The sequence below is a fragment of the Streptomyces sp. NPDC101165 genome (assembly GCF_044768135.1).
Lineage (GTDB): Bacteria > Actinomycetota > Actinomycetes > Streptomycetales > Streptomycetaceae > Streptomyces.
In genome coordinates this window covers 57,672-169,322 of the sequence record NZ_JBIWPG010000003.1, presented here as the reverse complement: position 1 = coordinate 169,322, position 111,651 = coordinate 57,672, and the positions used below count along the sequence as shown (strand labels likewise).

Sequence of the window (111,651 nt, the reverse complement as noted above, 5' to 3'; positions counted from 1 at the left end):
CGCAGGCCGGGCAGCCGCCGGAGCAGGGCGCCGAGGGCGATCTCCAGCTCCGCGCGGGCCAGGTTCTGGCCCAGACACTGGTGGATGCCGAAGCCGAAGGCCACGTGGTGGCGGGCGGGGCGGTGGAAGTCCAGGGCGTCGGGGTCGTCGTACAGGGACGCGTCACGGTTGATGATCGAGGTCGCGAAGAGCACGCCCTCGCCGGCCCGGATCGTGGTGCCGGCGACCTCGATGTCCTCCAGGGCCACCCGCAGCATGCCCTCCGCGATGGACAGCATCCGCATCAGCTCCTCGACGGCCGCGGGCAGCAACGTCGGGTCGGCGCGCAGCTCGGCCAGCCGGTCGGGGTGCTGGAGCAGCGTGTAGGTGCCGAGGGAGATCATGTTGGCGGTCGTCTCGTGGCCGGCGACCAGCAGGATGACGGCCAGCGAGAGCAGTTCGGTCCGGTCCAGCGCACCCTCGCTCAGCTGCTGGTGGACGAGGTCGTCCAGGACCCCGTCACCGGGTTCGGCCTGCTGCGCCTTGCGGTCGATCAGGTCGCCGAGATAGGCCTCCAGCCGCTCGCGCGCCGCCTGGGTGTCGGCGGCCGACGGGCCGCGCAGCAGCCGGCGGGACTGCTCCTCGAAGAACTCGTGGTCGGCGTACGGCACCCCGAGCAGACCGCAGATCACCATGGACGGCACGGGCAGGGCGAAGGCGGAGACGAGTTCGGCCGGCGGGCCCTTCTCGATCATCGCGTCCAGGAGCCCGTCGACGACCCGCTGGATGGTGGGCCGCAGCTCGGTCGCGCGCTTGAGGGTGAACGACGGGATCATCATCCGCCGCTGCCGCTGGTGCACGGGGTCGTCGACGCCGAGCAGCGCGACCCGGCGGTCGCGGACGGCCGCGAAGCGGGCCGTGGGCATCGGGAAGTCGGGGCGGCTGCGGTCGGTGGACAGGCGGCCGTCGGCGAGCAGCGCGCGGGCGGTGGCATGGCCGGTGACCAGCCAGACCTCGCGGCCGTCGAAGAGGGTGGCGCGGGACAGGGCTCGCCCGTCGCGCAGCGGCTGGTATCCGGTGGGCGGGTGGTACGGGCAGGTGCGGTCCTGGGGGAAGGCGACGGGTTCGGCCGGGTTCGCCGGGCCGGTGATGTCCGTCAGTTCCGTCATGGAAAGACCTCGCAGACGAAAGAAGTGCGTCGTGCCGATCTTCATTAGATGCCCCAGGCATCTATGGGACGACGACAAGTTCGGCCAGATCGGTGATCGGTGCGATCTGGCCGAAGAGTGTGGTCACCGGGGTCGGGAACGCGCCGAAATTCGCTTGCCGCCGCGGAGCCGGCGGCCCGAAGATCTGCCCATGTTGCTTATGGACACCATTCTGCCGCCGACCACCGCCACCGTCCTTCCGGTGCGGGGCCAGCAGCAGCCGGGCCGTCATCGGAGGCCCGAGCCCGCGCGCCCGTGACGGCCGCGCTCCTCGCCGGCCTGCTGGCCGGCTACGGCATCGCGATTCCCGTCGGCGCGGTCGGGACCTACCTGGTCTCCCTCACCGCCCGCACCTCGCTGCGCACCGGCGCCTGTGCCGCCCTCGGCATCGCCACGGCCGACGGCCTGTACGCACTGGTGGCCGCGGCGGGCGGCTCGGCACTGGCGGCAGCGTTGCGGCCGGTGCTGACCCCGTTGCGCTGGACCTCGGCCCTGGTCCTCGTCGCCCTCGCGGTCTGGGGCGCGGCCCTGGCGCTGCGCCAGTACCGCGCCCATCGCCTGGCCACCCGCCCCGAGCGGCCGATTCCTGGTGCAGGACGCGCCTATCTCGGCCTTCTCGGGATCACCCTCCTGAACCCCGTCACGGTGATCTACTTCGTCGCGCTGGTGCTCGGCAGCAGTACCGCGGACGCCGTACGACCCCTGGAGCGGGCCGTGTTCGTCGTGGCGGCCTTCGCCGCCTCCGCGAGCTGGCAGCTGCTGCTGGCGGGCGGCGGCGCCCTGCTCGGCCGCGTCCTCACCGGCCGCCGGGGACGGTTGCTGACGGCGCTGGCCTCCAGCGGGGTGATCCTGGTGCTGGCGGCGCGGATGACGGTGACACCCGGGTGACCGGCGTCGGTCAGGGCACACGGGTGACCCAGGGGCCGGGTGCGAAGGCGCGGGCGACGGCGAGGCTGTCCTCGTAGACGTGGTGGCGCACGACTCGGCCGTCCCGGACGGTGAGGTGCAGCGCGAACCGGGCGGTGTAGGAGCGGCCGGTCGGTTCGGCCGTCTGCCGGATGACGCCGAGCACGACCGCGTCGTCGCCGTCGACCAGGATGCGTTCGATCCGAGTGTCCGCCTGCTCCGGGATGTGGTGGGCGGCCAGCTCGCGGTAGTGGGCGACGGCGTCGGCGCGGGTGGAGCGGTGCCGGATCCACGGGGTGTCGGCGCGGCCGTGCTCGTCCTCCGGCCAGCTCAGCTTCCAGTCGCCGTGCTCCGCGTACAGCTCTCCGATCCGTTCGGGGTCGCCCTGGCCGATCCGGCGGAGCAGTTCCTCCACGACGGAGCGGGTCGCGGTGGTGCAGGTGGGAAGCATGCACCGAGCCCCCTTTCTTGTCTCTCGTCTCTCGTCTCCGGTCCGGCCGTGGCGGGCGCGTGGTGATCACCCGGGATCACTGTGCCCGCGGCGTCCGGGGCGGCGCGATGACCCGTGGGGTAATCACCCGCCCGGGCGAAGTGGCCTGCGGTACGGATGATTCGGGCGGCCGCGGGTGTTGTACGTGGCCGCACGTCAGTCGTTGGACCGACCGAGGAGACGGTTGCCATGCCGCTTGAGGGCGAGTACGAACCCAGCCCGACCCAGTGGGTGCGCGAGCAGGTCGAGCTCTACGAGAGTTCGGGCGGGACGAAGGGCACGACACTGATGGACACCGGGATGCCGGTCATCATCCTGACCACCCGGGGCGGCAGGAGCCGGAAGATCCGGAAGACGCCGCTGATGCGGGTGGAGCACGAGGGACGGTACGCCGCGGTCGCCTCCCTCGGCGGCGCACCCAAGCACCCCGTCTGGTACTTCAACGTGAAGGCCGATCCCCATGTGGAACTGCAGGACGGCGCGGCCAAGCAGGACATGAGGGCCCGTGAGGTCACCGGCGCGGAGAAGGTCGAGTGGTGGGAGCGGGCCGTGGCCGCGTACCCGCCGTACGCCGACTACCAGAAGAAGACCTCGCGGGAGATCCCCGTGTTCGTCCTGGAGCAGTTCGACGGGAGCTGATTCAGGCCGGGAAACGGCTCCTTTTAGAAAAATCTGTGCCCGGGGCGCATGAACCGGCTTCCGGCCGGGCAGTCGTGCGTCAGGGCCCCGCCGCGTTCCCCCGTCGCGGCGGGGCCCTTCTGTGCCCTGCCCCGCGGCCGGTCCGGGGTGCCCGGGCGAACGGGTGGCGCCGCACGGGCCTGCCGCTGGAGGGGCGCGAGGCGGGAAGGAGTCACCCATGGCGAAGTACAAGAAGAAGAAGCTCCCCCTCGTCTACGCACCGCTCGGCTTCGCGCTCAGCTGGGCCGGCGGGGCGCTCGCGGGGCTGGCCTTCCGCAGGGCGTGGCTGGCGCTCCGGCACGAGGAGATCCCGCCCGACGCGCTGGACCAGGACCGCGGCTGGGCCGAGGTTTTGCTCGCCGCGGCGGTCCAGGGTGCCATCTTCGCGGTGGTGCGCAGCGCCGTCGACCGTACCGGCGCCAAGGCCATCGCCCGGTCGACGGGTGCGTGGCCGGTCACCGAGAAGGCCGACCGGGACCACGACTGACCCGCAGGCCCGGCCCGCGGGTCGGTCCCGGGTGTCAGTCGGCGACCAGCCACACCCCGTCGCGCATCAGCTCCCGCCCCTGCAGCTCGTTCTCCTCGCGCCAGGCCTGGACGCGCTGCGGGAGGACGTTGAAGTACAGGTAGCGGGTGGTGAGTCGGCGCGGGTCGAAGCCGGTCTTGCCGGCGAAGATCTCGGCGTCCTCCTCGGGCAGGTCCTCGGGGGTCACGGCCCGGACGACGCCCTCGATGATGACGACGTCCCGGGTCGGTCCGATGCCGATGCGGGCCTTGCCGGTGGCCACGAGGTTACGGCCGGTGGGGCTCGCGGCCGGGGTCGCGATCAGCAGCGTGGCGCCGTCCCAGACGAACGACAGGGGGACCAGATAGGGAGCGCCGCCGTCCTCGCCCGCGGTGGCGACCCAGGCGTCCTCGTCGTGCTCCAGCCGGTGGAGGGTGTCCTTCTTGCGCTGTTCGGCAGTGCGGGCGGGCGGCGGGGTCATGTCGTACGGCCTCCTCGGGACGGGCTGGTACTCGTATGACGTGTGAACGGCGTCCAGTGTGACCGTCAGCCGTCCGTCTGCGCACGGAAGTGATCAAGGCGTGTCTGGGCCGCCGAGAGCAGCAGCTCCAGTGCGGCCGGGTAGGAACTGGTCCGCATGGAGGCCACGAGCTGGCGGGCGGTGGCCGCGATGTTCGGGTGGGTGTCGGCCGGCAGCCGGGCGTAGGTGTCCCGCCACACCTCGGCCTCGGCCTGCTGGGCGGCCCGGGGCAGGGCGGTCACGGCGGAGTCCAGGGCACCGAAGGCGAGGGCCTGGTCGACGAAGGCGTGGTAGATCCGTACCGCCTCCGGGTCCGGGAACCCGGCCCGGCGCAGCACGCCGATCATGCTCTCGACCGCCTGGATCTCGTGCACCCGGCCGGTGACCCGGTGGGCGCTGAGCATCGCGGCCCGGGGGTGGGCGAGGGCACCCGCGTGCATGCGCAGGCCGAGGTCGCGCAGGTCGGCGCGCCAGTCGCCGGTGGGCCGCCAGACCCGCAGGGTACGGCCGATCAGCTCGTCGGCGATGGCGAGCATCAGGTCGTCGGTGTGCCGGAAGTACCGGTACAGGGAGCTGGGGTCGGCGCCCAGGGCGCGGCCGAGGCGCCGGACGGACAGGGCGTCGGCGCCGTGCTCCTCGATCAGCCGGAGCGCGGTCTCGACGATCAGCTCCGCGGAGAGCACGACGCCCTGTTTGGTGGGGCGCCTGCGCTGCCGGTCGGCGGCCGGGACGACACGTTCGGTCATGAGAGCCCTCCCTGGTGTGTGCCCGGCACCTTATGACAACACCGTTGACCTGTGAAGTGCACGGGCGGTTTCATCTGCGGTCACCGGGGCCGACCAGGCCCCCAGGTGCGAGCGGAGAACCGGCGATGAGCGAGACCCCCTTCGGTGTGGATCCACCCGCGCAGCCCGAGCTGCGCAAGTCCCTGAGTGTGCTGGACGGCGTCGCCGTCGCCGCGTCCAGTACGGCCGCGACCACCAGCATCGGCATCGGCCTCGGCGTGACGGCCGGCGTGGTCGGCCTGCATCTGCCGGCCATCATGCTGCTGGCCTTCCTGCCGATCCTCGGCATCGCCGGTTCCTACTCCCGGCTGAACCGGGTGGAGCCCAACGCGGGCAACGGCTATGTGTGGGTGGGCCGTTCGCTCAACCCCTGGCTCGGCTTCATGGTGGGCTGGGTGAACTTCGTGGCGAGCATCGCGTTCCTCGCGTACACCACGGCGGTCACCGGTTCCGCGATGCTGCAACTGGCCGGGGACGCGGGGCTGCACCGGATCGGCTCGCTCGCCCTGGATCCCGACTCGACGGCGCAGACCACGGCGGTGGGCATCCTGGTCCTCGTCGTGGTGACCCTCACCGCCGTGACCGGCGTCCGCACCGCGGCCCGGCTGCAGACCTGGCTGCTGGTCTTCGAGTACGCCGTGCTGCTGGGCTTCTGCGGATACGGCATCGCGGCCGGCCCGCACCCCTTCCGGCTGTCCTGGTTCAACCCGTTCGAGATCCCCTCGGCGACCGCGCTGGCGCAGGGGATGCTGCTGTCGGTGTTCTGCTACTGGGGCTTCGACGCCGCGTTCACCGTCAACGAGGAGGTGCGCGACCCCCGGGACGCCTCCAAGGCCGGGACGATCACCCTGGTGACCATGCTCGGGCTCTTCCTGCTCGGCTCGATCGCCTTCCAACGGGTTTTGTCCGAGGGCGAGTTGGCCGGGCATGGCGCACAGGGACTGGCGTACTTCGGTGATCGGCTGGCCTCTCAGCCGCTGGCCGCACTTCCCCTGGTGGCGCTGATGTTCTCGGCGGTGGCCTCGCTGCAGGCCGGGGTCATCCCGACGGCCCGCGGCATGTTCGCGATGAGCCGGGACCGTACCCTCGGACCTGTGTGGGCCAAGGTCAGCCCCCGGTACGGGACGCCGGCGGTCGGAACCGTGCTGATCGGGGCCCTGGCCACGACGGTGGCGGTGCTCGCGCTGGTGATCCCGCGCCTCTCCGACATGATCAATGCGACGGTGAACGCCGTCGGGATCGTCGTCGCCCTGTCCTACGCGCTCACCGCGCTCGCCGCCGCCGTGCGCTTCCGGTCCCTGCTGCGCGAGGACTGGTGGCAGGGCGTACGGGCGGTGGTGCTGCCCACGCTGAGCGCCGTCGCCCTGCTGGGTCTCGGCGGCTACCTCGGCTGGTCCTTCTACAGCTCCGCCGACCACTTCGAGGTCAGTGCGGACAACGGCTGGTTCCTGCTGCTCATGCCGCTGGTGATGATCGCGTCCGGGTTCGCCGTGGCCGCGTGGGCGAAGTGGGCGCGCCGATCACCGTACTTCCGCACCGGCATCGGCACGGACGCCGACTCCCAGCAGCTTCTGACCACCGCCAACTGAACCTACAGGAAAGGCATCATGCACGCTGATCTGCTCTTCACCGGCGGCCCCGTCCTCACTCCGGACGGCCGCACCGCGACCGCCGTGGCGGTCACCGCGGGCCGCATCACCGCCGTCGGGCACGACGAGCTGCGCGAGCTGGCCGGGCCGCGCACGGAGGTGGTCGACCTGGCCGGGCGGCTGCTGCTGCCGGGCTTCCAGGACGCGCACGTCCATCCGGTGCCGGCCGGCCTCGAGCTGACCCAGTGCGACCTGAGCGGCAGGACGACCGCCGAGGACACCGTGGCCGCCGTGCGCGCGTACGCCGAGGCCCACCCCGAGCGGGAGTGGATCCTCGGCGGCGGCTGGTCGATGGAGGCGTTCGAGGGCGGGACGCCGTCGAAGGAGCTGCTGGACGCGGTGGTCCCGGACCGGCCGGTGTACCTGCCCAACCGGGACCACCACGGCGCCTGGGTGAACAGCCGCGCGCTGGAGCTGGCCGGCATCGACAGGAACACCACCGACCCGGCCGACGGACGGATCGAGCGGGACGCCTCGGGCGAGCCGAGCGGCACGCTGCAGGAGGGTGCTATGCAGCTGGTCGGCCGGCTGACCCCGCCCGCCACCGCGGCGGACCGGCTGGCCGCGCTGCTGCACGCCCAGCGACATCTGCACGCGCTCGGCATCACCGCCTGGCAGGACGCGCTGATCGGGGACTTCCTCGGCATGGACGACCCGGCCGGGGCGTATCTGACGGCGGCCCGGGACGGCTCGCTGACGGCGCGGGTGACCGGCGCCCTGTGGTGGGACCGGGAGCGCGGGGCCGAGCAGATCCCCGAACTCGTCGAGAAGCGGGCCGCGTCGAGCCACGGCCGGTTCCGCGCGGGCACCGTGAAGCTGATGCTGGACGGGGTCGCCGAGAACCACACGGCCGCACTGCTCGACCCCTATCTGGACCGGTGCGGCTGCGCCACCGCCAACCGCGGCAAGAGCTTCATCGATCCGGCCCGACTGCCCAAGTACGTGACCGAGCTGGACGCGCTCGGCTTCCAGTGCCACTTCCACGCGCTGGGCGACCGGGCCGTACGGGACGCGCTGGACGCCGTGGAGGCGGCGCGCGCGGCCAACGGGCCGAGCGACACCCGGCCGCACCTGGCGCACCTGCAGGTGGTGCACCCGGACGACGTGCCGCGGTTCGCCCGGCTCGGTGCCACCGCCAACATCCAGCCGCTGTGGGCCGCGCACGAACCGCAGATGGACGAGCTGACCATCCCGTTCCTCGGGCCCGAACGGGCCGCGTGGCAGTACCCGTTCGGGGCACTGCTGCGCTCCGGGGCGCGGCTGGCGGCGGGCAGCGACTGGCCGGTGAGCAGTCCCGATCCGCTCCAGGGCATCCATGTCGCGGTCAACCGCGTGGAACCGGACGGCGCCCGGCCGGTGTTCCTGCCGGACGAGCGGCTGAGCCTGACGGACGCGCTCACCGCGTACACGGCCGGGTCGGCGTACGTGAACCACCTGGACGACACCGGCCGGGTGACCGTCGGGGCGCTCGCCGACCTGGTGGTACTGGACCGGGATCCGCTCGCCGGGCCGCCGGAGGCGATCGCGGAGACGGGCGTGGCGCTCACCTACGTGGAAGGCGAGAGGGTGTACGCGGCCACCGGGGCGTGAGGTGCTTCGTTTGTCACCGGTGCACAAGTACCGCACGGACAACTGTCCCTGAGTGATGAGCCCGCGGAGTTACCCGCGGGTATCGTCACCAGAGTGCCGAAGAGAGCCGCAGCGGTGGGCGTGGACACGGGCGGCCCGTTCAAGGCGTTGCCCCCGGGTCTGCCGGACCGCCTCAGACCGTATGTCCCCGAGATCACCGAGGAGGTCGTCCGCGCGATCGGGACCGGGATCCCCGAGTACGCGCGCCCCATGGACGACACGTACATGCAGGCCGTGCACCGGGGCGTGGACCACGCCCTGCGTGGACTGCTGGAGCGGATGGCCCAGCCGGACACCGACTGGGAGCCGGTGCGCGAGACGTACGAGCGCATCGGCCGCGGGGAGGCCGAGGAAGGCCGCAGCCTCGACTCGTTCCAGTCTGCGCTGCGGCTCGGCGCCCGGGTGACCTGGCGCCGGGTCAACGCCCTGGTGGACGGTGGGCTGTTGCCCCGCCATGTGCTGGGCGCCTTCGGTGAGGCGCTGTTCCTGCACCTGGACGAGATGGCGGCCGCGGCGACCGCGGCCTACACCGAGGCCCGGCTGCACGCGGCTGGTGAACTCCACCAACGGCGGGCCCGGTTGGTGGACCTGCTGACCGCCGATCCCCCGGCCTCGGCCGGGGCGATCGCCGATCTCGCGCATGCCGCGCGCTGGACGATGCCGCGGGCGGTGGCGGTGGTGGCCGTGGACCCCGGGCCCGGGGCCGGACCGATCGTGCCGCCGGAGTTCCTCACCCGGTTCGACGTCCAGCCCGCGCTGCTGGTGGTGCCCGATCCGGAGGGGCCGGGCCGGGCGCGGGCGGTGGCCGGGGCACTGCAGGGGCTGCGCGCCGCGATGGGGCCCACGGTGGCGCTGCACGAGGGTGCGCGCTCGCTGCGCTGGGCCACCGAGGCGCTGGACCTCGTACGGCGCGGTGTGCTGTCCGGCACGGATCCGGCCGGCGGTGTGGTGCGCTGCCAGGACCATCTGTCCACGCTGCTGCTCCTGCGGGACGACGCTCTGCTGGACGCGATGGCCGCGCACTGGCTGCGCCCGCTGGAGCAGGTGCGCCCGCCGCAGCGGGAGCGGCTCGCGGAGACCCTGCTGGGCTGGCTGCAGTCCGGCCGCGGAGTCGGGGAGGTGGCCGCACGTCTGGCGGTGCACCCGCAGACGGTCCGCTACCGGATGCGGCAGCTGGACGAGTTGTTCGGTGAGCTGCTGCACGACCCGGTGGCCCGCTTCGAGATCCAGCTGGCGTTAAGGGCCCGGGAGCTGCGCAGGGATGCCGCGGCCGGGGTGTGGGCCCCCGGGTGACTTCTTGGACAGGTGTCCGGTTATCCTGGACACCTGTCCAAGAAGATGAGGAGGGCGCTGGTCGTGGAGATCGTGGCGATCGTGCTGGTCGGCCTGGTGGCGGCGCTGCACGCGTACATCCTGGTGCTGGAGATGTTTTTGTGGCAGAAGAAGCCGGGGCGGGGGCTGCACGGATTCGATCCGGAGATGGCCCGGGCGACCGCGCCGCTGGCCGCCAACCAGGGCCTCTACAACGGCTTTCTGGCCGCGGGCCTGGTGTGGGGGCTGATCGCCGCCGACCCGACCGGGTTCCGGGTGCAGGTCTTCTTCCTGTCGTGCGTCGTGGTGGCGGGCGTGTTCGGCGCAGCCACGGCCAACCGCCGCATCCTGTTCGCCCAGGCGCTGCCCGGCGCACTGGCCCTGGCGGCCGTGCTCCTCGCCCGATGACCCCGGCGCCCCAGGAGGACCCCCGGGCCGCGCGCACCCGCGCCCGGCTGCGCGCGGCCCTGCTCGCGGAGTGCGCCGAGCGGCCGCTGGAGGAGGTCGGCGTGGCCGCGCTGGTGCGCCTGGCCGGGGTGGGCCGGGCCACGTTCTACGTCCACTACGACGGGCTGGAGGCGCTGGCGGTCGACACGTGCGCGGACGTCGTACGGCAGGCGGTGGACGCGCTGCACGCCTGGCGGGGACGGCCCGACCCGGCCAACGCACCGCCTGCGCTGCGGGAGTTCTTCGCGAGCCTCGCCCCGCACGCGGCCCTGTACCGGTCGCTGCTCGCACCGGGCGGCGGCGGGCCGCTCGGCCGGGTGCTGCACCGGGATCTGCGGGCCCGCAGCCTCGCCGAGCGCGAGCTGGCGGGTGCGGCGGACGCCCCGCTGGTCGCCTCGGCGGTCGCGGCGACCTTCGCGGGGGTCCTCGCGGACTGGCTGCACGGGCTGTTGGAGGCTGGCCCGGAGGAAGTCGCCGACCAGGTCTGGCAGTTGCTGGTCGCGCTGCACCGGAGCCGGTGACGGGTCACTTGCAGGCGGGACCGTTCTTCGTCTGCGGCCAGGCCTCCACTCCGTCGGAGGTGCGGACGTAGGCCATGTCCTTGTCATCGGTGAGCCACAGGTGCCGGCCGCGGTAGTGGTACCCGGTGTCGCGAGCGTCCGCCGGCATGCTCACGTTCTTGCGGTACGGCGTCCTGAGCAGGCCGTCCCGGTGGAGGACGCCCTCGGGATCGCGCATGTACGTGCGGTCGCCCAGGGTGAGGAAGTGGGCGGACTGCCAGTCGCAGTGTTCCGCGCCGTTGGAGCTGCTGAGCCGGCTCACCGGCACCCGCCTGCCGTTCTTGTTCGTCCAGACCTCCCAGCCCTGGGCGGCCGCGAACTTCGCGGGGAGCTCGGCCGGATCGCAGGAGGCGTTCGTCTCCGGGCCCCAACCGGGCCGGTTCTTCCGGTCCCTGGCCACCACGACGGCCACTTTGGTGCGGCCCTTGACGTCGAAGGAGTACAGCACGCGGTCCGCCTCCTTGCGCTCCACCCGGTAGCCGTGGTCGGGCTGCACCGGCTGGAACATGTCGAAGTAGAGCTTCAGCCCCTCCTCGGGGGTGCCTCCGCCGTCCGACCTGCCCCAACCGTCGGGGCCGCCGCCCTCGAAAATCTCCCCGTCGCACTCCAGCGCCCGGCCTGCAGCTCCGGAGGCCAGGCGCAGGGACCAAGGGCTGTCGTCGTCCACGGCCTTGGTGGGCACGTCGAGCGGACCGCTGTACGGGGTCGCCGGAGGTGTGCCGTCGACCACCACCCGCACTCCGGTGCCGTCGTCGCACCCCACCGCCGTCACGGCTGCCAGTACCGCCACGGCCACAAGTCCCCTGCGCATGCCCGCCCCTGTCCCTGGACTGTCGTCACGCTCCTCCGACACGCTCCTCAGACGCGGGGACGGGCCGGAACGTTCGGGGCTCGGCGGGCAACCTGCCGGACGATCCGGCGGGCGCTCTCGAAGGCGTCGGCACACGCTGTCCCAGCCACCCTGGAACCCTGCCGTCCAGATCACAGAACGACACGCAGCGCCAAACTCGAAGACATATGTCAATCGAACATGCTCAAATTCCTTCTGTCGAGGGTAACTTGACGGTCGAGAGACGGATTTCCAGGCGCGCGTGGGAGGTGATGCCGTCGTGCAGGAGGGGCCCACGCCGCTCACTCGGCATCTGCGCATACGCGAGGACCGCGGGCACACGGTGGTGGAGTTCCGCGGCGAGATCGACATCGCGGCGGCGACGGAGATCGCTCCCGCCCTGGACCGGATCACCGACCGGTCCGGGGTCCGGATCGTGATCGACCTGCGGTCCGTGGAGTTCTTCGACTGCTCCGGGCTGCGCCTGCTCTACCGGGCCCGCAGCCGGGTGCTGGAGCGGGGCGGGCGGCTGCACCTGGTGTGCACCCACCCGCTGACCCTGCGCGTCTTCCGGGTCACCGGACTGTCCCGGCTGCTGCCGCCGCAGGCGACGCCGGAGGCGGCCCTGGAACAGCCCGAGGCCGCCTCGGGCTCGCTGTGACGACGGCCGCGGTCCGCCTAGGCGCCTCTCGGCTCCTCGAAGAGGGCGCTCACGGACTCACCGTTGTGAATGCGGCGTACGGCCTCGGCGAGCGCGGGACCGATGGACAGGATGCGCAGCTTGTCCGTGTGCTCGTCCAGGGGCACCGGGACGGTGTTGGTGCACACGATCTCCAGCACGTCGGGCTGCTCGCTCAGCCGCTTGAGCGCACCGGCCGCGAACAGACCGTGCGTGCAGGCCACCCGGATCGAGCGCGGCCCCAACTCCCGTAGTTTCTGCAGCAGTTCGATGACGGTGCTGCCCTTGGCGATCTCGTCGTCCAGGACGATGACGTCCCGGTCGGCCACATCCCCGATCACGGAGCTGATGCTCACCCGGTCGTCCGCGAATCGCTGCTTGGCCCCGGCCGCCACCTGGGCGCCGATCAGCCGGGCGAAGGCGGCGGCCTCCTTGGCGTTGCCGAGGTCCGGGGAGACGACCGTGGTGCGCGAGAGGTCGTACTGCCGGAAGTGCGCGGCCAGTTCACGCAGCGCGTGCAGGTGGTCCACCGGCACCGAGAAGAAGCCGTGCACCTGCGGTGCGTGCAGGGTCATGGCGAGGACCCGGCTCGCCCCCGCCGCCACCAGCAGGTCGGCGACCAGCCGTCCGCCGAGGGAGATGCGGGGCGCGTCCTTCTTGTCGGAGCGGGCGTAGGAGTAGTGGGGCATGACGACGGTGATCCGGCCGGCCGAGGCACCCCGGGCCGCGTCGCACATCAGCAGCAGCTCCACCAGGTGCTCCTGGACGGGTCTGACCAGCGGCTGGATCAGGAAGACGTCCCGTTCCCGGCAGTTGGCCTGAAGCTGCACCTCCAGACAGTCGTTGGCGAACCGGCTGACCCGGATCGGGCTGAGCGGCACGCCCAGGTGGGCGCAGACCTCCTGAGCCAGTTCGGGATGGGCACTGCCACTGAAGACGGCGATGTCTCGCACGATCCGCTCCTCGCATGATCAGCACGGGCTGCGTCGATCATGCTACTGGCGGTCGAGGAAGCGAGGCACCGGACGGTCAGCCGCCCAGCACCCCGGGCAGGGTCAGCGCGCCCAGCACGGTGGCGCCGACCAGGAGCCAGGCCACGTAGTCGCCGATGTGGCCCGACTGCAGGCGGCGCAGGGGCAGCGCCCGGTCCGGGGTGGCCACCCAGCGCGGGCGGGCCACGGCGAGGGCGGCGAGGCCCACGGCCAGCAGGGCGGAGGCCAGGCCCAGCAGGATGCCGTGCGCTGTCCAGTGGACGGAGGCGTGGGCGCCGCCCGACCCGGCCTCGTTGACCGAGCGGGCCACCAGTGCGGCGAGGCCGGGGGCCACGCCGACGGCGAAGGCGGCGGCGAGCAGCACGGCGGGCACCGCGGTCATCGAGTCCGGGATGCGGGTCAGTCGCCTGCCGGTCTCGGGCTGCTCCCCGGACCCGCTGGTCTCGTACGCGGCGTCCTCCGGGCGCGGCCCGAGCCCCAGGAACACCCGGGCGGTGACCCGCAGCACCGCGCCCGCGGTCACCGCGGAGGCGAGCACGTACACCGCGGTGAGCGGGCCGCCGGCCGTCTCCTCGGTGATCGCCTTGCCGAGGGCCGTCCCGAACGGCGGAAGGCCCGCGAGGGCAAGCCCGCCGATCGCGAACATCACCGCGAACGCGCGCATCCCGCGCGCCCTGCCGTGCAGGGCGTGCTCGTCGACACTGCCGAACCGGTTCAGGAGCGCACCGGTGCAGGCGAACAGCGCGGCCTTCACCCCGGCGTGCCCGACGAGGTACAGGGCGACCCCGTCGTCCCCCTCGGGGGTGAGCACACCGAGGCCGACGAGGAACAGGCCGGTGTGCGCGACCGTGGAGTAGGCGAGCAGCCGTTTGATGTGCCGCTGGTACCAGCACATGACGGCGCCGACCGCGGCGGTGAGCACGCCCAGGGTCACCAGGGCCCGGGTCAGGTCGGCGGCGGGGATGCCGCCGGGTCCGGCGAAGACGGTGCCGTACACGCGCCAGACGCCGTAGGAGCCGAGTTCGACCATGACGCCGGACAGCAGCATGCACACCGGGGTGGGGGCGACCGCGTGCGCATCGGGAAGCCAGAAGTGGAACGGCACGGCGGCCGCCTTCACCAGCAACCCTGTCATGACCAGCACGAACGCGGCGAGGACGAGGGCGTCCGGCCCGCCCTGCGTGGCCGCGGTGTCCAGGCCGCGTCCGATCTTCGCCATGGCCAGTTCACCGGTGCGGGCGTACAGCAGGCCGATGCCCGACAGCATCGCGTACGCGCCGAGGGAGTTGACGACTCCGAAGGTCAGCGCGCCCTGCACGGCCTTCGCCTCGTCGATCCGGTAGCCGGTCAGCGCGTAGGCGACGACGCTCATCAGCTCGAAGAACACGAACGCGTTGAACAGGTCGCCGGCGAGCGCGAAGCCGCACATCGCACCCTGGAAGACCAGCATCAGCGCGGGGAAGGAACCGGCGTGGCCGCGCGGCGGCTCGTCGAAGTAGCGCCAGGAGTACACCAGCGCCGACAGGGTGAGCAGCGAGGCCAGCGCGGCCATGCCCAGCGCCGGACCGTCCCCGACCAGCACGATGCCGACGCTCTCCCCGTCGACGGGCCGCCAGCCGCCGACCCATTCCACCAGCGGCGGCGAGGAGTTGAGGAGCAGCACGAGCGCGAGGGCGGCCGTGGCGCCGGAGACGACGCACCCGGTGGTCTCGGCCACGACCCGGGACAGCCGGAGGCCCGTGGCCACCAGCAGAGCGGCCCCGAGCAGCGGCACCGCGAAGAGCAGCGGAAGCAGGTGGTGCATCAGCCGCGCAGCTCTCTCAGCTCGTCCGGGTCGAGGGTGCCGTGCCGCTTGGCGACCTGCAGGACGAGGGCGAGCAGCAGCGCGGTGACGGTGGCGCCGACCACGATGTCGGTGAGGGTGAGCGCCTGCACGACCGGGTCGACGACCGGCCGGGACCCCGGCTCGATGTCGGAGAAGACCGGCGCGGTCGCCCCGTCGCGGTAGCCGACGGCCAGCAGCAGGACGTACGTGGACGACTGGCACACGGCCAGGCAGCCCACGGTGTGGATCAGGTTGCGGCTGGTGGCGAGGCCGTAGCAGCCGGTCAGGAAGACGTAGGCGGCGATCAGGTAGGGAAGGACGTGCATCACGGCGTTCTCAACTCCCGTGTTCCTCCTCGATCTCGACGGCCTGGTCCAGGAAACTCGCGAGCAGGAGGACTACCGCGCAGGCCACCTCCATGCCGACGGCCGCGTTCAGCAGGGGGACGGTGCCGCCGGAGGACAGCGTGTTGAAGGTGCCGTACGGCAGCAGCGTGTTGGCCAGGAACGCGGTGCCCGCGAGGAGGCCGGCGAGGCCCAGGACGGCGTAGGCGGAGACGGCGAGCGCGTCGCAGACGTCGAACACGCCGAGGGGGCGGACACGTTCCAGGGCGCGGTAGTCGGAGCCGAGGTACAGCAGGTGCAGGGCGGTCGCGGCGACGACCCCGCCCTGGAAGCCGCCGCCGGGGCTGAGCTGGCCGTGGGCGACGACGTAGAGGCCGGCGAGGAGGGCGACGGGCAGCACGATCAGTGCGTAGCGGCGGACGGGCCGGGCCACTTCGGCGGGCTGCGGCTGCGCCCGCTGCTCGTCACGGGCCTCGCGCAGGAGCACCAGGCAGCCCAGGACGGCGGCGAACAGGATGCTCGTCTCGCCGAGGGTGTCGTAGGCGCGCTGGTCGAAGTTGACGGAGGCGATCGTGTTGGCGGTGTGCCGGGCGAGGGAGGCGCGGACGGCCCGCTCGCCGTACGGGTGCCACGGGCCGCCGAAGGCGGGCAGGTCGAGGCCGGCGGCGACCAGCAGGGCGGCCACCCCCGCGCCGCCCACGGCGAGCAGCCACAGCCGCAGCCGCCGGGTCATCGCGCGCGGTCCTTCGTGCGGCCCCGCCGTCTGACCTTGCGCACCGACAGCATCATCAGCAGCGGGGTGAGCGCGGAGCCCACGGCCAGCTGCGACAGGGCGACGTCCGGGGCCTGGAGCGCGGTGAACAGAACGGCCAGGACGACGCCGAGCACGGACAGCACCAGGGCCTGCCGGGCCGGTTCGCGCTGGGCCACGGCGGCGGTGGCGGAGGCGGCCACGAGCAGCAGGGCCACGACGATCACGGCATCAGTCATGCCGCACCTCGCTCCCACCCCGCACCGCTCCCGCGTCAGGCACCGCCCACCGCCCGGAAGCCACCCGCCAGCGCCCGGGACGCGATGACGTTGCCGCCGATCAGCAGGGCTCCGATCACCAGCAGTTTCACCATCGCCCGGCTCGGGCCGGTGGCCACGCACACCGCCACCACGACCGTCGTGGCCAGGCCCACGGCGGCCCAGGTCAGAGCCCAGGCGCGCGGCGGCTCGGCCGCCAGGTCGTCGGCGAGCAGACGGGCGAAGACAAGGGTGCCGACCGGGCCCAGCAGGGCGATCAGCAGGGCCAGGTCGACGTAGGAGGGGCGGCCGTAGCCCTGGGCGAGCAGCAGCAGGGCCGGGCAGACCGCGGAGGTGGCCAGGTTCTGGGCCATGACCCGGCGGGGCAGCGGACCGGTGGCCGCCCCCCACAGGGCCGCCGCCCCTGCCCCGCCGAGTTCGACGGTCGCCGCCAGGAGCCAGCCGTTCACCGCCAGGTCACCGCCCGCCGTCCGGCCCGGGCCAGCAGCGCCCCCACGGCGGCGGCGCTCGCGCCGACGATCCGCTCCAGGGTGTCGACCGAGCTGATGAACACCAGCCACAGCAGGGCCAGTCCGGCCCACCAGGCGAGGAGTTCCCCCAGGACGAGGAAGGCCGTACGCCGGGTCATCCGTCTCCTCCTCGGTCCGCTCCGCAGGGCTCTGTGCACCTTTGTCCGATGCGCCGCTCGGGGCATCCAAGCACCGCCGCGCCCGTCATCGGCGGCGGCACGCGGGCTCGGGAGCGGGTGCCCCGGGAGCGGGTGCCGAAACGGCGGGCGGACGTCCGATCCGGCCCGGGTGACCTCGTCCTGCGCAACCGCCCTACGGCACGGGGAAGTTGACTGGGCCCGTCGGCCGAGCGATCGCCGACGAGAGGTCCGTACCAAGGTATTGACGCCCTCTTACTTCACTCCTTAAATCAAGAGTCATCTCACCCCCCACGTGAACGGAGAGTCATGGCCTCCCCACGCCTGCTCCGCAGATGCCTGTTCGCCGCCCTGTCCGCCGCGCTCGTCGGCTCGGCCGCCGTCGGCCCGGCCCGGGCGCAGACCGCGGCCCCGGCGGCCGCGGCCGTGACCACCTTCTCCGACAGCTTCGACGGGCCCGCGGGCGCCGCGGTCGACTCCTCGAAGTGGACGCTGGAGACGGGCGACAACGTCAACAACCACGAGCGGCAGTACTACACGTCCGGTACCAGGAACGCGGCCCTGGACGGCCAGGGGCATCTGGTGATCACGGCTCGCAAGGAGAACCCGGCGGGCTACCAGTGCTGGTACGGGAGTTGCCAGTACACCTCGGCGCGGATGAACACCGCCGGGAAGTTCAACGCGCAGTACGGCCATGTCGAGGCCCGGATGAAGATCCCGCGTGGGCAGGGCATGTGGCCCGCGTTCTGGATGCTCGGCACGCCGGTGAACTGGCCGGACTCGGGTGAGATCGACGTGATGGAGAACGTCGGCTTCGAGCCCTCGACCGTGCACGGCACCATCCACGGCCCGGGCTACTCCGGATCGGGCGGCATCGGCGCCGGCTACACCCTGCCGAACGGGCAGGCCTTCGCGGACGCCTTCCACACCTTCGCCGTCGACTGGGCGCCCGACTCGATCACCTGGTCCGTGGACGGGAACGTCTACCAGCGGCGCACGCCCACCGACCTCGGCGGGAAGACCTGGGTGTTCAACAAGCCGTTCTTCCTGATCCTGAACCTGGCGGTCGGCGGCTACTGGCCGGGCGACCCGGACGGCTCCACGCAGTTCCCGCAGCAGCTGGTGGTCGACTCGGTGTCGGTGACGACGAGCGACAGCGCGGCCGGTGTCCCGATCCGGGGACTGGCGGGCAAGTGCGTGGACGTGGCCGGCGCGAACTCCGCCAACGGCACCCCGGTCCAGCTCTACGACTGCAACGGCACGGGCGCCCAGCAGTGGACGGTCGGCTCGGACGGCACGATCCGGGCGCTCGGGAAGTGCCTGGACGTCACCGGCAACGCTACGGCGGACGGCTCGACCGTCCAGCTGTGGGACTGCACGGGCGGCCCCAACCAGAAGTGGGCCGTCTCGGCGGCGCACGACATCGTCAGTCCGCAGGCGAACAAGTGCCTCGACGTGACCGGGAACAACTCGGCCAACGGCACCCGGCTGCAGATCTGGACGTGCACCGGGGGCGGCAACCAGAAGTGGACGGTCGGCTGAGCCGTCTCCGGATCAGATGGGTGTCCAGTGGTACTGGCCGCCGCCCACCCAGCGGACCGCGTCCGGGTCGTTCAGGTCGTGGATCGTGATGCCGTGGGTGGCGGCGACCTCCAGCACGTCGGTCGCGGTCCTGGCCCGGCCGACCACCTCACCGTCGATCTCCACCACCCGGAAGGGCGGCTCCCCCGGCTTGCCCGGGCACACGCCGTGCACCAGGACCCGCGGGTGGGAGATGTAGGGCACTGCTTGTTCGGTCATGCAATAGAGCGTAGAACGCAACCGGGGCCGACGACTCGTCCGCGCAGCCGTCCAGGCGCCACGGCCCTTCGGGGCGCGTGCCGGCGGGCGTGCGGGGTGGGTCCGGCCGGGGAACCCTGGAGGGGCATCGCGCGCTGGAGGTGACCATGGATCCCGTCGCGGCCCTCGACCGGATCGCCTTCCTGCTGGAGCGGTCGATGGCGCCCACCTACCGGGTGCGGGCCTTCCGGACCGCCGCCCGGGTGCTGTCCGCGCTGCCCGAGGACGAGGTCGCCGGGCGTGCGGCGGCCGGGACGCTGGAGTCGCTGAAGGGGGTCGGCCCGAAGACCGCGCAGGTGGTGCGGGAGGCCCTGGCCGGGGAGGTGCCCGGCTATCTGCGCACGGTGGAGGAGGAGAGCGGCGGGCCGCTCACCGCCGAGGGCGGCACCGAGCTGCGGGCGCTGCTGCGCGGCGACTGCCACACACACTCGGACTGGTCGGACGGCGGCAGCCCGATCGAGGAGATGGGGCGTGCGGCGGCCCGGCTGGGCCACGAGTGGACGGCCCTGACCGATCACTCCCCCCGGCTGACCGTGGCCCGGGGCCTCAGTCCGGAGCGGCTGCGCGAGCAGCTGGAGGTGGTGGCGGAGCTGAACACGCGGTGGGCGCCGTTCCGGCTGCTCACGGGCATCGAGTGCGACATCCTGGAGGACGGCTCGCTGGACCAGAAGCCCGAGCTGCTGGAGCGGCTGGACGTCGTGGTGGTGTCCGTGCACTCCAAGCTGCGCATGGACGCCCGCTCGATGACCCGCCGCATGGTGAAGGCCGTACGCGATCCGCACGCGGACATCCTCGGCCACTGCACGGGACGCCTGGTCACGGGCCGTGGCCGGCCGGAGTCGGAGTTCGACGCGGACGAGGTGTTCGCCGCCTGCGCCGAATCGGGGACGGCCGTGGAGATCAACAGCCGTCCCGAGCGGCTGGACCCGCCGCGGCGGCTGCTGCGCCGGGCCGTGGCGGCCGGGGTGCTGTTCTCGATCGACACCGACGCGCATGCGCCGGGCCAGCTGGACTGGCAGATCCTCGGCTGTGCCCGGGCCGAGGAGTGCGGGGTGCCCGCCGAACGGGTGGTGACGACCTGGCCGGCCGAGGAGCTGCTGGCCTGGACGCGGGAGGGCCGTACGCCCGCCCCGGCGTCATGAGAAGGCCCCGACCGTGACGGGGGATTCACGGCCGGGGCAGTCAGGTGGTGGGCACGGACGGCGGTCGCCTCTCGGCGAAGGGCACCACAGGGCTTCAGCCGAACGATCGTCCCTGTGGGCGGATGGTGAGGCCCGGGGACACTGTCCCGTCCGCACCCACGGGTGGTTCAACGGGCAACCATCTTGCGCTGTTCCAGCCGGGGTCCGTGAGGTGTGTCACGCCGGTCAGCGCGGTGTCCGCTCCTCCAGTGCGGCCCGCCAGGCGGGGTGCCGGTCCTCGGTCGCCCGTTCGGCGCGACGGCCGCCGCGCGCGAAGAAGTCGGCCAGGGGCAGGATCGCCGCGCCGACGGTGACCGCGTCGGGTCCGAGCCTGCCGAGGTCGATGCTGACCTTGTCGGCCGGGTACCGCAGGGCGTACGTCGACGCGTGGCGGCGTACGGCGGGCAGGAACCGGGTGCCGAGCTGGAGTCCGGCCCAGCCGCCGATGAGGATCCGCTCGGGCTGGAAGAGGTTGATCAGGTCGGACAGGCCGGCACCCAGATACTCGGCGGTCTCCTCCAGGACCGCGAGCGCGACCGGGTCGGGGTCCCTGTCCTCGGTCGGGTAGGCGGCGGCGAGCATCGCGGTGAGCGCGGTCTCCTCGTCGGCGCCCTCGGGCGGCCGTCCGCCCTCCTCGCGCCAGCGGGCGAGCAGCGACTCGGCACCGGCGTAGGCCTCCAGGCAGCCTGGCGCACCGCACCGACAGCGGCGCCCCCGGACCCGCACGGTCAGATGCCCCCATTCGACGGCCCGCCCGTGCTCCACCTCGGGGGTGACCAGGCAGGCGCCGACGCCGGAACCGAAGAGCACGACCACCGCGTTGCGGGCCCCGCGCCCGCCGCCGAACCACATCTCGGCCTGACCCAGGGTCTTGGCGCCGTTGTCGATGAAGTACCGCACGGTGTCCGGCAGTCGGGAGGTCGAGCGGAGCAGCCGCTCCAGCGGGACCGCGTCCCAGCCGATGGTCTGTCCGTGCACGACGGCACCCAGGTCCGTCGTGTGCTCGACGATGCCGGGGACGCCGACGCCGACGCCGAGCAGCCGCTCGGGCGAGGCCCCCTCGGCCTCCAGGACCTCGGCGATGCCGTCACGGATGTGGCCGACGATCACGTCGACGTCGTAGGCCTGCTGGGTGAGCGGGCGCTCGGTGCGGGCGAGTTCGGTGAGGGCCAGGTCGAACAGCTCGACGCGGACCCGGGTCTCGCCGACGTCGACGCCGATCATCTGGCCGCTGTGCGGGGAGACGCGCAGCAGGGTGCGGGGGCGGCCACCGTCGGAGTCGACGCTGCCCGCCTCTTCGACCAGTCCGTCGGCGACCAGGTCCGCGACCACGTTGCTGACCGAGCCGGAGCTCAGTCCGGTGACCGGGCCCAGTTCGAAACGGCTGAGCGGGCCGTCGAAGTACAGCCGTTGCAGCACGGCCGTGCGGTTGCCCCGTCTGAGGTCGCGTACCGTTCGCCCGTTCCGCCCCGCCATGTGGCTCCCTTCGAACCATGTCCCGACCTGCAACATACCCCTCGGAACAGGCTGCACGCGACTTTCGGACAACCCTTATTTCATGTGCTGAGCTAAGCGCCGGCCGCCTTGATCCCCTCCAGCGCGGCGACGAGCTCCGGGGCGACGGCCTCCTGGGCCCAGCGGGCGTGCCCCTCGTCGACCGCCCGCGGAACCGTCTCGACCAGCATGATCAGGTAGAGGTAGGCGCGGTAGAGGGCGAGCCGAAGGCGTTCCGCGCGCCCGAGCGCGGCGTGACCGCCGCCCTGCCGGTAGCCCGCGAGGAAGGCCTCGTCCTTCTCGATGTCGTCCAGCAGGGCGAGGGAGACGAGGTCGGCCAGGGGATCGCCCCAGAACATGCGCTCGCCGTCGATCAGACCGCCGATGCGGGGGCCGTCGGGCGTGCGGTCGACGAGGATGTTGCCCGGCCACAGGTCGAAGTGGACGGGCCGCGGGACGGTGACCTCGTCCAGGACGTCGTACGCGGCCCGGGCCGTACCGGCCACCTCGCCGACGGGGCGGGGCAGCCGGGCCCGGTAGTGGCGGGCGTCGTGCAGGACCGCGTCGAACATCGCGGTGAACGCCGTCCGCCAGTCGGGGGCGAGCGGGCCGAGGGCACCGGACGGGTAGCCGAAGCCGGGCCCGGTCACCTGGTGCAGACGCGCGACCCGGCCCCCCAACTCCCCGCGCAGAGTGGCTCGTTCGACACCGGATAGGGAGTCGTCCCAGGGGGTGCCGGGGCAGGCGGTCTGCAGCAGGTGCCGTACCTCGGGGCCGTCGTCGGCGTGGAGTGTGCGAGGTGCGGGGACGCCGGCCTCTTCGGCCGCGCGGCTGAACACCGCCTCGGAGTGCAGCAGCCGGGCCTCGTAACGCGGGCCCGGTGCCGTCGGCGCGGCCTTCAGGACGCAGCGGGTGCCGTCGGTGAGCCGCAGTTCTTCGACGGTGTTGTAGGTGCCGCCGCCCAGCGGACGCACTCCGGCCGGCCGGCCGGGGTCGATGCCCGCCGCGGTCAGGACCCGCCGGGCCCGTTCCTCCGGCTCCCCCATCGTGCGCCCCTCTTCCCGTGGCGGTCAGCCCGCCGCGTACACGTCCTCGACGTAACGCCCGTCGGCCATCAGCGAGTCGAGCCACCGTCCGGCCGCCGCCTCGTCGGCGCCGGGAGTCCGTTCCCGGTACAGGGTACGGAACACCTCGCGAACTCCGGGTGCCATGCGGGAGCCGTCGCCGCAGACATGGACCCGGGCTCCTGCGGTGAGCAGTTCCCAGACCTCGTCGGCCTCGGCGGCGATGCGGTGCTGCACGAACAGGGCGCCGTTCTCGGGGGCGGCGCTGAAGGCCGGACGGAGGCGGACGGCACCGGCGGCCTCGGCGCTGCGGAGTTCACCGGCGTGCAGGAAGTCGGCGTCGGGGGCGTCGCAGCCGAAGTAGAGCAGGGCCGTCGGGAGTTCGGCGCCGGCGGCACGGGCGGCGGTGCGGTCGGCGACGGTTCCGCGGAACGGGGCGAGGCCGGTACCCGCGGCGATCATCACGACGGGTGCGCTGCCGTCGGTCCGGAACGCCTCCCGGCAGGGCTGGACGCGGGCGTACACGGTGTCGCCGGGCCGCAGGGCGGCGAGGTGCCCGGAGCCGGTGCCTCGGTAGCGGCCCCTGCCCGACCGGGCGGGGGCGTCCAGCACGGAGACCATCAGGTCGGCGTGGCGCGGGTCGGCCGCCGGGGAGGAGGAGATGGAGTAGTGGCGCGGGCGCACCGGGGTCAGCAGGTCGAGGAGGTGCGGCCAGTCCAGGGCGCCGCGCAGGGCGGGGTGGTCCTCGGCGATCTCCACCAGGGTGCGCGGATCGTCGCCGGTCAGAGCCGCGAGGCCGGCGCGCTCGGGCGGGCAGGGGTTGGCCTCGGCGAGCAGGGCCAGCTGGCGTGCGGTCGGCGGCTCCTGCAACTCGACGTGGTGCGTGAGCAGGTGCCGGGCGGTGAGCGGGCGGTCCACGGCGAGGCCGTCGCGGCGCGGGCGGGTGGCCCGGACGTCCAGGACGGCGTCGAGGTCGACGCCGAGCGCGGCGGCGGCGCGCTCCACGAGGCCGGGGGCGTGGGCGGGGAGCACGGTCAGGTGGTCGGCGGTGCGGTAGGCGACGCCGTCGGGCAGGGCGATGCGCAAGAACCGCTTGGTGCGCGGGTGTCCCGGCGCGGTGAGGTCGTACGCCTCGGTGACGGTCATGGGGACCAGCCCGTGCCGCTCGGCCACGGCGTCCAGCGGGCCGCCGGTGACGGTGCGGACCTCGTACGCCGTGGCGGGCTCCTCCTCGGTGCCGGTGACGGCGTCCGGGTCGCCGTACTCCCGGAGCAGGGCGGTGCGCAGCTGTTCGTTGAAGTCGCGGACGGTTCCGCTCAGGTCGCCGGAGGCGTCGGCGGCGGCGCGGTCGGTCAGCCGGGTGGCGCCCAGTTCGGCGAGGCGGGCGTCGATGCGGGTGGGGACGTGCTGGTAGGTGGCGGCCCAGTTGCGGTCGCCGACGCCGAGGACGGCGTAGGTCACGCCGGTGAGGTCGGGGGTGCCGTCGAGCCGGGCGGTGAAGGCGGTGGCGTCGTCGGTGGGGCGGCCGTTGTAGGAGGCGGCGGTGATGACGACGGGCCGGTCGGTGGGCAGGCCGTCCGCGTACGCGTCCAGGGCGGCGACCTCGGTGGCGCAGCCGACCGCGGCGGCCTCGTCGGCGAGCTGGGCGGCGAAGGCACGGCAGGTGCCGTAGTTGCTGCCGTGCAGGAAGAGGGCGCCCGTGCCGGGGCGGACCCGGGCCGGGAGAGTGTCCGGGGCCGGAGTCGGTGCGCCGAGAGCGGCCGCGGCGCCGGGAAGCGGAGCGTGGACGCGATCGGCGTCGGTGCGCGGGGTCAGGGTGAGCGTGAAGCCCTCGGGCTTGAGGGTGAGGGTCTCCTTCACCGTGAGCGCGTAGTCGGCGTGGTCGTGCAGCCGGTAGCGGTGGACCAGCATGGCCAGCAGCATGGTCGCCTCGTGCAACGCGAACTGCCGCCCGATGCAGGCACGTTCACCGGTGCCGAAGGGCTTGAAGGCATGCACCGGCCGGGCCGCCTCCGCCTCGCGGGTGAACCGCTCCGGGTCGAACAGCTCAGGGTTGTCGCCCCACACGGGCTGCCGGTGCAGCATCGGGGCGAGCACGGTGACGGCCTGTCCGGCACGCATCGGGATCCGGCCGCCGAGCAGGGTGTCCTCGCGGGCGTGCCGGCTGAAGGCAGCGGCCGTTGGCCACAGCCGCAGCGCCTCGTTGAGGACCTGGCGGGTGTAGGTGAGGCGGCCGATGTCGTCGTACGTCGGCTCGGGGTCCGGGGCGCTGCCCCACAGCGCGTCGGCCTCGCGCTGGACGAGCCGGAGCGCGGTCGGGTGCTTGGCGAGGTAGTACAGGGCGAAGGACATCGCGCCGGAGGTGGTCTCGTGCCCGGCGATCAGGAAGGTGATGACCTGGTTGCGGATGTTGGCCGGGTCCAGGGTGGTGCCGTCGGCCGGGTGCGGGGCGCTGAGCATCAGCCCGAGGAGGTCGTCGGCCGCGCCCTGGTCGGTGCCGGTGCGGGAGGCGATGACGTCGTCCACGACCTGGGCGAGGTAGTCGGAGTCGGCGCGGAACGCGGCGTCGGCCGCCGTGTGGTCCTGGCCCGGGGTGCGGGCGAGCCGGGTCATGGCCCACTCCAGGCAGCGCACCATCGACTCCACGAAGGGGTGCGGCTCGGCCCGCTCGAAGGAGCCGAAGTCGTAGCCGAATCCGGCCAGTCCGATGGTGTCGAGGGTCATGCGGGTCATGTCGTCGGGGACGTTCACCGGCTGCCCGCCGTGCGCGGCCCGGTCCCAGGAGTCGATGAGCCGGCGGGCCACCTTCAGCATCACCGGGTGGTAGGTCCGCATCGAGCCGAGGGCGAAGGCGGGCATCAGGATGTCGTGCGCCTTGGCCCAGTTGGGCTCGTCGTTGTAGGCGGTGAACAGGCCGTCGGCGGTGAAGGCGCGCACGTTCTCCAGCGCGGGCCCGACGTGCTTGGCGAACCGCTCCTCGTCGGCCAGGTCCGCGACCAGGTCGGCATCGGCGACGAACATCACGTCACGCCCGTGCAGCCGGCGCACCAGCACCGGACCGTGGGCGCGCATCAGCTCCATGACCTGTTGAATGGGGGTACGGCCGGGCCCGGTGGCGGTGATGTCCACGACGGGGACGCCGGGCAGGGTACCGGCGGTCTCGGGGTGCAGTGCGGTGGGGGGCATGGCGCGACAACTGCCTTTCGCGGTACGGGGAGTACTGCGCTCCAGCGTGCGCGAGGCGACCCGGCGGCCGGGACCGCGGGACTACACGATCGTGCAGTCAAAAGTCGCTACGAGGGCTTGCGCGGCGACCTCGCGTTTGCCGCTGGCCTGGCTGTTCCTCTTGGATGGGGCGGGACGTCGGGAGGTGCGGATGGACCTGGGCCGGAGCGAGGCCGTGGTGTGGCGCAACCGTGCGTTGACCCTCTTCGACCGGGTCTCCGTACCGGTCGCGGTCTGCGACGTGCACGGCCGGGTCAGACTCGCCAACCCGGCGATGGCCGCCGAGTGCGGTACGACACCGGGGCGGCTGCGGGGCGGCGACGTGCTGGAGCTGTTCCGGCCGCAGGAGGCCACGCAGGTCGACCGGATCGCCGAGGCGCTGCGGCTGCGGCACCGGTCGCGCTATCAGGTGTCGGTGTGCTGGCGCTCCCCCGGCGGGGCCGAGCGGTACGGCGAACTGACGGCGGACCCGGTGAGCGACAGCGTGGACGAGACGCCGGCTCTGCTGGTGATGCTGCGGGTCCTGGGCGAGCGCGAGGCGCAGCGCGAGCCCGAGCCGCCGCCGGTCACCCCGGTGGAAGGCCAGGTACTGGCGCTCCTGGCCGGGGGTGCCACCACGACCCGGGCGGCGCGTGAGCTGGGCCTGAGCAAGGACGGCGTCACCTATCACCTGCGCCGCCTGTCGGCCCGCTGGGGCGCGGCCAACCGCACCGAACTGGTCGCCCGCGCCTATGCCCTGGGGGTGCTCGCGCCGGGCGTGTGGCCGCCGGAGGCGGGGGGCACCGAGGACGCGTAGGGCGTGACACCGGCCGCCCGGAAAACCGTTCGCCCACCCACCCTCTGGCTGCCTAGGCTAGCCGTGAACCTAGACCCTCTAGGTTCACGGCAGCGAACCCGGAAGGCCTCCCATGAAGTCCCTCACCGAGCAGGACATCCGCAACTCGTTCGTCAACTGCTCCAAGGGCGACGCCAAGCGCCTGGCGGTCCCGCGCGACCTCGCTGAACAGCCGTGGGACGACCTGGACTTCCTCGGCTGGCGGGATCCGGGGGCGCCCGACCGCAGTTATCTGGTCATCGAGCGGGAGGGCGGGCTCGTCGGTGTCGCCCTGCGCTTCCCGGCCTCGCGGCGCGGGTTCCTGCACCGCAGCATGTGTTCGGTGTGCCTGACCACGCACCCCGGCGGCGGGGTGTCGCTGATGACCGCCCGGAAGGCGGGCGCGGCGGGACGCGAGGGCAACTCGGTCGGGGTGTACATGTGCGCGGACCTGGCGTGCTCGCTGTATGTGCGCGGGAAGAAGGTGCCGGAGTCCGGGAGCCGGTTCGAGGAGAGCCTGACCCTGGAGGAGCAGATCGCCCGCACGAAGGGCAACCTGTCCGCCTTCGTCGACAAGCTCTACGTCTGACGCCCCGGGGCCCTCTCCACCCGAGGCCGACAAGCTCCGCGCCCGACGTCCCCCGGCCCGGTTCAGCCACCCGGGGTGAGCACGATCTTGCCCCGGTTGTCGCGGCTCTCCAGCCGCTCGTGCGCGGCGCGCGCCCGGGACAGGGGCAGCACGGTCTCGACCGGCACCCGGTAGGCACCGGCGGCCACCCGCTCGGCCAGCTCACGCAGGTCGGGAGGCGGATCCCAGCCGTGGATCTGCAGGTTGGTGAGCTGGAAGCCGAGGATCGCGATGTTCTTCGGGTAGAAGTCGCGGGTGTCGACGGTGCTGGACTCCAGGGCGACGTCGGCGAGGGAGACCACCCGGCCGCCGTGCGCCGTCTCGCGCAGGCTCCGCCCGAAGGCCCGGCCGCCCACGGTGTCCAGGACGACGTCGGCGCCCCGGCCGCCGGTGAGCCGCAGCACCTCCTCGACCTCCGCGCAACCGGGCCGCTCCCTCGCGGTAGCGCATGCCCGCGGCGAGCCACCCGGAGTCGGCGCGGGTTTTCCGGTTACCCACGGCCGATCGGGTTTTCCCGCACATCTTCCCCTGGCCGGAGAGATCAATGTAGAAGTCGTTGCGGACGGACCCGGTCCTCGACCGATCACGTTCGACCCACCTCCGGAACGGGAACAGGCCAAGGGATGCACGACGTACGCAAGTGGAACGAGCCACTCCTGCGCCTGGTGGGACGCCGCGGGGAACCGGTGGTCGTACAGACGCTGCGGTCGGCCGCCGCGGCCACGATCGCCTACGTCATCGCGCTGCGCCTGAGCCCCGAGCCGGCACCGCTGACCGCACCCCTGACCGCCCTGCTGGTCGTCCAGGTCACCTTCTACGCCACGCTCACCAACGGCATCCGCCGGGTGAACTCGGTGGTGGCCGGGGTGCTGGTCGCCATCGCCTTCAGCCTGCTGGTGGGACTGACCTGGTGGAGCCTCGCGCTGCTGATCGTGGCCTCGCTGACCGTCGGGCACCTGGTGCGCGTCGACGAGTACGTGGCCGAGGTGGCGATCAGCGCCATGCTGGTGCTCGGGGTCACCACCGTCGGCTTCACCGCCTGGGCCCGGATCGTGGAGACGCTGATCGGCGCGGTCGTCGGCATGGCCTGCAACCTGCTCCTCCCGCCCCCGGTCTGGGTGGACGAGGCGGGCCGGTCGATCGAGGGTCTGGCACGCCGGGTACGGCAGTTGATGCTGCGGATGGGTGAGGAGGCCGCGGGCCGCACCCCCTGGGAGCAGGCGGCCGAGCGGCTGCACGAAGCACGCCGGCTGGACCACGACATCGTCCAGGTGGACGCGGCGCTGCGGCAGGCCGAGGACAGCCTGCGGCTCAATCCGCGCGTCAAGGAGGGCCTGCTGCACCGGGTCGTGCTGCGCACCGGACTGGACACGCTGGAGATCTGCACGGTCGTGCTGCGGGTGCTGGCCCGCACCTTCACGGACCTGGCGAAGACCCGCGGCTCCGAGGAGCTGTTCCCGCCCCGGGTCGGGGCGACCGTGGAACAACTGCTGTCCGAGATCGCCGACGCCGTGGTCAGCTTCGCGGTGCTGGTGACCACCCACCTGAGCGAGAACGCCGAGTCGGCGGAGGCGCGCCTGACGGCCGAGCTGACCACGGCGGCCGCCACCCGCGACCGGCTCGCCGAGCTGCTCCGGGAGGAGATCGGCGAGGACGCGGCGAACTGGCACCTGATGGGCGCCGTGCTGACCGAGGTGAACCGGATCATCGACGAACTCGACACCGAGCACCGCGCCCGCCGCCTGCTGGAGGAGCTGGACCGGGTGTCCCGGGAACACCGGGCCAAGCTGCCGAGGATGAACCGGCTGCGCGAGCGCCTCGGCGTCCAGGAGGAGCTGTGGCGGAACCGTACGGGGGTCAGCGGGCGTTCTCGGTGAGGGAGCGCCGGGGCGGGGCCGGCACCGAAGGGCGAGGGAGCGGGCCTGTGGCCGACACCGGGGTACGCATCGACGGGAACACACTGCGGCTGCCCGGCGGGGTGGCGGTGCGGTTCATCCGCACACTGCGACTGCCGGAGACGGGCACGCATCCGCTGCCGCCGGGGCTCGGCGAGTTCCCGGTCAGGCGGGTGTCCGACTACGCCGACCGGATCCCGGAGGAGTGGCGGGCGCGCGGTGGCGTGATGCTGCCGGTGTATCTGCGCGAGGCGATGTGGCTGAGTTTCGCCGGTACGACGGAGCCGGCCGCCCTCCAGGTCGGCGTGGGCAAGGTGTGCGCCGTCTCCGGGAAGCCGTGGCGCGACCGTCTCTCCCGTGACCCGCAGAACTACGTGGTGCTGCCCCGCCAGCCCTGGCTGGACGGCATCAACTCGGGCAAGGGGACGGTCCGCCAGTTCGTCGCCGTACCGCTCGGTCTCGGCGCGACCGTGGAGGGGCAGGTCACCGGCGAGGAGGTGTGGGGCGGCGTACAGCTGCAGTCGTTCCCGCTGACGGACGAGGCCCTGGGTGAGTGGCGGCGCCTGGAGCGGGAGCGGGAGCGGCAGGCGCGGGCGGCCGGGAAGTTCCGCGGCTACGGCCCGCCGCTCCCCATGGCCGCCGCCGCACCCGGCGGGCCCCTGCCACCTCCCTCCGCCCCGCCCGCTCCCGGTGGGCCGCCCGCGGCGCCCCCGCGGCGCGCGGCGGCCATGGGCCTGGGGGTCGGCGGCTCGATGCGCCAGGAGGTCTACGAGGACGACCGGCCGCTCACGGACTGGGCCGGGACTCCCTCCGGGCGGGTGTTCGTCCACCTGGTCACGCCCCCGGAGTGGCGCCGCATCACGGGCGAGGCGCCGCCGCCGTCACCGGTGGACCGGGCGGCCTACACGAGCGCGGGGCTGCCCTGGTTCGACTACTACGACGAGGATGCCGAGGACCTCGCCCCCACGCAGACCCTGGAGGGCGTCAAGCCGGTCGGCGACTGGCTCGGGGACGACCTGGACCCCTGGCAGGAGCCGCACCCGGGCCAGGTGACACCGCTGAAGGACGCGCCGGGCAAGCCGGTCGAGGACGGGGAGTGGTAGCCCGACAGGCATTGCACCCTGTGCAACATCTGTTGCCGTTCTTGCCTTTGGCGGAGGATCCACGCCAAGGTGGCTGTCACGAGCGGGGCAACCGATGACCTGAGGTGCGGGATGGGCAGGGACGCGCGGGCGGCGCGACGGGAATCCCCCCTGCTCGAGCGAAGCCCAGAGCTTGGGGGACGCTGGACCAGGCGCCGGTTCGTCGGAGTGGTGGCAGGCACGGCCGCCGTGGTGGCGGTGCCCTCACCGGCGGCCCCGCCGGCGGACAGCGCACCGGCGGCAGCCAAGGGACCGGCGCCCCGGCCGGCGGCTCGGCCGCCCCGGAAGGACCCCCGCCCCCACCCGCTCTACCTCGGGACGTACACCTCCGTCGAGGGCGGTGGCACCGGGATCGGAGTGGCCGCCTACGACCCGGCGTCGGGCCGGATCACCGGCTCGGGGACGATCACCGGAGTGCCCGACCCGTCGTATCTGGCGCTGCACCCGGACGGCCGCACGCTGTACGCGGTCGACGAGCGCCAGGACGGCGCGGTCACCGCCGTACGCGTCGCCGACCGGCGGATCCTCGGCAGCCGGAGCACCGGCGGGGCGGGCCCCTGCCATCTGTCCGTCCACCCGGGCGGCCGCTGGCTGCTGAGCGCCGACTACGGGTCGGGCAGCATCGCCGTGCACCCCATCGACTCCTCGGGCGGCCTCGGCGAGCGCACCGACCTGGTCACGCACACCACCCCGGCACCCGGCCCGGGCCAACAGGGCCCGCACGCACACCAGTTCATCACGAGCCCCGACGGCGGTCATGTCCTCGCCGTCGATCTCGGCACCGACACCGTCTACACCTACCGCCTCGACCCGGCGAAGGGCACACTCACCGAGGCGGCCCAGGCACACACCCGGCCCGGCGCGGGCCCACGCCATCTGACCTTCCATCCCGGCGGCCGGTACGCCTACCTGGCCAACGAGGTGGACGACACCGTCGCCGTCTGCGCCTACGACCCGGCCACCGGGCGCCTGACCATCGGCGACCCGCAGCCCACGGGCTCGGGCTCCGGAACCAACTACCCGGCGCAGATCCTGGTGACCGCGAACGGCTCGTACGCCTTCCTCGCCAACCGTGGCCACAACAGCATCGCGCGCTACGCCGTCGAGGCGGACGGCGCCCGGCTGCGGCTGCTCGGCACGGTAGCGGTGGCCGGGGACTTCCCCCGCCAGATCGCCTTCTCGCCGGACGGCCGGCTGCTGTTCGCGGCGAACCAGCGCTCGGGCACGGTCAGCGTGTTCCATGTGGACGCCAAGAGCGGCGAACTACAGCTGACGGGCGAGCCGTTCGCCTCACCGGTCGCCGTCTGCGCGTTGCCGCTGTAGCGCTGCCGAAGGAACGCACCCGGACCGGCACGCGGCCGCCGAACGGGCGAACCGCCCCTCACGCGCCGGCCGTTCGCCTCATCCGTCGCCCTCCGCACGCTGCCGCTGCAGCGCACGCGGGCAGACCGCGGCGCTCGCCTGGGCCAGCAGCGCGTGCATGCGTTCGGTGAGTTGGGTGACGTCGTCGGCGGGCGTGTGGAACGTCAGGCGTACGTCGCCGTGGGCTCGGGTGCGTTCGATGCGCAGGGTGAGGCCGTGCCGGTCCACGGCGAGGGGCGTCACCCGGGTCGCGGCGTGCAGGCTCTCGGGCCGCACGAGCCGGGTGAGCCGTTCGACGGCGTCCGGGTGGGCGTCGGCGAGGTGGGTCAGCAGCTGGGCCTCGGCGAGTGCCAGCGGGTCGGGTCGGGCGGCGGCGAACTCGTCGAGGTCGACGAGCACGGCACCGGACGGCTGCCGCAGCACCACCCGCGTGGGCCGGAAGAGCAGCGAGCCGTCGTCGGTCGGCGCGAACCAGCCGGCCAGCCAGAGCCTGGCCCGGATGCGCTGCCGCACCGGGACGGGGGCCACGTCGGCGAACTCCAGCACGGCCGACGGCTCCCCGCGTGGGGCGCACAGCGCGGCCGCGAGCAGGGCGCTGTCCTCGGGCACGTCGAGCTGCACCCCGCCGTCCTCGGTCACGGAGTGCGCGCCGACGTACTCCTCGCGGGCGCCGTCCGCGGTCACCCGGCACGACCACGCGGCGGCGAGCATCGACCGCGCCCGCTCCGCCGCGCCGGGTCCGGCCGCCCAGTCCTGCGTGTCACCCATCCCGAGACCTCCTTAGGTAAGCCTTGCCTAACCTATCGAAGATCCGGGCGCGCGCCAACCACGTCCGGCCGAGACGGGGAATTATGCGAGGACACCCAGCAGGGCACGTGCACACAGGTCGCGCACCTGGTCCCGGGTCGGACCGCCGTCGCGCAGCCACTCCAGGCAGACGGCCGTGGTGAAGGCGAGCCAGCCGCGCACGGCCAGGCGCACGTGCGGGGCGCTGTCGAGGACGGGACCGAACTCGGGGTCCACGGCCAGCGCGGCGAGGATCTGCTCCTCCTGGGCGGCGAGGGCCCGCCGGTAGACACGGCGCACGGCCTGGTCACCGGCCGCGTCGGCGCGGTGGAAGGCGCGGAAGCCGTGGGCGTGGGCCTCGACGTAGCCGAGATAGGTGTCGAGGCCGGCGGCCAGCTGCTCGCGCACCGGTACCCCGGGGACCGCCGCCGTCATGCGCAGCATCCGCTCGCTCTCGCGCTCCACGACCGCGGCGAAGAAGTCCCGTTTGGTCGGGAAGTAGTGGTACAGCAGCCCGCGGGAGACTCCGGCGATCTCGGCGACCTGCTCGATCCACACGTCGTCGTAGGGGCTCTCCGAGAACAGCCTCGCCCCGACCGACAACAGCTGCTCACGGCGTTCCTCGGTGCTGAGTCTGCGCCGGGCTCGCTCCCCCTGGTTCGCGGCCATGGCGTCACTTTACTTGACGCGAGTTCAACAAGCGGACCACACTGAAAGACGTTATTGAACTCACGTACAACACGCGCGCGTCACAGGTTCGACCATCCGCTGGATCAAGGGAGATCGCGTCATGGCGGGGACGAGGGAGACCGGGCTGCCCAAGGGGTTCCGGGGCGCCGAGCAGGGCTGGCCGGAGCTGCACCGCATCCCGCATCCGCCGCGCCGGCTGCCGCTGGCCGGCGATGTGCTGGGCGTCGACCGGCGCCGACCCGTGCAGGACTCGATGCGCTTCGGGCGGGAACTGGGCCCGATCTTCCGACGCCGGGCGTTCGGGAACGAGTTCGTGTTCCTGTGGGGCTCACGCCTGGTCGCCGATCTCGCCGACGAGTCCCGGTTCGCCAAGCATGTGGGCCTCGGGATCGCCAATCTTCGCCCGGTCGCCGGCGACGGCCTCTTCACGGCGTACAACCACGAGCCGAACTGGCAGCTGGCCCACGACGTCCTCGCGCCCGGCTTCACCCGGGAGGCCATGGAGGGTTACCACGGCATGATGCTGGCGGTCGCCGAGCGGCTGACCGGCCACTGGGACCGGGAGCTGGCGGCCGGGCGGGCGGTGGACGTGCCCGGCGACATGACCAAGCTGACCCTGGAGACGATCTCGCGCACCGGGTTCGGGCACGACTTCGGCTCCTTCGAGCGGGACCGGCCGCACCCCTTCGTGTCGGCGATGGTGGGCACGCTCACCTATGCCCAGCGGCTGAACAGCGTGCCCGGGCCGCTGGCACCGCTGCTGCTGCGCGGTGCCTCCCGGCGCAACGCGGCCGACATCGCCCATCTCGACCGCACGGTCGACGAGTTGGTGGCGGACCGGCGCCGCTCGGGCGGCGGGGACGGGGACCTGCTGGACCGCATGCTGGCGACGGCCCACCCCGAGACCGGGGAGCGGCTGTCGGCGGAGAACGTCCGCAAGCAGGTGATCACGTTCCTGGTGGCGGGCCACGAGACCACCTCGGGCGCGCTCTCCTTCGCCCTGTACTACCTGGCCCGGCACCCGGAGGTCGCCGCCCGGGCCCGCGCCGAGGTGGACCGCGTCTGGGGTGACACCCCGGAACCCGGCTACGACCAGGTCGCCAAGCTGCGCTACGTCCGCCGGGTGCTGGACGAGTCGCTGCGGCTGTGGCCGACCGCGCCCGGCTACGCCCGGGAGGCCCGGCAGGACACGGTGCTGGCCGGGGAGCATCCGATGCGGCGCGGTGCCTGGGCGCTGGTGCTGCTGCCGATGCTGCACCGCGACCCGGAGGTGTGGGGCGAGGACCCCGAGCGGTTCGACCCGGACCGGTTCGACGCCGCCGCCGTACGCGCCCGTCCCCCGCACACCTTCAAGCCGTTCGGGACCGGCGCGCGGGCCTGTATCGGCCGCCAGTTCGCCCTGCACGAGGCGACCCTCGTCCTCGGCCTGCTGCTGCGCCGCTACGAGCTGCGGCCGGACCCGGACTACCGGCTCCGGGTCACCGAGCGTCTGACGCTGATGCCGGAGGGCCTGCGGATGCACCTGGAGCGCCGCACCGCCCCCGTGCCCGCCGCGGCCACACCCGTGACGGTCCCGGACGACGGCTCGGGGTCAGCCGGCCGCTGCCCAGTGCACGGGGCGGGTGAGTGACTCCGGCAGCCTGGTGCCGGCGCTGCCCCGGGCTGCGTTCAACTGCGGCTGGGTGAGGAAGAAGGCGCCGGTGAGGTCCGCGTCGGTCAGGTCGGCGCCGCGCAGGTCGGCGCCGATCATGTCGGCTCCGCGCAGGTCGGCGCCGGTGAGGTCGGCGGCGATGAGGTAGGCACCGCGCAGGCTGGCACCGCTCAGGTCGGCGCCCCTGAGCCGGGCCCCGATGAGGTCGGCGCCCCGCCGGTCCTTCCCCTTGCCCTTCTTGCCCTTGCTCCCCTTGCCGCCCCCGGCGTCGGTGACCCTCGCCCGGGCCAGTTCGCTGGTACGGAGCAGGAGCACGTTGACCTCCTGCCGGTGGGCGGCCACGTCCAGCGTGGCCAGCTCCTCGGGGGTCTGCCGGGTGAGCCGCTCGGTCTCCTCCAGCGCCCGGCGCAGATCGGCGTGGACCGGCCGGGCGGCGTCGAGCCCCAGTGCCTCGGTCAGGTACCAGAGCAGTTCGTGCAGCTGGCGCACGACCGGGAACACGTCGAACATCCGGCGGGCGTGCTCCTTCGAGCCCGTACGCCAGTCCTGCCCGCCGAAGGTGATCTGCGAGACCTTCTGCCCCGCGCCGAAGCAGTCGTAGACCGTGCAGCCGGTGAAGCCCTTGTTCCGCAGGTCCGCGTGGATGCCGCAGCGGTGGTCGCCCCGCAGGTTGGGGCAGGGCTTGTCCGCGGGCTTGTCGAGGGCGAAGTCCGCGGAGGCCGCGAAGGGCAGGGCGACGCAGCACAGGCCGAAGCACTGGGCGCAGTCGCCCCGCAGGGCGGAGTGGTCGGTGGTCTGATCCGGCATGCGTCCAGCCTACTGACCTGCGGAACTGTCCTGACCACGGCGGTACGGTCAGCCCTTCGGCGTGGGCAGGTCCAGCGCGGCGATGCGGTCGGGGTCGGCGAGGATGTACAGGCCGGTGATCCGTCCGTCGACGATCGTGAACGCCGTGACCGACACGGGCCGTCCCTCGGGCGCGGTGACCAGGCCCACCGCGCCGTTGACCAGCGCCGGGCGGGCGTACACGGCCAACCGGGAGAACATCGAGGCCTGTTCGGCGACCGTCCGGGCCCCGTGCACGGCCTTGGAAGCGGCCACTCCGCGCACCAGGGCGCCGGCGTCGGCGCGCAGCGTCGCGTCCGGGTGGAGCAGGGCGAGGAGCGCGTCGAAGTCGCCGCCGCGCGAGGCGGCCAGCCAGGCGTCGACCACCTGCCGCTGCCGGCCGAGATCCGGGTCGACCGCGGGCGTCGCGCCCTGCACCCGGCGGCGGGCCCGGCTGGCCAGCTGCCGGGTGGCGGCCGGGGTGCGCTCCACGATCGCCGCGATGTCGTCGAAGGGCACGGCGAACATGTCGTGCAGCACGAACGCCAGCCGCTCGGCCGGGTCCAGGGTCTCCAGGACGACGAGCAGGGCGAGCCCGACCGAGTCCGCCTCCAGCACCTCCGCCTCCGGGTCCACCTCGGACAGCGGGCGGACCACCGGGTCGGGGACGAACGTGTCGTCCATCGGTTCCTCTCGGCGGGCGGTGCGCGAGCGCAGCATGTCCAGGCAGACCCGCCCGACGACCGTGGTCAGCCAACCGCCGAGGTTCCTGATCTCGTCCGTGTCGCTGCGGCCGAGCCGCAGCCACGCCTCCTGGACCGCGTCCTCCGCCTCGGCGAGCGAGCCGAGCATCCGGTAGGCCACCGCGCGCAGTTGCCCGCGGTGCTCCTCGAAGCGGTCGGCGAGCAGGTCGGTGCCGTTCATGGGGTCCCCGTTCGGTGGTGGTTCGTCGGCTCGGCTATCGGTGGAACAGTTCGAAGGCCACCGCCGGCTTCCCGCCGAAGCGTTCCCCGGTGGCGGTGGTCGTCTCGGTCAGGAAGTCGCGGACGTACGTCTCCGGGTCCTGTTCGGTCAACGCCTCTATGTAGGTGCGGTGTTCCAGCAGGGAGCCCACCGCGCGCTCCAGGCCGACCGTCGCGTCCACGGCGTGCGTGGGGCTGGCGGAACCGGCGACGGCCACCCAGCGGACGCCGTTCCAGGGCTCCAGTCCCTGCTCGGCGAGCTCCGGGAAGATCCAGCGGTTGCCGGCGTCCGCGGCCGCGTCCAGGGTGGCGCGGCCCACGGCGACGTGATCGGGGGTGTTCCAGGCGACACCGCCCCATGTGTCGCGGTGGTTGAGGGTGACGACGAGTTCGGGGCGGTGGCGGCGGATCGCGGCGGCTATGTCGCGGCGCAGCGCGGGACTGTACTCGATGACACCGTCCCGGTGGCCGAGGAACTCCACGGTGGTGACGCCGACGACGGCCGCGCTCGCCCGCTGCTCGCGTTCGCGCAGCGGACCGCAGGTGGCGGGGTCGAGGGTATCGATGCCCGCCTCGCCACTGCTGGCCAGGACATAGGCGACCGCCCGGCCGGCATCGGTCCAGGCGGCGACCGCGGCCGAGCACCCGTACTCCAGGTCGTCGGGGTGCGCGACCACCGCGAGGGCACGCTGCCAGTCGTCGGGCAGAGGCTGGAGCTGAGTGATCTTCGGCTCGCTCATGGCCGCAGACTATGCGGCCGAGCCCATGTCGCAACTCCTTTTTCAGCGTGGGTTTCTCGCGGGCGGTACGGCGGCGGTGTGCGGGGTGGCGGACGCTCCCCCGGTGCTCGGCAGGACGGCCACGGAGGCCGGTCCGAGGCCTGGTGCGGTACGGCGTTCCTCGGCGCCCTCCCCGGTGACGCGTCCGGATGGGGGCCCCGGGGGACGACGATGTGCGCACGCTGCTCGAGCAGGCGCGCGACACGGGCCACGGCACGCCCGTGGTTGCCGTCCGTGACACCGACCAGCGTGACCGGCCCCGTGCCCGGATCCTGGGCCGCGCGCTCGGCCGGCACGCGGTGGACCGCCCAGGACGCGCCCAGCGCCTTGAAGGCGGGCGGGCCCAGGCGGCACGACTCGTCCTTGACGAAGACCCGCCCGACCCCCGACTCGGCAGCCAGGGCGGGCAGTTCGGTCAGCGACGTGGGGGCGTAGGCGGGCAGGTAGGCATGGAAGTCGCGCACCCCGGAGGGGGCCGGCGGGCAGGTCCAGGTCCGCGCGGCCGGCCGCGCGGACCACGGCAGAGCCCTCGGGGAGGACGCCTTGTGCCGCACCCGTCCTGCGTCGTCAGACCTCGTCGCGGGTCAGCGCCAGCAGCCGGTCCAGGACCCGGGGCGCTCCGGCGCGCAGGCCGTCGTGCTCGAACTCGTCGGTCACCCAGGTGCGCAGGCCTCGGACGGCGCGGGCGGCCTGCAGGGAGTGGGCGGTGTCCACGTACATGTCGTCGTGGTAGACCGCCGCGGCGACCGGAACCTCGTTGGCGGCGAGGCGGGCGGGGTCGTACAGCTGCTGCCAGTCGGTGCGGGCGGCGAGCAGTTCGGCGGTCTCGCGCAGCGGGCGCAGGGCCGGGTCGGCGTCGAACATCCAGGGGTGGACCGTCTCGCCCGTGAACAGGACCGGGGCGTCGCCTGCGATCGCCTTGGCCGCGTCGAACTGCGGGAACTCCGCGCGGACCCGCTCGGCGGCCCAGGCGGTGGGGCGGGTGTCCTGGCCGTAGATCGCCTCGTGGACGAGCGCGTACAGCGGGTGCCCCGCGTACGACAGCAGGCCCTGGACCTCTTCCTGGAAGGCGTCGGACAGGTCCAAGCCGCCCGGAGTGCGGACGAAGGGGTTTTCCAGGAGGTAGTGCAGCCGGTGGCTGCCGTCGCTCGTGCCGAGCATCAGGCCCAGGGACTGGAACGCCTCCACGGTGAGGCGGTAGCCGCCCGGCAGCACGACGTCGCGGGTGAGGAGGTGGTCGGCGACACGGCGGGCCCGCTCCACGTCCTGGGGGTAACGGGCGTAGTGCGCGGCGACCTTGCGCTCGATGCGCGGGTAGGCGGCCCGGTAGACGTCGTCGGCGTGGGCGTCGAGGGAGGGCAGCCCGCCGGTGATGACGGCGGTGCTGAGCCCCTCGGGGGCCAGGGAGAGGTACGACACCGTGCAGAAGCCGCCGAAGCTCTGGCCGAGCACGGTCCAGGGGGCGCCGCCCGTCACCTCGGTGCGGATGGCCTCGCAGTCGCGGACGATCGAGTCGGCGCGGAAGCGGGTGAGGTAGCCGGCCTGCTCGGCGGGGCCGCCGCGCAGCGGGAGCGTCTGCCGGGTCGCGGGTGTGGAGCGGCCGGTGCCGCGCTGGTCGAGCAGGAGGACGCGGTAGTCCTTGAGGGCGCGGTCGAGCCAGGCCTGCCGCCCGGCGAAACGGTTCGCCCCGAAGCCGGGCCCGCCCTGCAGGTACAGCAGCCAGGGCAGGTCCTGGCCCGCCTTGTCACTGGCGACGGCCTCCCGGGCGTACAGCTCGATGGTCTCGCCGTCGGGGTCGCCGTGGTCGAGGGGCACGGTGAAGTGACGGTCGGTGAGGACGACGCCGGGCTGGCGGTAACTGATGCTCAACGGGTCTCCCGGGACGGATGGGTCGGACGCGTCCCAGTTCAGCACATGGACGGCGGTGAGCCGAGCCCCGGGATCATGGATCGTTACTGAACTTCCGGTCAGCGGGCGGCCAGGCTCGAGCGGCGCACCACCAGCTCCGGCTGGAGCACCACGCGCCGGTGTTCGTGGGCACCGGCGCCGCCCTCGGTCTCGGTCTCCTCCAGCAGCAGCTCGGCGGCGAGTGCGCCCATGGTGACGGCGGGCTGCCGTACGGAGGTCAGCGGTACGGCGGCCGCGGCGGCGAACTCGATGTCGTCGTAGCCGACGATCGCGAGGTCGTCCGGAACGGTGACGCCCGCCGCGTACATGGCCTGCAGGACGCCGAGCGCGAGCAGGTCGTTGGCGCAGAAGACGGCCGTGGGGCGGTCGGCGAGGCCGAGCAGGCGGGCGCCCGCGTCCCGGCCGGCGGCCACGTCGAGCCGCTCGGTGGGCAGCTCGCGCAGCGCGTCCGGGCCGATCCCGGCCTCGGCGAGGGCGTTCAGCGCGCCGGTGCGGCGGTCACGGACCTGGTTGAGTCCGGGCGGGCCGCTGACGTAGGCGATGGAGCGGTGCCCGGCGTCGACCAGGTGCCGGACGGCGAGGGCGCCGCCCGCCACGTCGTCCACGGATACCGAGCACTCGGTGGTGCCCTCGGCGACCCGGTCGACCAGCACGAACGGGATGCCGTGCCGGCGGAAGGCCGCGATGTTGCGGCCGGTGGCGTCGGCCGGGGTGAGCAGCACCCCGCGCACCCGCTGCTCGGCGAAGAGGGAGAGGTACTCGGCCTCCTCGGCGGCGTTCTGCGCGCTGTTGCAGACCATCACGCCGACCCCGGCCTCGCGTGCGGCCCGCTCGGCGCCGCGTGCGACGTCCACGAAGAAGGGGTTGCCCATGTCGAGGACGAGCAGGCCCATGATCCGGCTCCGGCCCGCGCGCAGCTGGCGCGCGGACTCACTGCGGACGTAGCCGAGCCGGTCGATCGCGGACAGCACCCGGGCCCGGGTCTCGCTGGCGACCGTGTCCGGGCGGTTGATGACGTTCGACACCGTGCCCACCGACACTCCGGCGGCGCGGGCGACGTCCTTGATACCCACCGGCTGGGCCATCGGGCGGGGACCTCCAGGGAAACGAGGGGCGGCGGGAAGGCCTTCACATTACCGTCATCGCCGCCCAGAACAGACCGGTCACGCGGGGAGTGCGAAGTCCACGACATGCAGGGGCGAGGGGGTGGTGCCGCTCGACTTCTCCTGGTACATGAAGGACAGCACGTTGTCCGCCGTCACGCGCATCTCGTCGATCACGACCTCCCCGAACGCGTTCAGGTCGCCGCCGTCGTACAGCAGCGCCCAGTCCGTGTACCCGGAGGACTTCGAGGCACCCGCGATCCGGCCGTACGGGAAGATCGCGTAGGCGTTGTCGTACCTGTCCAGGACCAGCTTGGTGCGCTGGCTGGAGTTCAGCGCGACGGGGATCTCGGTCTTCTGCCAGCTGCCGGAGGAGTTCTTGCGGAGGTGGAAGGCGCGGCCGTGCGCGGTGCGGTCGGCGACGTGGTTCGTGGTGCACCGGCCGAAGCGGCAGGGGACGTAGCTGATGATCGCGTGCGGCAGGCCGGCCGAGTCGGTGGCCTGGCTCTCCTGGTTCATCAGGGAGTGGTCCGGGTTCAGGGAGTCGACGACGAGTCCGGCGTCACCGACGGCGATCGTGTCCGAGGTGCCGGTGGTGCCCACGACCGTGCCCGTGTCGTTGCGCCAGGTGCGGCCGCGGTCGGTGGAGTGGACATAGCCGGTGTCGTGGTTGGTGATGCCGCCGCTGTTGCCCATCACGGCGGCGTTCTGCTCGCGCCAGGTGAAGAAGGCGTGCAGCCGGCCTCTCGTGTCGTAGTCGATGCCGTGCAGGTACATGTTGCGGGCGGTGCTGGAGCCGTGCGCGCCGGCGTAGGCGCCGGTGGAGCCGGTCCACTCCCCCAGCACGGTCCAGGACGAACCGTCGTACTCGGCAAGGGCGTTACGGCCGTTGCCGGAGACGCCGACCCGGTAGCTGAGCTGGAGCCTGCCCTCGGGCGTGGAGACGAACTGGGGGTAGGTGAACTGCGAGGTGAGCGCGAGTCCGTCGAGGGTCGTCCGTACGGCACCGAAGACGGACGAGGTCCAGGACGTGGACCCTGGGTTGTCGAGGAGTCCGGCGACCGACTTGACGTAGAAGAAGCCGTCGCTGTGGGAGTCCATGGTGAGGTGGAGACGGCCGTCGGTCTTCGAGACGCCCATGGAGATGACGTTGTGGGAGTCGTCGCTCTTGAGGGTGTGGGACAGGGTGACGGTCGACCAGGTGGAGCCGCCGAGGACCCGGCGGGCGACGACGGCGTTGCGGGTCGAGGTGTACCAGGCGGCGTACTGGTGGCCCTTGTAGGTCAGCAGACCGTTCTTCTGGAAGGAGTTGTTGTTGACCAGGCCGTCGTAGGAGACGAAGTAGATGGCCTGGCCGTCGAGTCGGGTGGTGCCCTTCTTGGCGACGGACGGGCCGGGATCGGCCGCGTTCGCGGTGCCGGAGGCCGCAACGGCGGCCAGGAACGCGTTCGCCGGCACGGTGCGTCTTCTCATCAGCGGGACTCCAGGGGTCAGGCCAGGTGGAACACTTCGGTGAGCGGTTTCATGGCCTCGTCGGGCCGGGCGCCGTCCAACGACTCGAAGAACGGCGCCATCTCCGCCTGCCAGCGGGCGTTGATGTCGGTGGCCTCCATCCCCGCCTGGGCGGCGGCGAAGTCCTCGGTCTCCAGGTAGCCGACGAGCAGGCCGTCCTCGCGCAGGAAGAGCGAGTAGTTGTGCCAGCCGGTCGCCCGCAGGGCGTCGAGCATCTCCGGCCACACGGCGGCGTGCCGCTCGCGGTACTCGTCGAGCCGGTCCGCCCGGACCTTCAGCAGGAAGCACACGCGCTGCATCAACAGCGCCTGCGTCACTAGAAGTTGAACTGGTCGATGTTCTTGGCGTCGAACACGGTCGGCTTGCCCAGGTTGATCACGCCGTCCTTGCCGATGGTGTACGTGGTGTCGCCGGCCTTGAAGGTCTCGCCCTCCTTGCCGGTGATCTGCCCGGACACCAGGGCGACTGCGGTGCGGGCGGCGAGGTCGCCGAGCTTGGCCGGGTCCCACAGCTCGAAGGCGTCGACGGTGCCGTTCTTCACGTACTTGCGCATGTCGTTGGGCGTACCGAGGCCGGTCAGCTTGACCTTGCCCTTGTACTTGGAGCCGGACAGGTACTGCGCGGCCGCCTTGATGCCGACGGTCGTCGGGGAGATGATCCCCTTCAGGTTCGGGTGCTCCTGGAGCAGGCCCTGGGTCTGCTGGAAGGACTGCTGGGCGTCGTCGTTGCCGTAGGCGATCTTGACCAGCTTGACGTTCTTGTACTTGGGGTCCTTCAGCTCGTCCTTCATGTAGCCGATCCAGGTGTTCTGGTTCGTCGCGGTCTGCGCGGCGGACAGGACCGCGATCTCGCCCTTGTACCCGATCTGCTCGGCCAGCAGCTGCACCTCGGTACGGCCCAGGTCCTCGGCGGACGCCTGCGAGACGAAGGCGTTACGGCAGCCGGGGTTGGTGTCCGAGTCGTAGGTGACGACCTTCATGCCGTTGCTCATGGCCTGCTTGAGCGCGGTGCACAGCGCCCCCGGGTCCTGCGCTGACACGGCGATCGCGTCCACCTGCTGCTGGGTGAGGGTGTTGACGTAACTCACCTGCCCGGAGGTGTCGGTGGCGCTGCTCGGGCCGACCTCCTTGTACGTGGAGCCCAGTTCGGCGAGGGCCTTCTCGCCGCCCTTGTCGGAGGTGGTGAAGTACGGGTTGTTGACCTGCTTGGGCAGGAAGCCGACGGTCAGCCCCTTCTTGGTGGCCGCGTTCGGATCGGCCTTGCCGGCGGAGGCGGCAGAGGCGTTGTCGTCCTTGACGTCCTTCTTGGTGGTGCCGCCACAGGCGGTGAGGGCCAGGGCGAGGGAGGTGGCCGCGGCGAGGGCGGCGCAGGTGCGGCGGAGGGATGACTTGCGCATGGCATGGGGTCCTTTGATACGGGGGTGAGGGAGACGCGCCCCCAAAAGGGGCGCGGGGCTGTGTTGATTTGCGGCTCCGCCGCGATGGGGGTTCCCCCTGTCCGAGCGAAGCCGAGAACTTGGGGGAGCGACCAGCCACAACGGGCTCGTAGCGTGCGAACGGCCTATCCAGCTGAACTGGCTGCCCTCGCGACAGAAATCTGCCGAGCGGTCCGAGGCCCGAGCACGGACACGACAAGCAGCACACCGGTCACAACAATCTGCGACTGCGCGGAGACATTCAGCAGGCTCATCACGTTCTGCAGCGCACCGAGCAGAAACACCCCGGCGATGGCACCGCCCAACGTGCCTTTGCCCCCGTCGAAGTCGATACCGCCGAGCAGCACAGCCGCGACGACGGAGAGTTCGAGCCCTGTGGCGTTGTCGTACCGCGCGCTGGCGTAGTGAAGCGCCCAGAAGATGCCAGTGAGAGACGCCATCAGCCCGGTCACCGTGAAGAGGATCAACTTGTGCCTCTTGACTCGGATGCCGGCGAACCGAGCCGCCTCCTCATTCGCACCGATCGCGAACAACGACCGCCCGAACGGGGTTGCGTGCAGGACGACCACGGCGATCGCGAGCAGCACGAGGAAGGGCAGGAAGGCCTGCGGGATGAACGTGTTCCCGATCCGCCCCGCCGCGAAGTCCAGGTACTGCGTGGGAAAGTCGGTCACCGCGTCCGAGCCGAGCACGATCTGCGCGATGCCCCGGTAGGCGGCGAGCGTGCCGATGGTGACGGCGAGGGAGGGCAGTCCGAGCCGGGTGACGAGGAGGCCGTTGGCCAGCCCGCACACCACGCCGAGCAGGAGACAGATCGGAATGATCGTCTCGATGGCCATGCCCTCGTTCCAGAGCTTGCCCATCACCGCGCCCGACAGACCGGCCGTCGAGGCCACGGACAGGTCGATCTCTCCGGCCACCACCAGGAGGGTCATCGGCAGGGCGATCAGGGCGATCGGCAGCGTGTTGCCGATCAGGAACGACAGGTTCAGGGCGTTCCCGAAGCCGTCGACCGTGCCGAACGACACCAGCAACAGGAGGACCAGGAGCGCGCCGACCACCGTGTCCCAGCGGACCGCGCGGGTGAGGGACTCAGGCATGGCGGGCCTTCCTCTTCTTCAGGGCGGCGGCCACCCGCAGCGCGACGATCCGGTCGACGGCGATGGCGAGGACCAGCAGGACACCGTTGATGGCGAGCACCCAGACGGAGCTGACGCCGAGGGCGGGCAGCACGCTGTTGATCGAGGTGAGCAGCAGTCCACCGAGGGCGGCCCCGTAGACGCTGCCGGAGCCGCCGGTGAAGGCGACGCCGCCGACCACGACCGCGCTGACGACGGTGAGTTCGTAGCCGTTGCCGGTGCCGGAGTCGACGTTGCCGAACCGGGCCAGGTACAGGGCGCCGGCGAGTCCGGCCAATGCACCGCAGAGGGTGTAGGCGGCCAGGATGCGCTTGCGGACGGGGATGCCGGCGAGGCGGGCAGCCTCCGGGTTGGAGCCGAGCGCGTACAGCTCACGCCCGCTGCCGAAGTGTCTGAGGTAGTAGGCGGTGGCGACGAGGACGGCGAGGGCGATCAGGGCCGGCCAGGGGATCGCCGAGAGTCCGCCGGAGCCGAAGTCCACGAATCCGCCGGGGAGATCGGCCGCGGTGATCTGCCGGGAGCCGACCCAGATCGAGTCGATGCCGCGGATGATGTAGAGGGTGCCGAGGGTGACGACGAGCGCGGGCACCTGGCCGAGGCTCACGAGCAGGCCGTTGAGGAGCCCGCAGCCGACGCCGAGCAGGACGGCGAGGGCGATGGCGACGACGGGGTTCCCGTCTCCGTGGAGGTAGCTGCCGGCCGCGAAGGCGCTGATGCCGAGGGTGGAGCCGACGGACAGGTCGACGTTCCTCGTGATCACCACCAGGGACTGGCCGGTGGCGACCAGCACCAGGATCGTGGCGTTCAGCAGCAGGTCCTTGATGCCCTGCTCGGACAGGAACTCGCTGTTGCCCGCCTGGGTCACCGCGATCATCACCAGGAAGACGACCAGGATGGCGAGTTCGCGCATCTTGAAGACGCGGTCGACCAGGCGGGTGCCGCTGGACCCCGGCACCTCGGCGGGCGGTGCGTGGTCGGGTGCGGTCACCGTCATGCGGCGGCCCTCCCGGTGGCTGCGGCCATCACGGTTTCCTCGGTGGCTTCGGAGCGGGGGATCTCGGCGGTGATCCGGCCCTCGTGCATCACCAGCACGCGGTCGGCCATGCCGAGGACCTCGGGCAGATCGGAGGAGACCATCAGGACGGCGACCCCGTCGGCGGCGAGCCGGGACAGCAACCGGTGGACCTCGGCCTTGGTGCCGACGTCGATGCCGCGGGTGGGCTCGTCCACGATCAGCACCTTCGGGCCGGTGGCCAGCCACTTGGCGAGGACGACCTTCTGCTGGTTGCCGCCGGAGAGGGTGGAGACGGCGTCGGCGATCCGGGCGTACTTCACCTGGAGCTTCACCGCCCAGTCGAGGGAGCGGCTGCGTTCGGCGCCACGGTCCACCAGCCCGGCCTTCACCGTCGTACGCAGCCCGGTGAGGCCGATGTTGCGTTCGATGGACATGTCCATCACCAGGCCCTGCGCGCGCCGGTCCTCGGGGACCAGGGCGAGTCCGGCGGCCATCGCGGTGGAGGGCGCGCCGTTGGTGAGTCTGCGACCGTCGACCTCGACCTCCCCCGCGTCCCAGCGGTCGACGCCGAAGACCGCGCGGGCGACCTCGGTGCGACCCGCACCGACGAGCCCGGCGAGGCCGACGATCTCGCCGCGCCGGACCTCGAAGGAGACGTCGGTGAAGACGCCCTCGCGGGTCAGCCGGCGCACGCTCAGGGCGACCTGGCCGGGTGTGACGTCCAGCTTGGGGTACAGCTCGTCCAGGTCGCGGCCGACCATGCGGCGGACCAGGTCGTCCTCGGTCATGCCGTCCAGGGGCTCGTCGGCGATCAGAGCCCCGTCCCGCAGCGTCGTCACCCGCCGGCAGATCTGGAAGATCTCCTCCAGCCGGTGGGAGATGAACAGGACGGCGGCGCCCTGTTCGCGCAGGGTGCTCACGACGCCGAAGAGGCGGGCGACCTCGCTGCCGGTCAGGGCGGCCGTGGGCTCGTCCATGATCAGAACGCGGGCGTCGAAGGAGAGGGCCTTGGCGATCTCCACGATCTGCTGGTCGGCGATCGACAGACCCCGGGCCGGGCGGTCGGGGTCGAGATCCACGCCGAGCCGCCGCATCAGGGCCGCGGTGGCCGCGTGCGTGGCCTTGTGATCGATCCGGCCGAGGGCACGGCGGGGCTGGCGGCCCATGAAGATGTTCTCGGCGATCGACAGGTCGGGGAAGAGGGTCGGTTCCTGGTAGATCACGGCGATACCGGCGTCGCGGGCGTCACCGGGGCCGTGGAAGACGACGGGCTCGCCGTCGAGCAGCACCTGACCGGCGTCCGGTCGGTGCACGCCGGCGAGCGTCTTGATCAGGGTCGACTTGCCCGCGCCGTTCTCGCCGGCGAGGGCGTGCACCTCGCCGGGCATCAGCTCCAGGGAGACGCCGCGTAGGGCGCGTACGGCGCCGAAGGACTTGGACACGCCCCTCAGGGCCAGCACCGGGGCCGGTCCCGGGTCAGGCGGGTGGGTCATGGATGGCTCCTCGACGACGCCCGCGGCGGTCCCCACGGTGCCGTGAAAGGTTTCAACTGGATGGCCGGGACGTTAGGCATCCCGGCCATGTCACGTCAATGGGTCCGTGTCGAAAAGATTTCGATAGCCGAAGTTCACGGCCGAGTCACGGGAAACAGGGTTGGCCAGAGCGCTTGACACCCCTCGGGAGGGCTCATAGCTTGCCGTTCTGAATCGTTTCACACGTTCCGTCGTTCGACCGGACCCCACAGGAGCCCTCAAGTGACCGACCTCGCCGCGGTGAAGGCCGCGCTCAAGACCCAGGCCGTCGAGACACCGTCGTGGGCGTACGGGAACTCGGGGACGCGGTTCAAGGTGTTCGCCCAGCGAGGCGTGCCACGCGATCCGCAGGAGAAGCTGGCGGACGCGGCACAGGTGCACGCGCTCACCGGCGTGACCCCGACCGTCGCCCTGCACATCCCCTGGGACAGGGTCGAGGACTACGCGGCCCTGGCGAAGTCCGCCGAGGAGCGTGGGCTGAAGCTCGGCGCGATCAACTCCAACACCTTCCAGGACGACGACTACAAGCTCGGCAGCATCTGTCATCCGGAGGCGGCGGTGCGCCGTAAGGCCGTCGATCATCTGCTGGAGTGCGTCGACATCATGGACGCGACGGGCTCCGCCGATCTCAAGCTGTGGTTCGCCGACGGTACCAACTATCCAGGGCAGGACGACGTACGGGCGCGGCAGGACCGGCTCACCGAGGGGCTCTCCGAGGTGTACGCGCGACTCGGGGACGGGCAGCGGATATTGCTGGAGTACAAGCTCTTCGAGCCGGCGTTCTACACGACCGACGTCCCGGACTGGGGTACGGCGTACGCCCACTGTCTGAAGCTCGGGCCCAAGGCGCAGGTCGTGGTGGACACGGGGCACCATGCGCCCGGGACCAACATCGAGTTCATCGTCGCCACGCTGCTCAGGGAGGGGAAGCTCGGAGGGTTCGACTTCAACTCGCGGTTCTACGCGGATGACGACCTGATGGTGGGGGCCGCTGATCCGTTCCAGCTGTTCCGGATCATGTACGAGGTCGTGCGTGGGGGTGGGTTCACCTCCGAGGTCGCGTTCATGCTCGACCAGTGCCACAACATCGAAGCGAAGATCCCGGCGATCATCCGGTCGGTGATGAATGTGCAGGAGGCTACGGCGAAGGCTCTGCTCGTCGACCGGTCGGCGTTGGCCGCGGCGCAGGTCTCCGGTGATGTGCTGGGCGCCAATGCCGTGTTGATGGATGCGTACAACACGGATGTGCGGCCGTTGCTTCGTGAGGTGCGGGAGGAGATGGGGCTGGATCCCGAGCCGATTGCTGCTTACCAGCGGTCCGGGTGGGCCGAGAAGATCGTTGCCGAGCGGGTGGGAGGAGAGCAGGCCGGTTGGGGCGCGTAAGCATCTGCCGGGATCTGTTTCGTCGCGGGGTGCGGGCCGTGTGTGGCTGGTCGCGCAGTTCCCCGCGCCCCTTTCGATACTCGCCCTCTTCTGAAATAAGGACTGCATCTCATGGCGACCCATCCTGAAGCCGCTGCCCTGCTGGCTCGCTCCCACCGGCTCGGCTCCGATCCCCGTACCACCAACTACGCCGGCGGAAACGCCTCCGCCAAGGGCACCGACACCGACCCCGTCACCGGCGGTGACGTCGAGCTGATGTGGGTGAAGGGGTCCGGTGGAGACCTCGGCACGCTCACCGAGGCGGGGCTCGCCGTGCTGCGGCTGGACCGGCTGCGGGCGCTCGTCGACGTCTACCCCGGGGTGGAGCGCGAGGACGAGATGGTCGCCGCCTTCGACTACTGCCTGCACGGCAAGGGCGGGGCGGCTCCCTCCATCGACACCGCCATGCACGGGCTGCTCGACGCCCCGCATGTCGATCATCTGCATCCCGACTCGGGCATCGCGCTCGCCTGCGCCGCCGACGGGGAGAAGCTGACCGCCGAGTGCTTCGGGGACAGTGTGGTGTGGGTGCCGTGGCGGCGGCCCGGGTTCCAGCTGGGGCTGGACATCGCCGCGTTCAAGGAGGCCAACCCGCAGGCCGTCGGATGCGTCCTCGGCGGACACGGGATCACCGCCTGGGGCTCGACGTCCGAGGAGTGCGAGCGGAACTCTCTGCACATCATCCGCACCGCCGAGGCCTTCCTGGAGGAGAAGGGGAAGGCGGAGCCGTTCGGGCCCGCCATCGAGGGGTACGGGGCGCTGCCCGAGAGCGAGCGGCGGGAGCGGGCCGCCGCCCTCGCGCCGTACGTACGGGCCCTCGCCTCCCAGGACAAGCCGCAGGTCGGGCACTTCAACGACTCCGAGGTCGTTCTCGACTTCATGGCGCGGGCCGAGCATCCCCGGCTCGCCGCACTGGGCACCTCCTGCCCCGACCACTTCCTGCGCACCAAGGTACGACCGCTGGTGCTGGACCTCGCGCCGAGCGCGCCCCTGGAGGAAGCCATCACCCGGCTGAAGGAGCTGCACGCCACCTACCGCGAGGAGTACGCCGCCTACTACCGGCGGCATGCGCTGCCCGACTCCCCCGCCCTGCGCGGCGCCGACCCGGCGATCGTGCTGATTCCCGGCGTGGGCATGTTCTCCTTCGGCAAGGACAAGCAGACCGCCCGGGTGGCCGGTGAGTTCTACGTCAACGCGATCAACGTGATGCGTGGGGCCGAGGCCGTGTCCACGTACGCGCCGATCGAGGAGTCGGAGAAGTTCCGCATCGAGTACTGGGCCCTTGAGGAGGCCAAGCTCCAGCGGATGCCGAAGCCGAAGCCGCTGGCCACCCGGGTGGCCCTCGTGACCGGGGCGGGCAGCGGGATCGGGAAGGCGATCGCGCACCGGCTCGTGGCCGAGGGGGCGTGTGTCGTCGTCGCCGATCTGGGCGGCGAGAACGCGTCCGCCGTGGCGGAGGAACTGGGCGGACCCGACAAGGCCGTCGCCGTCACCGTGGACGTGACGGACGAGGCGCAGATCGCCGACGCCTTCAGGGCCGCCACGCTCGCCTTCGGCGGCATCGACCTGGTGGTGAACAACGCCGGCATCTCCATCTCCAAGCCGCTGCTGGAGACTTCGGCCAGGGACTGGGACCTCCAGCACGACATCATGGCCCGTGGTTCCTTCCTCGTCTCGCGGGAAGCGGCTCGCGTGATGATCGCGCAGGGGCTGGGCGGGGACATCGTCTACATCGCGTCGAAGAACGCCGTCTTCGCGGGACCGAACAACATCGCCTACTCCGCCACCAAGGCCGACCAGGCCCATCAGGTGCGGCTGCTGGCAGCCGAGTTGGGTGAGCACGGGATCCGGGTGAACGGGGTCAACCCGGACGGTGTCGTGCGGGGGTCCGGGATCTTCGCGGGCGGCTGGGGTGCTCGGCGGGCCGCCGTGTACGGAGTGCCGGAGGAGAAGCTGGGCGAATTCTACGCGCAGCGGACCATCCTGAAGCGGGAGGTGCTGCCGGAGCATGTGGCGAACGCGGTGTTCGCGCTCACCGGCGGGGACCTCACGCACACCACCGGGCTGCACATCCCGGTCGACGCGGGTGTGGCGGCCGCGTTCCTTCGATGAGCGCGGGCGTGAAGTCGTACGCCGCCGTCGATCTGGGCGCGTCCAGCGGGCGCGTGATGGTCGGGCGGGTCGGGTACGACGCGCTGGAGCTGAGCGAGGCGCACCGGTTCCCGAACCGGCCGGTGCGGGTGCCGGAGGGGCTGCGCTGGGACGTCCTCGCGCTGTACGCCGGTGTGCTGGACGGGCTGCGGGCGGCCGGTGCCCACTGCGGTGGACGACTCGACTCCGTCGGCATCGACAGCTGGGCCGTGGACCACGGCCTGCTGGACGCCGACGGGGCCCTGCTGGGCAACCCGGTGCACTACCGCGACGCCCGCACCGAGGGCGTCGCGGAGAAGGTGTGGGCGAGCGTGCCGGCCGCCGAGCTGTACGCGGCGACCGGGTTGCAGTACGCCCCCTTCAACACGCTGTACCAGCTCACGGCGGCCCGCTCGACCGCCCAGTTCGCCCACGCGCGGCGGCTGTTGCTCGTCCCGGACCTGCTGACGTACTGGCTGACCGGCGAGCAGGGCACCGAGCTGACCAACGCGTCCACGACCCAGCTGATCGATCCCCGGACGCGCACATGGTCGTACGACGTCGCCGAGCGGCTGGGGATCGACCTCGGGCTGTTCGCACCGCTGCGGCAGCCGGGTGATCCGGCGGGTGTGCTGCGGGCGGCGGTGCTGGAGGAGACGGGGCTCACGGGTCCGGTGCCGGTGACGGCCGTCGGGTCGCACGACACCGCTTCGGCGGTGGCCGCGGTACCGGCCTCCGGTGAGCGCTTCGCCTACATCTGCACCGGCACCTGGTCCCTGGCCGGCCTGGAGCTGGACGCGCCGGTGCTCACCGAGGAGAGCCGGGCCGCGAACTTCACCAATGAGCTGGGGCTCGACGGCACGGTCCGCTATCTGCGCAACATCATGGGGCTGTGGCTGCTCCAGGAGTGCGTACGGGCCTGGGGGGAGCCCGATCTGGGGCTGTTGCTGCGCGAGGCCGCCGGCGTGCCGACGCTGCGGTCGGTCGTCGACGCGGGGGACGAGGCCTTTCTGGCTCCGGGGCGGATGCCGGAGCGGATCGCCGAGGCGTGCCGGGCGTCGGGGCAGCCGGTGCCCGGTACGCGGGCCGAGATCACACGGTGCATCCTCGACTCGCTGGCCCTCGCCCACCGTAGGGCCGTCGAGGACGCGCAGCGGCTGGCCGGCCATCCGGTGGACGTCGTGTACGTCGTCGGGGGCGGAACGCGTAACGCGCTGCTGTGTCAGCTGACGGCCGACGCGTGCGGGTTGCCGGTGGTGGCGGGCGCCACGGAGGCGGCCGCCCTCGGCAACATCCTCGTACAGGCCCGCACCCACGGGCTGGTCGGTGACCTCGACGGCATGCGCCGGCTGCTCACCCGTACCCAGCCGCTGACCCGGTACGCGCCACGGGGCGACACGGCGCGCTGGCGGGAGGCCCAGGCCCGGCTCGCCGCGCGGTGAGTCGCCCTCTGCCCCCGGCGGTGTCCGCCCATTACCCTGCACTCGTCCGATGACCGACCGCGAGGAGCCGCGATGCGTGTCGCCCTGTTCCTGACCTGTGTCAACGACACGCTCTATCCGGACACCGGCCGAGCGGTGGTGAAACTGCTGACCAGGCTGGGTGTCGAGGTCGACTTCCCGATGGCACAGACGTGTTGCGGGCAGGCGCACTACAACACCGGCTATCGGCATGAGGCGGAGCCCCTGGCCCGGCATTTCTCCGATGTCTTCGGGGAGTACGAGGCCGTCGTCACCCCGTCCGGGTCGTGCGCGGCGATGGTGCGGGAGCTGTATCCGAGGATGGGTGAGCGGGCGCGGGCCGAGGGGCGCGGCGACGACCTCGCCCGGACGCTGGCGCCCGTGGTCCCCAGGACCTACGAACTGACGGAGTTCCTGGTGGACGTGCTGGGCGTGACGGACGTGGGCGCCTACTACCCGCGCAAGGTCACCTACCATCCGACCTGCCACGGCCTGCGCGGTCTCGGGCTCGGCGACCGGCCCCGACGGCTCCTGCAGGCTGTCGAGGGGCTGGAGTTGGCGGAGCTGCCGGGGGCCGATGAGTGCTGCGGGTTCGGCGGGACCTTCGCGCTGAAGAACTCCGAGGTCTCGGCGGCGATGGGCACCGACAAGGTCCGCAACGCGGAGTCGACCGGCGCCGAGGTGCTGTGCGCGGCCGACAACTCCTGTCTGATGCACATCGGCGGGACCATGACCCGGCTCGAGGTGGACATGCGGCCGGTCCACATCGCTGAGATCCTGGCGAGCACGGAGGAGGAACCGGCGGTATGAGCGGGACGTTCGTCGGCATGCCGGCCTTTCCGAAGGCGGCGCACGATGCCGTGGGCAACCAGACCCTGCGCGGCAATCTCCGCCACGCCACGCACACCATCCGCGCCAAACGGGCCAAGGCGGTCGCCGAGTTGTCCGACTGGGCGGAGCTGAGGGAGGCGGGCCGGGCCGTCAAGGACCACACCCTGCGCCATCTGGACCGCTATCTGGTGCAGTTGGAGGAGGCGATCACGGCCGCCGGGGGCACGGTCCACTGGGCGGCGGACGCCGACGAGGCCAACCGGATCGTCGCCGGACTCGTCCGGGCCACCGGCGAGTCGGAGGTCGTCAAGGTCAAGTCCATGGCCACGCAGGAGATCGGTCTCAACGAGGCCCTGGAGGCGGAGGGCATCCGCGCCTACGAGACCGATCTCGCCGAGCTGATCGTGCAGTTGGGCAAGGACCGGCCCTCGCACATCCTGGTCCCGGCCATCCACCGCAACCGGGGCGAGATCCGGGACATCTTCCGCAAGGAGATGGGCGAGTGGGGCCGTCCCGCCCCCGAAGGCCTCACCGACACGCCCGCCGAACTCGCCGAGGCCGCACGGCTGCACCTGCGGGAGAAGTTCCTGCGCGCCAAGGTCGGCATCTCCGGCGCCAACTTCATGGTCGCCGAGACCGGAACGCTGGTGGTCGTGGAGTCCGAGGGCAACGGCCGGATGTGCCTCACCCTCCCGGAGACCCTGATCTCGGTCGTCGGCATCGAGAAGATCGTGCCCACCTGGCGCGACCTGGAAGTCTTCCTGCAGACCCTCCCCCGCTCCTCCACGGCCGAGCGCATGAACCCGTACACGAGCATGTGGACGGGCACGACGGACGAGGACGGACCGCGGGCCTTCCACCTGGTCCTGCTCGACAACGGCCGCACCGACACCCTCGCCGACCGGGTCGGCCGCCAGGCGCTGCGCTGCATCCGCTGCTCGGCCTGCCTGAACGTGTGCCCGGTGTACGAGCGGGCGGGCGGGCACGCGTACGGCTCGGTCTACCCGGGCCCGATCGGGGCGATCCTGAGCCCTCAACTCCGGGGCACGGCCAGCGAGATCGACGCCTCGCTGCCGTACGCGTCGTCGCTCTGCGGCGCCTGCTACGAGGTCTGCCCCGTCGCCATCGACATCCCCGAGGTGCTGGTGCATCTGCGGGAGCGGGTCGTGGAGGGCGGTCCGGCCGTCCGGGAGGGCAACAGGGTGGTGCTGAAGCCCGCGAAGGGGCATGCGGCGGAGCGGGCGGCCATGCGGGCGGCCCGCTGGGCGTTCGCGCATCCGGGGGCGTTGCGGGCAGGGCAGCGGATCGCTTCGCGGACCCGCCGGCTGCACCCCCGCACCCTTCCGGGCCCGGGCAGGGCGTGGACCGGCACCCGGGACCTGCCTCCGGTGCCCACGGAACCCTTCCGCGACTGGTGGCAGCGGACGCACGGCGGAAAGGGCGGCGCCAAGTGAGCAGCAGGGAAAGGATCCTGGGCCGGGTGCGGCGCGCGCTCGCGGACGTGACGCCGGACGACGAGGCCGTCCCGCGCACGTACCTCACCAAGCACGGCGAGCGAAGTGTCGAGCAGACCGTGGAGCTGCTGGCGGAGAACCTGGCGGACTATCGGGCGATCGTGCACCGCTGCACGGAGGACGAACTCCCGTCCCTGATCGCCCGGTTGCTCACGGACCGGAAGGCGGGCTCGGTGCTGGTGCCGCCGGGGCTGACGGAGAGCTGGCTCGCGGAGGCGGACGTGACGCGGGTCGCCGACCGGGCCGACAGCACGCCGCACGAGCTGGACCGCGTGGACAGCGTGGTCACGGCCTGTGCGGTGGCGATCGCCGAAACCGGCACGATCGTGCTGGACGGCGGCCCGGACCAGGGCCGGCGCCGGATCAGCCTCGTCCCCGACCACCACATCTGTGTGGTGCGGGTGCCCGGCCAGGTGGTCTCCTCGGTCCCGCAGGCCCTCGCACGCCTCTCCCCCACCCGCCCGCTGACCTGGATCTCCGGCCCGTCGGCCACGAGCGACATCGAACTGGACCGGGTCGAGGGCGTGCACGGCCCCCGCACCCTGGAGGTCGTCCTCCTGGGCTGACACTCCGCCACCCTCCCCTTGGCGCGACAGCGCGAGCGGTCCCGCTAGCGTGAGGGAATGATCCGGTTCGAGCAGGTCACCAAGCGGTATCCGGACGGTACGACGGCCGTGGACGGCCTCTCCTTCGAGGTGTCCGAGGGTGAACTGGTCACCCTCGTCGGTCCCTCGGGCTGCGGCAAGACGACGACCATGATGATGGTGAACCGGCTGATCGAGCCGACCTCCGGCCGGATCTTCGTGAACGGAGAGGACATCGCGCAGGTGGATCCGGTGCGGCTGCGCCGCCGGATCGGCTATGTCATCCAGCAGGTGGGCCTCTTCCCGCACCGCACGGTGCTGGACAACACGGCGACCGTGCCGGCGCTGCTCGGCTGGAAGCGGGCGAAGGCGCGGGCCAGGGCGGCCGAGCTGCTCGATCTGGTGGGCCTCGACCCGAAGACGTACGGGCCGCGCTATCCGGAGCAGCTCTCCGGCGGCCAGCGGCAGCGGGTGGGCGTGGCCCGGGCGCTCGCGGCCGATCCGCCGGTGCTGCTGATGGACGAGCCGTTCGGCGCGGTCGACCCGGTGGTACGGGAGCAGTTGCAGGACGAGTTCCTGCGGATGCAGGCCGCGGTGCGCAAGACGGTGCTGCTGGTCACGCACGACATCGAGGAGGCCGTCCGGCTCGGTGACCGTATCGCCGTCTACGGGCAGGGGCGCATCGAGCAGTTCGACACGCCGGGTGCGGTGCTCGGCTCGCCCGCCACGCCGTACGTCGCCGGGTTCGTGGGCTCCGACCGGGGGCTGAAGCGGCTGTCGGTCACCGAGATCCAGCCGGACGATCTCGAACAACCGCCGGTGGCCCGGCCGGCCGAGCCCGCCGAGCGGGCCGTGGAGCGGCTGCGGGCCGAGGGTGCCCGGTGGGCGGTGGTCCTCGACGCGCACGGCGATCTGCACGGCTGGGTCGGCATCGACGAGCTGGCCGCGGGCGGCACGGTCGGGGACCTCGCCCACCGGATGACGGCATGGGTGCCGGTGGGTGCCCCGCTGAAGCAGGCGTTCGGGGTGATGCTCCAGTACGACGCCGGGTGGGTCGCCGTGCTGGACGGGGCGCGCTTCCTGGGCGTGCTGACCCCGGCGAAGCTGCACGAGGCGCTGCGCCGCTCGGTGGACGCGGACGCCCGGGGTGTCGCGCGGGGGCAGGTGCCGTTCGACTCGGTCTCGGGCGCCTGAGGCGGGCCGTCATGTCAGCAGGCCCTTGTCCTGAAGGTAGGTACGGGCCACGTCGGCCGGCAGCCGGCGCCAGCTGTCGACCTGCCGGTTCATGTCCGCCAGGTCCGCTGTCGTGAGGACGTCGTTGAGCCTGCCCAGCGCCTTCGCCACGCCCGCACTGCCCGCGCGGGCGCGGTTGACGACCGGGACGACGTAGTCGGCGTTCTGCAGGTGCCTGTCGTCGGCGAGCAGGACCAGGCCGAACTGGTCGAGGGTGGCGTCGGTGGTGGTGGTCAGCACCATCTGGTCACGGCCGTCCTGCACGGCCCGCTTGGCCTGGGTGGTGCCGACGCCCTTGGGGTCGATCCCGGTGATGTCGATGCCGTAGACCTTCTTCAACCCCGGTTCGCAGTAGGGCCGTTGCACGCACTCGTCGCCGGCGGCGAGCCGTACCTTCAGCTTCGAGGCGCCGAGGTCGCTGAGGGTCTTGAGGTGGTGCTGCCGGGCGTAGTCGGCGGTCACCGCGAAGGCGTTCTGGTCCACCGCGCGACCGGGCGGCAGGACGGTGAGACGGGGTGCGGCGAGGTTCCGCAGGGCCTTCGTCGTGGCGTCGAGGTCAGGTGAGCCGACGGGTTTCGCGTCGGCGCCGTGGGTCTTGGCGTTCAGCCAGTCGGCGAGGGTGGCCGCGTACTCGGGCACGACGTCGATCTGGCCGGACTCCAGGGCGGGTTCGTACAGCTCCCGGTTGGCGACCGTGATGATCGAGGTCTTGTAGCCGGCCTGGTTCAGCAGCTGTGCGTACAGCTGGGCGAGCAGGTCGCTCTCGGTGAATCCGGCCGAGCCGATGGTCAGGTGGTGACTGTCGCCGGGCGATGCCGTGACCGCGCCGCGGTTCTCCAGGGACGGGCCGGTGGAGCAGGCGGTCAGGGCGAGCAGCCCGGCCACCGTGACCGCGGTGCGGCCTCTCATCGGCCGCCCCTGGCCCAGGCCGGTGCCAGGCGTTCGGCGACCTCGAAGACGGCCTCGACGATCAGTGCCAGCACGGCGACGAGGAGGGCCCCGGCGACCACCATGTGTGTGCTGGCCAGGTTGAAGCCCGCCGTGATGATCCGGCCGAGTCCGCCGCCGCCGGCGAGCGCGGCGATGGTGGCGGTCGCGACGAGCTGGACGGCGGCGATCCGCACCCCGTTGAGGACCATCGGGAGCGAAAGAGGCAGTTCCACGTGAAAGAGCATCTGCCGCCCGGTCATCCCCATGCCCCGCGCCGCCTGTACGACGCTCCGGTCGACCTCGCGCATGCCGACGTAGGCGTTGGTGAGCAGGGGCGGCACGGCGAAGAGCACGAGGGCGACCACGGTCGGGCCCTCGCCCCACTTCCCGATCGGGGTCAGCAGGAGCAGGACCAGCACCGCGAAGGTGGGGACGGCCCGGCCGACGTTGGAGATGTTGACGGCGAGCGCGCCACCCTTGCCCAGGTGTCCGAGGACCAGTGCGACGGGCAGCGCGATCAGGCAGCTGATGACCAGACAGACGACGGTGAGCACCAGGTGCTGGAGCAGCCGGTGCCGGACGCCGTCGTCGCCGGACCAGTGGGCGGGGTCGGCCAGCCAGTCCCAGGCGGCGCCGAGGGTGCTCATCCGCGGGCCGCCCTCGCCCAAGGGGTGATCAGCCACTGCACGCCGAGCAGCAGGACATCGGCGGCGACGGCGATCAGTACGCACAGCACGGACGCGGTGAGCACCTGGGCCTTGAAGTAGGTGTTCATGCCCGAGTAGATCAGGTTTCCGAGGCCGCCGAAGCCGACGATCGCACCGACCGTGACGAGGGAGACCGCCGAGACGGTCGCGATGCGCAGTCCGGCCATCGCGGCGGGCAGGGCCAGGGGCAGCTCGACGGTGAGCAGCAGCCGGATCGGACCGTAGCCGAGGCCGCGAGCCGCCTGCCGGGTCTCCTCGGGGACCGCGCGCAGCCCGGCCAGGATGTTCCGCACCAGCAGGGTGAGCGAGTAGAGCACCAGTCCCGCGACGACCAGGGTGGCCGAGAGGCCGTAGAGGGGCAGGAGCAGGGAGAACATCGCCAGCGACGGGATGGTGTAGAGGATCGTCGTCACGCCGAGCACCGGACCGGCCGTCCAGCCCCAGCGGCGGGCCAGTACCGCGAGCGGCAGAGCGATGACGAGCCCGATGAGGACCGCCGCCGACGTCAGCTGGAGGTGCTGGGCGACCGCGTCGAGGAGGATCTGGCGGCGGGTTCTCAGATAGGCGCCGCAGATCCACTCGTTGCGCGCGAGGCAGTCGTCGGGGGGCGCGGTCACGCATCCATTGCACCGGGCGGGCGAGCGGGGCGGCGCGTTGTGGTGGCCCGTACGGGGTGCGGGTCGTCCGGTGCGCGCTACCGCATTCCGGCCGCGTCCATGAGCGCGGTCACCGTCGCGGTGGCGAGTCCGTCGTCCAGGCGTTCCACCCGGGCTCCGGCGCGGGCGCTGGCGCCGTCGAAGATCAGCATCAGCTGGCGGGCGAGCAGCCCGGGGTCACGGGCGCCGCCTTCCTCCGCCTGCGTGCGGAAGGTCTCCGCGAGGCGTTCCTTGGCCACGCGGGCGACCTGGCTCGCCGGGTGCTCCGGGTCCTTCAGCTCGACCAGTACGGCCAGATAGGGGCAGCCGCGGTAGTCGGGGGCGGTGGAGGCCTTCGCCACTTGTTCGAAGACGTGCAGGATGCGCCCGCGCGGTGTCCCGGCCACCGGGTCGGCGGGCGTCAGCTGGGCCTGGTACCGGGGCAGACGTCGCTCCAGGCTCGCGGCCAGCATCTCGTCCTTGCTCTCGAAGAGCTGGTACATCGACCGCTTCGAGACGCCCGCCGTACGGCACAGCGCCTCGACGCCGATGGAGACGCCGTCGCGGTAGAAGAGCTGGTCGGCCGCGTCGAGCAGCCGGTCTCGGGGGGACGCCTTGTCCGTGGTGGCCATACGGCGAGGTTACCGTGTCCGGGATGATCGGAAACCGATCGGTATACACATCGCCGGATGCCCGAGGAATTCCGTGACAAGGAAGGTGAACAAGCGCTTAGATAGTGAGCTGACGTAGAACCGGACACAGATACCGACCCAGCCGGAGGCCCCGTTGTTCTCATCCGTCGACGACGTCTCCGCCCGCCTCGCCGAGACCGGGTATCTCGCCTCGCCCGCCGTCGCCACGACCGTCTTCCTCGCCGCCAAGCTGGGCAAGCCGCTGCTGGTGGAGGGCCCTGCAGGCGTCGGCAAGACCGAGCTGGCCAAGGCCGTCGCCCAGGTCACGGAGGCCCGGCTGATACGGCTGCAGTGCTACGAGGGCGTGGACGAGTCCCGGGCGCTGTACGAGTGGAACCACGCCAAGCAGCTGCTGCGCATCAGCGCGGGCCGCGACGAGAGCTGGGACGAGACCCGCACCGACATCTTCAGCGAGGAGTTCCTCCTCCCCCGCCCGCTGCTGACCGCGATCCGTGGCGACGAGCCGACCGTGCTGCTGATCGACGAGACCGACAAGGCCGACGTGGAGATGGAGGGCCTGCTGCTGGAGGTGCTCAGCGACTTCCAGGTCACGGTCCCCGAGATGGGCACGATCACCGCGACCCGCCGCCCCTTCGTCGTGCTCACCTCCAACGCGGGGCGCGAGCTGTCCGAGGCACTGCGCCGCCGCTGTCTGTTCCTGCACATCGGGTTCCCCGAGGAGGAGCTGGAGCGGCGGATCGTACGGCTGAAGGTGCCCGGGCTCGACGCGGCACTGGCCGAGTCGGTGGTGCGGGTGGTCGGGGCGCTGCGCGCGATGGACCTGCGCAAGGTGCCGTCGATCGCCGAGACCATCGACTGGGCGCGCACCCTGCTGGCCCTGGGCGCCGACGCCCTGGACGAGACCGTCGTACGCGACACCCTGGGCGTGATCCTCAAGCACCAGGACGACGTGCAGAAGGCCGCGGCCAAGCTGGACCTGGACGCGCTGTGAGCGGTGTCGAGGAGCGGATCACCGGTCTGGTCGGTGCGCTGCGCGCGCACGGCGTCCGGATCGGCACCGGGGAGACCGTCGACGCGGCCCTCGCCGTGGAGGCCCTCGGGTTCGCCGACCGGAACCTGCTGCGGGAGGGGCTGGCCGCGACCCTGCTGCACGGGCCGGGACAGCGGAAGGTGTTCGATCCGGTCTTCGACCTGTACTTCCCGCGCGGCGTCGGCGGTCCGGGCACGGAACAGGCGGACCGGGACGAGCTGCGTGACCGGCTCGCGGAGGCCCTGGCCGCCGACGACCAGTCGCTGATGGCCCGGCTGGCGGCCGAGGCGGTGGACGGCATGGGCGGGTACGGGAACGCGCCGGGGTCGGACGGCTGGTCGGCGTACCAGACCCTCGACCGGCTCCGCCCGCAGACCCTGCTGGCCCGGGTGCGGGCCGACATCAGGGGCCGGGACGGGGGCGCGGGGTTCGCGGACCGGCTGCTGGACGACGAGATCCGGCGCCGTATCGAGGCGTTCCGGCAGCTCGTCGCGGTGGAGGCGCGGCGCCGGGTCGCCGAGCGGCGCGGGCGGGACGAGATCGCCCGGCGGGCCGTCGCCCCGACCGCCGACCGCGTGGACTTCCTGTACGCCGGCCGGGACCAACTGGCCGAGCTGCGCAGGACGGTTCAGCCGCTGGCACGCAAGCTCGCGACCCGGCTGGCCGCGCGCCGCCGCCGTGCCGCACGCGGCACGATCGACCTGCGCCGCACCCTGCGCTCCTCGCTGTCCACGGGCGGCGTGCCGATGCGACCGGTGCTGCGCCGCCGCCGTCCGGCCAGGCCCGAACTGGTGCTGCTGTGCGATGTGTCGGGCTCGGTGTCCGGGTTCTCGGACTTCACGATGCTGCTGGTGCAGGCGCTGCACGACCAGTTCAGCAAGGTCCGGGTGTACGCCTTCGTCAACCGCCTCGACGAGGTGACCGGCCTGCTCGACCACGGCCGCGCCGACCCGGAAGGGCTCGGCGCCCGGATCCGCGCGGAGGCCACGCTCACCGGCTGGCACGGCAGCAGCGACTACGGCGTCGCCCTGGGCGAGTTCACCGAGCGGTACGGCGCCGCGGTCGGCCCGCGCACCACCGTCTTCGTCCTCGGCGACGCCCGCACCAACATGAGCGACCCGAACCTGCCCGCCGTCCGCGAACTCGCCCGGAGCGCCCGGCGCGTCTACTGGCTGAACCCCGAGCCGCGCGCCCAGTGGGGCACCGGCGACTCGGCGGCGCCCGCCTACGCCGAGCTGGTGGAGATGCACGAGTGCCGCACGGCCCGGCAGCTCGGCGCGCTGATCGGGCGGCTGCTGCCGGTGTGACGCGGGACGGCCGGACATGATCGACTGGACGTCACCGGCCGCCATGGGCTCGGCAGCCGCTCGCCATCGGCTGACCCCCCAAGCGCCATCCGCCATCCGCCCGGCAGACGAGGACGTACGACATGAGCCACCAGCCCGTGCAGCTCGGCACCTTCCCGACTCCCGTCGAACCGGCGCCCCGGCTCGCCGCCGCACTCGGGCTCGGTCCGGACGACCTGTGGGTCAAGCGGGACGACCTGACCGGCCTGGGCGGTGGCGGGAACAAGATCCGCAAGCTGGAGTGGCTCGCGGGCGCGGCGCTGGCCGAGGGCGCGGACACCCTCGTGACCACGGGCGCCGCGCAGAGCAACCACGCCCGGCTGACGGCCGCCGCGGCCGCCCGGCTGGGCCTGGACGCCGTCCTCGTACTGCGCGGCTCACCGGGGCGGTCCCGGTCCGGGAACCTAGCCCTGGACGGCCTGTTGGGGGCCCGGCTCGCCTGGGCGGGCGACGTGGACCGGGCCGGACTGGACGCCGCGGCGGCCGAGGTGTGCGCGGAGCTGCGGGCCGGCGGTGCCCGTCCCGCGCCGATCCCGTTCGGCGGGTCCAGCACGCTGGGCGCACGCGGCTATGTGCGGTGCGGCGAGGAGCTGCGCGGGCAGGTGCCCGACCTGCGGACGGCGGTGGTCGCGCTCGGCTCGGGCGGCACGATGGCGGGGCTGGTCGCCGCCCTCGGCACGGAGTCGGTGCTCGGTGTCGACGTGGGCGCGCTGGCCGACCCGGCCGCCGCCGTCGAGGAGTTCGCGGCCCCGCTCACCGCGGAGAAGGTCGTGGCGGACCGGCTGCGGGTGCGCCGGGACCAGGTGGGCAGCGGGTACGCGGCGCTGACCGGTCCGGCGGCGGAGGCGCTCCGGCTCGCCGCCCGCACCGAGGGGATCATCCTCGACCCGACCTACACCGGCCGGGCCCTGGCCGGGCTGGCCGCCGCCGTGCGGGACGGCGACGTACGGCCGGGCGAGAAGACCGTGTTCGTGCACACCGGCGGCCTGCCCGGCCTGTTCGGGCACGCGGACGCCGTCGCGTACGCCGAGGAGGGGGCCGTCCCCCACGCCCGCTGAGACACCGGCCCCCTACACGCACCCGCGCCGGTCCTTCCCCGGGACTACGGCGCTTCCCCGATGCCCGGCCGGCGCACCTCGCTCTAACCTGCGGGTACAGAGCGAGGGGGGAGATCATGAAGGCAGTGGTCCAGGACCGGTACGGCTCACCGGACGTACTGGAACTGCGGGACGTGGACACGCCGGTGCCCGGTGACGACGAGGTGCTGGTGCGGGTGCGGGCCGCCGGGTTGAACGCGTACGACTGGCACCTCATGCGCGGTGACCCGTACGTGGCCCGGCTGGCGCTCGGACCGCGCGCGCCCCGGGCCCGGATCCGGGGCCGGGACTTCGCGGGCGAGGTGGCGGCCGTCGGCCGGAACGTGCGGGACCTCCGGCCGGGCGACGAGGTGTTCGGCGAGGTCGACGGCACGTTCGCGGAGTACGTGTGCGTCCCGGACGCCTGGGTGGAGCGCAAACCCGCGACCCTGACCTTCGAGCAGGCGGCGACCCTGCCGCTGGCGGGGAACACCGCCCTGCGTGGTCTGCGTGACGTGGCGGGGCTGCGGTCGGGCCAGCATGTGCTGATCAACGGGGCCTCCGGCGGGGTCGGCACATTCGCCGTGCAGATCGCCAAGGCGTTCGGCGCGGAGGTGACCGGCGTGTGCAGCACGCGCAACGCCGAGCTGGTCCGCTCGCTGGGTGCGGACCACGTCGTCGACTACACGCGGGAGGACTTCACACGCGGCGGGCGGCGGTACGACGTCGTCCTCGATCTTGCGGCCGGCCACGGGATCGCCGGCCTCCGGCGTGCCCTCGCGCCCACCGGGACGCTCGTCCTCGGCAGCGGGGGCAGTCCGGGGCAGGTCCTCGGGGCTCCCGTCCTCATCCTCCAGGGGCTCGTGCTCTCCCCGTTCGTCCGTCAGCGGCTGCGTCCGCTCATCGGCCCGACACCGAGCAAGGCGGTGCTGGCGGAGCTGCGCGAGCTGGCCGACTCCGGGAAGCTCGCCCCGGTGATCGACCGGACGTACCCGCTGGGCGAGGCGCCCGAGGCCATCCGGTACCTGGAGGAGGAGCACGCGCGCGGGAAGGTCGTCGTCACGGTCTGACCGGGGCGGCCTGGACGCACGGGTGCACTCGGCACACGGGTGCCCCGCGGTGACGGGCGCACCGCGGGGCACCTGCGGGACGCGTCAGGTCCCCGAAGCCTTCGCGTAGTTCTGCGCCGTGGGTCCCGCGAAGTCGTACACCACGACCTGCTCGTCTCCCACGACCCACGCGTCGTGCCCAGGCGGGCACATGAAGACGTCGCCGGGGCCCACCTCACCCTCACCGCCGTCGTCCATGCGGATGTGCAGCCGACCCTGAACGACATAGGCGCTGTGCGGGAACTGGCAGCTTTCGGTGCCCGCGATCGGCGCCACGGACTCGGACCAGCGCCAGCCCGGTTCGAACGTGCCCACGGCGAAGTCGAGCCCGGTCAGGTGGACGGCTTCGAGATGGCCCCGGGGAAAGTCACGCCGCTCGTCCGGCTTGTCTACCGTCTTCACTTCCAACATGACGGTGTCCTCCCTTCCGGCCGCTCGCCACGGCCGGGGCGGGTCGCCGTCTCCCGGCGGCACCGGCGTTCCGGCGGCGGCCGCACCCCACGGCACCATCGTCTGCCCGTCAACTGGGAGCCGCCATTCGGGCGGACGACGGCGCACCACGGGAGACAACGTTGTCACCCTTCGGTAAGCACTCCCGCTCCTCACCGTCTCTCCCGATGCGCGTCAGCGCCGGACGGCACTCGGCGCCGGCACCCCGGCCCCATCACCGGTCCGCTCGACGCGTCCTACGGTGAACACCGCACAGACATAGGCGAGATCGAGGACGAGGCAGCCGAGGTAGAGGTAGTACATCAGGGCGTTGTCGTAGCGCGGGTCCCCGTCCGGGTCGGTGAGCATCGACAGCGAGGCGCAGGCGGTGCCCAGCAGCTTGGTCACGGCGATTCCCACCGACTGGCCGCGCGTGCCGCGGCGGGCGGCCAGCATCGCCAGGAACATCCCGGACATGGCCAGGTTGCTGCCGAACGCGGTGATCGCACCGACACCCTCGTCGAACTGCTCGGACGCGTAGTTCATGCCCGGGTAGGCGAGAGCGAGCAGGACGGCCAGCGCGGGCAGGAACAACCGGGCGGGCAGGTAGGGGAATTCGGACCGCCCGAAGCGTACGACGGTGTAGCCGATGGCGAGGTCGAAGCAGAACCAGACGATGTTGATCACGTGCATGACCCCGGACGGCGGCCGCACGAACGCGAACATGAACTCCCAGCTGATGTTCGTCGCGAACGCGACGACAGGCATCCCGAACGTGCGCTCCCGCAGCCCCGTGCGGATCAACAGCACGTACGCGACACTCCAGAAGAGCCCCGTTCCGAGCAGAAACCCTGTGTGCACCGCGCCCACGACCGCCCTCCGTACACAGACCGTCACGCCCGACGGCGCCTACTCTGACACGGTGACAGCCAAGAGCACAGCGTCGATCGCGATGGACGACACCGTCGACCCACCGCTGCGGCCGCTTCCCGAGCGGGCCGCCGCTCTATTGGCGCGAGTTGACGCCCCACCGCGTCTGGTGGCCCACCTTCGGGCGGTGCACGACGTGGCGGCACAGCTCGTGGACTGGATGCAACGGCACTGTCCCGGGCTGGAGTTCGACGCGGAGGCCGTGCTCTTCGGCGCCGCGACGCACGACATCGGCAAGGCCGTGCACGTGGCCGAGTTGTCCGGCCCGGGCGCACGGCACGAGGAGGCCGGGCGGGGACTGCTGGTGAAGCACGGTGTGGAGCCCGGACTGGCCCGGTTCGCCGGCACGCACGCCTCCTGGACCGCGGCCGGGATCGGCATGGAGGACCTCCTCGTGAACCTCGCCGACAAGGTGTGGAAGGACAAACGCGTACCGGAGCTGGAGGACCTGATCGTGGGCCGGCTGGCCGGAGTCGACGGGCGGGAGGGCTGGGAGTGGTTTCTGGAGTTGGACGAGGTCCTCGTGGAGATCGGGGAGGGAGCCGGCCGCAGGCTGGCGTGGCAGATGTCCCAGCCTCTCGCTCGAAGGTGACCATGTACGCGATCCCTCTCGGTGACGACGGTGCCGAGTTGAGTCCTCTCGGGCCTTGGCAGGCCGGGGAGTTCCTTGCGCACGTGGACCGGGGGCGGGAGTTCGTCGGGCGGTTCAACGGGCTGCCGGACGTGGTCACGGATGTGGCGTCCAGCCGGGCGTTCCTGTAGGCGTACGCCGAGAAGGAGGCGGCCGACGCCGGGGGTCTCTGCGGGATCCGGTACGGCGGCACGCTCGTCGGGGCGGTGATCCTGCGCCGGATGGACGTGCCGCGGGGCACCGCCGAGGCGGGCCGCCGGTTGGAGCCGGCGGCGGTGGGCCGGGGTCTGGTGACCCGGGCGGCCCGGGTGCTGGTCGACTGGGCGACCCGGGAGCGGGGCATCCGCCGCGTCGAGTGGTGGGTGTCGCCGGAGAACGCGCCCAGCATCGCGGTCGCACGGCGACTCCGCATGCACAAGGACGCTGTCCTCAGGGAGAGTTACCTGTACCGGGGAATGCGGCACGACGAGGAGATCTGGTCGGTGCCGGCACCGGAGTGGCTGTCCGGTCCCGGCGAGTGAGCTACCAGGTCCGCCCCGACCGCAGCAGCAGTTCGCGGACGCGGACCACGTCGGGGTTGTCCGAGGCACCTGGGCGCTGGACGAGGAAGCCCGTGTTGATCGGCGGGTCCTCCGGCTCCAGCAGTTCCAGGAGCGCGCCCGACGCCAGCCCGTCCGCGCACAGATAGCGGGGCAGCACGCTGAACCCCGCGCCCGCGACCACCACCGCCAGCACCCCGCGCAGATCGGGCACGGTCACGGCGGCGGAGCAGGACAGACGCCGGCCGAAGACGTGCCGCCAGTAACGGCGGGCGATCGGCAGGTCCTCGGCGTAGGTGATCAGGGGTACGGAGTGCAGGGCGGCCGGCCCTTCGACGGGCAGCCGGTCCCTCAGCCGCTCGGCCCAGACGGGCGCGGCGACCAGGACGAACTCCTCGTCGGCCAGCGGCACGGCGTGGAGCGTGCGGCCGCGCGGGCGGGCGGTGGCGATCACCAGGTCGTGGCGGCCCGCGCGCAGCTCGTCCAGCAGCGGATCGGTCAGGCCGGTGGCCACCCGCAGCCGTACGCCCTCGGCGACGAGCGGGGCCAGGGCGGGCAGGACGGTCGTGCAGAGGAACTCGGCGGGCCCGGCGAGGTGAACGGGCTCCGGACGCACCCCCTCGCGCGGCTCGGGACCGGCGACGGCGGCCAGCTCGTCCAGGGGAGCGGCGATCCGGGCGGCCAGTTCCTCGGCCACCTGCGTCGGCGCCACCCCGCGCGGCAGCCGTTCGAACAGTTCCCGGCCGGTCTGCCGTTCCAGCGTGCGCATCTGCGTCGTCACCGTCGGCTGCGACAGGCCCAGCAGGCGGGCGGCGCCGGTGAAGGAGCCGGAGCGGTAGACCGCGAGGAAGGTGCGCAGCAGGTTCAGGTCGAGAGCAGGGATGTCCACGGGGCCGAGTATTCACCGGACCGCGCTCCGCGCGACCCATAGGGGATCCTATGTCTGCCATTCGCCGCTTCATTGGTTGCCTATGAGTGGTGTCGCCTACGTTTGCGACACGAGCGCACGTTCCACAAGCGCAATGTTCAGGGAGCAGAAGACCCATGTCGAAGATCCTTTTCGTACTGACCGGCGCCACCCACTGGACGCTCGCCGACGGCACCCGGCACCCGACCGGCTTCTGGGCCGAGGAGGCCGTGGTCCCGTACCGCGCCCTCAAGGCCGCAGGCCACGAGGTCGTCGTCGCCACGCCGGGCGGTGTGGTGCCCGCGGTCGACCGGGCGAGCCTCGCGCCCGAGTTCAACGGCGGTCAGGAGGGGGCCGACAGGACGGCGCGCGCCCTGGAGGAGATGACCGAGCTGCGGGAACCGGTGAAGCTGGCGGAAGTCGACCTCGACGACTTCGCCGCCGTGTTCTACCCCGGCGGGCACGGGCCCATGGAGGATCTGGCCGTGGACGCCGACTCGGGCCGCCTGCTGACCGCGACCCTCGACTCGGGCAAGCCGCTGGCGGTGGTCTGCCACGGTCCGGCCGCGCTGCTCGCGGCGGTGCGGGCGGACGGCTCGAACGCCTTCGCCGGCTACCGGGTGGCTGCCTTCACCAATGAGGAGGAGACGCAGGGCGGGCTCGCCGACCGGGCCAGGTGGCTGCTCCAGGACCGGCTGACCGAGGCGGGTGTCGAGGTCCAGGTGGCCGAGCCGTGGGCGCCCCACCTGGTCGTCGACCGCAACCTGGTCACCGGTCAGAACCCGGCCTCCTCCGCACCGGTCGCCGAGGAGCTGCTGAAGAAGCTGAGCTGAAGCAGCCGGCTGCTGCGGCTGGGCCGATGCCGCCGCGCTGCTGAGCGGCGGCCGACCACATGTGCGGAAAATTGGTCGGCCGTCGCCTGCAACCTCGCGCGGGGCCGGACGTCTGTCGGGGTGGAGGCCTCCACTTCGACCGATGTCCGAGCGACCCGAGCAACCGAAGGAACACATGTCCGCACACCGTGTCCCCCGCCCTCGCCGCATCCGCAGGCTGCGTACCGTCCTGGGGGTCTCCGCCGTGGGCGCGGCCCTGGCCGTAGGCGGCACCGTGACTGCCCAGGCGGTCCAGAGCAGCGCCCATGCCACGCCGTCGCCCGTGCCGTCCCCGGTCCGTACGGCGACGCCGACGCCGGTGCCGTCGGCCCCCCACACAGGCACTCCGACTCCGGTGCCGTCCGTCCCCCACACAGGCACTCCCACTCCGGTGCCGTCCCCCACGCACCCGGGGACGCCGCAGCCCGTGCCGGCCACTCCCTCACCGGTCCCGTCCACGGCAGCTCCGGCCCCGGTGCCGGTACCGCGCCCCACCCACGGCCACGGCCACGGGTCTGCGTCGCCGAGCCCGGTCCCCGTGACCGGGTACGCGACGCCCTCGCCGGTTCCGCAGCACCACTGAGGCATGCCGGTGTGCGGGGAGGCGCCCGGTGCGGCTCCCCGCACACCCGGTCGGGAGATCCATGACGACAGCGACACCACCGGCGGCGGCCCTGCCCTGGGACCGGGCCGGTACTCCGGAGTCCGCACCGGCCTGGCGCAGGTTCAGGCATGCGCTGCGGGCCCGCGTCCTCACGCGCGTACGCGCCGGTGCGACCGCGGCCCCCGCACCCCGCGACGCCGGTGACGGCACCGCGGCCCGGGGCGCGGTCGTCCCCGAACGCCGTCCCGGCATCGAGGAGTTGTACCACCACCGCCGGCTGTCCCTGGTGCGCCTGGCGGTGCTGCTGGTGGACGACCTGCCGACGGCCGAGGACGTCGTACAGGACGCCTTCACGGCACTGTTCCGCCGCCACGGTCACCGGCTCGGCTCGCTGGACGACCCGGAGGCGTACCTGCGGACCAGTGTCGTCAACGCGGCCCGCTCGGTGCTGCGGCGGCGCAGGACCGTACGGGCGCACACCCCCGAACCGGAGCAGCACGCCCCCGCACCGGAGGAGGACGTCCTGCTCCACGAGGACCACCGTGAGGTGCTGGCGGCCCTGCGGACACTGACCCCGCGTCAGCGTGAGGTACTGGTCCTGCGCTACTGGTCGCACCTGTCAGAGGCCGAGATCGCGGCGACGCTCGGTCTGTCGCGCGGCGCCGTCAAGTCCACCGCCAGCAGGGCGCTGGATGCCCTCGGCCGACGTCTGGAGGGTCTGCGATGAACGAGTCCGGCACCGGGACCGCGCCGACGCCGGTCGAGGAGCGGCTGCGGGCCGCCCTCGCCGCCCGGGCACACTCCGTCGGCCCGGCCGACCTGCGGCCGCTGCGCCCGCCGACCGGGGCGGTCCGCCCCCGCCGGGTGCTCGTGCGCCGGGCCGCGGTGGGTCTGCTGGCCCTGGCCGCGGTGGCCGCCCTGGTGTTCTTCACGGTCCGTGGCCGCCCGACCCACCCGACCGAGCCGGCCCGCTCCCCCCGGCCGACGATCGGCACCCCCTCCCCGGTCCCCAGCCCCGTCCGCCCGTCCACGGCCGTGCCGACCCCGGCCTCCCCGACGCCGTAGTCCGGTGAACTACGCCCCGGTGCGGGCGAGTCCTGACTGCAAGTCAGTTGATTGACTTACCCAAGTGGGTCCGGATTTCTCCGGCCCCGTGCACCCCTCGCGCCTCACCCGTCCACACGCTCGGCAACGAAGACGACCTGACGCTAAGTTGGGCGGCATGAGCAACCTTGACCGCGCTCCCGTACCGAGCGTGTGCGGCGGCCGCGGATTCGTCGTCGCCGAACCCGTCCGCGAGCTGCTGAGCCCCCGCGTGGTGAAACTCGGGGAGTCGACCGAGGTCCGCCGACTGCTGCCGAACCTCGGCCGGCGCATGATCGGCGCGTGGGCCTTCGTCGACCACTACGGCCCCGACGACATCGCCGACGAGCCCGGCATGCAGGTCCCGCCGCATCCGCACCTCGGGTTGCAGACGGTCAGCTGGCTGCACGAGGGCGAGGTGCTGCACCGGGACTCCACCGGCAGCCTCCAGACGATCCGGCCCAAGCAGCTGGGCCTGATGACCTCGGGCCGGGCCATCAGCCACTCCGAGGAGAGCCCCAAGTCGCACGCCCGCTTCCTGCACGGCGCCCAGCTGTGGGTCGCGCTCCCGGACGAGCACCGCCACACCGACCCCAGGTTCGAGTACCACTCCGAACTGCCCACGGTCACCTCGCCCGGCCTGACCGCGACCGTGATCCTCGGCGACCTCGACGGATCGTCCTCCCCCGGTACGACGTTCACCCCGATCGTCGGCGCCGACCTCGCCCTCAGCCGGGGCGCCGACCTCCGTCTGCCCCTCGTACCGGACTTCGAGTACGGCGTGCTGGCCATGTCCGGCGAGGTGCACGTGGACGGCGTGCCGGTACTGCCCGGCTCGCTGCTCTACCTCGGCTGCGGCCGCACCGAACTTCCGCTGCGCGCCGAGTCGGACGCCGGGATCATGCTGCTGGGCGGCGAACCGTTCGCCGAGGAGCTGATCATGTGGTGGAACTTCGTCGCGCGCACTCAGGAGGAGATCGAGCAGGCCCGCACGGACTGGATGAGCGGGTCGAGGTTCGGCGAGGTGAAGGGGTACGACGGGGAGCCGTTGCCTGCGCCGGAGTTGCCGCCGGTGCCGCTGAAGGCGCGGGGTCGAGTGCGCTGAGCTGGGGCCTTTCAGCCCGGCACACAGACAGCCGGGCGAGGTGAAACACACCCCGCCCTGATCACTCAGACCGCACGAGCAATCCTCCTTGGCGCCACCCGCTCCACGCCACCTCGAAGTGCAAGTTTCGCCAGTCGCAGTCAGCCTTGGCCGGACTGACGCTGACCCGATGCCGAGTTTCCCGACGGGCAATCAGATCTCTCCAAGGCTCTCCGCTCACACCTACCGCGCCCTTCTCACCACATCGTTCTCGAACTCACGCCGCAAGTCGCCGGCGGATCACCCTTCCCTCGGCGAGCGCGGAACCCCTACCTCCTTCGGAACCATGCTGACCTGAGCCAGTGCCGGCGCGGGCAGATCCGGCAGACCGCCCAGGCGCTCACCGGGCAGGCCGTCACGGGACGGTCAGCCGCTCCAGCCCGCAAGGTGCTGCGGGGCCGCCGGGGGAATTCAAGGTCCCCGAACTCAATTGTTGGCGCTCCGTGAATTGCCGCCCCGCCCGGGGATACCGCCCGTTCCGATCATGACGGCCCCATTCGCGTGTCGTTGCGCTCAGACGCAGGAGCCCTTCTCGTCGGACCTGGGCAGCCCGACCAGGAGCAGCGTCACGTCGTCGTCATGCGCGGCCATGCCGGGAATCAGGGTTCTGATCTGCCGGTACGCCGATTGATCAAGACTCTCCGGATCAACGGGAGCGCCTTTCAGCGCGACGCCGAGAGCGTGAGCGAGGACGTCGATCTGGGCCTTGATGTCGGTGCCGGGCTTTCGACCAGTCCGTCGGTGTAGAGCGCAGGAGTGCTGCCCGGGGGGCAGCGGCTGGGTCGTCTGCCGGAACGGCACCCCGCCGCCGCACGAATCCTCGGAGCCACTCTCTGCACGCCCCGCGACCCGGTAGCCTCCCTGGTCAAGTTCGATCAAGAGACTTTTCCTGGCTGTACGCCACCACCTCCACCTCCTCCGGCAACTCGGCGATGCGGTCGGCGAGCTCCTCGACCGGGATGAAGATAGCGCCCGGGATGTGGCCGACCGCGTACTCCTCGGGCCGCACATCCAGGGCGACGATCTCGCCTGCCGCCTCACGAGCGAGCGCTGCCACATCCGCGCCACGCGAGCGGCAGACGACACCCTCCTCCGTCTGCTCCCGCATCGATGCCCTTCCGGCCGGCGCTCGCTTCCCATGGCTCCGCTGCAACGTCCCATGGTCGCCACGACTGGTCATCGTTTGTCGCGGACCGAGGCTGCCGTTCGCCCGCCCGCGGTGTCACACGTGAGGGAGGTGCGGTACGCGCGTCCCTGTGCTCAGGCTTCGCCCGACGGCCTCCCCATATCGCCACCCACCTGCGCAGAGGAACCTGGCGGGAGCACTGCGGAGCGTGCTTCCCCCCAACTCGATGCCATTCAACTCGCAGCAGTCGGTTTCGGCGACGCAGGCATAGGCTGCGCCCTCGGAGGAGCGCGCTCGTCGTACGCAGGCTGCTACTTCCGGGTTGAGCCCCTCAGAGCGTCGGAGCCGGTGCCGTCTCCCCCGGCCGCCGGTGCGGCCGGCGCCTTGCTCGGCGGCATCGGCGCGGCGGTGACCAGCACTCGTGCGTAGGCGCCCATCACCGCCGCGGTCACGACGAGGATCACCAGCCAGCGCAGATGCAGTCGGGCGGGCAGGCTCAGCGCCCAGGGCAGCAGTCCACCGGACGGTGGACGCCCGGAGCGGCGGCCACGTGCACGTCCGCCACGGCTCATCGTCAACTCCTTCCGTTCAGGGCCCGCGAGCGCGGACGGGACCGGCCGATCTGGTCGCGGTATTCGAGAAGTTCCAAGGGCATGTCGAAAGCAACGGCTGCCACGATCTGCGGGCCGTGGGCGGTCTCACGGGTGTAGCGGGCCACGAAACGCTCAGAGCGCAGCGACCCCTCGGTGATCTCCACCTCGGTTCCGAGAGCGGGGACTCCCACGGCCTGGATGCGGGTGCCGTGCTGCTCGGACCAGAAGCGCGGAACCGGCGCGAAACGTGCGGCGCGGTCCGGGCCGCGCAACAGCGCGTCGGCGGCGTGCTGGCCCATCTCCACGGCGTGGATGAGGTGTTCGGTCCGGCGCGGTACGGCGTCGAAGCGCAGATTGGGCCAGCGGGCCACGTCACCCGCGGCGACAACATGCGGAGTCGGCCGGCCCCAGCGGTCGATCGCGTGACAGGTAGGAGCGCACAGCACTCCGTCGGAGACGTCCAGCCCGCTGTCGCGCAGCCATTCCGTGCGCGGTTCACCGCCCAGGCCGAGGACGACGAAGTCCGCGTCGATCACATCCCCGTCGTCCAGGCGCAGCCTGAGGCCGTCGCCGTGGTCCTGCCAGTCGGTGATCCGGTTGCCGAGCCGTACGTCGACCCCCGCCCTGCCCTGGATGTCACCGACCACGGTGCCGACCCGCTCGCCGAGGACCCGGCGCAGCAGCGGCGCGCTGTGCACGACGAGGGTGACGTCCAGGCCGCGGTCCCGCAGTGTGCAGGCCAGTTCGCAGCCGACGAATCCGCCGCCCAGGATCACCACGTGGCGGGCGTGCGCGGCATTCATCGCCCGACGTACCGCGGTGGCGTCCTCCAGGGTGCGGATCGTGCGGACGCGATCGCTGAAGAGCGGGGCTTCGGGAAGGCGCTTGGCGTCCACCCCGGTGGCCACGACCAGACCTTCGAAGGGAAGCCGCTCGCCGCCCCGCAGGTGCAGGGCCGACCCGTAGAGGTCGAGGCCGACCAGTCTGGTGTCCAGCAGCCAGTGGGCGTCCAGCGCCTCCTCCGCCCTGAACGTCATCTGCTCCGCCTCCAGTTCGCCGGAGAGGAACTGCTTGGACAGGGGCGGGCGGCTGTAGGGGCGGTGTGCTTCCTCGCCCACGATGACGAGTTCTCCGTCGAAGCCGCGTTCTCTGAGCCGGCTGGCCGCGCTCAGGCCGGCCAGTCCCGCGCCGGCGACGACGATGCGCTTGCGGCTTGCGCGCGTCGACGCACCACTGCGCAGGGGACGTCCGGGAAGCCTTTCGCCGACGGAACCGGAGGCGCGGGTACGCCCTCCCTCGATCTTGATCGCCTGCATGGGGCAGCAGCGCACAGCCTGACGCGCTTTGGCCGCGAACTCCTCCGGAACGGCACGCGTGTAGTGCAGCGAGCCGCCCCCGGAGATCCGGAAGACCTCGGGTGCCTCCTGCTGGCATATCCCGTAGATGTGACAGCGGTTGTTGTCCACGCTGACCCGGACGGGCTCGTCCTCCGGGACCAGCACGGGGCGCGGCAGATCGAACGACTCGGCCGGAACCGGGGCGGCGACCGGGAGTTCGGCAGGTGCAGACCGCGCCGGGTTCACGACGCCGGGCTGGGCCTGCTGGGGAACGAACGGTACGACCCCGGGCCGGTGTCCCGGTGCCGTGGGGTGGAAGTGTTCCGCCCGGTGCCCGGTATGAGGGTGGTTCACCTGGCGGCTCCGGCCCCGCTCGGGAAGGCTCGCTGGCGCAGCCTGGAGCGCGAGGGAAGGAGGCGGATGAGGAAGGCCATCAGCACCGTGCCGGCACCCGCCGCCACGCCGACCGCGACCAGGTTCAGGTGGCGCGGTTCCGGGTGGACCAGAAAGATGTGCAGCCAGATCAGCGTGAAGGACACGTAGGCGAACTGATGGATCCGCAGCCAGCGGTGGTAGCCCAGGCGGTTCTGCAGCCACACCGAGCAGGCCACGGCGATCGCCAACTCCGTCCCCAGGATGCCCATTCCCACAGGAACGCGCTGGAGGCCGCCCAGGAAAGGCAGCGTCAGCTGCGCCCAGCCGATCCGCCAGATCGGCTGGTAGAGGAATGTCAGACCGTGGATGCCCCCGAAGATCATCGCTGAGAGAGCCAGTGTCATGTGGGCGCCGTAGAACGTGGCCCTGTTGACGGCGCGCTGCATGAACCGCAGTCTCAGCATCACCCCCAGGACGACCGTCGAGACCATCAGCACGTAGGCGATGAGCGCGGCCAGCCGTGCGATCTTGTGCACGCCCGTGTCGTACGGCACGTGCTCGCGGTACGCGTCCAACGGTGATCCCGGTATCGGCGGCGCGGCAGCGACAGCCTCGGGAGCCAGGAGCGCGGAGACGCCGACCACCGTCACGGCCACGACCAGCCACCTGGCGCACCCGACGACGGCAGGACTGCGCCTGGCCGACGCCTTGTCCCTCAGCATGTGGTGAGCTCCTCACATCGACACGCCCGCGGAACGCACGGGCGGGTCGGCCGGTCGGGCCGCCGCCGCACTCGAAGTGCGCTCATGCAGGGGATAACTCCAATGCTCCCGAGAGCGAGCCGCCTGCGGATGATTTCCCCTTCCCGAAGAGGCGGCGCGCTGATGGCGGCTGACGCTACACGAATCGGGACGGCGGATCGGCGCCTTCGGGAAGTCGAACACAAAGAGAATGCCACGGAATGTCCCCTTTGCGAAGCAAAAGCGGCCGGTTCCGTGGGCAGCCTCTGAATGTCCTCTGAATCCTGAGTTCACGCAGCGACTTTCGCGTGAAGATTGGGTCGACAGTGAGATCTCCATGTGAAAAGCACCACTTTGCCCGCTGTCCGCGCCGACCGTCGGAATCATTGCGACAAAAAGCGCGCTGATGGAGGAAGCTGTCACGCCGGCGCGGTATCACTGGAGAGCGGTGTGCGCGCATCGCCGCTCCATACGCAGGCCCGAGCGCTTCGTCGCGTTGGCGCGCGTCCTCAAGTGCTCCCGCCGGTGGGCCTGTCGGCTCCGTTCCTCTCGTCGGCAGGACCGAACTGCTGAAGACCCGGCCTTCGGTGCAACGCAGCGGTTTCGGAGAGATCCGAGAACCGAAGCCCAAATCGAATCGGGGCCTCTCGCCCCGCGCTCCCCTGCTCTTCGTGGATCAGCCGCAGCTTATGGTGCGGCGCAATGCAAGCCTGAACAATGTTCTCGTACTGACCGTACTGACCGTATGCCCGGCTTCTTTGCGCGTTGCGGAGAACGGCCTGATCGTTTGATGTGTGACACGGCGGCGTCGTCGGGAGAAGTGAGCAACCCATCGCCATGGTCGGCATGGTCAAGGACCCGGCTCTGGGAAAGGTGCCGGCGCGCGCTATCTGCTCCAGGCGGAGACCAGGTGAATCCCGGCGAGTGCGACGACCAGCCCGGCGCCGAGCGCGACCGCCAGCAGCGACCAGCGTCCGGCGCGCCCTGGGGCGACGATCCCGTGACGCGCAGGACGGCTGCGCAGGTCGGCGCTGATGAGACCTGGCAGGCGCCAGACGTAGGCGAGCACGTGCACGGTCATCACGGCGATCCAGCCGACGAAGCTGGCTTTGTGCAGCAGGAGCACCGGAACGGGGCCGGTGCCGGGTCCGAGCAGGGCCAGCGTCACTCCCGTACCGAGGACCGCGACACTCGTGGCGAGCACCAGCGGGCCGAGCACGCGCAACAGTGGTGCGGGTGGCCCTTTGCGGTGGTATGCGGGCGATCCGGTGTAGTAGCGGTAGAACCGGTAGCCGGTCGATCCGATCTTGAGGCAGACCGGGCCGGTCAGCAGCAGACCGATGAAGAAGTGCAGGGTGAGGAGTTGCCCGAGGAAGAGGATGGTGACGCCCTCGACGGCGAACAGGACCAGCAGCACAGCACCGGTGGCAGCGGTCAGCCGCTCGTTCCCCTCCGGGCCACCGGACATCTCGCCGGGGGGCTCGAACGATGCGTCCGCGGGTGTCCTGCCGTCGATCAAGGTCACTCGTCCGTCCTCCTGATGATCAGGCCCCGCCCAGCCCGGACGCCAGTGCTGTCCTGCCCGCTCCCGCGACCTGCGCCGTGGCGGCAGAAGTATGTCTGACGTGGGGTTAAGAACTCGTTCACGACCGCTGGGCCGGCTGCCGGTCCGGTGCACGCTCCGGTGTCCGGTCCAGGCGCAGTGCCAGCGCCGGGCACGCAGTCACCGCACGCCGCGCGTGCCCGAGAGCTTCACCCGTAAGAGGGGCCGATCCCACGATCGGGTAGCCCCACTCGTCCAACTCGACTAGTTCCGGCAGGAGTTCGGCGCAGAGGCCGTAGCCGTCGCATGCGACGCGGTCGATTCCGAGGGAGTGTGCAGCGGCCATGCCCATCACCTCCATTCCCGGTCGGCGGGTGCCGGTGTCTCCGGAACCGGTAGTACGGGCTCGTGTCCTGCCGCGGCACACGGGCCGAGGCTCAGGTGGTGCCGTACGTCGTCGGCGAAGACCCGCAAGGCGGTCGCCGCGAAGCGTGACGCGCCGTCAGGGTGTCGGCAGGCGCCGCGCCCGGCGAGCAGTCCCACACGGCCCTCCAGGCGCTGTGTCAGCTCCTGGGTGGGACGGCCCCAGGCGAGGTCCGCGAAGTCCGCGGCGACGGCCGGCAGCCCGAGCCGGCACGGCCCGCACTGGCCTGCGCTCTGCGCCGCGAGATAGCCGAGGACTCTGGCCGCCTCGGCCAGACCGCAGGCGCGGCCGGGAAGCGCCACGATCACTCCGGCACCGGGTCCCGCGCCGAGGGAGGCCAGGTCCTGTTTGGCGAACGGGACACGCAGCGCCTGCCCCACCGGCAGCCAACTGCCGAAGAAGCCACCCAGCAGGACGGACCCGAGCGGTTCCGCTGCTCCCCCGGCGACGTCCAGCACCTCACCGAGCGGGCGGCCCATGGGTACTTCGTAGACGCCGGGTGTGCGCAGCGCACCGGAGAGGGTCACCAGCGTGGTGCCCGCGGCATCGGGGCGCCCGGCGCTGCGGAACCAGCCGGGACCGTAGCGTGCGATCAGTGCGAGGTGGGCGAGGGTCTCGACGTTGTCGATCAGGGTGGGACGCCGGCCGACTCCCTTCTCGAAGGGGCGAGGCGGGGTCGCCATCGGGCGGGCGTCGCCGCCGTTCAGCCACCGCACCAGCGACGTCTCCTCGCTGGAGACGTAGTGGTGGGGCAGTTCGTGCACCAGGACCGGCACCGGGTCGAGGCCCGGCCTCCGACGTTTCTCGACGGCTTCACGAAGAGCGTGTGCCTGGTCCTGCCTGGTGCGCGGTATGCACAGGTGCGCCACGTCGGCGCCGACCGCGGCGGCGGCCAGCGCAGCGCCGTCCAGTACCAGGTGCGGGGCGAGGCTCAGTAGGGTCTCGTCCTTGCGGCTGGCCGGTTCGCTCTCCATACCGTTGGCTACGACCACGGCGGTGCCCCGCCCGGCGGCGACGGTGCGCAGTTTGCGGCCGGTGGGGAAGGCGGCGCCGCCCCTGCCGGTCAGCCCGGCGTCCTCCACCGCGCGCACGAGTCGTGCGGCCGCATCGGTGGAGCGGGGGAAGGGCGGTGGACCGTACCGGCGGAGGTGCTCGTCCAGGTCGGCTGCGCCGCCGGTGGCGTGCCAGCCGTGCAGCAGCCGGGAGCCGTACGGTCCCAGCATGCCGTCACGCCCGCCGCCGACCGGCAGGGTCGCCCGTCCGTCGGTTGTCGCGTCGGTCATTCGGACCCTTCCTCGTCATCGGTCGGCGCGGGTCCCGAGTGGCCGGTGCCCGTGCCCGTGTCCGTCCCCGTGCTCGCGGCTGTGGCGCCTCCCGCGCGGTGCGACCAGCCCGGTTGCAATGGCCCGGAGTTCATGAACGCGACCAGCACCACGGGCAGCGCAGCCGCCGTGATCCCCGCCCAGAGCCGCACCGCGACCCGGCCCGGGCCCGCCCGGTACAAGCGCCACCAGACGGCCGCGACGACGAGGGCGACGCAGGCGGCGTACAAGGCGAGTTGCAGTGTGAGCCGGGTGTCGGTGCCGGTCCCGGCGGCGTGGAAGAGCGTCACCGGCCAGGCCGCGTAGGCCAGCCAGTGCACGGCCTTCCACCGCCGCTGCCCCAGGCGCAGCCGTACCGCGCTGGTGGCCGCGACCGCGAGCAGCAGGTCGAACGCGACCGTGCCCAGTCCCAGCCAGAGCGGCCGGTACGAGGCGGTGAACGGCACCAGCGTCACCAGCCAGCCCAGGTGGACGAAGGTGTCGAGGATCGCGGTGACGATGTGCAGGGCCAGGAAGACCAGCGTCAGCACCGACAGGTTGCGGTGCAGCGCGCTCACCTCGAAGCGGGCGAGTCGCCGCGGTGTGTACCGGCCGCCCACGCCGATACCGAGCGCGACGGTCGCGGTGAGCAGCACCAGGGCGACGGTGCCACCGGCCCGGGTCGCGTACCAGAGCGGGCTGGGGCCGACTGCGGCCAGGGGGACGAGTCCGGTCACCGGGTGCCTCCGACGGTGTCCTCGGGCCAGCCGCAGACCCGCTCGACGGTCCCGTCCACGCGTACCAGCCGCGCGGGCAGCCCCGCCCGGCGCAGTCTGCAGAGGGCGCGTTCGCCGAGGACGACGGCCTCGGTACTGGCGGTGTTGGCAGCCACGCAACTGATGGCGGCGACGCTGACGGTCTGCCAGACCGGGAGGGGGATGTCGCCGGTGGCGGGATCGACGATGTGGTGCAGTCGCCGTCCCCCGCGGCGCCAGGTCCGCACGGTGGTGCCGGAGGTGGCGAGTCCACCCTCGGTGATGCTCACCGTGGGCGCGGCCGCGGAGTCGGGCGCAGCATGGTCGTCGGCGATGGCGATCCGCCAGCCTCCCGACGGCGCCTGGCCCGCGACGGAGAGGTCCCCGCCGAGGTTGACCAGGACGCCACAGCCCGTCGCGTCGGCGGCCCGGTGGGCGGCCCGGTCGGCGGCGAGGGCCTTGGCGGTCGCGCCCAGGTCGAGCGCGATGCCCGCGGGCAGCCGCAGCCGCCGGGCGGCCCGGTCCCATTCCACCGCCTGCCGGCCCGCGGAGGGTCCGGCGGGACGTACGGGGCCCAGGTCCTGCGGGCGCAGCGCGGCGAACGTGACGTCGTAGCCGAGCGCGCTCACGGCGGTTCCGACAGTGGGGTCCACGACACCCTCGGTCACCTCTGCCGCGTGCAGCGCCACGTCCAGTGCCTCGGCGAACAGAGCGCTCACATGGACGGAGGCTCCCGCCGAGGCGTTGGCACGGGACAGTTCCGAGTCGGGCCGGAAACGGCTGCACGCAGCGTCGACTGCGGCGAGTTCGGCGTCGAGCACGTGCCGTGCCACGGCCATGGCGCCGGGGTCGGCGACGAGCAGCGAGGCGGTGGTGCCCAGCGCGGGGAAGGAGACCGACGCCGGATGTGTGGCGGCGGACGTCATGACGCACCCGACGTGGTGTGCGACGGCTGTGGAGTCGCGGCCGGAGGCTTCGTCGCGGTGGGTGCGGAGGCTGCCGAATGTGTCGCCGAATGTGTGGCGGGGGGCGCGGTGGGAGTTGCCGGTCGCCGCGGAACGGTCATGTGCGGCGCCGTGCGGGAACGTGGTGCGGCGGTCCTGGACGGGGCCGCCGAGTGCGAAGCGGTCCGGGGCACGGAGGGCGTGCTCGACATGGGTGCGGGCGTGAGACCGGACGGCCGGGAGATGTTCCCGGGCGCGGACGAGGACTTCCCGGGCAGGGCGTGGGCGTATCCGGTGGCGAGCGCCACGGAGCCGGCCGCGGCAGCGGCGGCCACCCAGCGAGTGGTGCTTCCGACCCGGCGCAGGCCGCGGTCACGGCGCCGGCCGGCGGCCGACGTGGGGTGGTCGGGGTGGGACATGGTTCCTCCTCGGCCCTCGGCGTGCCGTCGTAAAGCGCCCGACACCGCGCGGCCACACCTGTGGGTATCCGTCCACCAGCCTGCGCAGGCATGTGTCGGGATCCGGTTCAGGAATCCTTCAGAACCCGCAAAGATCAGCAAACGTGCTGGTCTGGGCGGCGAGTCTGGCCTTACGGACGGGTCGGCGGACACGCCTGGGCAAGTCCGCGCTGTCTCCATGACGAGCCTGTGGCAGCCCGCGGCCGACATGGTCCCTCAGGGACTCAGGGGTCGCTCGCCCGCGTATCGCCGGAGCCGGGCTTCCCGTCGCGGTCGCGTCCGCGCCGGGACGCGGGCAGCGACAACGCCACGGTCAGCCCGCCACCGGGTGAATCCAGCAGGTCGGCGGTGCCGCCGTTGGCGGTGACCAGCCGGTGGACGATGGCCAGGCCCAGCCCGGCACCGCTCGCCTCGGGGTTGCCGAACCTACGGAACGATGTCTCCCGCGCCGCCCGGCTCATCCCGGGGCCGTTGTCGACGACCCGCAGCCGAACGGTTCCGCCCTGCCGCCTGCCGGTGATCAGCACCCGGCCGCCCTGCTGGACTGCGTCCAGGGAGTTGGCGATCAGGTTGTCGAGCACCTGCTCCAGATCGCCCTCGCCGAGGAAGGCGGTGAGTCCAGGGCGGCATTCGGCGGTGAGCCGAACACGGCCCGTGTGTGCGACGGGCTCCCAGGCCGCGACCCGTTCGGCCACGAGACGGTCCACCCTGACCGGCCCCGGTCGCGGCACCGCGTGCTCGGCACGGGCCACCGCCAGCAGACCGTCCACCAGCCGGGACAGCCGAGCGATCTCACCCTGCGCATCGGCCAGTTCCGCCGCGGTGTCCCCTTCGGCGTCGGCGGCGAGCAGATCCAACCGCAGCCGGAGCGCCGCCAGCGGAGTGCGCAGCTGGTGCGACACGTCGGCGACCACGGCACGATGACCGTGCACCAGGGCCTCGGTACGCGCGGCCATCGTGTTGAACGTCGCCGCGAGGCGGCGTACCTCCTGCGGTCCCGCCCCGGCCGGCGCCCGCACGTCCAGCGCCCCCTCCCCCAGCTGCTGCGCCGCCTCGTCCAGCACCCGCAGCGGACGGCCGACCCAGCGGGCCAGCAGTACCGCCACCAGCACGGCAGCACCGAGACCGCCGACGCCGATCAACGCGAGCCAGCCCCACATCGCCAGGATCCGGTCCTGCAGCGGATCGACGGACCGGCTCAGGACCGCGACCCCGACGGCATCCGAGGCGTCACCGATCGGCACGGAGGTGGTCAGCCACTGGTCGTCCTGGCGGACCCGGGTGCCGGGATCGGCGAGCACGGAGGCGACCAGCCGCGCGGAATCGTCCCCGGCCACATCGGAACAGGCGGTGGACAGCACCACATGGCCCGCCCTGTCGTAGACGGCCGCGCAGTCGCCTCTGCCGTGGGCCTCCTGGACGAGGTGCCGCGCCGCTGCGTCCCGCTTGCGGTCGGACAGATACTCCTCGGCCGCGGACGCGATGGACCGCGCCCTCGCGGCCGAGTCGTCCCGGAACGAGGTCTGCTCGCGCTGCGTCATGATCAGCCCGAGCGGTACCACCGCCAGCACCAGGACCGCGGTGATCAAGGCGAGGACGCTGAGCGCGATGCGGCGGGTCACGGCGCGTCAGCCGACTTCACCGAGGCGGAAACCGCGGCCGTAGACCGTCTCGACCAGTCCGGGCACACCCAGCTTGCGCCGCAACGCGGCCATATGGACGTCCAGCACCTTTGTGGGCCCGTACCAGTGGGCATCCCAGGCGCGTTCCAGGATCTCCTGGCGGGTCACGACCCGGCCCGGATCGGCGGCGAGGCACTGGAGTATGTCGAACTCCTTGGGGGTCAGGCCGATTTCCTCGCCGCTGACCGTCACCTTGCGGGTGCGCGGGTCGACGACGAGCGGGCCGTGAGCCAGCAGTTCTGGCCCGGACGGACGGATGCGCCGCAGTACGGCCCTGATGCGTGCCAGCAGTTCCGCCAGCCCGAAGGGCTTGACCAGGTAGTCGTCGGCGCCTTCGTCGAGTGCGGCGACCCGGTCGCCCTCCTCGCCGCGCGCGGTCACCACGATGATCGCCACGTCCGACTGTCGGCGCAGCACGCGGCAGACCTCGATGCCTTCCATGTCCGGCAGGCCGAGGTCGAGCAGGACCACATCAGGTGCCGGTACGTGGGTGAGCGCGCCACGTCCGGTGCTGACGCCGACCGCCCGGTAGCCGGCTCGTTCCAGGCCGCGCACCAGCGACCCGGCGAGCCCCGGGTCGTCCTCGACAACCAGCACCGTGAGCGCGTCCGGATCCGCCCGAGGGCCGATTTCCTGTTCCACGGCACCAGCGTAGGACGACGTGGACCGCTCTTCGGACCGGCGGAGGGCCGACACCTGGCACGGACGGAGGTCGGGCTCGTCCAAGGGCCGCTGCCGCCTCCGCCCGGCTTTGCCGGATCTGAAGCTTTCCTGAACGGCTCTCCGACGCGAGGCGACGCAAGCTGTGGACATGGCGCCCGCGAGCCTGACGACGCCTCGCGGCACCGCCTTCGACCGAAGGAGGTCGGCCCATGCCCATACCCGGACCCACGGCAGATCCCGACCGGGTGCGGCGACGCGCACGGGGACTGCGACGAGTGGGCACCACGACCCGCCGGACCGCCACCGCCGCGGCGGCCGCAGCCCTTCTGCTCGGGGCCGGCTACGCCCACATGCTGCCGAGCGTCTCCGGACCGGCCTCCGACGCGGTCGAGCACCCCTCCGACGACCACCCGCAAAGCCCGGCCAACGCCCCGACAGCCACCGACCAGCCGGCGCAGACGACGAGCGGAGCGTCCTGATCCCTGATCCCACCGTCGAGTGGTGGGCAGCGTGGCATTATCAGGGGCGGGCGGCACCAACGCCCACGGCCTCATGTGGTGAAGCCGCCTTCTTGTGATCCACGTCCGACAGGCGCGGCCCGAACAACTCCCCTTCAGCGGCCCGGTGGTACCGCTGTCTCCCGCGGGATTACCGGGTGAGGAACCCAGCTGAGGCGGAGCCTGCGGCAGGCATGGGCCGACCGGCCCACTGCACGAGAGGACGGTCGGCCCCCCGACAGGGACCGGTCGCCCCTGTCGCCGTCCTGCCAGGCACATGACGCTGCCCGTAGGGGCGTGGCAGGAGGTGCGCCATGGGCAGGGAATTCCGACAGGGGGACGGACGGGCGGAGCTGCGAGTGTCCCTGAGCCGTCTCGACGGCTGGACGGTCGCCAGCCTGACAGGTGAGATCGATCTACTGACCACGCCGAGGCTGCGCGCGCAACTGGAAGACCTTGTGGCCGACCACGGCGGTCGGCCACGGGTGATCGTCGACCTCGGTGACGTCACCTTCTGCGACGCCCACGGGCTGGGCGCACTCGTCGGCGCCCATCACATGGCGGCCAGGCGCGGCGGCACGGTACGCCTGGTCGTCGCCAACGGGCGGGTGCGCAGGCTCCTGCGCCTCGCGAACCCGACCCATGACCTCGAGGTGCACGACACCCTGAACGACGCGGCCGCGACCGGTCCCGCGTGACCACTGACGGCACCGACGGCACGCGGACGGCCGCATCCGACACCGCGAGTGGATGCTCTCGCGGCGGCGGGACAAGGCAACGCGCCCCACACTGTTCGACCATGTCTCGGGCAACGTGCACCGATATCGCATAGCGCTGGGAGCCGACGGGAGTGGGGAGACGCCGGCCGACACCGACCTGTCCGCACCCGTACCGGGCGGACGGCTGACCGATTTCCGCCGACTGCACGGTGATCCGGAAGTAGCCGGCAACGGTTCGTCAGGTCGGAACGCCTGACGATGTCCCTGAGGGCGCCGTCCTGTTCGACGACCAGGAGCCGCTCGACCCTGTTGGCCCCCTGCTTCACTTCGCCGACAACGGAACCCGCCACTCAATCAGGGCGCCGCCGACGTCCGGGCCGGACACGTCGAGTCGCCCGCCCATCTGTTCCGCCCGCTCGGCCATGTTGCGCAGTCCGCTGCGGTGTCCTTCGGACGGGATACCCACGCCGTTGTCCGAGACGGTCAGCACCACCTCGTTGCCATCTGTCGTCAGGGCGACTTGTGCGCGATCGGCGTGGGCGTGCCGGGCGATATTGGTGAGGGCCTCGGAGAGCACGGCCACGACGTGGTCGGCGATGTCGCGTGGCACATCGGTGTCGACCAGGCCCTCCATTCGCACGCTCGGTGCGAAGCCCAGCACCGGAGCCGCCTCGTCGACCGCGCGCACCGCCCGGGCTCGTAGTCCGCTGCCCTGGGTACCCTCGCGGGCGCGCAGCCCGAAGATGGCCGATCTGATGATCTTGATGGTCTCGTCCAGGTCGTCCACGGCCCGCAGCACCCGCTCCGAAGCCTCCGGGTGCTCGATGAAACGACCGGCGCTCTGCAGGGTCATCCCGGTGGCGAACAACCGCTGAATGGCCAGGTCGTGCAGGTCCCGGGCGATCCGGTCCCGGTCCTGGAGCACCGCGATCTCCTCGGCGTCCGCGCGGCGCTCCGCCAGTTCCATGGCGATCGCGGCCTGCCCTGCAAACCCCCGCAGCATCTCGGTCTCCCCCTCGGAGAACACCGGCCGCCCGGCCTCACGCGCCAGCAGCACCACGCCCCGGACGCCCCCCTCCCCCGTCCCGATGGGAACGGCCACAGCAGGCCCCAGTCCACCGAAGCGCGGAGGCTCCGGAGAGATCCGGGCGTCGCGGGTGACGTCGTCGCTGGCGACCGGGGCCGCGGCGGAGTACGCCAGACCCATCAGGGTTCCGTGCAGGGGCAGCACCAGCCCACGGTGCTCCTCCGCGTCCATCCCGACCGCGATCTCGACAGCGAGCGATCCGCCGTCCTCCACGGGCATCGCGACTGCCGCCAGGGCCGCGCCCGTGATCTCCCGGGCACACTCGGCGATCAGGTCGAGGGCTTCGGAGCGTTCGCTGCCCGACATCAGGCTGTGCGTGATCTCTGCGTTCGCCTGCAGCCAGCGCTCACGCAGCCGTGAGTCCTCGTACAGGCGAGCGTTGTCGATCGCCACCCCGGCCGCCACGGCCAGCGTCGACAGTACCGATTCATCGTCCTCGTCGAATGCGGCGCCGCCCTTCTTCTCGGTCAGGTAGAGGTTGCCGAAGACCTCGTCCCGGACGCGGATCGGGACGCCGAGGAAGCCGTTCATCGGCGGGTGGTTCGGCGGGAAGCCGTACGAGGCCGGGTGCTCGGAGATCTTCACGAGCCGAAGCGGCTCGGGGTGCCGGATCAGCTCGCCGAGGATGCCGTGGCCCTCCGGATACGGGCCGATCTCGGAGATCTGCTTCTCAGTAACGCCCACTGTGTGAAAGGCGGACAGCCGTGTGCCGTCCGGTCCGATGACGCCCAGGGCCGCGTACCCGGCGTCCACCACCACGGCGGCGGCCTCCACGATGGCGTGCAGTGCCTGTTCCAGGTCCAGCTCCCGGCCGACGGTCAGCACCGCCTCCAGCAGGCTGCGCATCCGCTCCCGCGTGCCCCGGGCCACGTCGATCCGGTCCTGCAGCTCCTCCAGCAGCTCGTCGAGCTTCAGCTGCGGCAGTGATACGCGAGGCTCCTCCAGGCCTGCCACCACGCTCCTCCAGGTCCGTCGGCATGCAGGGAACCATCAGGGGGTTCGGTACCACCGTAGCCGTGTCCGGTGGAAGTCGGTGCGCCATCCACGCAGCCAACTCCTCCGGCTCTGGCTCACGTGGTCCCGCCGCACGGCATTGTTCGGGGGCCGATCGGCCCACCTCCGGGGACGGAGAGCACCTACCCCGGCGGCCTGTCCCTCTCGACGCTGGAGACATGTGAGACCGCAGAGCCGAGGAGGGACGTCATGGTCCGCTACGTCGACCGTCCTCCGCACCGGCGCATCGACCTCGATCGTGCCGAGGCGCTGCGGCTGCTCGGCAGCGTGTCCATGGGCAGGATCGTCTTCACCGTGCAAGCCCTGCCCACGGTCCGTCCGGTCAATCACGTCCTCGACGGAGGCGACATCGTCATCCGCATCCTCGAGGGGTCGGCCCTCACGTCCCAGACCCTGCAGGGTGACGACACGGGTGTCGTCGTCGCCTACGAGGCGGACGCCATCGACCCCGACACACATCTCGGCTGGAGCGTGGTGGTCACGGGCTACGCCCGGCTGGTGACCGACCCCGGCGAGCTGGTCCGCATTCGGGCCCTGCTCGAACCCTGGGCGGCCCAGCCGGGCACGGACCACGCGGTACGCATCCATCCCGACCTGATCACGGGGGTCCTCCTCACCGCGCGGGACAAGGCGTGCGCTGGATGGTCCTGATCCGGTTGCCGCGCCCTTCGACCGCTCCCGGGGTGTACAGGAAGGTGGGGCTGGCGGTGACGGTCGCGGCCCTCGAAGGAGCCGGCGAAGCCGCAGATCGGGTGGAAGCAACCCGTTCAGCGTGCTTGATCCATTCCATGAGCAGGTTCCCTTCGCCGGGCGCGGGCCGTCCCGCGCCCCCTACCGCCGTCGTCGCCGGGCCGGTCGTCCCTGTCGCGAGCCGATTGGCCCTTCCCTGGAAAACGACCGCCGTCGGACGTTGAAGGTGCCGCGGACCCGCCGCTTGCAGGGAGTTGGTCGGCGCCCGCCCTTGACGGATCGGAGGGTGGGGTGAGATCCGCAAGGCCTACGCGGGAGTCGCCGGTCTGCCACCGATCGCCCGACTCCGGGCAATCCTTCCGGCGCTGGCGCTGTACGCGCTGTTCGGTTCCTCCGGACTGCTGTCGGTCGGCCCGGAGTCCACGACGGCCTGGCTGACGGCCACGGTGGTCGGGCCGGGCCGACAACGGTCTCCGGCACTACGCGTCGCTCGCGGCCTCCCTCGCCGTCACGGTCGGGCTTGCTGTGCCTGGTGGCCCCCGACACCGGGCCCTGCGGGCCGGTCGGCCGGTTCCATTGGCTACCGGCCTGGGCACCAAGCTCCGCCTCCGCAGCCGCGCGGTCTCGGAGCGGTCCTGCCTGACGGCCGAGTTGTCCCCTCGGACATGTCCAAGGCCGAACGGCCCGTCAGGGGGCCGAGGGGCCTCTCCCCGCCCCTCCGCGGACCGGCACACGCTGGAAGGAGCGGGTTCACTCGGCGAGGACCTTAGGGGGTCACCATGTACGGCACCCCGCACATCGTCAGCGATGTCATGACCCACCCGGTCGCTTCCGTCGGCCGGTGGGCCTCGTTCAAGGTGATCGTGGGGATGATGCAGGAGTGGGGAGTCAGCGCCCTGCCCGTGCTCGAAGGCGAGGGCCGGGTCGTCGGCATGGTCTCGGAAGCCGACCTGCTGCCCACCGAGGAACTCCGGGACAGCCCCAAGGAGGGTTACGCTCTGCTGCGCCGACCCGAGGAGGTGGCGAAGGCCGGTGCGGTCACCGCGGGAGACCTGATGTCCTCGCCCGCGATCACCGTCCGCGCGAACGCGACCCTGGCCGAGGCCGCGCGGATCATGGCTCGCAAGAAGGTCAAGCGGCTGCCCGTGGTCGACGAGGCCGGTCTGCTGGCGGGCATCGTCAGCCGCGCCGACCTGCTCAAGGTCTTCCTGCGCGACGACCAGGAGATCGCCGAGGAGATCCGGCACGAAATCGTGTCGTACCTCTTCCCACTGATGTCCTCGGCCATCCAGGTGGACGTGCACGACGGCGTCGCCACACTGACGGGCCAGGTCCACGAACCCGCGCTGGTCCCCGTGGCCGCGCGTCTGGTGCGGGCCGTCGAAGGAGTTGTGGACGTGGAGTTCGACCTCACCCGAGGGGCGGCAGTGCGCAACTGAAATTGAACCCGTGAGGTCGGCGACGGCGCTCCGGCGAGCCTCGCCGACATGACCGAGCAGACCGACTGGAACCCCTCCCTGGGGATCGAATCCCTGTCGGGTGGTGTCTGATGTCGCCGCGTAGTGCTGTCTCCCCTGGTCAGCACCGCCCGGCTTCATACTCGATCCCTCTCATGACGCCCCGTGCAGGACCGTCCGGTGACCGGCCCTGACGTAGCCCCGGTGGGGGGCGTATGGGAGGGGTGCCCAGGCGTCCTTGGATCAGGTTTGGCGTTGGTGGTCGTTCCGCGTCGAGCGTGCGGACGCGCCGCAAGCCTTCAGAAGCTGGAGTCCGTAACCGAGTGTGGGTAGTTACTCCTCGCCGGATGCTCTCCGGCTGCGTCGGCCGGACAGCCGGAGGAAGATGGTTTCGGGCGGACCATCAGGCCCGGAGTACCGGGGACCTGCCTTCTGCGCTACCGGGCGGAGTGATGCCGACGGAAGGCTCCGGCGATGAGCGGCGAAGCATGGGCCGGCGTGGCGGTGGCGGGAGTCACTGCCGCATACGCCCTGTGCTCGCGGCGACTGGCATCGTCACCAGTGTCGTCGGCGATGGTGTTTGTCGGCTGCGGAGTCCTGCTCGGTCCGGTGGCGCTCGACATCGTCGACCTGAAGCGCGGGGCCGAGCCGGTCGTCGCGCTGCTCGAAGCGGCCCTCACCCTGGTGCTGTTCACGGACGCCATGACTGTCCGCAGACGGGACCTGCGAACCGGCGGTTTCCTGCCGGGCAGGCTTCTGTGCGTCGGTCTGCCGATGAGCATCGGGGCAGGCTGGCTGCTGGCATGGCCCCTGCTGCCCGGGCTGACCCTCTGGGAACTCGCCTTGGTCGGCACCGTCCTCGCTCCCACGGACGCAGCTCTCGGCAAGACCGCCATGTCCAGTCCACGGGTCCCGGCACTCGTCCGGCATGGCCTCAACGTGGAGAGCGGCCTGAACGACGGCATGGTGCTGCCGTTCTTCGTACTCTTTCTGGCCGCCATACCAGGCACGTCCACGGCGCAAGAGGGAGAATCGGGCGTGTTCTGGCGCGCGCTGGTACTCAGCTCGGTCCTGGGCTTCGCGGTCGGCGCGGTCGGCGGCCGGCTGTTGCGATCGGCGCAGGCACGGGGATGGGTTTCGCGTGAGTGGGCACAGCTCTTCGTCCCGGCCGTCGCCACGGCCGCGTACGCACTGGCCGTCGTGGTGGACGGCAGTGGCTTCATCGCCGCCTGGATCGGCGGCCTCGCCTTCGGCTTCGCACTGCGCCGGTTCCCGGCCACCGAACCGCAGGAGAGCCCCGAGCCTTTGCAGGACGTTCCCGACCGTACCGCCGCCTTCACCGAGCACCTCGGGGAACTCCTGGCCTCACTCAGTCTGCTGGTCTTCGGAGCCGTACTGCTCGGCCCGACGCTGGAGAACCTGAGCTGGGGCATCGTCGGCTACGCAGTTCTCAGCCTCACCGTCGTCCGGATGCTGCCAGTGGCCGTCGCGCTCGCCGGCAGCGGGCTGCGACTTCCCACGGTGGCCTACATCGGGTGGTTCGGACCCCGCGGTCTGGCATCCGTGGTGCTCGGACTCCTGCTCCTTGAGGAGGAACACGTCCAGGGAGTCGAGTTGCTGGCGAGAGTGGTGGCGGTCACTGTCGGCCTGAGCGTGTTGCTGCACGGTGTCTCCGCCGTCGCCCTCGCCGACCGGTACGGCAGCTGGCACGAGAAGACCACGGCCACGGGCCGAAAGCTGCGCGAGGGGACTCCCGTTCCCGAGTCCACACGGGTCGCCCCGCGCCGGAAACGAGAGCCATGAGTCAGGACGGGGGCTGGAGAACTGCGTCAATGACGTAGATGGTGGCGTTCGCGGCCTTGATGTTGCCGCAGACGATGTTCGCCTTGCCGTTGACCTTGAAGTCGGTGCCCGAGCCCGACGTGGTCAGTTTACTGCCTTCCACCGTCGTGAAGGAGCCGTTGGAGAGTTCGTTCGGGGTGATCTGCTTGTCCACGACGTGGTAAGTCAGCACCTTCTTCAGCTGTCCCTGATTGCTGAGGAGCGAGGCGAGCTGCGACACGGTCACCTTCTGGAACGCCTGGTCGTTGGGAGCGAAGATGGTGACGTCGGGTTTCCCGTCGAGGATGCCGCTCAGCTTTGCTCTGACCACGGCTGACACCAGCTGGCTGAGCTGTGGATATGCGGCCGCAGCTTCTGAGACCTCGTCCTTGGCCGTGTCGGCCTTCTGGGAGAGCGAAGAACAGCCGGGACCGAACGTCCCCGACGGGCTGGGAGACGCATCCTGTGCGTGGCTCGGCGACGCCGGACCTCCAAGCGCGAACGGGATGGCGAGCAGGGCTGCCGCGGTGGCTTTTGCTGTACGCATGCGGGTGAACCTCATCGCGACCTTCCTCCCGTGGAGGCGTGAACACTGCAGAGGTTTGGAATGCGGGAGTCTTCGTTTCCGCTGGGCGGGGTGGGGCGGCTGCTGCGCCGCAGCCTTGAGCCATCATCACCCGGCCACTCAGCGAGCGTATCCAGCAGGTGTCGGTGACCGCATCTCGAAGCCCGGACGCGGTGAACGCCCCCTTCCGGACCTCGGCCTGCACGGGCTCGCCGAACCGACGCCGCCAAGCGCTGCGGCCGGCGCCTGGCGAACGCGCGCGAGGCGCCCCGACCGACCTTTCCCGGCCGCATGCGTGCCGGATCCGTTCTGAACGGGTGGCGACACGAAAAGCGGCCAGTGGTCCGCCTGGCAGGGCAAGGAACGAGACGCTCCTGCCGGTCGTCCAGGGATGGGGATCGGTGGGGCGCCGGCCCGGCTCCTCCTCCAGAGCTGGTGGGCCGTCGGCAGGTGTGGTCGAGCCCGCCGTCGTCCCGCTCCCGCCCGGACGCCGGGACGAGGATCAGGCGTGGCGCTGGTAGTTGTTCTCGTACTCGTCGAAGACGATGTGTGCGTCACCGCGTGCGCTCACCCGCAGATCTTCGTCGAGCGTGCGGACGCGGTACTGCCAGCCTTCAGGAAGCTGCAGGCGTTCCCCGAGCGTGGGCAGTTGCTCCACGTTCAGGTCCGGGGCGACGTGCCGGGAGAGGCTTTGCATGACGTACTGGTGTCCCTCGGGGGAAACGAGTTCGTGGATCTCGCTGCCCTTCAGGAAGAGCCACTGGGTAGTGCGTCCCACGGTGAGCTGCGTGTAGGGCGGCCGCTGGGCGCTGAGGAACGTCTGCAGGTCGGGGACATGGATATCGGCCACGGTGTGCATGGCGATGCCCTCTACGGAGGTGACTCGTCCTGCGTCACGAAGCTCCCCGGTGGCGGCGTCCATGAGCGCGCGGCGCGGCCCGTTCATCCATACGGCGTCCCCGTGGAACTCCGCTGCGAGGGCGGCGGGATCCAGGGCGCGGAATTGCTCGTCGGTGAAGTCGACCGGCAGGCCGAGGGTGTTGTAAACAACCCCCGTCGCTCCGGGACCGTCGGCATCTTTGGCGAAGACGACGATCTCGGCGTGGGGCACGCCGCGGAGATTCTCGAACGTCCTGATCACTGAAGTCTGGTCGGCCGGCGATGACGACATATGGTCACTCACTTTCTGCGACGCGAAGGTTCTGGGCGATCTGCATTCCCTTGGCACCGACTGGCTCCGGAAGCGCCCAGGGCCTCACCCCCGTGGTCGCAAACCTATGCGCTTGTCCGGACGCCCGCTCTTGGACGGTCTGCGCCGTTCAGCCATACGGAGTGCCATTTACGTCCGCACCGAGGGAGGCAGCCGTCGTGGCCCATGGCCGCCCTGGGTGAGGCGGTCGGGACCTCTCCGGCTGCGTCGACCGGCAACGCGGGGGAGGATGGTCGCTGGGGGAGGTGAGACCACGCGGCCGGGGTCCTGAGACCTTGCCCTCGATGCTGTTGAGCGAAGTGGTGCTGAAATGTCCGAACCATCACAGAGCCCTGCCTGGCGGCGTATTCCCGGGGACGTGGCCGGCGTAGCCGTCACAGTGGCACGGGCCGCCGGGCGTGCGGCCCTTCACCCGAAGTCCACCATCGATCGCGCACGCCATCTGCCGGATATCGTGCCCGCGCTGGGTCAGGCAGTGAAGCCGATCCTGACCGGGCGCATGGGCGACTGGCGTGGCGAGTACGCCTACACGCTCGGTGAGCAGGCGTTCGTCTACGGGTTTCCGTACATCTACAACGCTCAGCTGAGGCACGACTGGGTGACGCAGCCGCGGAGCCCCGCGACGGTTCCCTACGCGCCCGTCAACCATTTCTGGCATGCAGAGCGTTTGCTGGACGCGACGTACCGCGACGGCGGGTGCCCCAACAACGACACCCTGTATTCGGCGGCCTGGGTGAACCTCGGCAGCGAGCCGGTCATCCTCTCCCATCCGGACATGGGCGATCGGTACTTCACCTTCGAGCTGGTGGGGATCACGTCCGACAACTTCGACTACGTCGGTCAGCGCACCACCGGCTCCGGCGCGGGCAGCTTCGCCCTCGTCGGCCCGGATTGGAAGGGCAGACTTCCCGCCGAGGTGCGACGTCTGAAGAAGGCCCCCAGCCCCTGGGTTCTCGTCCTCGGCCGCACCCTCGTCAGCGGCCCGGACGACGTGCCACGCGTCCGGGAACTCCAGGAACAGTACCGGCTCACCCCGCTCAGCCTGTTCGGCAAGGCGGACGCGAAGATCCCCGAAAGCCGTGACGTCCTGACACCCGTCCCGGCACAGGAGGATCCCCTGGGGCCGTGGAAGACCCTGAACGCAATGCTGGCCGAGAACCCTCCACCGGCCCACCACGACGTCCTTCTCCAGCAGTTCGCCCAGATCGGTATAGGCCCCGGCCTCGACGTCGAGGCTCAGCCCGAAGCGGTCAAACGAAGCCTGACCCGGGCCGCCGCCGTCGGCATGCCTCTGCTCAAACAGCAGATTCTCAGCGGCGACTGGGCCCACCTCGTCCACGGCTGGCGCTACCCTCCCCCGCAGATGGGACGCTTCGGCGACGACTTCCTCAAACGCGCCGCCGACCAGTCACTGCTCGGAGTCGCCGCCAACGACCCCGCCGAAGCGGTCTACTTGCTCAACTTCGACGACGCGGACGGCAAAAAGCTGACCCCCGAAGGCCGGTACGAACTGCACTTCCCCGGCGACGCACTGCCACCGGTCGACGCCTTCTGGTCGCTGACCGCCTACGGGGAGGACATGAACCTCATCCCCAACCCGGCCGATCGCTACGCGGTGGGTGACCGCAGCACCGGCCTGCAGTGGGACGCGGACGGCGGACTGACCATCCACCTGCAGAGCGAGCCGCCTGACCAGGGCAAGGAAGCCAACTGGCTGCCCACCGCGAAGGAAGGCACCTGGTTCGTGGCCCTCCGCATGTACCGGCCCCGCCCGGCGGTGATCGACGCGGTCTGGGAGTGTCCTCCTCTGACCCGCGTCGCCTGAGGGTTCGGGATCGAGCAGTTGGTGGTGGGTGGGTTTTCCCACAGAGAACAGCCACTCGGTGTCCCGGTTGATCACTGTGTCCTGGTAGAAGTGGACGTCGCCAGCCCTGAACGCGGTGATGCGGTCCATGAGCCAGAACCGTGGGCCGTTCAGCCAGACGGCAGGCACTCCGGCGTCCTGGGCCAGGGTCTGCGGGTCGAGGGCCGACCGCTTCTCCGGCGGGCAGTCGTTGAGCCAGGTGGTGTTGCCGTGTCTACGTGTCGGCGGCCCGGACACGGAACGGCCTCCGGGGACTGCTTCGCCTCGTACTCCGCCACCGGCTCGCGCACTGCGAAGGCTCAGGAAGTTCACGTCCCCGGTCCAGGTCTCCTGTGAGCCCTGCGCGCGGGGCGGCGGGCGGACCGTGATCGCGGCCGTTGCGGGCTTCCTGGACACTCGAAGACGGCGATGTCACGACAGTGTGACGGTGCTGTTCGGATGGGCGGAGGCGCTGCGCGAGTTCGTCTCCCAACTGGCCGCGTTCTACGAGCGGGCCGCTGCGGTACGCACCCTCGGCGGTGCGACCGGCTCCGTCACGGTGATCGGCGCAGTGTCCCCGCCGGGCGGCCACCGTACGGAGCCGGTCACCGCGCACACGGAACGCTTCGTCCGGCGGCTGTGGAGCCTGGACCGCGATCTCGCCCACATACGGCTGTCCGGCCGTCTCCTGTGCGGACTCCTTGTCACGGCGCCGCTCTGACCGCCGCACATGCGCGGGCCGAACCGCCCAACACCACGCTCGCGTGCGCCGAGACGACCTACCGTGCCGCGGTGTGCGCCGCCGCGGAGCACGCCGGTCGCCAGGCAGCCGCCGAACTGCTCGCCGCCAAAGCCGCACGAACCCGGCAGCGGGTGCGCGCCCTGCGCCGGCACTGGATCCCCCGGCTGCAGCGGGAACTGTCGGCGATGGAGCCGCCGTTGGAGGAGGCCGAACGCGGGGATGCGGTGCGACGCCGCTGGGCTGCCTGCCACGCTGCCCGGTGAGGGCGTCCCGAGAGGCACTCGACGGTGGCGGGCCCGTGCCGGTGCCCGCCACATTCGGTCAGATGCCGTCAGTTGCGGTGCTTGATCTCGACGTGCTTGGCCTCCGGCTTCTCGGCGCCCAGGCCGATGCTGACGGTGAGCATGCCGTCGCTGTACTCGGCCGTGATGTCGTCCTCGTCGGCGCCCGGCGGCAGCGTGACGCTGCGGCTCATCGCGCCGTAACGGATCTCGCTGTGTTCCTTCGTGATGTCCTTCTCGGTGCGTTCGGCCTGGACGGTGAGCACCCCGTCACCGATGGAGACGTCGATGTCCTCGGGGACCATGCCGGGAAGCTCGGCCCGCATCACATAGCGGTCGTTCTCCGTGTAGTCCTCGATGCGGACCGTGTACAGGTCGCCCATCGTGGGCATCGCGAACCGCGCCGGAAGGCTCTCGAACCAGTCCGGCATCTCGGGAACGCGATCCTCTGCCTGCGTGTCAGTGTGGCCATCGCCGTACCTCCTCGGCTGTTGTCCAGCCTGCCGACACGTCCAGTCCAGCGTGCACGGCCCCGCAGCGCTGAGGCCGAACAGCCCATGTCAGGGGTCCCTGAAGTCCCTTTCCTTCCGGGCATGAGCGTTCAGACTGGTGCATGAGGAACGACCACGACCGGCGGCGATCACCATGTCCGACGTCACCACCACCGATCTCTACGAAGTGACCATGGCCATGTCCTACCTCCGGGAGGACATGCGGGCTCCGGCCACCTTCAGCCTCTTCGTCCGCGACCTCCCGCCCGGCCGGGGCTTCCTGGTCGCCGCGGGACTGGAGCCGGCTCTGGACTTCCTGGCCGACTACCGTGTGGAGCAGGAGGACGTCGAGGAGTTCGCAGCCGCGCTGCACCGTCCGGTACGGGAGCTCGAACCGCTCCTCGGCCTCGCCTTCCAAGGCGAGGTGCGCGCCGTCCCGGAGGGCCATGTGGTGTTCTCCGGTGAGCCACTGCTGGAGGTGACCGCCCCGCTGCCGCAGGCTCAGCTCGTCGAGACATACCTGCTCAACCAGCTCTGCCACCAGACGGTGGTGGCGTCCAAGGCCGCCCGGTGCGTCCTGGCCGCCGCCGGACGCCCCGTGGTGGACTTCTCGCTGCGTCGCACCCACGGCCCGTGGGCCGGCAGGCAGGCGGCCCGACTGGGCGCCCTGGTGGGCTTCGCCGGCACCAGCAACGTCGCCGCCGCCACCGCCCTGGGCATCCCGGCCTCCGGCACCATGGCGCACTCGTACATCGAGGCCTTCGCCGGCGAGGAAGAGGCGTTCCGGGCCTTCGCCCGCAGTCATCCCGGCCCGGTCACCTTCCTTGTCGACACCTACGAGACCGAGGAGGGCGTGCGGATCGCGGCACGGGTGCTGAGGGACCTGGGGCGCGGCCCTGGCTGTGCGATCCGGCTGGACAGCGGAGACCTCGACGCGCTCTCGCGCCGCGCACGCGCCCTTCTCGACGCCGCAGGGCTGGCCGACGTACGGATCGTCGCCAGCGGCGGACTCGACGAGTACAGCGTCGCCCGGCTGGTCCGCACCGGTGCCCCGATCGACGTGTACGCCGTGGGGACGCGGGTGGGCGTGGCCGCGGATGCCCCGTACCTGGACGCCGCGTACAAGCTCGTCGAGTACGACGGCCGCCCCGTGATGAAGCTGTCATCGGCCAAGGTCACGGCCCCCGGCCGCAAGCAGGTCCACCGACGCGCCGGGAAACCGGACGTCATCGCCCTGTGGCGCGAGGAAACGCCGGACGCGGCACGGCCCCTGTTGCGCACGGTGATGCGCGACGGCCACCGGACGGGGCCGCCGGACAGCTGGCAGGCCGCCCGCGACCGATTCCGCGAGGACGTCACCGCACTGCCCGGCTCGGCGCGCCGGCTCCACGACCCCGAGTCGGTCCATCCCGTCATCTCCCGGGCCCTGGAGGAGCTGACGGCCAACGTAAGGGCAGACATCGAGGCCCGGTTCCGGCCCGGCCGCCTCGCCGCTGTCTCCCGCACGGCTGCCACCCCCTCCTCGGCGCTGTCTGCCGGACCATCGTGAAGGGTGGTGCTGCGGTGGGCCGACGGGGAACGAGGGGGACGGCGAAGCCGTGCGCGCGACCGTGCATGCACGCGCCGGACGGCACGAGTCGGAGCGGGCGAGTGCGCACCTGCGGGGCGCCGTTCGTCCCCGGGTCCGCGGTCAACCCGGGGATCGCGATGTCGCTCCGGCAGGGCGGACTGCTCGCGCCGGTCGTCCACGGTGCCGACGCCCTGGGCGACCAGGGTATGGAGACCGTGTTCGGTGTCATCCATCGCGACCCTGGCAGGCGACCACCGGGCCACGGACGGTGCCGTGGGGGCGCGCTGCCTGACGAGGGTCGACCGACTGCTGCAGAGACCCGAACTCGATACCCGTTCACACTCTCGCCGATCGGGGGTCACTCACGGCGGCCCCCGTGGTGGGGCCGCGTGCGAACAGCTCGTAGGCGTCCTCCATCCGGTCGAGCCCGAGGGTGTGGGTGACCAAGGAGGAGACGGGCAGGTGCCCGAACCTCATCAGATCCAGCAGCCACGGTGTGGAGGACCTGTCCACCTGACCGGGGCTGATCGTCATGTTCTTGTGAGCCTGCGCTTCTCGGCCTCGTCGGCGGCCCAGCGGGCAGCGGCGAGGCTCTCGGGTGAACCGTCGAGGCCCACAGTGACGGCTGGTTGCATGGCAGCAGCCTCCGTCTCGTAAGAAGCTGGACATGACGGTGGACGAGTTCGATCGAGTGACCGGTCAGGACATGGTTCATACGCCGTTGGGGGTGCGTCCTCTCATTCGAGGATCGCCCCAGCCCCCTCCGCGACGCATGTGGACCGGTGGAGGAAGGGCCTGAGCCGTGGGGTCCGGCATGAGAGGAGACAGCGACGGTGACGATTCCCGTAGTGGTCGGCGTCGACGGATCCGAGGCGAGCCTGGAGGCGGTCGACTGGGCCGCCGACGAGGCGGTCCGGCACGGGGTGCCGCTCCACATCCTGCACGCGGCGTCCGGGAACCACGAACCGTCGGACGTGATCACCGCGGCATCGGAACGGGCAAGGAAGATCGCTCCCACGGTGCGGCTGTCGAGCGAGGTGTCGCACGAGAACGCGGCCTCCGCCCTGATCGACAAGGGGCGCAACGCCTTAGCGCTGGTACTCGGGTCCAGAGGATTCGGAGACCTCGACGACATGCTCCTGGGGTCGGTCAGTCTCGCCGTGGCCGCGCGATCCGACTGCCCGGTCGTCGTGATCCGCGGCGAAGTGGCTCACAGGGACGGGCGGTTCGGGACCATCGTCGTCGGCGTCGAGGACGAGGAGAGCAGCGGCACGGCCCTGGAGTTCGCGTTCCGCGAGGCCCACGCGCGACGCTGCCGGCTGGCGGCAGTCCACGCCTGGAGTGCACCGTCCGGTGCTTTCGGTGCAGCTCAAGACCCGTCGTGGCCGCTGGAGGCGCACGTCCGCCCACCTGCCCAGGTGCTCGACGACGCCCTGCGCGACCTCACGGAGCGCCACGGCGACGCCCTGGTCGAGCGGCGACTGATCGAGGCACCGGCGCGCCAGGCGCTGCTGGCAGCGGCCTCGGGAGCGGACCTTCTGATCGTCGGCGCCCGCCCGCGCCTTGTCCACCGGGGCCTGCAACTGGGCCTGATCAATCATGCGCTGCTGCATCACGCACCTTGTCCCACCGCGGTCGTGCCTCACATATGACCGCCGCCGGCCGAGCCGGTCGGTCGGCTGCCGCCCCCTCGGGGCCGGACGCCGGTCCCCAGGGACTTGCGGCCCCGTGACCGAAGCCCACGGGTGTTCGATCGTGGACGCGGTGGGGGAACCGACCGGCAACGTGCTGGAGGCCGTGTCATGAGCGCACGCGGTTCGCCGTCCGCGTCCGGTCCATCCCTACCTCACACGGGGTGAACCCGCTGAGGCACACGTCCGACACGGTCGCATTCTGGTTCCGCCGAGTACTGATGCCGCTCCCCGTCCTCGGACTGCCGGTGGCCGCGCGCAGCGCGGGCCTGACCGCGTACGAGTCGTCCATGCGCACGGTGCATGCCCAGGCCGTGAAACGACACACGGTCACCGCCCGGCTGACGTCCGACATGCCGGGCAACAACAACCGTGTGTCGCAACAGCCGGCGCAGATCCGCTGGACCGAACGGAGCGGCATCGTGCGCGCGGGAACCACCCTCGTGGAGCCGGGTACGCCCAAAGGGCACGATCGTGCGGGTGTGGGTGGACCGGGACGGGACCGTCACCGGTCCCCCGATGAACACGGCCGGCGCGAAGGCCGACGGCTCGTTCGTGGGCGATAGGGCGGCACTCGGTGTGGTCGCCGGGGCCTACGCGGCTCGAGCAACCGTGGGCGTCGCGCTGAACCGGCGAAGGTACGCGCAGGGGGAGGCCGCACACGTGGTCCTGGAGACGGGCGCCGCGGCACGGCGCACTGCCATCCGGCGGACACGAACGTGCCGGAGATCGGCGACGAACTCGCGGCGGGCCGGGCCCTGCACGAACTCGCCATCAGCTGCTGGACGCTGCCGGACACGACATCCAGGGCATGGGCGGGCTCCGGCCGAGCACCCGTGAGCCTGCCGGACGGCCCCTGTGAGAGCGGGCATTCAAGAGGGGCCATCAGGAACGGCGGTCGTCGTCCGTCCGGTACCCGATGTGGCCGGCAACCGAAACCACGCCGTCGACACCGCGGCACAGCTGCTCGATGACGGGAATCAGGCTCCGGAACTCCACGGTGCCGCCCAGATCGACCTGACCGTCCCGGACCTCGACCGTCACTTCCGAGGGATCGAGCCCCATCGTGCGCCGCAGCAGCTCCCTGGTGATCTCCTCGCGGATGGCGTCGTCGCGGCGCAGGAAGATCCGCAGCAGATCGCCACGGATGACGATGCCCAGCAGCCGGTCCGCCTCGTCCACCACCGGTAGCCGCTTGACGTGCTGGGCCTCCATGAGCCGCGCGGCCTCGACCACGTTCCACTCCGGACGCGCGCACACCGCAGGGGCCGACATCAGTTCCTCGGCGCGGGAGCCCTCGGCCTTGGCCCGCTCCCAGGCCTCCAGGTTCGGTACCGCGGCCCTGCCTGACGGGTCCGCCTGGTCTGCGCTCTTGCGCAGCAGGTCGGCCTCGAAGACCACACCGATGGGGCGCTCCAGTTCGTCCACCACGGGTACGACGGTGACGTCGTTCTCCGCCAGCAGCCTGACGAGCTCCTTGAACGGCGTGTCACGCCGTGCCCGGACGACGTCCCGGGTCATGAGCTCCTCGACTGTTCGGTGGTGCATGTCGCCTCCCGGATACGGGCTCTCGTCCCATACGGCGGTGTGTCCCGCGCGGCAGGTTGGAATACAGCACCATTCTGAGCAGTGGGCGGCGATCATGCGAACTCACCTCGGCCACCACTCGTCATCGAAAGTCCGGCGACTGGCGGCGCCAAGCGCGACGGCGAGATCGTCGGGCGCCACCACGCGGGCGGGTCCCCGCCGTACGACGTGCGCTGGTCGGACACCGACGAGGTGACGCTCGTCTTCCCCGGGCCCGACGCGCACATCCGCCATCTCGAGCACGGACAGCCCGGAACCACCGTCGCCACTGAGCCGTGCCTCGACGGCCCCATGCCCTCCAGAGCACGGACCAGGCGCTCGGCGACCCGGATGAGCGAGGTGCCGGGGACGCGGCCGCGGAGCGTGACGACCCCGTCCTGCACGGACACGTGGATCGCTGTGGCCGACGGTGGGGAAGAGGTAGGAGAGCACGGTGCGGCGGACTTCCTCCTCGATGTCCTCGTCCGACCGCAGGAAGACCTTCAGCAGGTCGCCTCGGCTGACAATGCCCGAAAGCCTTTCCTCTTCATCGACCACGGGCAGCCGTTTGACGCGCTTCTTTGCCATGATCCGGGCTGCCTGGGCCGACGTGACGTCGGGGCGGACCGTAACGGCAGGCGTGCTCATGAGCCCCTCGGCAGTCAGCGCCTCGGCCTTGGCCGGGGCGGACCGGCGCCGGATCCGGCCACGGTGGGTGGGTGCGTCATCCCGGATCTCCTCCTTGGACAGCAGATCGGCCTCCGAGACGACACCGACCACACGCCCGTCGCCATCCACGACCGGCACAGCACTGACCTGCTGCTGCTCCATGACCCGCACGATCTCCTTGAACCGCGCATCGCGCCCGACGGCCACCACGGAATGGGTCACCACATCACTCACGATGTGCGGGGCGTCAGCCAGGTCGTGATCCTTCAGGGACCTGCGGGCGGGACGGCTTCGACCGTGCGGCTGGTGTCGGACGGTGCGACGGTAGTGACAGGTGAGTCTTTCGGCGGCCGGACGAAAGAGGCGGTGACGACGATGGAACTCCCGCTGGTCGTGGGCGTCGACGGGTCGGACTCCAGTCTGCTGGCGGTCGACTGGGCGGTGGACGAAGCGGCACTGCACGGGCTGCCACTGCGTCTGGTGCACGCCTCCCTCTGGGAGCGTTACGAAGGAGCCCGGCCGTCCCTGAGCACAGGCCGGCCTGCCGAGAAGGTCATGGCGCAGCACATCATCGCCTCCTGCACCGAGCGTGCCCGGCTGCGCAATCCCGAGGTGAAGGCATCGGGCGAGGTACTGCCCGACGACGCCGTGTCCGTGTTGCTGCGTGCGGGGCCCGAATCGTTCGCCCTGGTCACCGGCTCCCGTGGGCGTGGCGAGATCGCCGGGCTGCTGTTGGGCTCGGTCGGCCTCGCAGTGGCGGCCCGCGCCACTTGCCCGGTCGTCGTGGTCCGAGGCGCGGAACGGAACCGCCGCGGGACCGTCGGCCGGGTCGTGGTGGGGGTCGGGGATCCGAGCACCGGCACGGGCGCCGTACGGTTCGCCGTCCGCGAGGCCGAGGCGCGTGACTGCGCCCTGACGGCCGTCCGGGCGTGGCGCAGCCCGGCTCAAGAGCCCGTGGACCACATGATGATCGCGGACGACGCCGCCCGGCTGCGTGAGGAGCGGGCATCGACCGGTCTCGCCGAGGCACTCCGCGAGGCGGTTCGGGAGCACCCTCGGGTCGATGTCCACCGGAAGCCGGTCGAAGGCCCCGCCCACCGTGTTCTGCTGGAGGAATCGACCGAGGCCGATCTGGTCGTCGTCGGCGCTGTGCGTCGCCACGGTCACGTCGGTCTCCAGCTGGGCAGGACCGCCCACACTCTGCTGCACCACTCGCAGTGCCCGGTCGTCGTCGTCCCCCAGCCGATCTGAGTCCGGACCGGTGGGCCTGGGCGCGCGACGGCCCCAGAGGTGAGGTGAGACCGGCGGATGTCGGACTGGACGTGGGACTGGACGGGCTACGATCCCGCTGCCGAGCGATTGCGGGAATCGCTGTGCACGCTAGGAAACGGCTACTTCGCCACACGGGGCGCGGTGCCCGAGTGCCGGGCCGGCCTGACGCATTACCCGGGAACCTACGTGGCCGGGTGCTACAACCGCCTGGAGTCGACCGTGGCGGGACGGCAGGTGCTGAACGAGGACCTGGTCAACCTCCCGAACTGGCTGCTTCTACGGTTCCGTCTGCGCCGCGACGAGGGAGCGTGGGGCTCGTGGTTCTCCCCCGACACACACGCACTCCAGGACCATCGGCACATCCTGGATCTGCACCGTGCCACGCTCACCCGTACCTTCCGTCACCGCAGCGCCGTGGCGGGCGTGCTCGACGTCGAGCAGACCCGCCTGGTGCACATGCAGGATCCTCATCTGGCTGTGCTGCGGACAGTCTTCACCCCCGAGGACTGGTCGGGAGAGATCGAGATCGAGTCCTGTCTCGACGGGCAGGTGATCAACGGCAACGTGCACCGCTACCGGGCTCTCGACCGCCGCCATGTGACCCATGTGCGGACGGGGGCGCGGGAGCCTGACACGGTCTGGCTGGGCTGCCGGACCAGCGCATCCGACATCGCTGTCGCCCTGGCCGCCCGTACGACGGTCGCAGCCGACCGGGGTCCGGTGTCATCGGTGCTTCGCCCGGCCCGCCACCGCGCCGTCCACAGCCTGGTGGTTCCGATCGCTCCCCATCGGCCCGTCACCGTGGACAAGACCGTGGCGCTGCACACCTCGCGCGACATGGCGATCAGCGACCCGCTCGACGAAGCGGTCGAGCGGGTGTCCACAGCGGCGGCCTTCCCGGGCCTGCTGGCCTCCCACGTCGCCGCATGGGAGCGGTTGTGGCGACGCGCGGACATCCAGGTGCCCGGCGAAGCCGGTCGCATCCTGCGCTTCCACCTCTTCCACGTCCTCCAGACGCTGTCACCGCACAGCGCTGACCTGGACGTCGGCGTCCCCGCGCGAGGACTCCACGGCGAGGCGTATCGCGGTCATGTCTTCTGGGACGAGCTATTCGTCCTGCCGTATCTCAACCTGCACTTCCCGGAGGTCTCCCGAGGACTGCTGAACTACCGGTACCGGCGTCTGCCCCGGGCCTGCCGGGCGGCAGCCGCGCTCGGCCGGGCCGGGGCGATGTATCCCTGGCAGAGCGGCAGCAACGGCCGCGAGGAAACCCAGGAGTGGCACCTCAACCCCCACTCGGGCCATTGGCTGCCCGACCACTCCCGGCTCCAGCATCACGTGGGCTCGGCGATCGCCTACAACGTGTGGCAGTACTGCCAAGCCACCGGTGACACGGAGTACCTGCACACCAAGGGCGCGGAGTTGCTGCTGCAGATCGCCCGCTTCTGGGCCGGCCTCGCCGTCTTCGACCGCGACCTGGGACGCTACCGGATCCGCGGTGTCGTCGGCCCCGACGAGTATCACGACAGCTACCCGGGCGCCGCCACGCCGGGACTGGACGACAACGCGTACACCAACGTCACCGCAGCCTGGGTCCTCACCCGCACCTTGGGCCTCCTGCGACGCCTTCCCGTATGGCGCCGCGAGGAACTGTTCGAACGCGTTCAGCTGGACAGTGGTGAGCTCCCCACCTGGGAGGAGATCTCCCGCCGATTGCGGGTGCCGTTCCACCAGGGCGTCATCAGCCAGTTCGAGGGCTACGACGGCCTGGCCGAGCTCGACTGGGACGCCTATCGAACGCGCTACGGCAGCATCCGGCGACTGGACCGGATCCTCGAGGCCGAAGGTGACACGGTCAACCGCTACAAGGCGTCCAAGCAGGGCGACGTCCTCATGCTCGGCTACCTGTTCTCGCCCGCCGAACTGCGGCAGCTGTTCCTGCGTCTCGGGTACGACCTGGACGACGACGTCTGGCGCAGTACCGTCGACTACTACCTGCGGCGCACCAGTCACGGCTCCACACTCAGCGGACTCGTCCACGGGCTGGTCCTCGCCAGAGCCAGACGAACCGAGGCGTGGCAGTACGTCCAAGAGGCCCTGGAAGCCGACATCGCCGACATCCAGGGCGGCACCACCGGCGAGGGCATCCACCTCGGCGCCATGGCCGGCACCCTCGACCTGGTGCAGCGCGGCCTGACGGGACTGGAGCCACGCGAGGACGCGCTGCTGCTGGACCCCGTGCCGCTCCCTGCCCTCTCCGAGTACGGCTTCTCGCTGCGCTACCGCGGTCACTGGGGCGTCGGCGTGCGGCGTCGGAGCGGGCAGTTGGAGATAGGCGTGCCCGACTCGGAGGAGAAACCGATCCGCGTGGTGCTGGCCGACCGGGCGGTGACCATCGGCCCCGGGGAGACGTGCACGCTCGTGCTGTCAGAGACGCCGAGGCCCACCTGATCGTCGTCGGCGCTCAGTGCCGGCACGGGCACTTCGGCCTGCAGCCGGGCAGGGTCGCCCGCACCTGCTGCACAGCACCACAGACAGCGGACCAACCGCAACATCCGGCCTCGGGGTACCGCCCATTTGACTTACCGGATGCCAACCCGATCCCTCGTCCTGTTGTGCCCGACCAGCACCACCGATGGGGTCGGAAGGCCCCTGCCACGGCGCCAGGCATGGGTGTACGGATGGCAGTAGCAGAAAGAGAAGGTGCATGTGGTGTGTGAACTGCTGGTGCGGAAACAGACTCCATGCGCCTTCGTCTGCCGTACCGCCGGGCCACCCGACCGGGACGAATTCACGGAACAGGTGCGGCATCCGCCGGAGCGGCTTGCCGTGATCCGTCGCGAACTGAATGAGCCCCCGCAGGTCCAGCGGCGGCGAACACCCACGTCTGCGTACCCGGGAGAGACAATGACTGATCCGATCGTAGTCGGAGTCGACGGCTCCGGGCGAAGTCTGCGAGCCCTGGTGTGGGCCGCGCACGAAGCAACGCTGCGCCACTGCCCTTTGCGCATCATCCACGTCCTGCCGCCTGCTCACTCGTACGCGACCACCGAGGAGGGGCGCGTGCAGGAGGCGCGCAACTGGGACCAGGGCGTCGTGGCCGAGGCCATCGCCATCGTGCAGGAAGCCCATCCAAGTCTGGAAGTGACGTCCGACCTCCCCTCGGGTAACCCGGCAGCAGTACTGTTGGCCGAGGCTGAGCACGCCCACACCGTGGTGCTCGGTGCAAAGGGCACGGGCGGATTCGGAAGCCTGCTGCTAGGTTCGGTCGCCCTGCAGGTGGTCGGTCACGCTTCCAGCCCGGTGGTGATCGTCAACCACATCACCACGGGCCATGACCGCATCGTCGTCGGCGCAGACGGGTCGGCGCACTCCCGCGCCGCATTGTCGTACGCCTTCGATCAGGCGTCGCTGCGCGGCGCCGAGGTGCAGGCAGTGCATGCCTGGAGCCATCCGGAACCGCACGCGTACGTCAGCGCGGCCCAGGACGCCATGGCCAAGGAGCACCTGCAGGCCCTGGAGGAATGGCTGGCGCCATTGCGCGAGGAGCACCCCGGTGTCGAGGTGGTGGAGCAGGTACCCGACGAATCGCCGGTCATCGCTTTGGCCCGGGCCTCGGACCGCGCCGACCTCCTGGTTGTGGGCTCCCGTGGGCTCGGCGGTTTCCACGGGCTGGCCCTCGGCTCCGTCGGCCACCATCTGCTGCAGTTCTCCCAGTGCCCCCTGGCGGTCATTCGCCCACGCACTTGAGCTTCCCCCTCCGACGACCGCATACCGGCTGGGCCGCCCCGCCGGCGCCGAGTTCAGGCAGGTAACGCGTCGCGATCAGCACGGCGAGAGCGGAAACCCCCGGTGGGGCAGCCGGTTACAAGACTTCTGTGAGCCCGCGCGCATAGCCCCCGGTGGAACCGGGGCAGGTGCCCTCCCGGCGCGAATCCGCCTGTCGCAGGCCGCGCCGAGCGACGCCCCGACCGAGTCAAGTCCGCACCGCACGAGCAGCGACGACCGCCCGTGGCCGCCTCCACGCCGGTGAGCAACAGCCACAGACATCGCCGATGCCCGCGACCGGTTCTCCTCGGCGCAGGCTCGGGGTCACTGCGGAGCAGGCCCGTGCGCCGTGTCGTCCCGGTCGAAGCCGAGCCGGTTGACCACGTGCACCACACCGTCGATGCCTTCGCACAGCCGCACCGTGACCGGGACCAGGCTCCTGCGCTCCACGCTGCCGCTCAGCGTGACCCTGCCGTCGGTGACCTCGACCGTCAGCGCGGAGGGAGTCAGTCCGAGCGTGCGTACAACGACGTCCTCCAGGATCTCCTCCTCGATCGCACGATCCCTGCGGAGGAAGAGCTGTACCAAGTCGCTTCGGCTGATCACCCCGATAATCCGTCCGCCGTCGTCCACAACGGGCAGCCGTTTCACCCTGCGCCTCTCCATCGTCCGCGCGGCACGCACCGCGTTCCACCCCGGCTCCGCGACCACGGCGGGACTCGTCATCAGATCGCGGGCGGTGCTCCCGACATCGGCGGACGTCTGCTTGCGGAGCAGGTCCGCCCTGGATACGACCCCGACCGGCCTGGCCTCGTCGTCGACCACCGGAACAGCCGTGATGCCGTATTCGTCGAGAAGGTGTGCGATCTCCGTAAAGGGTGTACCCGGCTGCACGCTCACGACCGTGGGCGTCATCAGATCGCCCACACTGCGGTGTCTCATCGCCCAGCTCCTCCTCGGCATCACCGTCCGCGCAGCGAGGCTCTGCCTGCGGGCGCAGACTCATGCACCTTGCCTCATCTCGATGGGCTCGGCCTCGGCCCTTTCACAGTCCCACGCTGACGGTGAGCATGCCGTTGGTAGTCGGCCTTGGAATCGTCCGCGCGATGGCACGCAGGCTCGACGATTGACACGCCGAGATCCTCGGGGTACATGCCACAGACAAAACTGGAGGAGGACCACCCGCTTCTTGCGGACCCTCATTGCGCGGTGCACGGTTTCTCGTTCCGTTGCCCTTCGCGCCTCATGTCCTCCTCCATTTGTAAGAACGTTCACTGTGGCTGTGCTATTCCTGGCCCGTTCCGTGGCCAGCCCGGCGGAACCGAGGCCGTCTGCCCCGAGTACGGCCGCGTAGGCATCCCCGCTCTCGTGGGGTGACACCGGGGCGGTCCTGCCGAGTCAAGGGCGGATGCGCCTGCCCCGCGCTCTCCCATCCCAACCCTCGGGAGCGCCCGGCCATCGCCGATCGAGGCCTGAGCGGCACTCATCGAGCGGGCCGCCTCACGGGCGATGTCCCGCACCGGGGCGTGGCCGCCCACACCGTCGCGGAAACGAATGGGGCGGTTCCAGTCGGATGCCTCCGCGAACATCAGATCGGCGTTCGCCACCGCCGCCACCGCCCTGTCTTGATCCGGTATCCGCAGGTCGAGTGGGAAGCGGGCGCCGCCGGGAGCGCGGATTCGCAGGTCGCCGAGCTCGTGTCCGCCATACGGAGCGCCAACCCACGCTCGGCCGCGAGCCGCCGCAGGGACGAGCGCAGCTCGGCGTGCTCGCCGGTCACCCCCTCGGCATCGCAGTCAGCGGTCCTCACAGCAGATACCAACGGGTGACAGCAGGGACCGCACACTCCCGGCGCAGGGGGCGGATGGGACGGCCCGTGCCGGCCCTCGGGAAAAGAGCCGGCATGCACCGGCGCACCCATCGCGTGTCGCGAGGCCAGGCATCCGGCGGTGTACTGGAAACGGAAGCAGCGCCGAACGAGGGGAATGGCCGTGCCGTCGTCCGACATCCCTCTCCCGGTCAAGCCGCACAAGGTCTTCGACCGGGACGCCCAGTGGCAGGAACTCGCGGCTTTCGCCTGTGACGGCCGACCCGAGGCCCGCCTCGGAGTCGTCAGCGGGCGGCTTCGACAGGGCAAGACCTACCTGCTGGAGGCGCTCACTGGCGCCCTGGGAGGCTTCTACTTCGGGGCTCAGCAAGGGACGCAGACCGAGTCGCTGAGCCAGCTCGCCGACGAGCTCGCCCGATACACGAAGGCGTCTCCCCCACCTCACTGGCACGGCTGGGAAGATGCCGTCGACGCCCTCCTGGCACTCGGAGACCGACGTCCGACACCCATCGTGATCGACGAGTTCCCCGACCTGGTGCGGCAGAGTCCCTCGCTCCCCTCCATCCTCCACAGCGCCTACCGGCGCCACGACGGCGGCCGCCCCGGCCAGGCTCGCCTCCTGCTCAGCGGCAGCGCCCTGCCCCTCATGCACCGGCTCTTCGGCGCAGCCTCCCCGCTACACGAACTGAGCAGTCTGCACCTCACCATGCACCCGCTCGACCATCGGCAAGCGGCGCGGTTCTGGGGCATCGACGACCCTGGACTCGCCCTGCTCGTCCACGCCGTCGTCGGCGGCACCCCGGCCTACCGGCACGACTACCTCCAGGACGACGCACCTGCCGGACGGGAGGACTTCGACTCCTGGGTGGCCAGGAGCGTGCTCAACCCCGGCAATCCCCTGTTCCGCGAGGCGTACCACCTGCTCCAAGAGGAGATCGACCACAAGGACCGCGCCCTGTGCCACTCCGCTCTCTCCGCCGTGGCCACCGGGTGCTCGACCCAGGGGCAGGTTGCGGACTGCCTCGGCACGCCTCTGACCGACACCGCGCGTTGCCTCGGGCTGCTCAGGGAGCACGGGCTGCTGCACAGCGAGGCCGACGCTTTCCGGCCCAGCCTCATCAGGCTTCGCGTCGCCGAGCCACTGCTGGCCTTCGAACACGCGGCCGTACGACCCCATCGGTCGGCCCTGGCGCAGCAGGACCCCGTCACGGTCTGGAAGCACGCCCGTCCGGGCTTCGATTCCATGGTGGCCCGGTCCCACTTCGCTCAGATCTGCCGCGACTGGGCCCTCCACTTCAGCGACCCGGACGCCTTCGGTGGCCGCCCCAGGTCGGCGGCCCACGGCTCGGTGGCCAACGCGGCACACCCCGACGGTCCGGATGTGGCGGCGGAAGTGGTGGTTCGCGGCCACGGCGGCGTGCGCAACGGGACTCTGCTGTCGGTGGGTCTGGCACGGTGGGACGAGGTCATGGACGTGGACCAAGTGGAGCGACTTCACAGGCTCCTCGGCCTCCTCTCCGACCGCGGCGAGGACGTCACCCACACCCGGCCGGCTTGCTACAGCGGCGCCGGTTTCAGCCCGGCCCTGCGCGCCGCCGAAGCGCAGGGGCAGGTGGTACTCGTCGACCTCGACCGGCTGTACGGACGGACCTGACCCCGCCGCGCCGCTGCCTCGCGCCGCTTGTTCTCGATTCGCGTTCCTGTTTGCTGCCGTGGGACGCGTTCGCGAAGATTTCTCCGTTATGGGACGGTAGGGGGAGCCCCGCTTTTTCGCCTGTCCACGTCGTGGGCCAGCCTCCACATCGCACCGGCGCCGGGAGAGGAACCACCATGCTTGAAAGAGCCCAGGACGTGCCCTCCGGAATCGACGCCGTCAAAGCGATCGGCACAGTGTCGAAGGACGACTACAAAGCGGTTGTCGAGCCACTCGTCGACGAAGCACGCAGAGAAGGCCGCCGTATCCGGATACTGTCGGAGATCGGCCCGGAATTCCGGTCGTTCACCCCAGCAGCCGGGTGGGAGGACCTCAAGGTCGGGATCGGCGCGATGCGCCTGTTCGAGGGATGCGCGGTCGTAAGCGACATCCGCTGGATCCGGGAGTCGACCAGACTCGCGAGTTTCCTGATGCCCTGCCCAGTACGCGTCTTCGACGTGCAGGATCGCGAAGAGGCCCTGCGCTGGCTCGCCTCACTGCCCGAAGGGCCCGGTGTGTCCCACCGGCTCCTCCCCGAGCTCAACGTGCTCATGGTGGAGGTCGAACAGCCCCTGCGCACACAGGACTTCGACACGCTGGCCCAAACCGCTGACAGCTGGCTCGAAACCCACGACACACTGGCCGGTGTCGTGGTGCACGCCCGTGACTTCCCAGGATGGGAAAACATCGGAAGCCTCCTCCGGCATATACGTTTCGTCCGCGACCACCATCGCAGGGTGAGGAAGATCGCCCTGGCCGTCGACAGCAAGGTGGCCGAACTCGCGCCTCACTTCGCCAACCACTTCGTTCAAGCCGAAGTACGGCGGTTCGGATACGACGAACTCGACGACGCCGTCTCCTGGGTCTCGAATCCTCCCGACCGTGCCTCCGCCGATACGGGTTGATGTGTCGGCTGCTCTGCCGAGTACGCGGAACGCGAAGTGCTGCTGCAAAGCCGCGACGACATCGAGGCCCGCACCGAGTTCGTCTCGATGGAGACGCCGCCCGATCCCTTGGTCCGGACTCACTGACGCGACCCCGATGGCGCCCGGTTCACAGTGACTTCGCGTCCGCCGCTGACATCTGCTGTGACCGCCGCACCGCCATGGGTGCCCGGTCGGCGTAGGTGAAGACGCGGCTTGACCGTGGGTGCCAGGGACGTCCATGTCGCTGCCCGCAGTGCCCGCCACGGCAGTGACGGAGTCCCGGTCCGCTCCCTCGGACACAAGGGCGTCTCGGAGGTGCCGCCGACGCAGCTCTATGGCGGCATCGGGGCCGTCGAAGGCGGTGTCACGTTCGCGTGCGGCGGCTCGTCCAACTCCAGGATGAGCCCGCCTGACGAGCCGCGCCCGTCCTGCGGTAAAGGCCCGGGTGGCATCCGACGCGAACCTGCTCACGGGCCCCACAGCCCTCGGAGGTGCCCGAACGGCCCTCCGCACGAGCCGTCTCCCGGAGTCGTCCTGAACGAAGACAGTGATGACCGCAGAGAGCGAGGTGAGCCACGGTCTCCTCTGCATCGACGGCGTTCTTCGACACGCCGGTACACGGGTGATCGTGGACCCCCGTCTTCGGCGCTGGACGACCCAGTGTCCGAGGTCTCGGCAGTGGCTGGTCCGGGTGTGCTTCATGTCCCCGTTCCCTCTGGGGGGTTCTCGCCCCCGTGCCCGTGCGTGCCGCCGTCCGTGGGACCCTCCGGTACGGCACGGAAGGTCACGCCGAACCAACATGCCCAGCCCAGCGGTTGCAGCGCCCAGAAGCTGACAGCCCGGTACAAGAGCGTCGCCGCGATCGCAGCGCCCGGGCTCATGCCGTACAGGACGAGCAGCGCGGCCAGACTCGCCTCGACCACGCCCAGGCCGCCGGGAGTCAGGCGCAGGCTGCCGGAAATCTGCGTGAGCGTGTACGCGAGCAGCAATCCGTGCCAGGGCACACCGGTACCCAACGCCCACAGGCAGGCGGCCAGACACGCGGCGTCGAAAACCCAGTTCAGCAGTGCGAGAGACAACAGCCACAACCACGGCCGGAAACCGAGCTGCAATTCACGCGCCTGGTCGACCAGGCGGACCAGCGCCTGCTGCGCCTTCTGCAGACGCTCGGAGCGCAGCCCTGCCCTTGTCCACATCCGCCGCACCGCACTGCGGAAGCTCCTGAAGCGGAACAGACCGAAGGCCACCACCCCGCTCAGGAGCGCCGACGCCAGCACACCGACCACCAGGCGCACCACGGCGCTCGACCCGGCCGAGCCAACGGTGAACATGCCGACCACGAGCAGAACGAACAGGCTGACCGCCGACAGTGCACCGGCGACCACCAGTACCGTGGCCGCGAGCACCTGCTCGACACCCCGTCGGCACAGCTGCCGGAAGACCCAGGCGGTCGAGAAGACCGCCCCTCCGGGCAACGCGCCGGCTACGGCGTTGGCAGCCACCGTGATCGCAGTCACGC

107 protein-coding genes and 5 pseudogenes (2 of these 112 running past the window's edge) are annotated in these 111,651 nt (G+C 71.5%); 52 read left to right on the top strand and 60 right to left on the bottom strand.

The genetic code is table 11. The features are described 5' to 3' along the window. Positions 1 to 1,148 carry the 5' portion of a cytochrome P450 gene (locus tag ACIRVH_RS07425; RefSeq protein ID WP_403949146.1) on the bottom strand. It extends 82 nt beyond the left edge of the window, so only the first 1,148 of its 1,230 coding nucleotides appear in the window; the start codon lies at positions 1,146 to 1,148; the stop codon falls past the left edge of the window. 294 nt (positions 1,149 to 1,442) lie between these two features. Between ACIRVH_RS07425 and ACIRVH_RS07420 the strand changes: the two genes are divergently transcribed. Further along, the gene (locus tag ACIRVH_RS07420; protein WP_403949145.1) at positions 1,443 to 2,075 is read left to right on the top strand and encodes a LysE family transporter; all 633 of its coding nucleotides are present in this window, start codon (positions 1,443 to 1,445) and stop codon (positions 2,073 to 2,075) included. Positions 2,076 to 2,085: 10 nt separating this feature from the next. Here ACIRVH_RS07420 and ACIRVH_RS07415 read toward each other — a convergent pair whose 3' ends face one another. Next, on the bottom strand, positions 2,086 to 2,544 hold the full coding sequence (locus tag ACIRVH_RS07415; RefSeq protein ID WP_403949142.1) for a nuclear transport factor 2 family protein: 459 nt from the start codon (positions 2,542 to 2,544) through the stop codon (positions 2,086 to 2,088). 228 nt (positions 2,545 to 2,772) lie between these two features. Here ACIRVH_RS07415 and ACIRVH_RS07410 point away from each other — a divergent pair, with 228 nt between their 5' ends. Beyond that, positions 2,773 to 3,222: a nitroreductase family deazaflavin-dependent oxidoreductase gene (locus tag ACIRVH_RS07410; RefSeq protein ID WP_403949139.1), complete on the top strand. Its 450-nt coding sequence runs from the start codon at positions 2,773 to 2,775 to the stop codon at positions 3,220 to 3,222. A 217-nt stretch (positions 3,223 to 3,439) separates the two neighbouring features. Further along, a complete protein-coding gene (locus tag ACIRVH_RS07405; protein WP_403949137.1) occupies positions 3,440 to 3,748 on the top strand; it encodes a DUF4235 domain-containing protein in 309 nt (102 codons plus the stop codon). Positions 3,749 to 3,782: 34 nt separating this feature from the next. Here the strand turns inward: ACIRVH_RS07405 and ACIRVH_RS07400 are convergent, their stop codons facing one another. Together ACIRVH_RS07400 and ACIRVH_RS07395 are read right to left on the bottom strand one after the other, a co-directional pair. Beyond that, the gene (locus tag ACIRVH_RS07400; RefSeq protein ID WP_336109461.1) at positions 3,783 to 4,247 is read right to left on the bottom strand and encodes a pyridoxamine 5'-phosphate oxidase family protein; all 465 of its coding nucleotides are present in this window, start codon (positions 4,245 to 4,247) and stop codon (positions 3,783 to 3,785) included. Between the two features lie 65 nt (positions 4,248 to 4,312). After that, positions 4,313 to 5,032, bottom strand: a complete 720-nt coding sequence (locus ACIRVH_RS07395) for a helix-turn-helix domain-containing protein (protein ID WP_403949134.1) — start codon at positions 5,030 to 5,032, stop codon at positions 4,313 to 4,315. Positions 5,033 to 5,157: 125 nt separating this feature from the next. Here ACIRVH_RS07395 and ACIRVH_RS07390 point away from each other — a divergent pair, with 125 nt between their 5' ends. From ACIRVH_RS07390 to ACIRVH_RS07370, 5 genes are all read left to right on the top strand, one after another. Beyond that, a complete protein-coding gene (locus ACIRVH_RS07390; protein ID WP_403949132.1) occupies positions 5,158 to 6,660 on the top strand; it encodes an APC family permease in 1,503 nt (500 codons plus the stop codon). An 18-nt stretch (positions 6,661 to 6,678) separates the two neighbouring features. After that, complete coding sequence (locus ACIRVH_RS07385; protein ID WP_403949129.1) at positions 6,679 to 8,310, top strand: amidohydrolase; 1,632 nt, start codon at positions 6,679 to 6,681, stop codon at positions 8,308 to 8,310. A 93-nt stretch (positions 8,311 to 8,403) separates the two neighbouring features. Further along, positions 8,404 to 9,642, top strand: coding sequence for a helix-turn-helix domain-containing protein (locus ACIRVH_RS07380; RefSeq protein ID WP_403949128.1), 1,239 nt, complete (start codon positions 8,404 to 8,406; stop codon positions 9,640 to 9,642). Positions 9,643 to 9,705: 63 nt separating this feature from the next. Beyond that, positions 9,706 to 10,068 (top strand): DUF1304 domain-containing protein, encoded by a 363-nt coding sequence (locus ACIRVH_RS07375; RefSeq protein WP_403949923.1) that lies wholly within the window; start codon positions 9,706 to 9,708, stop codon positions 10,066 to 10,068. Continuing rightward, positions 10,065 to 10,628, top strand: coding sequence for a TetR/AcrR family transcriptional regulator (locus tag ACIRVH_RS07370; RefSeq protein WP_403949124.1), 564 nt, complete (start codon positions 10,065 to 10,067; stop codon positions 10,626 to 10,628). The genes ACIRVH_RS07375 and ACIRVH_RS07370 overlap by 4 nt, the downstream gene beginning before the upstream one ends. Before the next feature lie 4 nt (positions 10,629 to 10,632). Here ACIRVH_RS07370 and ACIRVH_RS07365 read toward each other — a convergent pair whose 3' ends face one another. Beyond that, on the bottom strand, positions 10,633 to 11,478 hold the full coding sequence (locus ACIRVH_RS07365) for a hypothetical protein (protein WP_403949121.1): 846 nt from the start codon (positions 11,476 to 11,478) through the stop codon (positions 10,633 to 10,635). 298 nt (positions 11,479 to 11,776) lie between these two features. Between ACIRVH_RS07365 and ACIRVH_RS07360 the strand changes: the two genes are divergently transcribed. Next, entirely contained in the window at positions 11,777 to 12,157 is a 381-nt protein-coding gene (locus tag ACIRVH_RS07360) for an anti-sigma factor antagonist (RefSeq protein WP_403949118.1), read from the top strand. A gap of 17 nt (positions 12,158 to 12,174) precedes the next feature. Here ACIRVH_RS07360 and ACIRVH_RS07355 read toward each other — a convergent pair whose 3' ends face one another. From ACIRVH_RS07355 to ACIRVH_RS07325, 7 genes are all read right to left on the bottom strand, one after another. Next, complete coding sequence (locus ACIRVH_RS07355; protein WP_403949116.1) at positions 12,175 to 13,128, bottom strand: ribose-phosphate diphosphokinase; 954 nt, start codon at positions 13,126 to 13,128, stop codon at positions 12,175 to 12,177. A 76-nt stretch (positions 13,129 to 13,204) separates the two neighbouring features. Continuing rightward, complete coding sequence (locus ACIRVH_RS07350; RefSeq protein ID WP_403949114.1) at positions 13,205 to 14,971, bottom strand: complex I subunit 5 family protein; 1,767 nt, start codon at positions 14,969 to 14,971, stop codon at positions 13,205 to 13,207. Continuing rightward, positions 14,971 to 15,318, bottom strand: coding sequence for a sodium:proton antiporter (locus ACIRVH_RS07345; RefSeq protein ID WP_403949111.1), 348 nt, complete (start codon positions 15,316 to 15,318; stop codon positions 14,971 to 14,973). The genes ACIRVH_RS07350 and ACIRVH_RS07345 overlap by 1 nt, the downstream gene beginning before the upstream one ends. Before the next feature lie 10 nt (positions 15,319 to 15,328). Next, positions 15,329 to 16,069 (bottom strand): MnhB domain-containing protein, encoded by a 741-nt coding sequence (locus ACIRVH_RS07340; RefSeq protein ID WP_403949108.1) that lies wholly within the window; start codon positions 16,067 to 16,069, stop codon positions 15,329 to 15,331. Then, the gene (locus ACIRVH_RS07335) at positions 16,066 to 16,326 is read right to left on the bottom strand and encodes a Na(+)/H(+) antiporter subunit B (RefSeq protein ID WP_403949104.1); all 261 of its coding nucleotides are present in this window, start codon (positions 16,324 to 16,326) and stop codon (positions 16,066 to 16,068) included. The genes ACIRVH_RS07340 and ACIRVH_RS07335 overlap by 4 nt, the downstream gene beginning before the upstream one ends. Positions 16,327 to 16,361: 35 nt before the next feature. Next, entirely contained in the window at positions 16,362 to 16,814 is a 453-nt protein-coding gene (locus ACIRVH_RS07330) for an MrpF/PhaF family protein (RefSeq protein WP_403949101.1), read from the bottom strand. Then, positions 16,811 to 16,993, bottom strand: coding sequence for a hypothetical protein (locus ACIRVH_RS07325; RefSeq protein ID WP_390852389.1), 183 nt, complete (start codon positions 16,991 to 16,993; stop codon positions 16,811 to 16,813). The genes ACIRVH_RS07330 and ACIRVH_RS07325 overlap by 4 nt, the downstream gene beginning before the upstream one ends. Before the next feature lie 327 nt (positions 16,994 to 17,320). Between ACIRVH_RS07325 and ACIRVH_RS07320 the strand changes: the two genes are divergently transcribed. Next, positions 17,321 to 18,553, top strand: a complete 1,233-nt coding sequence (locus ACIRVH_RS07320; RefSeq protein ID WP_403949099.1) for a lectin — start codon at positions 17,321 to 17,323, stop codon at positions 18,551 to 18,553. 12 nt (positions 18,554 to 18,565) lie between these two features. On the opposite strand, the gene ACIRVH_RS07315 is transcribed toward ACIRVH_RS07320, so the two are convergent. Beyond that, positions 18,566 to 18,811, bottom strand: a complete 246-nt coding sequence (locus ACIRVH_RS07315; RefSeq protein WP_403949097.1) for a hypothetical protein — start codon at positions 18,809 to 18,811, stop codon at positions 18,566 to 18,568. Between the two features lie 146 nt (positions 18,812 to 18,957). Between ACIRVH_RS07315 and ACIRVH_RS07310 the strand changes: the two genes are divergently transcribed. After that, positions 18,958 to 19,992, top strand: a complete 1,035-nt coding sequence (locus ACIRVH_RS07310; RefSeq protein ID WP_403949094.1) for a PHP domain-containing protein — start codon at positions 18,958 to 18,960, stop codon at positions 19,990 to 19,992. Positions 19,993 to 20,217: 225 nt separating this feature from the next. Here the strand turns inward: ACIRVH_RS07310 and ACIRVH_RS07305 are convergent, their stop codons facing one another. From ACIRVH_RS07305 to ACIRVH_RS07295, 3 genes are all read right to left on the bottom strand, one after another. Further along, positions 20,218 to 21,507, bottom strand: coding sequence for an ROK family protein (locus ACIRVH_RS07305; protein WP_403949092.1), 1,290 nt, complete (start codon positions 21,505 to 21,507; stop codon positions 20,218 to 20,220). A 92-nt stretch (positions 21,508 to 21,599) separates the two neighbouring features. Further along, positions 21,600 to 22,571 (bottom strand): phosphotransferase family protein, encoded by a 972-nt coding sequence (locus ACIRVH_RS07300; RefSeq protein WP_403949090.1) that lies wholly within the window; start codon positions 22,569 to 22,571, stop codon positions 21,600 to 21,602. 24 nt (positions 22,572 to 22,595) lie between these two features. Then, complete coding sequence (locus tag ACIRVH_RS07295; protein WP_403949088.1) at positions 22,596 to 25,775, bottom strand: cytochrome P450; 3,180 nt, start codon at positions 25,773 to 25,775, stop codon at positions 22,596 to 22,598. 190 nt (positions 25,776 to 25,965) lie between these two features. On the opposite strand from ACIRVH_RS07295, the gene ACIRVH_RS07290 reads away from it, so the two are divergent. Together ACIRVH_RS07290 and ACIRVH_RS07285 are read left to right on the top strand one after the other, a co-directional pair. Beyond that, a complete protein-coding gene (locus ACIRVH_RS07290; protein WP_403949085.1) occupies positions 25,966 to 26,610 on the top strand; it encodes a PAS domain-containing protein in 645 nt (214 codons plus the stop codon). Between the two features lie 112 nt (positions 26,611 to 26,722). Then, positions 26,723 to 27,217, top strand: a complete 495-nt coding sequence (locus tag ACIRVH_RS07285; RefSeq protein ID WP_403949083.1) for an FBP domain-containing protein — start codon at positions 26,723 to 26,725, stop codon at positions 27,215 to 27,217. A gap of 62 nt (positions 27,218 to 27,279) precedes the next feature. On the opposite strand, the gene ACIRVH_RS07280 is transcribed toward ACIRVH_RS07285, so the two are convergent. Then, positions 27,280 to 27,660 (bottom strand): zinc-binding dehydrogenase, encoded by a 381-nt coding sequence (locus ACIRVH_RS07280; protein WP_403949080.1) that lies wholly within the window; start codon positions 27,658 to 27,660, stop codon positions 27,280 to 27,282. 219 nt (positions 27,661 to 27,879) lie between these two features. Here ACIRVH_RS07280 and ACIRVH_RS07275 point away from each other — a divergent pair, with 219 nt between their 5' ends. The 3 genes from ACIRVH_RS07275 (at position 27,880) to ACIRVH_RS07265 (ending at position 31,616) form a co-directional block, all read left to right on the top strand. After that, the gene (locus ACIRVH_RS07275; RefSeq protein WP_403949077.1) at positions 27,880 to 29,133 is read left to right on the top strand and encodes an aromatic acid exporter family protein; all 1,254 of its coding nucleotides are present in this window, start codon (positions 27,880 to 27,882) and stop codon (positions 29,131 to 29,133) included. Positions 29,134 to 29,180: 47 nt separating this feature from the next. Then, positions 29,181 to 30,254, top strand: a complete 1,074-nt coding sequence (locus ACIRVH_RS07270) for a hypothetical protein (protein WP_403949074.1) — start codon at positions 29,181 to 29,183, stop codon at positions 30,252 to 30,254. Between the two features lie 210 nt (positions 30,255 to 30,464). Further along, positions 30,465 to 31,616, top strand: coding sequence for a lactonase family protein (locus ACIRVH_RS07265; protein WP_403949071.1), 1,152 nt, complete (start codon positions 30,465 to 30,467; stop codon positions 31,614 to 31,616). Positions 31,617 to 31,694: 78 nt separating this feature from the next. Here ACIRVH_RS07265 and ACIRVH_RS07260 read toward each other — a convergent pair whose 3' ends face one another. Further along, entirely contained in the window at positions 31,695 to 32,423 is a 729-nt protein-coding gene (locus tag ACIRVH_RS07260) for a DUF2470 domain-containing protein (RefSeq protein ID WP_403949069.1), read from the bottom strand. Positions 32,424 to 32,504: 81 nt separating this feature from the next. Beyond that, complete coding sequence (locus ACIRVH_RS07255) at positions 32,505 to 33,110, bottom strand: TetR/AcrR family transcriptional regulator (protein ID WP_403949066.1); 606 nt, start codon at positions 33,108 to 33,110, stop codon at positions 32,505 to 32,507. 121 nt (positions 33,111 to 33,231) lie between these two features. Between ACIRVH_RS07255 and ACIRVH_RS07250 the strand changes: the two genes are divergently transcribed. Then, on the top strand, positions 33,232 to 34,761 hold the full coding sequence (locus ACIRVH_RS07250) for a cytochrome P450 (RefSeq protein WP_403949063.1): 1,530 nt from the start codon (positions 33,232 to 33,234) through the stop codon (positions 34,759 to 34,761). Here ACIRVH_RS07250 and ACIRVH_RS07245 read toward each other — a convergent pair. The 12 genes from ACIRVH_RS07245 to ACIRVH_RS07190 form a co-directional block, all read right to left on the bottom strand. Beyond that, entirely contained in the window at positions 34,723 to 35,589 is an 867-nt protein-coding gene (locus tag ACIRVH_RS07245) for a pentapeptide repeat-containing protein (RefSeq protein ID WP_403949060.1), read from the bottom strand. The genes ACIRVH_RS07250 and ACIRVH_RS07245 overlap by 39 nt on opposite strands. Before the next feature lie 48 nt (positions 35,590 to 35,637). After that, positions 35,638 to 36,531, bottom strand: coding sequence for an RNA polymerase sigma factor SigJ (sigJ, locus tag ACIRVH_RS07240; protein ID WP_403949057.1), 894 nt, complete (start codon positions 36,529 to 36,531; stop codon positions 35,638 to 35,640). Between the two features lie 34 nt (positions 36,532 to 36,565). Next, positions 36,566 to 37,309 (bottom strand): PIG-L deacetylase family protein, encoded by a 744-nt coding sequence (locus tag ACIRVH_RS07235; protein ID WP_403949054.1) that lies wholly within the window; start codon positions 37,307 to 37,309, stop codon positions 36,566 to 36,568. After that, positions 37,306 to 37,812: a pyridoxal-phosphate dependent enzyme gene (locus ACIRVH_RS07230; RefSeq protein ID WP_403949922.1), complete on the bottom strand. Its 507-nt coding sequence runs from the start codon at positions 37,810 to 37,812 to the stop codon at positions 37,306 to 37,308. The genes ACIRVH_RS07235 and ACIRVH_RS07230 overlap by 4 nt, the downstream gene beginning before the upstream one ends. Positions 37,813 to 37,915: 103 nt before the next feature. Beyond that, complete coding sequence (locus ACIRVH_RS07225; RefSeq protein ID WP_403949051.1) at positions 37,916 to 39,217, bottom strand: alpha/beta fold hydrolase; 1,302 nt, start codon at positions 39,215 to 39,217, stop codon at positions 37,916 to 37,918. Between the two features lie 98 nt (positions 39,218 to 39,315). Further along, on the bottom strand, positions 39,316 to 40,341 hold the full coding sequence (locus tag ACIRVH_RS07220) for a LacI family DNA-binding transcriptional regulator (RefSeq protein ID WP_403949049.1): 1,026 nt from the start codon (positions 40,339 to 40,341) through the stop codon (positions 39,316 to 39,318). A gap of 78 nt (positions 40,342 to 40,419) precedes the next feature. Then, a complete protein-coding gene (locus tag ACIRVH_RS07215; protein ID WP_403949046.1) occupies positions 40,420 to 41,832 on the bottom strand; it encodes a BNR repeat-containing protein in 1,413 nt (470 codons plus the stop codon). 17 nt (positions 41,833 to 41,849) lie between these two features. After that, entirely contained in the window at positions 41,850 to 42,170 is a 321-nt protein-coding gene (locus ACIRVH_RS07210) for an L-rhamnose mutarotase (RefSeq protein WP_386577992.1), read from the bottom strand. A gap of 17 nt (positions 42,171 to 42,187) precedes the next feature. Continuing rightward, positions 42,188 to 43,267, bottom strand: a complete 1,080-nt coding sequence (rhaS, locus tag ACIRVH_RS07205) for a rhamnose ABC transporter substrate-binding protein (protein ID WP_403949043.1) — start codon at positions 43,265 to 43,267, stop codon at positions 42,188 to 42,190. Positions 43,268 to 43,431: 164 nt separating this feature from the next. Beyond that, positions 43,432 to 44,406, bottom strand: coding sequence for an ABC transporter permease (locus tag ACIRVH_RS07200; RefSeq protein WP_403949041.1), 975 nt, complete (start codon positions 44,404 to 44,406; stop codon positions 43,432 to 43,434). Then, entirely contained in the window at positions 44,399 to 45,439 is a 1,041-nt protein-coding gene (locus ACIRVH_RS07195; RefSeq protein ID WP_403949038.1) for an ABC transporter permease, read from the bottom strand. The genes ACIRVH_RS07200 and ACIRVH_RS07195 overlap by 8 nt, the downstream gene beginning before the upstream one ends. Then, positions 45,436 to 46,953: a sugar ABC transporter ATP-binding protein gene (locus ACIRVH_RS07190; RefSeq protein ID WP_403949037.1), complete on the bottom strand. Its 1,518-nt coding sequence runs from the start codon at positions 46,951 to 46,953 to the stop codon at positions 45,436 to 45,438. Before ACIRVH_RS07190 ends, ACIRVH_RS07195 begins: the two co-directional genes overlap by 4 nt. 261 nt (positions 46,954 to 47,214) lie before the next feature. On the opposite strand from ACIRVH_RS07190, the gene rhaI reads away from it, so the two are divergent. The 7 genes from rhaI (at position 47,215) to ACIRVH_RS07155 (ending at position 56,127) form a co-directional block, all read left to right on the top strand. Continuing rightward, positions 47,215 to 48,375: an L-rhamnose isomerase gene (gene rhaI, locus ACIRVH_RS07185; RefSeq protein WP_403949034.1), complete on the top strand. Its 1,161-nt coding sequence runs from the start codon at positions 47,215 to 47,217 to the stop codon at positions 48,373 to 48,375. Positions 48,376 to 48,486: 111 nt separating this feature from the next. Further along, a complete protein-coding gene (locus ACIRVH_RS07180; protein ID WP_403949031.1) occupies positions 48,487 to 50,526 on the top strand; it encodes a bifunctional aldolase/short-chain dehydrogenase in 2,040 nt (679 codons plus the stop codon). Beyond that, positions 50,523 to 51,986, top strand: a complete 1,464-nt coding sequence (locus ACIRVH_RS07175) for a rhamnulokinase family protein (protein WP_403949028.1) — start codon at positions 50,523 to 50,525, stop codon at positions 51,984 to 51,986. The genes ACIRVH_RS07180 and ACIRVH_RS07175 overlap by 4 nt, the downstream gene beginning before the upstream one ends. Positions 51,987 to 52,058: 72 nt before the next feature. Then, positions 52,059 to 52,814, top strand: a complete 756-nt coding sequence (locus ACIRVH_RS07170) for a (Fe-S)-binding protein (RefSeq protein WP_403949026.1) — start codon at positions 52,059 to 52,061, stop codon at positions 52,812 to 52,814. Then, on the top strand, positions 52,811 to 54,289 hold the full coding sequence (locus ACIRVH_RS07165) for a LutB/LldF family L-lactate oxidation iron-sulfur protein (protein WP_403949024.1): 1,479 nt from the start codon (positions 52,811 to 52,813) through the stop codon (positions 54,287 to 54,289). The genes ACIRVH_RS07170 and ACIRVH_RS07165 overlap by 4 nt, the downstream gene beginning before the upstream one ends. Next, a complete protein-coding gene (locus ACIRVH_RS07160; RefSeq protein WP_403949022.1) occupies positions 54,286 to 54,915 on the top strand; it encodes a lactate utilization protein C in 630 nt (209 codons plus the stop codon). The genes ACIRVH_RS07165 and ACIRVH_RS07160 overlap by 4 nt, the downstream gene beginning before the upstream one ends. 57 nt (positions 54,916 to 54,972) lie before the next feature. Continuing rightward, entirely contained in the window at positions 54,973 to 56,127 is a 1,155-nt protein-coding gene (locus ACIRVH_RS07155) for a betaine/proline/choline family ABC transporter ATP-binding protein (RefSeq protein WP_403949019.1), read from the top strand. 9 nt (positions 56,128 to 56,136) lie between these two features. On the opposite strand, the gene ACIRVH_RS07150 is transcribed toward ACIRVH_RS07155, so the two are convergent. The 4 genes from ACIRVH_RS07150 to ACIRVH_RS07135 all read right to left on the bottom strand — a co-directional run bounded on the left by ACIRVH_RS07150 (position 56,137) and on the right by ACIRVH_RS07135 (position 59,070). Beyond that, positions 56,137 to 57,075, bottom strand: a complete 939-nt coding sequence (locus ACIRVH_RS07150; RefSeq protein ID WP_403949017.1) for an ABC transporter substrate-binding protein — start codon at positions 57,073 to 57,075, stop codon at positions 56,137 to 56,139. Next, positions 57,072 to 57,743: an ABC transporter permease gene (locus ACIRVH_RS07145; protein WP_403949015.1), complete on the bottom strand. Its 672-nt coding sequence runs from the start codon at positions 57,741 to 57,743 to the stop codon at positions 57,072 to 57,074. The genes ACIRVH_RS07150 and ACIRVH_RS07145 overlap by 4 nt, the downstream gene beginning before the upstream one ends. Beyond that, positions 57,740 to 58,420, bottom strand: a complete 681-nt coding sequence (locus tag ACIRVH_RS07140) for an ABC transporter permease (protein ID WP_403949014.1) — start codon at positions 58,418 to 58,420, stop codon at positions 57,740 to 57,742. Before ACIRVH_RS07140 ends, ACIRVH_RS07145 begins: the two co-directional genes overlap by 4 nt. A 77-nt stretch (positions 58,421 to 58,497) precedes the next feature. After that, the gene (locus ACIRVH_RS07135; protein ID WP_403949012.1) at positions 58,498 to 59,070 is read right to left on the bottom strand and encodes a TetR/AcrR family transcriptional regulator; all 573 of its coding nucleotides are present in this window, start codon (positions 59,068 to 59,070) and stop codon (positions 58,498 to 58,500) included. 154 nt (positions 59,071 to 59,224) lie between these two features. Between ACIRVH_RS07135 and ACIRVH_RS07130 the strand changes: the two genes are divergently transcribed. The 4 genes from ACIRVH_RS07130 (at position 59,225) to ACIRVH_RS07115 (ending at position 63,613) form a co-directional block, all read left to right on the top strand. Next, on the top strand, positions 59,225 to 60,082 hold the full coding sequence (locus ACIRVH_RS07130; RefSeq protein WP_403949009.1) for an AAA family ATPase: 858 nt from the start codon (positions 59,225 to 59,227) through the stop codon (positions 60,080 to 60,082). Next, positions 60,079 to 61,428, top strand: a complete 1,350-nt coding sequence (locus tag ACIRVH_RS07125) for a VWA domain-containing protein (protein ID WP_403949006.1) — start codon at positions 60,079 to 60,081, stop codon at positions 61,426 to 61,428. The genes ACIRVH_RS07130 and ACIRVH_RS07125 overlap by 4 nt, the downstream gene beginning before the upstream one ends. A gap of 122 nt (positions 61,429 to 61,550) precedes the next feature. Beyond that, a complete protein-coding gene (locus ACIRVH_RS07120; RefSeq protein WP_403949004.1) occupies positions 61,551 to 62,525 on the top strand; it encodes a pyridoxal-phosphate dependent enzyme in 975 nt (324 codons plus the stop codon). Positions 62,526 to 62,641: 116 nt separating this feature from the next. Beyond that, the gene (locus ACIRVH_RS07115; RefSeq protein WP_403949001.1) at positions 62,642 to 63,613 is read left to right on the top strand and encodes an NAD(P)-dependent alcohol dehydrogenase; all 972 of its coding nucleotides are present in this window, start codon (positions 62,642 to 62,644) and stop codon (positions 63,611 to 63,613) included. An 84-nt stretch (positions 63,614 to 63,697) separates the two neighbouring features. Here the strand turns inward: ACIRVH_RS07115 and ACIRVH_RS07110 are convergent, their stop codons facing one another. Together ACIRVH_RS07110 and ACIRVH_RS07105 are read right to left on the bottom strand one after the other, a co-directional pair. Next, the gene (locus ACIRVH_RS07110; RefSeq protein ID WP_403948999.1) at positions 63,698 to 64,063 is read right to left on the bottom strand and encodes a cupin domain-containing protein; all 366 of its coding nucleotides are present in this window, start codon (positions 64,061 to 64,063) and stop codon (positions 63,698 to 63,700) included. Positions 64,064 to 64,276: 213 nt separating this feature from the next. Continuing rightward, positions 64,277 to 64,951 (bottom strand): hypothetical protein, encoded by a 675-nt coding sequence (locus ACIRVH_RS07105; RefSeq protein ID WP_403948997.1) that lies wholly within the window; start codon positions 64,949 to 64,951, stop codon positions 64,277 to 64,279. Positions 64,952 to 65,003: 52 nt separating this feature from the next. On the opposite strand from ACIRVH_RS07105, the gene ACIRVH_RS07100 reads away from it, so the two are divergent. Together ACIRVH_RS07100 and ACIRVH_RS07095 are read left to right on the top strand one after the other, a co-directional pair. After that, complete coding sequence (locus ACIRVH_RS07100) at positions 65,004 to 65,603, top strand: HD domain-containing protein (protein WP_403948994.1); 600 nt, start codon at positions 65,004 to 65,006, stop codon at positions 65,601 to 65,603. Positions 65,604 to 65,605: 2 nt separating this feature from the next. Then, positions 65,606 to 66,163: pseudogene (locus ACIRVH_RS07095) on the top strand (GNAT family N-acetyltransferase). Position 66,164: 1 nt separating this feature from the next. On the opposite strand, the gene ACIRVH_RS07090 reads toward ACIRVH_RS07095, so the two are convergent. Next, positions 66,165 to 67,070: a LysR family transcriptional regulator gene (locus ACIRVH_RS07090; protein ID WP_403948992.1), complete on the bottom strand. Its 906-nt coding sequence runs from the start codon at positions 67,068 to 67,070 to the stop codon at positions 66,165 to 66,167. Positions 67,071 to 67,225: 155 nt separating this feature from the next. Between ACIRVH_RS07090 and ACIRVH_RS07085 the strand changes: the two genes are divergently transcribed. The 4 genes from ACIRVH_RS07085 to ACIRVH_RS07070 all read left to right on the top strand — a co-directional run bounded on the left by ACIRVH_RS07085 (position 67,226) and on the right by ACIRVH_RS07070 (position 70,752). After that, on the top strand, positions 67,226 to 67,921 hold the full coding sequence (locus ACIRVH_RS07085) for a type 1 glutamine amidotransferase domain-containing protein (RefSeq protein ID WP_403948990.1): 696 nt from the start codon (positions 67,226 to 67,228) through the stop codon (positions 67,919 to 67,921). 683 nt (positions 67,922 to 68,604) lie between these two features. Next, positions 68,605 to 69,291 carry an RNA polymerase sigma factor gene (locus ACIRVH_RS07080; RefSeq protein WP_403948988.1) on the top strand — a complete coding sequence of 229 codons (687 nt, stop codon included), beginning with the start codon at positions 68,605 to 68,607 and terminating at the stop codon, positions 69,289 to 69,291. Then, positions 69,288 to 69,629, top strand: a complete 342-nt coding sequence (locus tag ACIRVH_RS07075; RefSeq protein ID WP_403948986.1) for a hypothetical protein — start codon at positions 69,288 to 69,290, stop codon at positions 69,627 to 69,629. Before ACIRVH_RS07080 ends, ACIRVH_RS07075 begins: the two co-directional genes overlap by 4 nt. Before the next feature lie 157 nt (positions 69,630 to 69,786). Next, on the top strand, positions 69,787 to 70,752 hold the full coding sequence (locus ACIRVH_RS07070) for a pirin family protein (protein WP_403948984.1): 966 nt from the start codon (positions 69,787 to 69,789) through the stop codon (positions 70,750 to 70,752). Between the two features lie 552 nt (positions 70,753 to 71,304). Here the strand turns inward: ACIRVH_RS07070 and ACIRVH_RS07065 are convergent. The 12 genes from ACIRVH_RS07065 to ACIRVH_RS07010 all read right to left on the bottom strand — a co-directional run bounded on the left by ACIRVH_RS07065 (position 71,305) and on the right by ACIRVH_RS07010 (position 82,711). Beyond that, positions 71,305 to 71,670, bottom strand: a complete 366-nt coding sequence (locus ACIRVH_RS07065; RefSeq protein ID WP_403948982.1) for a hypothetical protein — start codon at positions 71,668 to 71,670, stop codon at positions 71,305 to 71,307. Continuing rightward, entirely contained in the window at positions 71,657 to 71,899 is a 243-nt protein-coding gene (locus tag ACIRVH_RS07060) for a rhodanese-like domain-containing protein (RefSeq protein WP_403948979.1), read from the bottom strand. The genes ACIRVH_RS07065 and ACIRVH_RS07060 overlap by 14 nt, the downstream gene beginning before the upstream one ends. A gap of 329 nt (positions 71,900 to 72,228) precedes the next feature. Then, positions 72,229 to 72,489: a hypothetical protein gene (locus ACIRVH_RS07055; protein WP_403948977.1), complete on the bottom strand. Its 261-nt coding sequence runs from the start codon at positions 72,487 to 72,489 to the stop codon at positions 72,229 to 72,231. Between the two features lie 2 nt (positions 72,490 to 72,491). Further along, positions 72,492 to 74,201, bottom strand: a complete 1,710-nt coding sequence (locus tag ACIRVH_RS07050) for an FAD-dependent oxidoreductase (protein ID WP_403948975.1) — start codon at positions 74,199 to 74,201, stop codon at positions 72,492 to 72,494. Beyond that, positions 74,198 to 74,944: a ferric reductase-like transmembrane domain-containing protein gene (locus ACIRVH_RS07045; protein WP_403948972.1), complete on the bottom strand. Its 747-nt coding sequence runs from the start codon at positions 74,942 to 74,944 to the stop codon at positions 74,198 to 74,200. The genes ACIRVH_RS07050 and ACIRVH_RS07045 overlap by 4 nt, the downstream gene beginning before the upstream one ends. 904 nt (positions 74,945 to 75,848) lie before the next feature. Further along, complete coding sequence (locus ACIRVH_RS07040; protein ID WP_403948969.1) at positions 75,849 to 76,487, bottom strand: hypothetical protein; 639 nt, start codon at positions 76,485 to 76,487, stop codon at positions 75,849 to 75,851. Positions 76,488 to 76,605: 118 nt separating this feature from the next. Continuing rightward, positions 76,606 to 76,851 (bottom strand): ferredoxin, encoded by a 246-nt coding sequence (locus tag ACIRVH_RS07035; protein ID WP_403948966.1) that lies wholly within the window; start codon positions 76,849 to 76,851, stop codon positions 76,606 to 76,608. 5 nt (positions 76,852 to 76,856) lie between these two features. Further along, entirely contained in the window at positions 76,857 to 78,212 is a 1,356-nt protein-coding gene (locus ACIRVH_RS07030; protein WP_403948963.1) for an NADH-ubiquinone oxidoreductase-F iron-sulfur binding region domain-containing protein, read from the bottom strand. Further along, on the bottom strand, positions 78,209 to 78,967 hold the full coding sequence (locus tag ACIRVH_RS07025; RefSeq protein ID WP_403948961.1) for a ferric reductase-like transmembrane domain-containing protein: 759 nt from the start codon (positions 78,965 to 78,967) through the stop codon (positions 78,209 to 78,211). The genes ACIRVH_RS07030 and ACIRVH_RS07025 overlap by 4 nt, the downstream gene beginning before the upstream one ends. Continuing rightward, a complete protein-coding gene (locus ACIRVH_RS07020) occupies positions 78,964 to 79,911 on the bottom strand; it encodes an FAD:protein FMN transferase (protein WP_403948958.1) in 948 nt (315 codons plus the stop codon). The genes ACIRVH_RS07025 and ACIRVH_RS07020 overlap by 4 nt, the downstream gene beginning before the upstream one ends. Positions 79,912 to 80,611: 700 nt before the next feature. Further along, complete coding sequence (locus ACIRVH_RS07015; protein ID WP_403948955.1) at positions 80,612 to 82,009, bottom strand: sensor histidine kinase; 1,398 nt, start codon at positions 82,007 to 82,009, stop codon at positions 80,612 to 80,614. 6 nt (positions 82,010 to 82,015) lie between these two features. Continuing rightward, positions 82,016 to 82,711, bottom strand: coding sequence for a response regulator transcription factor (locus ACIRVH_RS07010; protein WP_403948953.1), 696 nt, complete (start codon positions 82,709 to 82,711; stop codon positions 82,016 to 82,018). Positions 82,712 to 82,941: 230 nt separating this feature from the next. Here ACIRVH_RS07010 and ACIRVH_RS07005 point away from each other — a divergent pair, with 230 nt between their 5' ends. After that, a complete protein-coding gene (locus tag ACIRVH_RS07005; RefSeq protein ID WP_403948950.1) occupies positions 82,942 to 83,211 on the top strand; it encodes a hypothetical protein in 270 nt (89 codons plus the stop codon). 332 nt (positions 83,212 to 83,543) lie between these two features. Continuing rightward, positions 83,544 to 83,927, top strand: coding sequence for an STAS domain-containing protein (locus tag ACIRVH_RS07000; protein ID WP_403948948.1), 384 nt, complete (start codon positions 83,544 to 83,546; stop codon positions 83,925 to 83,927). A 343-nt stretch (positions 83,928 to 84,270) separates the two neighbouring features. Here the strand turns inward: ACIRVH_RS07000 and ACIRVH_RS06995 are convergent, their stop codons facing one another. After that, positions 84,271 to 85,989 (bottom strand): GAF domain-containing protein, encoded by a 1,719-nt coding sequence (locus tag ACIRVH_RS06995; protein WP_403948947.1) that lies wholly within the window; start codon positions 85,987 to 85,989, stop codon positions 84,271 to 84,273. Between the two features lie 249 nt (positions 85,990 to 86,238). Here ACIRVH_RS06995 and ACIRVH_RS06990 point away from each other — a divergent pair, with 249 nt between their 5' ends. From ACIRVH_RS06990 to ACIRVH_RS06975, 4 genes and pseudogenes are all read left to right on the top strand, one after another. Continuing rightward, complete coding sequence (locus tag ACIRVH_RS06990) at positions 86,239 to 86,700, top strand: pyridoxamine 5'-phosphate oxidase family protein (protein WP_403948944.1); 462 nt, start codon at positions 86,239 to 86,241, stop codon at positions 86,698 to 86,700. A 344-nt stretch (positions 86,701 to 87,044) separates the two neighbouring features. Further along, positions 87,045 to 87,261 (top strand): annotated as a pseudogene (locus ACIRVH_RS06985) (SulP family inorganic anion transporter); the annotation flags it as partial. A 257-nt stretch (positions 87,262 to 87,518) separates the two neighbouring features. Next, entirely contained in the window at positions 87,519 to 88,178 is a 660-nt protein-coding gene (locus ACIRVH_RS06980; RefSeq protein WP_403948943.1) for a CBS domain-containing protein, read from the top strand. A 492-nt stretch (positions 88,179 to 88,670) separates the two neighbouring features. After that, positions 88,671 to 89,999 carry a cation:proton antiporter gene (locus ACIRVH_RS06975; protein WP_403948941.1) on the top strand — a complete coding sequence of 443 codons (1,329 nt, stop codon included), beginning with the start codon at positions 88,671 to 88,673 and terminating at the stop codon, positions 89,997 to 89,999. 1 nt (position 90,000) lies between these two features. On the opposite strand, the gene ACIRVH_RS06970 is transcribed toward ACIRVH_RS06975, so the two are convergent. Then, positions 90,001 to 90,579 carry a fasciclin domain-containing protein gene (locus ACIRVH_RS06970; RefSeq protein WP_403948938.1) on the bottom strand — a complete coding sequence of 193 codons (579 nt, stop codon included), beginning with the start codon at positions 90,577 to 90,579 and terminating at the stop codon, positions 90,001 to 90,003. Between the two features lie 505 nt (positions 90,580 to 91,084). Then, positions 91,085 to 91,693 (bottom strand): hypothetical protein, encoded by a 609-nt coding sequence (locus ACIRVH_RS06965; RefSeq protein WP_403948935.1) that lies wholly within the window; start codon positions 91,691 to 91,693, stop codon positions 91,085 to 91,087. A 598-nt stretch (positions 91,694 to 92,291) separates the two neighbouring features. On the opposite strand from ACIRVH_RS06965, the gene ACIRVH_RS06960 reads away from it, so the two are divergent. From ACIRVH_RS06960 to ACIRVH_RS06950, 3 genes are all read left to right on the top strand, one after another. Beyond that, positions 92,292 to 93,617, top strand: coding sequence for a DUF1254 domain-containing protein (locus ACIRVH_RS06960; RefSeq protein ID WP_403948932.1), 1,326 nt, complete (start codon positions 92,292 to 92,294; stop codon positions 93,615 to 93,617). Positions 93,618 to 94,083: 466 nt separating this feature from the next. Then, positions 94,084 to 94,356, top strand: coding sequence for a hypothetical protein (locus ACIRVH_RS06955; protein WP_403948930.1), 273 nt, complete (start codon positions 94,084 to 94,086; stop codon positions 94,354 to 94,356). A 71-nt stretch (positions 94,357 to 94,427) separates the two neighbouring features. Then, entirely contained in the window at positions 94,428 to 94,640 is a 213-nt protein-coding gene (locus tag ACIRVH_RS06950; protein WP_403948928.1) for a V-type ATP synthase subunit D, read from the top strand. 68 nt (positions 94,641 to 94,708) lie between these two features. Here ACIRVH_RS06950 and ACIRVH_RS06945 read toward each other — a convergent pair whose 3' ends face one another. Next, positions 94,709 to 95,089, bottom strand: a complete 381-nt coding sequence (locus ACIRVH_RS06945) for an Hsp20/alpha crystallin family protein (RefSeq protein ID WP_403948925.1) — start codon at positions 95,087 to 95,089, stop codon at positions 94,709 to 94,711. A gap of 214 nt (positions 95,090 to 95,303) precedes the next feature. Here ACIRVH_RS06945 and ACIRVH_RS06940 point away from each other — a divergent pair, with 214 nt between their 5' ends. After that, on the top strand, positions 95,304 to 96,698 hold the full coding sequence (locus ACIRVH_RS06940) for a nicotinate phosphoribosyltransferase (protein WP_403948922.1): 1,395 nt from the start codon (positions 95,304 to 95,306) through the stop codon (positions 96,696 to 96,698). A gap of 357 nt (positions 96,699 to 97,055) precedes the next feature. Here ACIRVH_RS06940 and ACIRVH_RS06935 read toward each other — a convergent pair whose 3' ends face one another. Both ACIRVH_RS06935 and ACIRVH_RS06930 read right to left on the bottom strand, forming a co-directional pair. After that, a complete protein-coding gene (locus ACIRVH_RS06935; RefSeq protein ID WP_403948920.1) occupies positions 97,056 to 97,253 on the bottom strand; it encodes a hypothetical protein in 198 nt (65 codons plus the stop codon). Positions 97,254 to 97,258: 5 nt separating this feature from the next. After that, positions 97,259 to 97,354: pseudogene (locus ACIRVH_RS06930) on the bottom strand (universal stress protein); the annotation flags it as partial. Positions 97,355 to 97,552: 198 nt separating this feature from the next. Between ACIRVH_RS06930 and ACIRVH_RS06925 the strand changes: the two are divergent. After that, entirely contained in the window at positions 97,553 to 98,371 is an 819-nt protein-coding gene (locus ACIRVH_RS06925) for a universal stress protein (RefSeq protein WP_403948918.1), read from the top strand. Positions 98,372 to 99,129: 758 nt separating this feature from the next. Continuing rightward, a complete protein-coding gene (locus ACIRVH_RS06920) occupies positions 99,130 to 99,384 on the top strand; it encodes a hypothetical protein (RefSeq protein ID WP_403948916.1) in 255 nt (84 codons plus the stop codon). Here ACIRVH_RS06920 and ACIRVH_RS06915 read toward each other — a convergent pair. Beyond that, complete coding sequence (locus tag ACIRVH_RS06915) at positions 99,296 to 99,958, bottom strand: CBS domain-containing protein (RefSeq protein WP_403948913.1); 663 nt, start codon at positions 99,956 to 99,958, stop codon at positions 99,296 to 99,298. The genes ACIRVH_RS06920 and ACIRVH_RS06915 overlap by 89 nt on opposite strands. Before the next feature lie 81 nt (positions 99,959 to 100,039). Here ACIRVH_RS06915 and ACIRVH_RS06910 point away from each other — a divergent pair. Then, positions 100,040 to 100,165, top strand: a pseudogene (locus ACIRVH_RS06910) (DUF1918 domain-containing protein); the annotation flags it as partial. A gap of 122 nt (positions 100,166 to 100,287) precedes the next feature. On the opposite strand, the pseudogene ACIRVH_RS06905 reads toward ACIRVH_RS06910, so the two are convergent. Beyond that, positions 100,288 to 100,900 (bottom strand): annotated as a pseudogene (locus ACIRVH_RS06905) (CBS domain-containing protein); the annotation flags it as partial. Positions 100,901 to 101,020: 120 nt separating this feature from the next. Between ACIRVH_RS06905 and ACIRVH_RS06900 the strand changes: the two are divergent. The 3 genes from ACIRVH_RS06900 (at position 101,021) to ACIRVH_RS06890 (ending at position 105,667) form a co-directional block, all read left to right on the top strand. Next, positions 101,021 to 101,896: a universal stress protein gene (locus ACIRVH_RS06900; protein ID WP_403948910.1), complete on the top strand. Its 876-nt coding sequence runs from the start codon at positions 101,021 to 101,023 to the stop codon at positions 101,894 to 101,896. 57 nt (positions 101,897 to 101,953) lie between these two features. Then, positions 101,954 to 104,368 carry a glycoside hydrolase family 65 protein gene (locus ACIRVH_RS06895; RefSeq protein ID WP_403948908.1) on the top strand — a complete coding sequence of 805 codons (2,415 nt, stop codon included), beginning with the start codon at positions 101,954 to 101,956 and terminating at the stop codon, positions 104,366 to 104,368. A gap of 456 nt (positions 104,369 to 104,824) precedes the next feature. Continuing rightward, complete coding sequence (locus ACIRVH_RS06890) at positions 104,825 to 105,667, top strand: universal stress protein (protein ID WP_403948906.1); 843 nt, start codon at positions 104,825 to 104,827, stop codon at positions 105,665 to 105,667. A 342-nt stretch (positions 105,668 to 106,009) separates the two neighbouring features. Here ACIRVH_RS06890 and ACIRVH_RS06885 read toward each other — a convergent pair whose 3' ends face one another. Further along, on the bottom strand, positions 106,010 to 106,627 hold the full coding sequence (locus ACIRVH_RS06885) for a CBS domain-containing protein (protein WP_403948903.1): 618 nt from the start codon (positions 106,625 to 106,627) through the stop codon (positions 106,010 to 106,012). A 1,043-nt stretch (positions 106,628 to 107,670) separates the two neighbouring features. Between ACIRVH_RS06885 and ACIRVH_RS06880 the strand changes: the two genes are divergently transcribed. Together ACIRVH_RS06880 and ACIRVH_RS06875 are read left to right on the top strand one after the other, a co-directional pair. Further along, positions 107,671 to 109,167, top strand: a complete 1,497-nt coding sequence (locus tag ACIRVH_RS06880) for an ATP-binding protein (protein ID WP_403948901.1) — start codon at positions 107,671 to 107,673, stop codon at positions 109,165 to 109,167. A gap of 176 nt (positions 109,168 to 109,343) precedes the next feature. Beyond that, on the top strand, positions 109,344 to 110,111 hold the full coding sequence (locus tag ACIRVH_RS06875; RefSeq protein ID WP_403948898.1) for an STAS/SEC14 domain-containing protein: 768 nt from the start codon (positions 109,344 to 109,346) through the stop codon (positions 110,109 to 110,111). A 719-nt stretch (positions 110,112 to 110,830) separates the two neighbouring features. On the opposite strand, the gene ACIRVH_RS06870 is transcribed toward ACIRVH_RS06875, so the two are convergent. Then, positions 110,831 to 111,651, bottom strand: partial view of a YbhN family protein gene (locus ACIRVH_RS06870; RefSeq protein ID WP_403948895.1) — the 3' portion only. The gene runs 187 nt beyond the window's last position; the window shows 821 of its 1,008 coding nt (coding positions 188–1,008); its start codon lies beyond the right edge, outside the window — the gene reads right to left on this strand; the stop codon is at positions 110,831 to 110,833.

Coding starts and splice junctions, on each gene's coding strand:
- ACIRVH_RS07350 (WP_403949114.1), bottom strand. CDS start 14,971: ATGCACCACCTGCTTCCGCTGCTCTTCGCGGTGCCGCTGCTCGGGGCC.
- ACIRVH_RS06895 (WP_403948908.1), top strand. CDS start 101,954: ATGTCGGACTGGACGTGGGACTGGACGGGCTACGATCCCGCTGCCGAG.
- ACIRVH_RS07200 (WP_403949041.1), bottom strand. CDS start 44,406: ATGCCTGAGTCCCTCACCCGCGCGGTCCGCTGGGACACGGTGGTCGGC.
- ACIRVH_RS07055 (WP_403948977.1), bottom strand. CDS start 72,489: ATGAGCCGTGGCGGACGTGCACGTGGCCGCCGCTCCGGGCGTCCACCG.
- ACIRVH_RS07110 (WP_403948999.1), bottom strand. CDS start 64,063: ATGTTGGAAGTGAAGACGGTAGACAAGCCGGACGAGCGGCGTGACTTT.
- ACIRVH_RS07340 (WP_403949108.1), bottom strand. CDS start 16,069: ATGACCCGGCGGCTGCGGCTGTGGCTGCTCGCCGTGGGCGGCGCGGGG.
- ACIRVH_RS07060 (WP_403948979.1), bottom strand. CDS start 71,899: ATGCGGGAGCAGACGGAGGAGGGTGTCGTCTGCCGCTCGCGTGGCGCG.
- ACIRVH_RS07220 (WP_403949049.1), bottom strand. CDS start 40,341: ATGGCCCAGCCGGTGGGTATCAAGGACGTCGCCCGCGCCGCCGGAGTG.
- ACIRVH_RS07165 (WP_403949024.1), top strand. CDS start 52,811: ATGAGCGGGACGTTCGTCGGCATGCCGGCCTTTCCGAAGGCGGCGCAC.
- ACIRVH_RS07250 (WP_403949063.1), top strand. CDS start 33,232: ATGGCGGGGACGAGGGAGACCGGGCTGCCCAAGGGGTTCCGGGGCGCC.
- ACIRVH_RS07300 (WP_403949090.1), bottom strand. CDS start 22,571: ATGGGGGAGCCGGAGGAACGGGCCCGGCGGGTCCTGACCGCGGCGGGC.
- ACIRVH_RS07415 (WP_403949142.1), bottom strand. CDS start 2,544: ATGCTTCCCACCTGCACCACCGCGACCCGCTCCGTCGTGGAGGAACTG.
- ACIRVH_RS07190 (WP_403949037.1), bottom strand. CDS start 46,953: ATGACCCACCCGCCTGACCCGGGACCGGCCCCGGTGCTGGCCCTGAGG.
- ACIRVH_RS07315 (WP_403949097.1), bottom strand. CDS start 18,811: ATGACCGAACAAGCAGTGCCCTACATCTCCCACCCGCGGGTCCTGGTG.
- ACIRVH_RS07150 (WP_403949017.1), bottom strand. CDS start 57,075: ATGAGAGGCCGCACCGCGGTCACGGTGGCCGGGCTGCTCGCCCTGACC.
- ACIRVH_RS07030 (WP_403948963.1), bottom strand. CDS start 78,212: ATGACCGACGCGACAACCGACGGACGGGCGACCCTGCCGGTCGGCGGC.
- ACIRVH_RS07155 (WP_403949019.1), top strand. CDS start 54,973: ATGATCCGGTTCGAGCAGGTCACCAAGCGGTATCCGGACGGTACGACG.
- ACIRVH_RS07215 (WP_403949046.1), bottom strand. CDS start 41,832: ATGAGAAGACGCACCGTGCCGGCGAACGCGTTCCTGGCCGCCGTTGCG.
- ACIRVH_RS07070 (WP_403948984.1), top strand. CDS start 69,787: ATGAGCAACCTTGACCGCGCTCCCGTACCGAGCGTGTGCGGCGGCCGC.
- ACIRVH_RS07395 (WP_403949134.1), bottom strand. CDS start 5,032: ATGACCGAACGTGTCGTCCCGGCCGCCGACCGGCAGCGCAGGCGCCCC.
- sigJ (WP_403949057.1), bottom strand. CDS start 36,531: ATGAACGGCACCGACCTGCTCGCCGACCGCTTCGAGGAGCACCGCGGG.
- ACIRVH_RS07335 (WP_403949104.1), bottom strand. CDS start 16,326: ATGACTGATGCCGTGATCGTCGTGGCCCTGCTGCTCGTGGCCGCCTCC.
- ACIRVH_RS07005 (WP_403948950.1), top strand. CDS start 82,942: ATGCCCATACCCGGACCCACGGCAGATCCCGACCGGGTGCGGCGACGC.
- ACIRVH_RS07405 (WP_403949137.1), top strand. CDS start 3,440: ATGGCGAAGTACAAGAAGAAGAAGCTCCCCCTCGTCTACGCACCGCTC.
- ACIRVH_RS07275 (WP_403949077.1), top strand. CDS start 27,880: ATGCACGACGTACGCAAGTGGAACGAGCCACTCCTGCGCCTGGTGGGA.
- ACIRVH_RS06875 (WP_403948898.1), top strand. CDS start 109,344: ATGCTTGAAAGAGCCCAGGACGTGCCCTCCGGAATCGACGCCGTCAAA.
- ACIRVH_RS07410 (WP_403949139.1), top strand. CDS start 2,773: ATGCCGCTTGAGGGCGAGTACGAACCCAGCCCGACCCAGTGGGTGCGC.
- ACIRVH_RS07235 (WP_403949054.1), bottom strand. CDS start 37,309: ATGAGCGAGCCGAAGATCACTCAGCTCCAGCCTCTGCCCGACGACTGG.
- ACIRVH_RS06945 (WP_403948925.1), bottom strand. CDS start 95,089: ATGCCGGACTGGTTCGAGAGCCTTCCGGCGCGGTTCGCGATGCCCACG.
- ACIRVH_RS07000 (WP_403948948.1), top strand. CDS start 83,544: ATGGGCAGGGAATTCCGACAGGGGGACGGACGGGCGGAGCTGCGAGTG.
- ACIRVH_RS07285 (WP_403949083.1), top strand. CDS start 26,723: ATGAAGTCCCTCACCGAGCAGGACATCCGCAACTCGTTCGTCAACTGC.
- ACIRVH_RS07365 (WP_403949121.1), bottom strand. CDS start 11,478: ATGCGCAGGGGACTTGTGGCCGTGGCGGTACTGGCAGCCGTGACGGCG.
- ACIRVH_RS07305 (WP_403949092.1), bottom strand. CDS start 21,507: ATGGCGGGGCGGAACGGGCGAACGGTACGCGACCTCAGACGGGGCAAC.
- ACIRVH_RS07145 (WP_403949015.1), bottom strand. CDS start 57,743: ATGAGCACCCTCGGCGCCGCCTGGGACTGGCTGGCCGACCCCGCCCAC.
- ACIRVH_RS07085 (WP_403948990.1), top strand. CDS start 67,226: ATGTCGAAGATCCTTTTCGTACTGACCGGCGCCACCCACTGGACGCTC.
- ACIRVH_RS07170 (WP_403949026.1), top strand. CDS start 52,059: ATGCGTGTCGCCCTGTTCCTGACCTGTGTCAACGACACGCTCTATCCG.
- ACIRVH_RS07345 (WP_403949111.1), bottom strand. CDS start 15,318: ATGCACGTCCTTCCCTACCTGATCGCCGCCTACGTCTTCCTGACCGGC.
- ACIRVH_RS06990 (WP_403948944.1), top strand. CDS start 86,239: ATGGTCCGCTACGTCGACCGTCCTCCGCACCGGCGCATCGACCTCGAT.
- ACIRVH_RS07020 (WP_403948958.1), bottom strand. CDS start 79,911: ATGACGTCCGCCGCCACACATCCGGCGTCGGTCTCCTTCCCCGCGCTG.
- ACIRVH_RS07390 (WP_403949132.1), top strand. CDS start 5,158: ATGAGCGAGACCCCCTTCGGTGTGGATCCACCCGCGCAGCCCGAGCTG.
- ACIRVH_RS06885 (WP_403948903.1), bottom strand. CDS start 106,627: ATGAGACACCGCAGTGTGGGCGATCTGATGACGCCCACGGTCGTGAGC.
- ACIRVH_RS07325 (WP_390852389.1), bottom strand. CDS start 16,993: ATGACCCGGCGTACGGCCTTCCTCGTCCTGGGGGAACTCCTCGCCTGG.
- ACIRVH_RS06880 (WP_403948901.1), top strand. CDS start 107,671: ATGGCCGTGCCGTCGTCCGACATCCCTCTCCCGGTCAAGCCGCACAAG.
- ACIRVH_RS07385 (WP_403949129.1), top strand. CDS start 6,679: ATGCACGCTGATCTGCTCTTCACCGGCGGCCCCGTCCTCACTCCGGAC.
- ACIRVH_RS07255 (WP_403949066.1), bottom strand. CDS start 33,110: ATGGCCGCGAACCAGGGGGAGCGAGCCCGGCGCAGACTCAGCACCGAG.
- ACIRVH_RS06980 (WP_403948943.1), top strand. CDS start 87,519: ATGTACGGCACCCCGCACATCGTCAGCGATGTCATGACCCACCCGGTC.
- ACIRVH_RS07035 (WP_403948966.1), bottom strand. CDS start 76,851: ATGGCCGCTGCACACTCCCTCGGAATCGACCGCGTCGCATGCGACGGC.
- ACIRVH_RS07175 (WP_403949028.1), top strand. CDS start 50,523: ATGAGCGCGGGCGTGAAGTCGTACGCCGCCGTCGATCTGGGCGCGTCC.
- ACIRVH_RS07195 (WP_403949038.1), bottom strand. CDS start 45,439: ATGACGGTGACCGCACCCGACCACGCACCGCCCGCCGAGGTGCCGGGG.
- ACIRVH_RS06960 (WP_403948932.1), top strand. CDS start 92,292: ATGGGCGACTGGCGTGGCGAGTACGCCTACACGCTCGGTGAGCAGGCG.
- ACIRVH_RS06940 (WP_403948922.1), top strand. CDS start 95,304: ATGTCCGACGTCACCACCACCGATCTCTACGAAGTGACCATGGCCATG.
- ACIRVH_RS07290 (WP_403949085.1), top strand. CDS start 25,966: ATGGACCTGGGCCGGAGCGAGGCCGTGGTGTGGCGCAACCGTGCGTTG.
- rhaS (WP_403949043.1), bottom strand. CDS start 43,267: ATGCGCAAGTCATCCCTCCGCCGCACCTGCGCCGCCCTCGCCGCGGCC.
- ACIRVH_RS07210 (WP_386577992.1), bottom strand. CDS start 42,170: ATGCAGCGCGTGTGCTTCCTGCTGAAGGTCCGGGCGGACCGGCTCGAC.
- ACIRVH_RS07115 (WP_403949001.1), top strand. CDS start 62,642: ATGAAGGCAGTGGTCCAGGACCGGTACGGCTCACCGGACGTACTGGAA.
- ACIRVH_RS07260 (WP_403949069.1), bottom strand. CDS start 32,423: ATGGGTGACACGCAGGACTGGGCGGCCGGACCCGGCGCGGCGGAGCGG.
- ACIRVH_RS07310 (WP_403949094.1), top strand. CDS start 18,958: ATGGATCCCGTCGCGGCCCTCGACCGGATCGCCTTCCTGCTGGAGCGG.
- ACIRVH_RS07180 (WP_403949031.1), top strand. CDS start 48,487: ATGGCGACCCATCCTGAAGCCGCTGCCCTGCTGGCTCGCTCCCACCGG.
- ACIRVH_RS07370 (WP_403949124.1), top strand. CDS start 10,065: ATGACCCCGGCGCCCCAGGAGGACCCCCGGGCCGCGCGCACCCGCGCC.
- ACIRVH_RS07135 (WP_403949012.1), bottom strand. CDS start 59,070: ATGGCCACCACGGACAAGGCGTCCCCCCGAGACCGGCTGCTCGACGCG.
- ACIRVH_RS07120 (WP_403949004.1), top strand. CDS start 61,551: ATGAGCCACCAGCCCGTGCAGCTCGGCACCTTCCCGACTCCCGTCGAA.
- ACIRVH_RS07400 (WP_336109461.1), bottom strand. CDS start 4,247: ATGACCCCGCCGCCCGCCCGCACTGCCGAACAGCGCAAGAAGGACACC.
- ACIRVH_RS07080 (WP_403948988.1), top strand. CDS start 68,605: ATGACGACAGCGACACCACCGGCGGCGGCCCTGCCCTGGGACCGGGCC.
- ACIRVH_RS07075 (WP_403948986.1), top strand. CDS start 69,288: ATGAACGAGTCCGGCACCGGGACCGCGCCGACGCCGGTCGAGGAGCGG.
- ACIRVH_RS07045 (WP_403948972.1), bottom strand. CDS start 74,944: ATGCTGAGGGACAAGGCGTCGGCCAGGCGCAGTCCTGCCGTCGTCGGG.
- ACIRVH_RS06970 (WP_403948938.1), bottom strand. CDS start 90,579: ATGAGGTTCACCCGCATGCGTACAGCAAAAGCCACCGCGGCAGCCCTG.
- ACIRVH_RS06900 (WP_403948910.1), top strand. CDS start 101,021: ATGGAACTCCCGCTGGTCGTGGGCGTCGACGGGTCGGACTCCAGTCTG.
- ACIRVH_RS06935 (WP_403948920.1), bottom strand. CDS start 97,253: ATGACGATCAGCCCCGGTCAGGTGGACAGGTCCTCCACACCGTGGCTG.
- ACIRVH_RS06975 (WP_403948941.1), top strand. CDS start 88,671: ATGAGCGGCGAAGCATGGGCCGGCGTGGCGGTGGCGGGAGTCACTGCC.
- ACIRVH_RS07295 (WP_403949088.1), bottom strand. CDS start 25,775: ATGCCCCCCACCGCACTGCACCCCGAGACCGCCGGTACCCTGCCCGGC.
- ACIRVH_RS07245 (WP_403949060.1), bottom strand. CDS start 35,589: ATGCCGGATCAGACCACCGACCACTCCGCCCTGCGGGGCGACTGCGCC.
- ACIRVH_RS07320 (WP_403949099.1), top strand. CDS start 17,321: ATGGCCTCCCCACGCCTGCTCCGCAGATGCCTGTTCGCCGCCCTGTCC.
- ACIRVH_RS06915 (WP_403948913.1), bottom strand. CDS start 99,958: ATGCACCACCGAACAGTCGAGGAGCTCATGACCCGGGACGTCGTCCGG.
- ACIRVH_RS06890 (WP_403948906.1), top strand. CDS start 104,825: ATGACTGATCCGATCGTAGTCGGAGTCGACGGCTCCGGGCGAAGTCTG.